The 112,915-nt window shown below is 75.1% G+C and carries 102 protein-coding genes, 2 tRNA genes, 2 pseudogenes and 1 riboswitch (1 of these 107 running past the window's edge); of the genes and pseudogenes, 42 read left to right on the forward strand and 64 right to left on the reverse strand.

The genetic code is table 11. The features are described 5' to 3' along the window. The 4 genes from IE287_RS08305 to IE287_RS08320 form a co-directional block, all read right to left on the reverse strand. Nucleotides 1-856, reverse strand: partial view of an ROK family protein gene (locus IE287_RS08305; RefSeq protein ID WP_189848272.1) — the 5' portion only. 104 nt of this gene lie to the left of the window's left edge; only the first 856 of its 960 coding nucleotides appear in the window; the start codon lies at nt 854-856; the stop codon falls past the left edge of the window. Between the two features lie 189 nt (nt 857-1,045). Next, a complete protein-coding gene (locus tag IE287_RS08310) occupies nt 1,046-2,308 on the reverse strand; it encodes an acyltransferase family protein (RefSeq protein WP_189848273.1) in 1,263 nt (420 codons plus the stop codon). Between the two features lie 2 nt (nt 2,309-2,310). Continuing rightward, nucleotides 2,311-4,386 (reverse strand): bifunctional polysaccharide deacetylase/glycosyltransferase family 2 protein, encoded by a 2,076-nt coding sequence (locus IE287_RS08315; RefSeq protein ID WP_189848630.1) that lies wholly within the window; start codon nt 4,384-4,386, stop codon nt 2,311-2,313. 230 nt (nt 4,387-4,616) lie between these two features. Then, complete coding sequence (locus IE287_RS08320; RefSeq protein WP_189848274.1) at nt 4,617-4,814, reverse strand: hypothetical protein; 198 nt, start codon at nt 4,812-4,814, stop codon at nt 4,617-4,619. Nucleotides 4,815-5,201: 387 nt separating this feature from the next. Here IE287_RS08320 and IE287_RS08325 point away from each other — a divergent pair, with 387 nt between their 5' ends. Continuing rightward, nucleotides 5,202-6,152 carry a glycoside hydrolase family 16 protein gene (locus IE287_RS08325; protein WP_189848275.1) on the forward strand — a complete coding sequence of 317 codons (951 nt, stop codon included), beginning with the start codon at nt 5,202-5,204 and terminating at the stop codon, nt 6,150-6,152. Nucleotides 6,153-6,351: 199 nt separating this feature from the next. On the opposite strand, the gene IE287_RS08330 is transcribed toward IE287_RS08325, so the two are convergent. Next, a tRNA-Pro gene (locus IE287_RS08330) sits at nt 6,352-6,425 on the reverse strand. Between the two features lie 103 nt (nt 6,426-6,528). Between IE287_RS08330 and IE287_RS08335 the strand changes: the two genes are divergently transcribed. After that, nucleotides 6,529-7,062 (forward strand): DUF309 domain-containing protein, encoded by a 534-nt coding sequence (locus IE287_RS08335; protein WP_189848276.1) that lies wholly within the window; start codon nt 6,529-6,531, stop codon nt 7,060-7,062. Nucleotides 7,063-7,211: 149 nt separating this feature from the next. Here the strand turns inward: IE287_RS08335 and IE287_RS08340 are convergent, their stop codons facing one another. Further along, nucleotides 7,212-7,625, reverse strand: coding sequence for a DUF488 domain-containing protein (locus IE287_RS08340; RefSeq protein ID WP_189848277.1), 414 nt, complete (start codon nt 7,623-7,625; stop codon nt 7,212-7,214). A gap of 29 nt (nt 7,626-7,654) precedes the next feature. After that, the gene (locus tag IE287_RS08345; protein ID WP_189848278.1) at nt 7,655-8,257 is read right to left on the reverse strand and encodes a TetR/AcrR family transcriptional regulator; all 603 of its coding nucleotides are present in this window, start codon (nt 8,255-8,257) and stop codon (nt 7,655-7,657) included. 189 nt (nt 8,258-8,446) lie between these two features. Between IE287_RS08345 and IE287_RS08350 the strand changes: the two genes are divergently transcribed. The 7 genes from IE287_RS08350 (at nt 8,447) to IE287_RS39075 (ending at nt 19,286) form a co-directional block, all read left to right on the forward strand. Next, entirely contained in the window at nt 8,447-9,277 is an 831-nt protein-coding gene (locus IE287_RS08350) for a phosphatase PAP2 family protein (RefSeq protein ID WP_189848279.1), read from the forward strand. Next, nucleotides 9,274-10,455 (forward strand): DMT family transporter, encoded by a 1,182-nt coding sequence (locus IE287_RS08355; protein ID WP_189848280.1) that lies wholly within the window; start codon nt 9,274-9,276, stop codon nt 10,453-10,455. Before IE287_RS08350 ends, IE287_RS08355 begins: the two co-directional genes overlap by 4 nt. A 219-nt stretch (nt 10,456-10,674) precedes the next feature. After that, complete coding sequence (locus tag IE287_RS08360; protein ID WP_189848281.1) at nt 10,675-11,688, forward strand: SPFH domain-containing protein; 1,014 nt, start codon at nt 10,675-10,677, stop codon at nt 11,686-11,688. After that, complete coding sequence (locus IE287_RS08365; RefSeq protein ID WP_189848282.1) at nt 11,685-12,578, forward strand: hypothetical protein; 894 nt, start codon at nt 11,685-11,687, stop codon at nt 12,576-12,578. The genes IE287_RS08360 and IE287_RS08365 overlap by 4 nt, the downstream gene beginning before the upstream one ends. A gap of 205 nt (nt 12,579-12,783) precedes the next feature. Beyond that, complete coding sequence (locus IE287_RS08370; RefSeq protein WP_189848283.1) at nt 12,784-13,650, forward strand: GNAT family N-acetyltransferase; 867 nt, start codon at nt 12,784-12,786, stop codon at nt 13,648-13,650. Nucleotides 13,651-14,296: 646 nt separating this feature from the next. Next, nucleotides 14,297-16,096, forward strand: a complete 1,800-nt coding sequence (locus IE287_RS08375) for a S8 family serine peptidase (RefSeq protein WP_189848284.1) — start codon at nt 14,297-14,299, stop codon at nt 16,094-16,096. 223 nt (nt 16,097-16,319) lie between these two features. Beyond that, nucleotides 16,320-19,286 (forward strand): helix-turn-helix transcriptional regulator, encoded by a 2,967-nt coding sequence (locus tag IE287_RS39075; RefSeq protein WP_189848285.1) that lies wholly within the window; start codon nt 16,320-16,322, stop codon nt 19,284-19,286. A gap of 21 nt (nt 19,287-19,307) precedes the next feature. Here the strand turns inward: IE287_RS39075 and IE287_RS08385 are convergent, their stop codons facing one another. Together IE287_RS08385 and IE287_RS08390 are read right to left on the reverse strand one after the other, a co-directional pair. Beyond that, nucleotides 19,308-19,982 (reverse strand): maltokinase N-terminal cap-like domain-containing protein, encoded by a 675-nt coding sequence (locus IE287_RS08385; RefSeq protein WP_189848286.1) that lies wholly within the window; start codon nt 19,980-19,982, stop codon nt 19,308-19,310. 68 nt (nt 19,983-20,050) lie between these two features. Then, nucleotides 20,051-21,379: a cytochrome P450 gene (locus IE287_RS08390; protein WP_229883349.1), complete on the reverse strand. Its 1,329-nt coding sequence runs from the start codon at nt 21,377-21,379 to the stop codon at nt 20,051-20,053. 295 nt (nt 21,380-21,674) lie between these two features. Between IE287_RS08390 and IE287_RS08395 the strand changes: the two genes are divergently transcribed. From IE287_RS08395 to IE287_RS08435, 9 genes are all read left to right on the forward strand, one after another. Further along, nucleotides 21,675-23,138 carry a cellulose-binding domain-containing protein gene (locus tag IE287_RS08395; protein WP_189848288.1) on the forward strand — a complete coding sequence of 488 codons (1,464 nt, stop codon included), beginning with the start codon at nt 21,675-21,677 and terminating at the stop codon, nt 23,136-23,138. 589 nt (nt 23,139-23,727) lie between these two features. After that, nucleotides 23,728-24,534: a serine hydrolase family protein gene (locus IE287_RS08400; protein WP_229883350.1), complete on the forward strand. Its 807-nt coding sequence runs from the start codon at nt 23,728-23,730 to the stop codon at nt 24,532-24,534. Nucleotides 24,535-24,553: 19 nt separating this feature from the next. Then, a complete protein-coding gene (locus IE287_RS08405; protein ID WP_189848289.1) occupies nt 24,554-25,162 on the forward strand; it encodes a TetR/AcrR family transcriptional regulator in 609 nt (202 codons plus the stop codon). Between the two features lie 85 nt (nt 25,163-25,247). Next, entirely contained in the window at nt 25,248-26,912 is a 1,665-nt protein-coding gene (locus tag IE287_RS08410; protein ID WP_189848290.1) for an acyl-CoA dehydrogenase family protein, read from the forward strand. Between the two features lie 288 nt (nt 26,913-27,200). After that, nucleotides 27,201-27,815 carry an RNA polymerase sigma factor gene (locus IE287_RS08415; RefSeq protein WP_189848291.1) on the forward strand — a complete coding sequence of 205 codons (615 nt, stop codon included), beginning with the start codon at nt 27,201-27,203 and terminating at the stop codon, nt 27,813-27,815. 5 nt (nt 27,816-27,820) lie between these two features. Then, complete coding sequence (locus tag IE287_RS08420; RefSeq protein WP_373307824.1) at nt 27,821-28,150, forward strand: hypothetical protein; 330 nt, start codon at nt 27,821-27,823, stop codon at nt 28,148-28,150. A gap of 292 nt (nt 28,151-28,442) precedes the next feature. Continuing rightward, entirely contained in the window at nt 28,443-30,089 is a 1,647-nt protein-coding gene (locus IE287_RS08425; protein WP_189848292.1) for an ABC-F family ATP-binding cassette domain-containing protein, read from the forward strand. Between the two features lie 189 nt (nt 30,090-30,278). After that, nucleotides 30,279-31,052 (forward strand): ABC transporter ATP-binding protein, encoded by a 774-nt coding sequence (locus IE287_RS08430; RefSeq protein WP_229883351.1) that lies wholly within the window; start codon nt 30,279-30,281, stop codon nt 31,050-31,052. 10 nt (nt 31,053-31,062) lie between these two features. Next, a complete protein-coding gene (locus IE287_RS08435; protein ID WP_189848293.1) occupies nt 31,063-33,621 on the forward strand; it encodes an ABC transporter permease in 2,559 nt (852 codons plus the stop codon). 131 nt (nt 33,622-33,752) lie between these two features. On the opposite strand, the gene IE287_RS08440 is transcribed toward IE287_RS08435, so the two are convergent. Next, nucleotides 33,753-34,406, reverse strand: a complete 654-nt coding sequence (locus tag IE287_RS08440; RefSeq protein WP_189848294.1) for a response regulator transcription factor — start codon at nt 34,404-34,406, stop codon at nt 33,753-33,755. Beyond that, a complete protein-coding gene (locus IE287_RS08445; protein WP_189848295.1) occupies nt 34,394-35,560 on the reverse strand; it encodes a sensor histidine kinase in 1,167 nt (388 codons plus the stop codon). Before IE287_RS08445 ends, IE287_RS08440 begins: the two co-directional genes overlap by 13 nt. Before the next feature lie 182 nt (nt 35,561-35,742). Between IE287_RS08445 and IE287_RS08450 the strand changes: the two genes are divergently transcribed. After that, nucleotides 35,743-35,913, forward strand: coding sequence for a hypothetical protein (locus tag IE287_RS08450; protein ID WP_189848296.1), 171 nt, complete (start codon nt 35,743-35,745; stop codon nt 35,911-35,913). Nucleotides 35,914-35,948: 35 nt separating this feature from the next. Here IE287_RS08450 and IE287_RS08455 read toward each other — a convergent pair whose 3' ends face one another. Continuing rightward, entirely contained in the window at nt 35,949-36,572 is a 624-nt protein-coding gene (locus IE287_RS08455; RefSeq protein ID WP_189848297.1) for a flavodoxin family protein, read from the reverse strand. A gap of 192 nt (nt 36,573-36,764) precedes the next feature. On the opposite strand from IE287_RS08455, the gene IE287_RS08460 reads away from it, so the two are divergent. Then, a complete protein-coding gene (locus IE287_RS08460) occupies nt 36,765-36,932 on the forward strand; it encodes a hypothetical protein (protein ID WP_189848298.1) in 168 nt (55 codons plus the stop codon). 31 nt (nt 36,933-36,963) lie between these two features. Further along, nucleotides 36,964-37,200 carry a DUF6480 family protein gene (locus IE287_RS08465; RefSeq protein WP_189848299.1) on the forward strand — a complete coding sequence of 79 codons (237 nt, stop codon included), beginning with the start codon at nt 36,964-36,966 and terminating at the stop codon, nt 37,198-37,200. A 103-nt stretch (nt 37,201-37,303) separates the two neighbouring features. On the opposite strand, the gene IE287_RS08470 is transcribed toward IE287_RS08465, so the two are convergent. Beyond that, nucleotides 37,304-37,377 (reverse strand) — tRNA-Pro (locus IE287_RS08470). Nucleotides 37,378-37,749: 372 nt separating this feature from the next. Here IE287_RS08470 and IE287_RS08475 point away from each other — a divergent pair. Next, nucleotides 37,750-38,958: an acyl-CoA dehydrogenase family protein gene (locus IE287_RS08475; RefSeq protein WP_189848300.1), complete on the forward strand. Its 1,209-nt coding sequence runs from the start codon at nt 37,750-37,752 to the stop codon at nt 38,956-38,958. 79 nt (nt 38,959-39,037) lie between these two features. Here the strand turns inward: IE287_RS08475 and IE287_RS08480 are convergent, their stop codons facing one another. The 5 genes from IE287_RS08480 to IE287_RS08500 are packed head-to-tail and all read right to left on the reverse strand — an operon-like array spanning nt 39,038 to nt 42,940. After that, nucleotides 39,038-39,604 (reverse strand): GAF domain-containing protein, encoded by a 567-nt coding sequence (locus IE287_RS08480; protein WP_189848301.1) that lies wholly within the window; start codon nt 39,602-39,604, stop codon nt 39,038-39,040. After that, nucleotides 39,601-40,224 (reverse strand): GTP-binding protein, encoded by a 624-nt coding sequence (locus IE287_RS08485; protein ID WP_189848302.1) that lies wholly within the window; start codon nt 40,222-40,224, stop codon nt 39,601-39,603. The genes IE287_RS08480 and IE287_RS08485 overlap by 4 nt, the downstream gene beginning before the upstream one ends. Then, nucleotides 40,202-40,573 carry a DUF742 domain-containing protein gene (locus IE287_RS08490; RefSeq protein WP_189848303.1) on the reverse strand — a complete coding sequence of 124 codons (372 nt, stop codon included), beginning with the start codon at nt 40,571-40,573 and terminating at the stop codon, nt 40,202-40,204. The genes IE287_RS08485 and IE287_RS08490 overlap by 23 nt, the downstream gene beginning before the upstream one ends. A gap of 2 nt (nt 40,574-40,575) precedes the next feature. Continuing rightward, complete coding sequence (locus tag IE287_RS08495) at nt 40,576-41,007, reverse strand: roadblock/LC7 domain-containing protein (RefSeq protein ID WP_189848304.1); 432 nt, start codon at nt 41,005-41,007, stop codon at nt 40,576-40,578. 7 nt (nt 41,008-41,014) lie between these two features. Further along, a complete protein-coding gene (locus tag IE287_RS08500; RefSeq protein WP_189848305.1) occupies nt 41,015-42,940 on the reverse strand; it encodes a sensor histidine kinase in 1,926 nt (641 codons plus the stop codon). Nucleotides 42,941-43,499: 559 nt separating this feature from the next. On the opposite strand from IE287_RS08500, the gene IE287_RS08505 reads away from it, so the two are divergent. Further along, the gene (locus IE287_RS08505; RefSeq protein ID WP_189848306.1) at nt 43,500-43,907 is read left to right on the forward strand and encodes a PIN domain-containing protein; all 408 of its coding nucleotides are present in this window, start codon (nt 43,500-43,502) and stop codon (nt 43,905-43,907) included. 36 nt (nt 43,908-43,943) lie between these two features. On the opposite strand, the gene IE287_RS08510 is transcribed toward IE287_RS08505, so the two are convergent. Then, nucleotides 43,944-45,221 carry a serine hydrolase domain-containing protein gene (locus tag IE287_RS08510; protein ID WP_189848307.1) on the reverse strand — a complete coding sequence of 426 codons (1,278 nt, stop codon included), beginning with the start codon at nt 45,219-45,221 and terminating at the stop codon, nt 43,944-43,946. A gap of 269 nt (nt 45,222-45,490) precedes the next feature. Next, entirely contained in the window at nt 45,491-47,044 is a 1,554-nt protein-coding gene (locus IE287_RS08515) for an alpha/beta hydrolase (protein ID WP_189848633.1), read from the reverse strand. Between the two features lie 334 nt (nt 47,045-47,378). On the opposite strand from IE287_RS08515, the gene IE287_RS08520 reads away from it, so the two are divergent. Continuing rightward, nucleotides 47,379-48,425, forward strand: coding sequence for a mechanosensitive ion channel family protein (locus IE287_RS08520; protein WP_189848308.1), 1,047 nt, complete (start codon nt 47,379-47,381; stop codon nt 48,423-48,425). Nucleotides 48,426-48,433: 8 nt separating this feature from the next. Here the strand turns inward: IE287_RS08520 and IE287_RS08525 are convergent, their stop codons facing one another. Further along, complete coding sequence (locus IE287_RS08525; RefSeq protein ID WP_189848309.1) at nt 48,434-48,688, reverse strand: DUF6479 family protein; 255 nt, start codon at nt 48,686-48,688, stop codon at nt 48,434-48,436. Between the two features lie 179 nt (nt 48,689-48,867). On the opposite strand from IE287_RS08525, the gene IE287_RS08530 reads away from it, so the two are divergent. Next, nucleotides 48,868-49,380, forward strand: a complete 513-nt coding sequence (locus IE287_RS08530; protein ID WP_189848310.1) for a GNAT family N-acetyltransferase — start codon at nt 48,868-48,870, stop codon at nt 49,378-49,380. Nucleotides 49,381-49,454: 74 nt separating this feature from the next. Here the strand turns inward: IE287_RS08530 and IE287_RS08535 are convergent, their stop codons facing one another. From IE287_RS08535 to argJ, 6 genes are all read right to left on the reverse strand, one after another. Further along, nucleotides 49,455-49,622: a hypothetical protein gene (locus IE287_RS08535; RefSeq protein ID WP_189848311.1), complete on the reverse strand. Its 168-nt coding sequence runs from the start codon at nt 49,620-49,622 to the stop codon at nt 49,455-49,457. Nucleotides 49,623-49,731: 109 nt separating this feature from the next. Beyond that, nucleotides 49,732-50,370 carry a response regulator gene (locus IE287_RS08540; RefSeq protein WP_189848312.1) on the reverse strand — a complete coding sequence of 213 codons (639 nt, stop codon included), beginning with the start codon at nt 50,368-50,370 and terminating at the stop codon, nt 49,732-49,734. Next, nucleotides 50,363-51,700, reverse strand: a complete 1,338-nt coding sequence (locus tag IE287_RS08545; RefSeq protein ID WP_229883353.1) for a sensor histidine kinase — start codon at nt 51,698-51,700, stop codon at nt 50,363-50,365. The genes IE287_RS08540 and IE287_RS08545 overlap by 8 nt, the downstream gene beginning before the upstream one ends. A gap of 88 nt (nt 51,701-51,788) precedes the next feature. After that, nucleotides 51,789-52,550, reverse strand: coding sequence for an ABC transporter permease (locus IE287_RS08550; protein ID WP_189848314.1), 762 nt, complete (start codon nt 52,548-52,550; stop codon nt 51,789-51,791). A 101-nt stretch (nt 52,551-52,651) separates the two neighbouring features. After that, nucleotides 52,652-53,545: an ABC transporter ATP-binding protein gene (locus IE287_RS08555; RefSeq protein ID WP_189848315.1), complete on the reverse strand. Its 894-nt coding sequence runs from the start codon at nt 53,543-53,545 to the stop codon at nt 52,652-52,654. Between the two features lie 168 nt (nt 53,546-53,713). Next, the gene (argJ, locus tag IE287_RS08560; RefSeq protein WP_189848316.1) at nt 53,714-54,868 is read right to left on the reverse strand and encodes a bifunctional glutamate N-acetyltransferase/amino-acid acetyltransferase ArgJ; all 1,155 of its coding nucleotides are present in this window, start codon (nt 54,866-54,868) and stop codon (nt 53,714-53,716) included. 227 nt (nt 54,869-55,095) lie between these two features. On the opposite strand from argJ, the gene IE287_RS08565 reads away from it, so the two are divergent. Beyond that, nucleotides 55,096-56,973 (forward strand): AMP-dependent synthetase/ligase, encoded by a 1,878-nt coding sequence (locus IE287_RS08565; protein ID WP_189848317.1) that lies wholly within the window; start codon nt 55,096-55,098, stop codon nt 56,971-56,973. A 95-nt stretch (nt 56,974-57,068) separates the two neighbouring features. On the opposite strand, the gene IE287_RS08570 is transcribed toward IE287_RS08565, so the two are convergent. Genes IE287_RS08570 through IE287_RS08580 form a run of 3 tightly spaced genes read right to left on the reverse strand, consistent with a single transcriptional unit; the run spans nt 57,069 to nt 61,161 of the window. Next, nucleotides 57,069-57,635 carry a DUF305 domain-containing protein gene (locus IE287_RS08570; RefSeq protein WP_189848318.1) on the reverse strand — a complete coding sequence of 189 codons (567 nt, stop codon included), beginning with the start codon at nt 57,633-57,635 and terminating at the stop codon, nt 57,069-57,071. Continuing rightward, a complete protein-coding gene (locus IE287_RS08575; protein ID WP_189848319.1) occupies nt 57,611-58,987 on the reverse strand; it encodes a DUF1996 domain-containing protein in 1,377 nt (458 codons plus the stop codon). Before IE287_RS08575 ends, IE287_RS08570 begins: the two co-directional genes overlap by 25 nt. Nucleotides 58,988-59,046: 59 nt before the next feature. Beyond that, complete coding sequence (locus IE287_RS08580) at nt 59,047-61,161, reverse strand: discoidin domain-containing protein (protein ID WP_189848320.1); 2,115 nt, start codon at nt 61,159-61,161, stop codon at nt 59,047-59,049. A gap of 331 nt (nt 61,162-61,492) precedes the next feature. On the opposite strand from IE287_RS08580, the gene IE287_RS08585 reads away from it, so the two are divergent. Further along, entirely contained in the window at nt 61,493-62,485 is a 993-nt protein-coding gene (locus tag IE287_RS08585; RefSeq protein ID WP_189848321.1) for a LacI family DNA-binding transcriptional regulator, read from the forward strand. Between the two features lie 106 nt (nt 62,486-62,591). On the opposite strand, the gene IE287_RS08590 is transcribed toward IE287_RS08585, so the two are convergent. After that, the gene (locus IE287_RS08590; protein WP_189848322.1) at nt 62,592-63,200 is read right to left on the reverse strand and encodes a DinB family protein; all 609 of its coding nucleotides are present in this window, start codon (nt 63,198-63,200) and stop codon (nt 62,592-62,594) included. A 189-nt stretch (nt 63,201-63,389) separates the two neighbouring features. Further along, on the reverse strand, nt 63,390-64,592 hold the full coding sequence (locus tag IE287_RS08595; protein WP_189848323.1) for an MBL fold metallo-hydrolase: 1,203 nt from the start codon (nt 64,590-64,592) through the stop codon (nt 63,390-63,392). Nucleotides 64,593-64,789: 197 nt separating this feature from the next. On the opposite strand from IE287_RS08595, the gene IE287_RS08600 reads away from it, so the two are divergent. Next, the gene (locus tag IE287_RS08600; protein WP_189848324.1) at nt 64,790-65,971 is read left to right on the forward strand and encodes a Glu/Leu/Phe/Val dehydrogenase dimerization domain-containing protein; all 1,182 of its coding nucleotides are present in this window, start codon (nt 64,790-64,792) and stop codon (nt 65,969-65,971) included. Nucleotides 65,972-66,035: 64 nt separating this feature from the next. Further along, complete coding sequence (locus IE287_RS08605) at nt 66,036-66,641, forward strand: TetR/AcrR family transcriptional regulator (RefSeq protein ID WP_189848325.1); 606 nt, start codon at nt 66,036-66,038, stop codon at nt 66,639-66,641. Between the two features lie 203 nt (nt 66,642-66,844). Here the strand turns inward: IE287_RS08605 and IE287_RS08610 are convergent, their stop codons facing one another. The 3 genes from IE287_RS08610 to IE287_RS08620 all read right to left on the reverse strand — a co-directional run bounded on the left by IE287_RS08610 (nt 66,845) and on the right by IE287_RS08620 (nt 69,361). Further along, nucleotides 66,845-67,639, reverse strand: a complete 795-nt coding sequence (locus IE287_RS08610; RefSeq protein ID WP_268254972.1) for an SIMPL domain-containing protein — start codon at nt 67,637-67,639, stop codon at nt 66,845-66,847. 128 nt (nt 67,640-67,767) lie between these two features. Next, nucleotides 67,768-68,853, reverse strand: a complete 1,086-nt coding sequence (locus IE287_RS08615; protein WP_229883354.1) for a DUF6745 domain-containing protein — start codon at nt 68,851-68,853, stop codon at nt 67,768-67,770. Between the two features lie 181 nt (nt 68,854-69,034). Further along, nucleotides 69,035-69,361: a DUF8820 family protein gene (locus IE287_RS08620; protein WP_189848326.1), complete on the reverse strand. Its 327-nt coding sequence runs from the start codon at nt 69,359-69,361 to the stop codon at nt 69,035-69,037. Between the two features lie 168 nt (nt 69,362-69,529). Between IE287_RS08620 and IE287_RS08625 the strand changes: the two genes are divergently transcribed. From IE287_RS08625 to IE287_RS08645, 5 genes are read left to right on the forward strand one after another with little or no spacing between them, the layout of a single operon-like run. After that, a complete protein-coding gene (locus IE287_RS08625) occupies nt 69,530-70,489 on the forward strand; it encodes an STM4015 family protein (protein ID WP_189848327.1) in 960 nt (319 codons plus the stop codon). After that, nucleotides 70,486-71,676, forward strand: a complete 1,191-nt coding sequence (locus IE287_RS08630; protein ID WP_189848328.1) for an STM4014 family protein — start codon at nt 70,486-70,488, stop codon at nt 71,674-71,676. The genes IE287_RS08625 and IE287_RS08630 overlap by 4 nt, the downstream gene beginning before the upstream one ends. Nucleotides 71,677-71,705: 29 nt before the next feature. Continuing rightward, nucleotides 71,706-72,527 (forward strand): STM4013/SEN3800 family hydrolase, encoded by an 822-nt coding sequence (locus IE287_RS08635; protein ID WP_189848635.1) that lies wholly within the window; start codon nt 71,706-71,708, stop codon nt 72,525-72,527. Further along, a complete protein-coding gene (locus IE287_RS08640) occupies nt 72,524-73,861 on the forward strand; it encodes an STM4012 family radical SAM protein (RefSeq protein WP_189848329.1) in 1,338 nt (445 codons plus the stop codon). The genes IE287_RS08635 and IE287_RS08640 overlap by 4 nt, the downstream gene beginning before the upstream one ends. An 8-nt stretch (nt 73,862-73,869) precedes the next feature. After that, nucleotides 73,870-74,733 carry an STM4011 family radical SAM protein gene (locus IE287_RS08645; RefSeq protein ID WP_189848330.1) on the forward strand — a complete coding sequence of 288 codons (864 nt, stop codon included), beginning with the start codon at nt 73,870-73,872 and terminating at the stop codon, nt 74,731-74,733. On the opposite strand, the gene IE287_RS08650 is transcribed toward IE287_RS08645, so the two are convergent. Beyond that, nucleotides 74,720-75,523: an SGNH/GDSL hydrolase family protein gene (locus IE287_RS08650; RefSeq protein WP_189848331.1), complete on the reverse strand. Its 804-nt coding sequence runs from the start codon at nt 75,521-75,523 to the stop codon at nt 74,720-74,722. The two genes, IE287_RS08645 and IE287_RS08650, sit on opposite strands and share 14 nt — an antisense overlap. A gap of 160 nt (nt 75,524-75,683) precedes the next feature. Continuing rightward, nucleotides 75,684-76,652, reverse strand: coding sequence for a M23 family metallopeptidase (locus IE287_RS08655; protein ID WP_189848332.1), 969 nt, complete (start codon nt 76,650-76,652; stop codon nt 75,684-75,686). Between the two features lie 4 nt (nt 76,653-76,656). Next, a riboswitch (cyclic di-AMP (ydaO/yuaA leader) is annotated at nt 76,657-76,822 on the reverse strand. Nucleotides 76,823-77,211: 389 nt separating this feature from the next. Between IE287_RS08655 and IE287_RS08660 the strand changes: the two genes are divergently transcribed. Next, nucleotides 77,212-78,033, forward strand: a complete 822-nt coding sequence (locus IE287_RS08660; protein ID WP_189848333.1) for a tyrosine-protein phosphatase — start codon at nt 77,212-77,214, stop codon at nt 78,031-78,033. 18 nt (nt 78,034-78,051) lie between these two features. On the opposite strand, the gene IE287_RS08665 is transcribed toward IE287_RS08660, so the two are convergent. From IE287_RS08665 to IE287_RS08745, 17 genes are all read right to left on the reverse strand, one after another. After that, nucleotides 78,052-78,216 (reverse strand): DUF6126 family protein, encoded by a 165-nt coding sequence (locus IE287_RS08665; RefSeq protein ID WP_189848334.1) that lies wholly within the window; start codon nt 78,214-78,216, stop codon nt 78,052-78,054. A 21-nt stretch (nt 78,217-78,237) separates the two neighbouring features. Then, nucleotides 78,238-78,867: a helix-turn-helix domain-containing protein gene (locus tag IE287_RS08670; protein WP_189848335.1), complete on the reverse strand. Its 630-nt coding sequence runs from the start codon at nt 78,865-78,867 to the stop codon at nt 78,238-78,240. 73 nt (nt 78,868-78,940) lie between these two features. After that, complete coding sequence (locus IE287_RS08675; protein ID WP_189848336.1) at nt 78,941-80,326, reverse strand: aspartate aminotransferase family protein; 1,386 nt, start codon at nt 80,324-80,326, stop codon at nt 78,941-78,943. Nucleotides 80,327-80,336: 10 nt separating this feature from the next. Further along, nucleotides 80,337-81,353 (reverse strand): adenosyl-hopene transferase HpnH, encoded by a 1,017-nt coding sequence (gene hpnH / locus IE287_RS08680; RefSeq protein WP_189848337.1) that lies wholly within the window; start codon nt 81,351-81,353, stop codon nt 80,337-80,339. Between the two features lie 7 nt (nt 81,354-81,360). Beyond that, nucleotides 81,361-82,050 (reverse strand): phosphorylase family protein, encoded by a 690-nt coding sequence (locus tag IE287_RS08685; protein WP_189848338.1) that lies wholly within the window; start codon nt 82,048-82,050, stop codon nt 81,361-81,363. Continuing rightward, on the reverse strand, nt 82,050-84,071 hold the full coding sequence (gene shc / locus IE287_RS08690) for a squalene--hopene cyclase (protein ID WP_189848339.1): 2,022 nt from the start codon (nt 84,069-84,071) through the stop codon (nt 82,050-82,052). The genes IE287_RS08685 and shc overlap by 1 nt, the downstream gene beginning before the upstream one ends. A gap of 107 nt (nt 84,072-84,178) precedes the next feature. Beyond that, nucleotides 84,179-85,279, reverse strand: coding sequence for a polyprenyl synthetase family protein (locus tag IE287_RS08695; protein ID WP_189848340.1), 1,101 nt, complete (start codon nt 85,277-85,279; stop codon nt 84,179-84,181). Then, nucleotides 85,276-86,685 carry a hydroxysqualene dehydroxylase HpnE gene (hpnE, locus tag IE287_RS08700; protein ID WP_189848341.1) on the reverse strand — a complete coding sequence of 470 codons (1,410 nt, stop codon included), beginning with the start codon at nt 86,683-86,685 and terminating at the stop codon, nt 85,276-85,278. The genes IE287_RS08695 and hpnE overlap by 4 nt, the downstream gene beginning before the upstream one ends. Next, complete coding sequence (gene hpnD, locus IE287_RS08705) at nt 86,685-87,629, reverse strand: presqualene diphosphate synthase HpnD (protein ID WP_189848342.1); 945 nt, start codon at nt 87,627-87,629, stop codon at nt 86,685-86,687. Before hpnD ends, hpnE begins: the two co-directional genes overlap by 1 nt. Beyond that, complete coding sequence (hpnC, locus tag IE287_RS08710) at nt 87,626-88,543, reverse strand: squalene synthase HpnC (protein WP_189848343.1); 918 nt, start codon at nt 88,541-88,543, stop codon at nt 87,626-87,628. Before hpnC ends, hpnD begins: the two co-directional genes overlap by 4 nt. Nucleotides 88,544-88,831: 288 nt before the next feature. After that, entirely contained in the window at nt 88,832-89,461 is a 630-nt protein-coding gene (locus IE287_RS08715) for a TetR/AcrR family transcriptional regulator (protein WP_189848344.1), read from the reverse strand. Nucleotides 89,462-89,579: 118 nt separating this feature from the next. Next, nucleotides 89,580-90,368 carry an ABC transporter ATP-binding protein gene (locus IE287_RS08720; RefSeq protein ID WP_189848346.1) on the reverse strand — a complete coding sequence of 263 codons (789 nt, stop codon included), beginning with the start codon at nt 90,366-90,368 and terminating at the stop codon, nt 89,580-89,582. Continuing rightward, nucleotides 90,361-91,260: an ABC transporter permease gene (locus IE287_RS08725; protein WP_189848636.1), complete on the reverse strand. Its 900-nt coding sequence runs from the start codon at nt 91,258-91,260 to the stop codon at nt 90,361-90,363. The genes IE287_RS08720 and IE287_RS08725 overlap by 8 nt, the downstream gene beginning before the upstream one ends. Before the next feature lie 173 nt (nt 91,261-91,433). Then, nucleotides 91,434-92,213: a CDP-alcohol phosphatidyltransferase family protein gene (locus IE287_RS08730; protein ID WP_189848347.1), complete on the reverse strand. Its 780-nt coding sequence runs from the start codon at nt 92,211-92,213 to the stop codon at nt 91,434-91,436. Further along, nucleotides 92,191-93,252 (reverse strand): iron-containing alcohol dehydrogenase family protein, encoded by a 1,062-nt coding sequence (locus IE287_RS08735; protein ID WP_189848348.1) that lies wholly within the window; start codon nt 93,250-93,252, stop codon nt 92,191-92,193. Before IE287_RS08735 ends, IE287_RS08730 begins: the two co-directional genes overlap by 23 nt. Next, nucleotides 93,240-93,989, reverse strand: coding sequence for a phosphocholine cytidylyltransferase family protein (locus IE287_RS08740; protein WP_189848349.1), 750 nt, complete (start codon nt 93,987-93,989; stop codon nt 93,240-93,242). Before IE287_RS08740 ends, IE287_RS08735 begins: the two co-directional genes overlap by 13 nt. Beyond that, nucleotides 93,986-95,800, reverse strand: a complete 1,815-nt coding sequence (locus IE287_RS08745) for a DUF5941 domain-containing protein (protein WP_189848637.1) — start codon at nt 95,798-95,800, stop codon at nt 93,986-93,988. Before IE287_RS08745 ends, IE287_RS08740 begins: the two co-directional genes overlap by 4 nt. Before the next feature lie 410 nt (nt 95,801-96,210). Here IE287_RS08745 and IE287_RS08750 point away from each other — a divergent pair, with 410 nt between their 5' ends. From IE287_RS08750 to idi, 3 genes are all read left to right on the forward strand, one after another. Further along, the gene (locus IE287_RS08750) at nt 96,211-97,152 is read left to right on the forward strand and encodes a cation diffusion facilitator family transporter (RefSeq protein WP_189848350.1); all 942 of its coding nucleotides are present in this window, start codon (nt 96,211-96,213) and stop codon (nt 97,150-97,152) included. 189 nt (nt 97,153-97,341) lie between these two features. Then, nucleotides 97,342-98,607 (forward strand): bifunctional class I SAM-dependent methyltransferase/N-acetyltransferase, encoded by a 1,266-nt coding sequence (locus IE287_RS08755; RefSeq protein ID WP_189848351.1) that lies wholly within the window; start codon nt 97,342-97,344, stop codon nt 98,605-98,607. Between the two features lie 152 nt (nt 98,608-98,759). Then, a complete protein-coding gene (idi, locus tag IE287_RS08760; RefSeq protein ID WP_373307820.1) occupies nt 98,760-99,380 on the forward strand; it encodes an isopentenyl-diphosphate Delta-isomerase in 621 nt (206 codons plus the stop codon). Here the strand turns inward: idi and IE287_RS08765 are convergent. Together IE287_RS08765 and IE287_RS08770 are read right to left on the reverse strand one after the other, a co-directional pair. Next, nucleotides 99,346-99,861 (reverse strand): ATP-binding protein, encoded by a 516-nt coding sequence (locus IE287_RS08765; RefSeq protein WP_189848352.1) that lies wholly within the window; start codon nt 99,859-99,861, stop codon nt 99,346-99,348. The genes idi and IE287_RS08765 overlap by 35 nt on opposite strands. A 130-nt stretch (nt 99,862-99,991) precedes the next feature. Further along, on the reverse strand, nt 99,992-100,657 hold the full coding sequence (locus tag IE287_RS08770) for an HdeD family acid-resistance protein (RefSeq protein WP_189848353.1): 666 nt from the start codon (nt 100,655-100,657) through the stop codon (nt 99,992-99,994). 73 nt (nt 100,658-100,730) lie between these two features. Between IE287_RS08770 and IE287_RS08775 the strand changes: the two genes are divergently transcribed. Then, nucleotides 100,731-101,483 (forward strand): enoyl-CoA hydratase/isomerase family protein, encoded by a 753-nt coding sequence (locus IE287_RS08775; protein WP_189848354.1) that lies wholly within the window; start codon nt 100,731-100,733, stop codon nt 101,481-101,483. A gap of 3 nt (nt 101,484-101,486) precedes the next feature. Here the strand turns inward: IE287_RS08775 and IE287_RS08780 are convergent, their stop codons facing one another. Next, nucleotides 101,487-102,128, reverse strand: a complete 642-nt coding sequence (locus tag IE287_RS08780; protein ID WP_189848355.1) for a DJ-1/PfpI family protein — start codon at nt 102,126-102,128, stop codon at nt 101,487-101,489. A gap of 14 nt (nt 102,129-102,142) precedes the next feature. Next, entirely contained in the window at nt 102,143-103,132 is a 990-nt protein-coding gene (locus tag IE287_RS08785) for a GlxA family transcriptional regulator (RefSeq protein WP_189848356.1), read from the reverse strand. Between the two features lie 119 nt (nt 103,133-103,251). Between IE287_RS08785 and IE287_RS08790 the strand changes: the two genes are divergently transcribed. Continuing rightward, a complete protein-coding gene (locus IE287_RS08790; RefSeq protein WP_189848357.1) occupies nt 103,252-104,118 on the forward strand; it encodes an SCO6745 family protein in 867 nt (288 codons plus the stop codon). Nucleotides 104,119-104,233: 115 nt separating this feature from the next. After that, nucleotides 104,234-106,684, forward strand: a complete 2,451-nt coding sequence (locus IE287_RS08795; protein ID WP_189848358.1) for a Tex family protein — start codon at nt 104,234-104,236, stop codon at nt 106,682-106,684. A gap of 81 nt (nt 106,685-106,765) precedes the next feature. On the opposite strand, the pseudogene IE287_RS38390 reads toward IE287_RS08795, so the two are convergent. The 4 genes and pseudogenes from IE287_RS38390 to IE287_RS08815 form a co-directional block, all read right to left on the reverse strand. Further along, nucleotides 106,766-107,362, reverse strand: a pseudogene (locus tag IE287_RS38390) (TetR/AcrR family transcriptional regulator); the annotation flags it as partial. A gap of 148 nt (nt 107,363-107,510) precedes the next feature. Further along, entirely contained in the window at nt 107,511-107,915 is a 405-nt protein-coding gene (locus tag IE287_RS08805; RefSeq protein WP_189848360.1) for a hypothetical protein, read from the reverse strand. Further along, nucleotides 107,912-108,649: a 2-phosphosulfolactate phosphatase gene (locus IE287_RS08810; protein WP_189848361.1), complete on the reverse strand. Its 738-nt coding sequence runs from the start codon at nt 108,647-108,649 to the stop codon at nt 107,912-107,914. The genes IE287_RS08805 and IE287_RS08810 overlap by 4 nt, the downstream gene beginning before the upstream one ends. Then, nucleotides 108,649-110,286, reverse strand: a complete 1,638-nt coding sequence (locus IE287_RS08815) for an ABC-F family ATP-binding cassette domain-containing protein (protein WP_189848362.1) — start codon at nt 110,284-110,286, stop codon at nt 108,649-108,651. Before IE287_RS08815 ends, IE287_RS08810 begins: the two co-directional genes overlap by 1 nt. 64 nt (nt 110,287-110,350) lie before the next feature. Between IE287_RS08815 and IE287_RS08820 the strand changes: the two are divergent. Then, nucleotides 110,351-111,020, forward strand: a pseudogene (locus IE287_RS08820) (FAD-dependent oxidoreductase); the annotation flags it as partial. Between the two features lie 90 nt (nt 111,021-111,110). Here the strand turns inward: IE287_RS08820 and IE287_RS08825 are convergent. Together IE287_RS08825 and IE287_RS08830 are read right to left on the reverse strand one after the other, a co-directional pair. After that, nucleotides 111,111-111,416, reverse strand: coding sequence for a hypothetical protein (locus IE287_RS08825; protein ID WP_189848363.1), 306 nt, complete (start codon nt 111,414-111,416; stop codon nt 111,111-111,113). Between the two features lie 116 nt (nt 111,417-111,532). Further along, complete coding sequence (locus IE287_RS08830) at nt 111,533-112,840, reverse strand: M14 family metallopeptidase (RefSeq protein WP_189848364.1); 1,308 nt, start codon at nt 112,838-112,840, stop codon at nt 111,533-111,535. Nucleotides 112,841-112,915: the final 75 nt, after the last annotated feature.

Consider the following 112,915-nt stretch of genomic DNA (forward strand, 5'->3'; position numbering starts at 1 on the left):
GGACGTCACGGGTGAAGTCGAGGACGGCGTAGGAGGCGAGGTGGCGCCGCAGCGGGGCGAACAGCACGTCGCCCGCCTGGGAGACGCCGCCCCCGACGACCACCAGGTCGAGTTCGACGAGCGCGGCGGTCGCCGCGACGGCGGCGGCCAGGGCGCGACCGGCCCGGTCGAACGCGGCCAGGGCCCCCGGGTCGCCCGCGCGGGCGGAGGTCCCGACCTCCCGGGCGGTGGCGGGCAGTCCGGCCGGGGGCGTCCAGCCGGACTCCAGGGCGTGGGCGGCGATCGCCGTGCCGCTGGCGTAGCGCTCCACGCACCCCCGGGCGCCGCACGGGCACACGGGGCCGTTCTGGTCCACGGTGATGTGCCCGATGTGACCGGCGTTCCCCGTCGTCCCGGCGTGCACGGCACCGCCGAGGACCAGTCCGCCGCCCACCCCGGTCGAGACGACCATGCACAGGGCGTTCGCGGCGTTCCTCGCCGCGCCGATCCAGTGCTCGGCCGCCGTCATCGCGACGGCGTCGCCGATGAGCACGGGCTCGATGCCCGCGGGGACGGCGGGGTGGCTCCGTACCCGTTCCACCAGGGGGAAGGAGCGCCAGGCCGGGATGTTCACGGGGCTCACCGTGCCGGCGAAGGTGTTCACGGGCCCGGCGCTCCCGATGCCCAGGCAGGCCAGCGCGGCCCACTCGGGCCGGTCCGCCAGCTCGTCCAGGACGGAGGTCACGGCCGCCATCAGCGCCTCGGCGGAGTCCCGCGCGGGCGTCGGCCGCTGCGACCGCGCCACGACGCGCCCCTCCGTGTCGACCAGCGCCCCCGCGATCTTCGTACCCCCGATGTCCAGCGCTCCGTACACCATCCCGCCCCACCTCTCCAGAACCGTCCGACCTGTGCGGACACCACTCTGCCGAGCTATGACAACGTTGTCCAGTCGTGAACGGATCCGGTTAAGCCACCGCCGTGACGGGAGAGGGGCCGCTCCGGATCGCTCCGGAACGGCCCCTGGCCCGCGACCGCGCGTCACGCGGCGCCCGTCGGCCGGCCCGCGTCAGGCGGCCCGGCGACGGCCCCGGACGCGGCGCGGGTACGGGAAGAGCCGGGGAGGGCGCTTCGCGGCGACGTCCTCGATCCAGCCGAAGGCCGGCACCAGCAGTCCGATCAGCGGGATCGCCACCATCAGCGGGAACCACTGGCTGGCCAGCAGCCATCGGAAGTGCTCGTAGAAGAAGCCGACGGACCAGAGGGGGTCGATCAGGGGGATGGCGGCCACCAGGGCGATCTGGTGCCAGAGGTAGACGCTGACGGCGCGGGCGTTGAGCAGGCTGATCAGGCCGTTCCAGCGTTCCAGCGGCCGGGGCCACCGCTCCCAGGAAGGACTGACGTGGAGCAGGAGGGCGACGAAGCCGAAGGACCACAGGGCCTGGGCGACCGGCCAGCTCTCGATGTCGGTGTGCACGGTCGGGTCGACCGGCCGGGTCTGGAGGTACCACCAGCCGGCCACCATGATCAGCGGGGCGACCGACGGCACGACGTACTGCGGGATCTTCTTGAGCAGCCCCTCCTGGTGGGCCATGCCGAGGATCCAGCAGGAGCCGAAGGTGGCGAAGTCGCTGGTGTTCTCCCAGACCCGGCCGTAGAGGAACTCCTGGTCGATGAAGAACGTGTTCATGACGATCGCCAGCGCGAGCGGCGCGGACAGCGTCACCACCGGCATCCGCCGCAGCGCCCACAGCATCAGCGGCGACAGCAGGACGAACCAGAGGTACGCACGGAGGTACCAGAGCGGGACGATGACCTGCACCGCCCAGCCCTGCCCCACGAGGTGGTCGAAGCCGTTCAGCGCTTCGGCGTACGGCGGGGTGCTCAGCGGCAGGATCCAGAACAGCAGCTTGCCCCACCACCACGCGGGGTGCCCCTCGGCGTCGGGCCCGTCGCCGTCGAGGATCTGGGCGGTGACCACGATCGCGCCGAACAGCCACAGCGGCGGCAGCAGGCGGCGCAGGCGGCCCCGGATGACGCCGAGGGCGGGCCGGCCGAGGGAACGGGCCATCAGCGACCCGGCCAGCGCGAACATCACGCCCATCGACGGGAAGACGACGGGCAGCCAGAACCAGCCGAAGTTGTGGTAGAGCACCACGCGGACCAGCGCCAGGGCGCGCAGCAGGTCGAGATAGCGGTCCCGGCCGCCCTTGGCCCCGGACGGTGCCGTGGGGTCCGGCTCCGGCCGCCGCGCCGGTTCCTGCCGCAGGGCGGCGGGGACGCGCAGCCGGAGGGTCTCGTGGACGCCGGCGGACTCGAAGGATGCGGTCATGGTCAGGCCTCCACCGGTGCGGCGACCTCGCCGGTGCGCCGGAGCTTCTGCCAGCGCAGCCGGCCACCGGTCAGCGCCGTGATCACGGACTGCAGCAGGACGATGTACATCAGCTGCCGGTAGACCAGCTGCTGGATCGGCAGGCTGATCAGGTGCAGGGGCTTCTCGCCGTCGAGCCGGAAGGCGTACCACGACAGCGCGGCCTGGAGCAGGATGAAGCCGCCCCAGCTGGCGAGGGTGATCGGGGCGTCCGCGAACAGCACGCCGTACAGCAGGAACATGTCGACCAGCGGCGCGAGCAGCGGGGCGACCACGCCGAACATCACGACGAGCGGCAGTCCGAGCCGGCCGAAGCGTCCGGCCGGACCGCGGGAGGTGACGGCGCGGCGGTGCTTCCACATCGCCTGCATGCTGCCGTAGCTCCAGCGGTACCGCTGGGACCAGAGCTGCTGGAGGCTGGCGGGGGCCTCGGTCCAGGCGCGGGCGCGCTCGGCGTAGACGATCCGCCAGCCGTCGCAGAGCACCGCCATGGTGATGTCGGTGTCCTCGGCGAGGGTGTCGTCGCTCATCCCGCCGACCCGTCGCAGGGCCTCCTTGCGGAAGGCGCCGACCGCGCCGGGGATGGTCGGGATGACGTTGAGCATGTCGTACATCCGGCGGTCCAGGTTGTGGCCGAGGACGTACTCGATGTGCTGCCAGGCGCCGATCAGGCTCTCCCGGTTGCCGACCTTGGCGTTGCCCGCGACCGCGCCGATCGTCCCGTCGCCGAAGGGCTGGACCAGCTCGCGCACGGTGGACGGCTCGAAGACGGTGTCGCCGTCCATCATCACGACGATCTCGTACGACGCGGCCGCGATGCCGGTGTTGAGCGCGCTGGACTTGCCGCCGTTGGCCTGGCGGATCAGCCGGACGAACGGCAGGGCCATCGCCTCGACGATGTCCGCCGTGCCGTCCGTGGAGCCGTCGTCGACGACGATGACCTCGATCGGATAGTCACTGGCGGCCAGCGAGTTGAGGGTGTTCGCGATGCACTCGCGCTCGTTGTAGGCCGGGACGAGGACGGTGACCGGCTCGGTGACGGGTGGTCCCCACGCGTCCCGGCGCCGGGAGCGCCGGGCGTGGAGCGGCGCGAGGACGAGCATCAGCGCGAACCGGCCGAAGTTGAGGAAGCCGACGACGGCCAGCAGCGTGACCAGGACCGGCAGGGTGAGCACGGCGGCCTGGCTGGCCCAGATGAACACCCTGCCCGCCCACAGCTGGTAGCCGTGCACCGGCACGGTGGCGTCGGTGGCGCCGAGCGCCTCGGAGACGGTGGCGAAGCGGTAGCCCTCGCCCCGCAGCCTGTCGATGATCTTCTCGAGCGCGGTGACGGTCTCGGTGCGGTCGCCGCCCGCGTCGTGCAGCAGGACCAGCGCGCCCGCGCCGGGCTTGCGGGGCATCGCCGCCTCGACGATCGCGTCGACGCCGGGACGCTTCCAGTCGTCGGTGTCGCGGTCGATGAACGCGGTGAGGTAGCCGTGGGAACCCACGTACTTGATCACCGGGTAGTTCCAGTCGTCGAGCGCCGAGGCGTCGGAGGAGTACGGCGGGCGGAACAGCGCGCTGTGGACGCCCGCGACGCCGGCCAGTGCCAGCTGCGTCTGCGCCAGTTCCCAGCTGATCCGGGCTTCGGACTGGTACGCCAGATCGGAGTGGGTGAAGGTGTGCACGCCGATCTCGTGGCCGGCGGCGACGATCTGCCGGATCAGCTCCGGGTGGCGCGTGGTCATCGCGCCGGTCACGAAGAAGACCGCGTGGACGTCGCGGGCCGCGAGCACGTCCAGGATCTTCGGGGTCCACTCCGGCGAGGGGCCGTCGTCGAAGCTGAGGACCACGGTGCGGTCGGGGATCCGGTAGCTCACCGGGCTCTCGTTCCTGTCACCGCGCGCGTCGATGACCGGGCCGCCCTTGAGCAGGTTCTCCGGCACGGTCGTCTTGTCGACCGAGGTCGCGATCCGGGTGTCGTGGAACGCCTCGTTGGTGGCGAGGCCGCGGAGGACGAGGAGCGCGAGCAGGCAGGCCAGCAGGGACAGCGGCATGAAGAAGCGCAGCGGTGGCGCGGCCAGTCGGCGCGGTCTCCGCGGGGACTGCCGGCGACGCTGGTGGCGGGACAAGGGCGCTCCTGGAGAGGGGTGGTGCGGGCGATCGGGCACGCGCGGCCGGCCGGCGGGCCCCGGCTCCGGGGGCGGCGGTCGCGGTGTGCCGTGGCGGGTCACGGCGTCCGGCGGGCGGGCCGGACTTCTCGGGCGGGTGTCGCGGTCCGCGCCCGCTAGGGCCAGAAGGGGGGCAGGGGGCCCGAGGTGGGCAGGTACGCGGGTCCCGGCGGGACCTCCATCGCCGGGGCGTCCGACTGCATGCCGATCAGGCTGCCGCCCATGGCGGCCGCCAGGATCGCGCCGACCACGGAGACCGGCCAGCCGAGGCGCCGGAACAGACGGCTGCGCAGACCCGACTGGTCGACGAACACCGGTGCCGGATCAGGCTCTTGGGGACTGTATTCGGCCACCCCGAACTGCGTCGGATACTCCGGTGTGCGCCCGAAGGGCGTGGAGGCTTGGTGCATCTCGTGCGGCCTTTTTGTGCAGGGAAGGAGAAGGCTGAAGGGTAGAGCGAACCGTAGCGGATGGTTCCGGTCGACTCATGCCCCATATCCGGATTTGCCATGATCCGATCAAATGCCGTGACCGGATCGGTATGTCTCCGGACACGTCCCGGCCTGGGGGAGGGCAGGTCTGGACACGCGACGGAATGGCCGAAAGCTTTCGCTAGGATGACGCCTCCCTTCCTGTGCGCAGCGTCCGGCCCCTCGGCACGGGCGCGCCCGGCCATCGCCCCCACGTCCCAAGGAGCCCGCGTGAGCCCGTCCCGCCGCACCTCCCGTCGCCGCGCGTGGACGGCGCTCGCGCTGCCCGCCCTCCTGTGCGTGCTCGCCGCGTGTTCCGCCGCCCCCTCGGCCGGCGGGGGCGACGACGCCGCCGGGCCCGCGCGGGACGCCTCGCCGACGCCCACCGGACCGCCGGGCACCCTGTTCGACGACTTCGACTACACCGGCGCCGACGACCCCTCCCTCGGCGCGCACGGCTGGGAGGTCCGCACCGGTGGGGGCGGTCCGGGCATCAAGGACACCTGGAGCGCCGACGGCGTGGCCTTCGCCTCCGACCCGGCGGCCGAGGGGGGCAAGGTCCTCCGGCTGCGCTCCTCCACCGACGGCACCGCGCGGGGCACCACGCAGGTCGAGGTCCAGACCACGACCCGGAACTTCTTCACGGGAACCTTCGCCGCCCGGGTCCACCTCAGCGACGAGCCCGTGAGCGGGCGCGACGGCGACCACGTCGTCCAGACCTTCTTCCCGATCTCGCCCGCGGACTCCTCGGAGAACTACAGCGAACTCGACTTCGAGTACCTGCCGAACGGCGGCTGGGGTTCGGTGGGTCCGCAGCTCGACAACGTCAGCTGGTACAAGGCCGACCCGCCGGACCGGGTCCACGGCACCCTGAAGCGGCGCCTCGGGGGCTGGCACACCATGGTGATCACCGCCATGGACGGGAAGGTCGTCTACTCCCTGGACGGCAAGGAGCTGTTCACCAGCTCCGGCAAGTACGTCCCGCGCGAGCGGATGGACATCCACTTCAGCAACTGGTTCATCGACCTCCCCTTCACCGGCGGTCCGCGCACCTGGGACATGAAGGTCGACTGGGTCTACCACAAGGCCGACGAGGCGGTCTCCCCGGCGGACGTCCAGAAGGCGGTGGACGGCTTCCGCGGCGCCGGCACCACCCACGTCGACACCGTCCCGAAGCCCTGACCCCACCCGCCTGCCGGAGTGCGCCCCGACCGGGTCGGAGCGCACTCCGACCGGTCGCGCGTGTCGGCCGCGCGTGTGTCGGCCGGTCGCGTGCGCCGGTCCCCGCCTGGTCCCGGGAACGATCGAGAAAAACGATCAGGGGCCGTTCCAGATCGCTCTGAAACGGCCCCTGATCTACGACTGCGGGGCGAACCCCGAGTCGGGACGACAGGATTTGAACCTGCGACCCCTTGACCCCCAGTCAAGTGCGCTACCAAGCTGCGCCACGTCCCGGTGCCCGTCGGCGGCGGGCGTTCCCGCGTCGGCGTGCAGGAGAACATTACCCCACTTCGCGGGTGGAGATCACCCGCCGGGGGCGGGGGCGGAGAATGGCGGGATGACTGGGGACGACGGACGGGCGGGACGCGGGCGGGACCGGGACGCGGAGGGGCGGGCGCGGAACGCGCGGCCCCGGGACGGGCTCGGGAGGCCGTTGCCGTACGGCTCCGAGGGGGTGGCGCGCCAGCCCGAGGGGGTGGTGCGGCGGCCCGGGGAGAGCCTGCGGGAGGCACAGCGACTGCTGGACGCGGGGATGCCGTTCCATGCCCACGAGGTCTTCGAGGACGCCTGGAAGTCGGGGCCCGGGGACGAGCGGGAGCTGTGGCAGGGACTGGCGCAGCTGGCCGTGGGACTGACGCACGCCGCGCGGGGGAACGCGACGGGCGGGGCGCGGCTGCTGCTGCGGGGCGCCGGGCGGGTCGCCGGCCACGCGGAGGCGGGCGGGGCGGTGTACGGGGTGGACGTGGCCGGTCTGGTGGAGTGGGCCGGGGAGCTGGCCGGGCGGGTGGAGCGCGGGGCCGCCGGGGGTGCCGCGCCGCCGGACGCCGCCGCGGAGGCGCCCCGGCTGACGGGAACCGGGACGCCGGGCTGACGGGGCCGGGCTGTCGGCGTGGCCGCCCGGTCGGCGGGGCGACGGCGGGAGGCGGCCGGTGCCCGAGGTCTGGCGTCCGGTGGCCTGGGTCCCAGATCCCAGATCCCAGGTCCGGTGGCCGGGGTGAGCCGTCGGGCGAGGGGCCGCGCTCAGGAGGTCAGTTCGTCCCTGAGGACCGCGGTGTGGCTCGCCTCCGGGTGCTTGGCGGCCGTGAGGAGGGTGACGGTGCCCCGCTCGGCGAGGACGCGGAGGCGGGTGAGAGCGGCGGCGGCCTCGGGGGCCGCCAGTTCGGCCTCGTAACGGCGGCGGAACTCGTCGTGGTCGCCCTCCCCGGGCCCGTGGTACCAACGGCGGAGCTCCGTGGACGGGGTGAGCGCTTTCGGCCATTCGTCGACCTGGGCGTCGGCCTTGGCGAGGCCGCGCGGCCAGAGGCGGTCGACGAGGACCCGGGTCCCGTCGTCGGGAGACGGGGCCTCGTAGACGCGGCGGACGCGGACGCCGGGGGCGTCGGGGAGGTCAGGGGCGGCGGGGAGGTCGGAGGCGTCCGGGGTGGTGGCGGGCATGGCCCCAGGGTGCGCGCCCCCGGCCCGCGTCACCCGTCGACGCGCAGGACGGGCAGGAGGACGGCGTCGACGAACGCGCGGGCGGCGGAGGCGTCGGGGAAGCGGTCCTCCAGGAGCCGCTCGATGCGGAGCAGGCCCATGAAGCTGGGGGCGACGAAGGCGATGGCCGGGTTGTCGGCGGCGACCTCGCCCCGGTCGACGGCGCGCTGGACCACGGCGTCGATGGCGGCGACCTCGGGGGCGATCACGGTGTCGCGCAGCGCGGTGCGCAGGTCGGGGTGCTGGAGGTAGGCCTGGGCGACGGCCTCCATGAGCTCGGTGTCGCGCTCGTGGCGGGCGGAGGCGATCCGGGCGGCCTCGTGCAGGTCGCCGGCGAGGCTGCCGGTGTCGATGCCGGTGAAGATCACGCAGCGGCGGGCGGCGAGGGCGGCGGTGACGAGCTGCGGCTTGGTGCCCCACTGGCGGTAGAGGGTGGCCTTGCCGCACTTGGTGCGGGCGGCGACGCCCTCCATGGTCACCGCGTCGTAGCCGCCCTCGCGCAGCAGGCAGAGCACGGCCTCGTACAGCTCCGCCTCGCGCTCCGGCGTGAGCTTGCTGCGGCGGGCGGCGGCGGTGGCGGCCTGTGTGGACATCGGTCCCTCCCGGAAAGCTCCGGGGCTCTGCGCGCGGGGCGAGAGCACCCTTTCTCTGCACATACGAGAGTAGGGGGTGCACAATCGAGACGCAAACGTATCGAGACGCTTGCGTCTCGATGAAATCGGATCTAGAGTTCCTCCGTTTGTTGCAGATTTGACCGATTGACGGATGGGAAGTGCCGCGCCATGGCTACCCGGATAGGCGGGACACGCGGGCTCCGCCCCGCCTCCCCGGCGGGGGCCGCCCGGCCGCCGCTCCTGCGCGAGCTGCTGCTCGTCACCGGGCTCTTCCTCGTCTACAAGTTCGGCCGGCTCCTCGCCAACGGGCACGAGACGCGCGCCTTCCACAACGCCGACCGCGTCTGGGACGCCGAGCGGGCCCTCCACCTCCCCGGCGAGGGCGCGATCCAGCAGCTCCTGCTGCACGGCGAGCCGCTGATCAGGGTCGCGAACACCTACTACGCGGCCGTCCACTTCCCGGCCACGATCGCCTTCCTCGCCTGGCTGTACTGGCGCCGCCCCGCCCACTACCTGTGGTCGCGCCGCGTCCTGGCGCTGGTCACCGGCGCGGCCCTGGCACTGCACATCCTGCTGCCGCTCGCACCGCCCCGGATGCTCGCCGCCAGCGGCCTCGTCGACACCGCGCGGGTCTACGGCCCGTCCGTGTACGGCGCCGCCCCCGAGGCGGACTCGATGGCGAACCAGTTCGCCGCGATGCCGTCGCTGCACTTCGGCTGGGCCCTGATGGTCGCGATCGGCCTGATCGCCGCGACCCGCTCGCCGCTGCGCCGGTGGTGGCTGCTGCACCCCGTGCTGACGCTGCTCGTGATCGTCGGCACGGCCAACCACTACTGGCTCGACGCGGTCGCCGCGACCGTGCTCCTCGGCCTCGCGCTGCTCGTGGTTCCGGCGCCCGCCCGCCCGTCGTCGTCCTCCGCGCACCCCCCCGCCGAACCGCCCGCCCTCCCCCGGGCGCGGTCCGCCGCCGGGACCGTACCGGCGGGGGCGCTGCGATGAACACCGCCGCCGGCACCGTGCTCGCGGTGCTCCTCTCGCTCGTCTCCGCCGCCGGGTACGCGCTCGCCGCCGTCGCCCAGGCCCGGCTCGCCGCCGCCCCCTCCACCCCCTCGGGGCGCGGGGCACTGCGGGCGCTGCTCGCGCGCGGCCAGTGGTGGTCGGCCGTCGGCCTCAACGCCGCCGGCGCGCTCGCCCACGTGGCCGCCCTCCACTACGGCCCCCTGACGCTGGTGCAGCCGCTCGGCGCGCTCACCCTGGTGGCGGCGCTGCCGCTGGCCGCCCGCACCGCCCGCCGGCGGGTGTCCCGCACCGAGTGGCGGGGCGCGCTGTGGACCCTGGCGGGACTGGTCGGCCTGGTCGCGGTCACCGGACCGGCCGCCCCCGGCGAGGCGCTGAGCCTGCGCGAGTCCCTGGTGGTCGCGGCGGCGACGGCGCTGCTGATCGCGGCGCTCGCCGCCGGCCGGCTGCCCGGCGCCGACCGGCGGGCCTCGCGCACCGACGGGAGCGTGCGGGCCGGCGGGCTCGGGCACGCCACCGCCTCCGGGGTCGCCTCCGGGGTCGCCTCGGCGCTCACCCAGACCCTCACCGCCGCGCTCGCCGTCGGCCTGCCGGGCGGGCGGCCCGCCTGGTGGCAGACCGCCCTGCTCGCGCTGCTGATCTCCGCCTTCGCCATGGGCGGCCTGCTCCTCTCGCAGACCGCCTACCGGGGCGGGCTCGCCGCACCGCTCGCGGTCGTGAACCTCTCCAACCCGGCGGCGGCGGCCGTCATCGGCGTGGCGCTGCTCGGCGAGACCTTCCGGGCGGGCGCCTGGGGCTGGCCGATCGCCGCCGGGGCGGCGATGGTCGCGGCCCGCGGCGTCGTCCTCCTCACCACGGGCGGCCCGGCCGCCCCGGAGCCGTCGCGGAAGCCGGGGCCGGGGGCCACGCCCGAGCCCACCCCCGCGACGACCCCGGCCCTCCCCGCCCCGGCACCGGCACCCGCCTCGGCCTCCACCGCGACACCCGTCCCGGCCCCCCTCCCGACGCCCGTTCCCGTTCCCGTCCCCGCCTCGGCGCCCGCCCCGACCTCCGGCCCGGTGCCGGTGCCGGCACCGGCCGCCGCGCCGACCGCAGCCGGCCTGGCCGAGGCGCTGAGCGGGGCGTTCGTCCCCGTACCGGAAGCCGAGCCCGCCCGCTGACCCGGGAACGCACGCCGGACCCGCCGGGCCCGGACGGGCCGGACGGGCCGGACGGGCCACACCAGCCCCTTCCACCCCTCCCTCACCTCTCCCCTCACTTCCACCGCTCCTGCCCCTCCCATCCCTCCCCTCCCTCCAGCCACTCCACCCCCTTCGCGTCACCTTGACGACAAACCGTCCCCGACTCTATCGTCATGATGACGACAAGGGGGTTCTCTCATGGCCGACATCACCCGCCGGGCCGGCTGGCGCCATCTCCGCTCCGCGCCCACCGCGCACATCCGCCACCAGAAGGGCGGCCGGCTCGCGCACGACGGCACCGGGCTCAGCTTCTGGTTCCGGCCGCTCAGCGCGGCGCTCTCCGAGGTGCCGGTGGACGACCGGGAGCTCGCGATGGCCTTCCACGCCCGCACCGCGGACTTCCAGGACGTGAGCGTGCAGTCCACCGTCACGTACCGGATCGGGGACCCCGCGACCGCCGCCGCCCGGCTCGACTTCTCCATCGACCCGGACACGGGCGTCTGGCGCGGGACCCCGCTGGAGCAGATAGCGACCCTGCTGACCGAGACCGCGCAGCAGCACGCGCTCGACGTGCTCGCCCGGACCTCGCTCGCCCAGGCCCTGGTGGACGGCGTGGCGGCGGTGCGCGAGCGGATCACGGACGGGCTCGCCGCCGAGCCCCGGCTGCCGGCGACCGGCATCGAGGTGGTCGCCGTCCGCGTCGTCGCGATCCGCCCCGAGCCCGAGGTCGAGCGCGCCCTGCGCACCCCCGCCCGCGAGCAGATCCAGCAGGAGGCCGACCGGGCCACCTACGAGCGGCGCGCGGTCGCCGTCGAGCGCGAGCGGACGATCGCCGAGAACGAGCTGGCCAGCAAGATCGAGCTGGCCCGGCAGGAGGAGCGGCTCGTCGAGCAGCGCGGCACCAACGCGCGGCGCGAGGCGGAGGAGTCCGCCTCCGCCGACGCGGTGCGGGCGGAGGCCGAGGCCGCACGGAAGGTGCGCCTGGCGCGGGCGGAGGCCGAGGCGGCGCGCGAGGTCGGCGAGGCCAGGGCCGCCGCGCAGACGGCCTGGCTCCAGGCCCACGCCACCGCCGAACCGGCCGTCCTGCACGCCCTGGCGCTCACCCGGGCCGCCGAGCAGCTGCCCCGGATCGAGCACCTCACCCTCTCCCCCGACGTCCTCACCGGCCTCCTCGCGAAGCTGGGCGGCGGCAGCGGCGGGGCGGGCGCGTGAGCCTCGCCCCGCGGGCGGTCCTCGTGCACCGCAGGACGGAGTACGAGGAGCTGCTCGCCCGGCACGGGACGCACGGGCAGGCCGCCTTCTTCCTCTCCGCGCGCGGCCGCTCGGCCGACGAGGTCCGGGAGCGCCACGAGCGGACCCGGCGGGCGCTCGCCGACGTCGCCGGGGCCGTGCCGCTGACGTGGCGGCAGACCCGGGTGGAACGCGCCGATCTGGACCGGTTCCTCTTCGGCCCCGAGGACGTGGTGGTGGTCGTCGGCCAGGACGGGCTCGTGGCGAACACCGCGAAGTACCTCTCCGGCCAGCCCGTCGTCGGCATCGACGCCGATCCGGGGCGCAACGCGGGCGTGCTCGTGCGCCACCGGCCGTCGGACGCCCGCCGGCTGCTGCCGTACGCGGCCGGGCCCGGGGCCGCGGCCGACGAGCTCACCATGGTCGCGGCGGCCACGGACGACGGCCAGCGGCTGCTCGCGCTGAACGAGATCTACGTGGGTCCGCCGGGCCACCAGACCGCCCGCTACACCCTGGACGCCGAGGGAGCCGGGCCCGAGTCCCAGGCCTCCTCGGGAGTGCTGGCCGGCACCGGCACGGGGGCCACCGGCTGGCTCCGCTCGCTCTGGCAGCAGCGCTCCAGCGCGCTGGCCCTGCCGTCGCCGACGGAGCCGCGCCTCGCCTGGTTCGTCCGCGAGGCGTGGCCGTCGCCGACGACCGGGACGAGCCGCGTCGAAGGCGTCCTCGGCGCGGAGGAGGGCCTGCGGCTCACCGTGGAGTCGGACCGGCTGGTCGCCTTCGGCGACGGCGTCGAGTCCGACACCCTCGACCTGACCTGGGGTCAGACCGTCCGCCTCGCCGTCGCCGACACCCGCCTCCGGCTGGTGGACTGAGGGGTCCGGACGCCGGGTCCGGACGCCGGGGCCGAACGACGGGCCCGGACGACAGGTCCGGCCAACAGGCCCGGACGGCGGGCCCGGACGGCGGGCCCGGACGACAGGCCGAGGCGGCCGGAATCGATCGGCGGGGCACCGAGCGAGGGGACGAAGAGCGCTAAGGTGGGGCGCTTCGCCCGGTTCGGCACCCTAAGGAACGCCCGTGACCTCGCTCTCCCCCGGTTCGCTCGTCGTCTCCCGCGCCACCCGCGCCGAGTGGGAGCTCGTGGAGTCCTGGGCCGCCGAGGAGGGGTGGAACCCCGGCCGGGCGGACGGCGACGCCTTCTTCGCGCAGGATCCGGACGGGTTCTTCCTGGGGCGGCTCGACGGCGAGCCGGTCTCCGCCGTCTCCGTGGTCACCTACGGCGAGGCGTACGCCTTCCTCGGCTTCTACCTCGTCCGGCCCGAACTGCGCGGCCGGGGCCTGGGGCTCGCCACCTGGCGGGCCGGGCTCGCGCACGCGGGAGGACGGGTGGTGGGCCTCGACGGCGTCCCTGCGCAGCAGGACAACTACCGCAGGTCCGGGTTCGTCCCCGCCCATCGAACCGCCCGCTATGTCGGAGAAGTCCCCTCCCCCGAGCGCCCGGTGACGGGAGTGGTGCCGGCCGGGCGGGTCGATCCCGCGCTGCTCGCCGCGTACGACTCCGCCTGCCACCACGCCGAACGGCCCCGCTTCCTCTCCGCCTGGCTGACGGCCCCCGGCCACCGTGCGCTGGCCAGGGTCGCGGACGGCCGCGTGACCGGCTTCGGCGTCGTGCGGCCCTGCGAGGGCGAGGCGCGCGTGGGCCCCCTCTTCGCGGACGGTCCGGCGGACGCGGCGGCGCTGCTCGACGCGCTGGCGGAGGCGGCCCGGGAGTTCGGCGCGCGGGCGATCGCCGTCGACATGCCGGAGACGAACCCGGCGGCGGCCCGGCTCGCGGAGGAGCGCGGACTCGTGCCGACCTTCGAGACCGCCCGCATGTACACCGGCCCGGTGCGGCCGGTCGCGACGGAACGGGTCTTCGGCGTCACCACCCTCGAACTCGGCTGAGCCCGGGCCCCTTCCCCTCTCCCCCACCCCCGCCGGCCCGGCGCGTCACCCACCACCGACCCGGCGCGCCGCCCCCACCCGGCCCGCGCACCACGCCCCTTCGCCGGGCCGTGCGGGGCCCTCGCGCGCCGCGCCCCTCGCCGCGCCCCTCGCCCGGCCCCGTACCCCTCGCCCCGCCCCCCGTCACCCCGTCCCGCCAGGGCCCGTGTCCCGCGCGGGGCCCCGTCTCCGCGCGGCCGCGCGGCCCGGCGGCTTCCCTCCGGCCCTCCGGCGTCCCCCCGTCCCCCGACGGTCACCGGCGCCCCCGGCGCTTCCCCCAGGGGGGACCCCTCCCCGGCGGTGAGGGGCGACAAGGGTTTTCCCCGTATCGCGTTCACCTCCCCGTTCCCTACTGTCCTCCGCACCGGCGGATATCATCCCCCGCAGCGCACCTGCCTGACAGGTGCATGCGGGGAGACCACCGCCGGTGACGGCCTTGACCCGGGCCGTCGGCGCCGGTGGCGGCGCACGGGCCCCCCAGCCCAGGGACCACGGTCGCGACCCCACTTCGCACCGCGACTCCCGCGCCGCCGCCACTGCTCCGCACCTACGTCGTAACTCGAAAGGGCCACTCACTTTGAACGGTTCCAGGCGGAGAGTCATATCCGTGGTCGCCACCGCCGCGATCATCGGTGCCGCTGCCACCACCACCGGGGCGTTCGCCGCCCCGGCCGCTCCGACCCCGAAGCCGGCTCCGGCTTCGCAGACGATGCGGGCGCTTCCGAGCGCTCCGGTCGAGAAGGTCATCGTCACGTACAAGAGCCAGGCCGCCGAGGCCGGTTCCAACGCCGCCGCGAAGACCGACACCGCCGAGAAGGCCGCGAAGACGGGCGAGCAGCTCGCCTTCGAGCGGCGCCTCTCCGGCGGAGGCGCCCTGGTCGACCTGGGCGACTCGGCCACGCCGCAGGACGTGAACGAGGTCATGGCCGCCTTCCGCGCCGACCCGTCCGTCGCCACCGTCGAGCCGGACGTCCGCGCCTACGCGATGGCCGTCACGCCGAACGACACCGACTACGCCAAGCAGTGGGACCTCTTCGAGGCCACCGGCGGCATGAACGTTCCGGCGGCCTGGGACAAGACGACCGGTTCGGGCGTCACCGTCGCCGTCATCGACACCGGCTACGCGGCCCACTCGGACCTCGCGGCCAACGTCGTCTCCGGCTACGACTTCATCTCCAGCTCCGGCGACGCCCGCGACGGCAACGGACGCGACGCGGACGCCAAGGACGAGGGCGACTGGAACGCCACCGACGGCGAGTGCGGCACCAACTCGAAGGCGTCGAGCTCCTCCTGGCACGGCACCCACGTGGCCGGCACCATCGGCGCCGTCACGAACAACACCAAGGGCATCGCGGGCATCGCGTACAGCTCGAAGATCCAGCCCATCCGCGTGCTCGGCAAGTGCGGCGGCGCGTCCTCCGACATCGCCGACGCGATCACCTGGGCCTCCGGCGGCACCGTGCCGGGCGTCCCGGCCAACCCGACCCCGGCCAAGGTCGTCAACCTGAGCCTGGGCGGCGCCAGCGCCTCCTGCCCCAGCGTCTACCAGACCGCGATCAACGGCGCCGTCTCGCGCGGCACCACCGTCGTCGTCGCCGCGGGCAACAGCAACGCCAACGTCTCCGGCTTCACGCCCGCGAACTGCTCGAACGTCATCACCGTGGCGTCGACAAACCGCGCCGCCGTCCGGTCGTACTACTCCAACTTCGGTTCCCTGGTGGACGTGGCCGCCCCCGGTGGCGAGACCCGCCGCGCCACCGACACGCCCGGCACCGTCACCACCCCCGAGAACGCGATCTACTCCACGCTGAACTCGGGCACGACGACCCAGTCGGCCGAGAACTACAAGCCCTACCAGGGCACCTCGATGGCGGCTCCGCACATCGCGGGCCTCGCCGCCCTCCTGAAGTCGGCCAAGAGCACGCTCACCCCGGCCGAGATCGAGTCGGCGATCAAGAACAACGCCCGCCCGCTCGCCTCCGGCGCCTGCACCGGCGGCTGCGGCACCGGCATCGCCGACGCGGCCAAGACCGTGGACGCGGTCACCGGCACCACCCAGCCGGGCACCGTCTTCACGAACGCCAACGACGTCACGATCTCCGACAACACCACCGTGTCGTCCTCGATCGCCGTCACCGGCCGCACCGGCAACGCCCCCGCCGCCCTCAAGGTCGGCGTGGACATCAAGCACACCTGGCGCGGGGACCTGGTCGTCGACCTGGTCGCCCCCGACGGCACGGTGCGCAACCTGAAGGCCTCCTCCTCCTCGGACAGCGCCGACAACGTCATCGCGACGTACACGGTCGACGCCTCCAGCGAGGTGGCCAACGGCACCTGGAAGCTGCAGGTCCGCGATGTGGCCACGGGTGACACCGGCTACATCGACTCCTGGAACCTCACCTTCTGAGCCACCGCTCCACTGCTCCAACATCACCCCCCACACCAGCATCACTGCTGGTCAGCGGCACCCTCGTGGTCTACACCACGGGGGTGTCGCCGTGTCCGGAAAGCGCCCCTGGGACACGGGCGGGTGTCCGTATGCCGGACAAGGGCCCTGGACGCGGACGGTGGGCTCCGTATCCTCTGCGCAGGGCTCATGGGCGGGGCCCACGGGCGGAGGTGGCGACCAGGTGACGACGGTTCCGCACGGCCCCCTGCCCGCACGCGCCCCCGGCGCGGCCGGACCGCCGGCCCCGGTGGGCCGCGAGGAGCTGCTCACCCGCCTCGAATCCGTCCTGCACGCCCGGGGCCGCGCGCTGCTCACCGGGCCCGCCGGCGTCGGCAAGACCGAGGTGGCCCTCGCCGCCGCCGCCCGCGCCGAGGCCCGCGGCGAGACCGTGCTGTGGCTCGCCGCCCTCCCCGCCGACCGGGCGATACCCGGCGCCGCCGCGGCCGCGCTCGTGGCCTCCGTGGCGGCGACCGTCGCCCGGCCCGGCCCGCGCACCGAGCCGGGCCCGCCGGGAGAGGACGGCCCCGCGCACCCCGACGGGTCCCCCGTCCCCGGCGCCTCCGGCGCGCTGCCCTCCGGGGTCTTCGCCTCCGGCGTCTTCGACGACCTCCCCGGGCCGCAGCGCACCGCCGTCGCCATGCTCTGCCGCGAGGCGCCCATCCAGCAGGGCGGCTGGGACCCGATCGCGCTGCGCCTGGGCATCGCCCGCATCCTGCGCGTGCTGACCTCCCGGGGCCCGGTGCTGCTCGTCGTCGACGGCGCCGAGTTCCTCGACCCCGACAGCACCGACCTGCTCCGCTTCGCCCTCCACCTCGCCCCGCCGTCGCTGCGGGTCGTCGCGGTCGAGACCCCGGAGCCGTACGGGGACACCCACCGCGCCGACGGGCCGGGGCCCGGCGCCGGCCACACCGCGCACCTGTGGGTGCCCTCCGAGGCCGATCTGCTGCTCGTCCCGCCGCTGCACGCCGACGAGATCGCCGAACTGCTCATCCACCACCGGCTGCCGTCCCGGATGGCCGGCCGCATCCACCGCGCGAGCGGCGGCAACCCCCGGCTCGCGCTCGCCGTCGGCCGCTCCCTCGCCGACGCCCGCACCCCCGTGCACCACGCCGAGGCGCTGACGCTCTCCGGCCGCGCCCGGGACCTCGCCCGGCAGCTCCTGGGCGCCGCGCCCCCTCCGGTCCGGGCCACCCTGCTGCTCGCGGCGCTCGCGCTGCGCCCCTCGGCCACGCTGGTGCGGCGGGCCGGACGGCCGGAGGCCGAGGCGGAGCTCGCGGCGGCCGAGCGGGCCGGGCTCGTCTCCCTCGCCGAGGACGGCTCGCTCGTCTTCACCGCCGGACTGCTGCCGTCCACGCTGGTGCACGACGCCTGCTGGGCCGAGCGCAGCGCGGGGCACGCGGCGCTCGCCGAGGTCGTGGACGACCCGGTCGAGGCGGTACGGCACCGGGCGCTCGCCTCCGACCGGCCGGACGAGGAGCTGGCCGCCGAGGTCGCCGCCGCGGCGGAGGCCGCCCGGCGGCGCGGGAACAACACGCTCGCCGCCGAACTGGCGCTGCTGGCCGCCGAGTCGACGCCCGGCCGGGACGGGGTGCGGCGGATCGCCCGGCTGGTGGACGCGGCGGAGGAGGCGGCCCGGGCCGCCCGGGCCGACCTGGCGATGCGGGCCACCACGGACCTCCTCGCCCGGGACGCCTCCCCCACCGACCGGGTGCGGGCCCGCCTCGCGGTCCTGGACACCGCGGGCCAGGGCCTCACCGACCTCGACGACATGTACGTGCACGCCATGGAGGACTCGGAGGGCGAGACCGCGCTCCGGGCCGCCGTGCAGCTGCGGCTCGCCGTCAAGTACGTGCTGGCGGACGGCGATCCGGAGCGTTCGCGGACGGCGGCGATGGAATCCGCCGCGCTGGCCGCGTCGGTGGGCGATCCGCGCACGGCCGCGCAGGCGCTGACCGTGCAGGCCCGGATGGAGCGGGCCCTCGGCTCCCCCGACGCCGAGCCGGTGCTGGCGCGGGCCCGGGAACTGGAGCTCGCGGAGCGGCCGCTCGGCATCCGCAACGCCGCCCAGATCCTGACGATCCGTCACGCCCTCTTCGACGACCGGCTGACCGACGCGAGGGACGAGCTGAACGCGCTCCTGCCGCTGGTGCAGCGGCGCGGTTCGGTCGAGGACGCCATCGAGCTGTACCGCACGCTCGCGGAGATCGAGTCCCGGATCGGCGCCTGCCCGGCCGCCCTCGCCCACGCCGGCCAGTCGTTGGCGCTCACCCTGGAGGCGGGGCTGTCCCCCGGCCCCGCCTGGTACGCGCTGGCGCTCGCCGAGACCGCGGGCGGCAGCCTGGGGCGGGCGGCGAGCTACGCGCGGCGGAGCGTGCAGGCCTCGGAGGAGGAGGGCGACCGGGTCTTCCTCTCGCGCAGCCGGTACGCGCTCGGGCGCGTCCAGCTGATCAACGGCGACGTGGCGGCGGCCCTGGAGACGCTGCGGCGGGTACAGGCCGACGAGCGGGCGCAGTCGACGGTGGACCCGTCGATGCTGCGCTGGCACGAGGAGCTGGCGGAGGCGCTGCTCGGGCACGACGCCGTGGAGGGGGCGCTGGCCCTGCTCGCGGAGGTGCGGCCGGTGGCCGAACGCCTGGGGCGCTCCACGGTGTTGCTGGGCTGCGACCGGGTGCGGGCGCTGTGCCTGGCGGCGGAGGGGCGGACCGACGAGGCGGCGGAGCTGCTGACCGGGACGGCCGGCCGTTTCGCGGAGGCGGGGCTGCCGTTGGAGCAGGGACGGGCGCTGATGGCGCTGGCCCGGGTGGAGCGGAAGCGGCGGCGGCGGTCGGCGGCGCAGGCGGCGCTGCACGGGGCGGCGACGGTCTTCGAGCGGGCGGGGGCGGCGCCGTGGCTGGCGCTGGCCACGGAGGCGCCGGCCGGCGAGCTGCCGGGGGCCGCGCCGGGCGGGGACGAGGCGCCGACGGCGCTGGCGTCGCTGACGGAGGCGGAGCTGCGGCTGGCCCGGCTGGTGGGCCAGGGCGCCTCGAACCAGGAGGCGGCGGCGAAGCTGTTCCTGAGCGTGAAGACGGTGGAGGCGCGGCTGACCCGCATCTACCAGAAGCTGGACGTGCGTTCGCGCGCGCAGCTGGCGACGGCGCTCCGCCCCTGAGGGCGGAGCGCGCCGCGCCCGTCAGGCCCGGTGGACGGTCACGCAGGTGCCGCGCGCGGGGACGCCGCCGGTTCCGGCCGGGGTCCATTCGGCGGTGACCCGGCCGAGGACGTCCGCCTCGTGCCGGTCCTCCGCGGTGTCCGGCCGCAGCACCCGCCGGAAGCGGAGGAGGAGCGGCCCGGCGTCGCCGGGGAGCAGCAGGCGGACGTCGGTGCCGCCGGGGCCGTCGGCGGCGCCGGCCGGCTCCGCGTCACCGGCGGTCGCGGCGGCGTCGAGGGAGGCGGTGACGGCCGGGTCGACGGCGTCGCTCACCGACTGGTGCTGGGCCACGGCCCGGCCGGCGAGGAGCGCGTACGACTGGCGGGTGAGGACGGGGTCGTGGGTGCCGTCGTAGATCCAGCGGGTGCCGAGGACGCCGTGTTCGGAGGTCCCGATGAGGGCCTCGTCGGCCCCTTCGAGGGGCTCGCCCCGGTACGTCATCGGCACGAGGTACGCGACCGCGTCCGGGCCCTCGCCGTCGGTGACGGCCATGAACTCGATGCCCACCTCGCCCGCCGGGTCGTCGAGCCGGAACCCGCCCGCCCGCACCGGGCGGGGCGCCCCGGGCCCGGCCGCGTACCAGGCCCGGGTGGGCAGCCAGTCGGCGAGGAGCTCCAGCTTGGTCGGGCGCATGGTGGTGCGGTGGATCTGGGCCATGGACGGGACGCTTCCTCTCCTCGGGACCGGGGGCCGTCAACGTAACAGAGGTGCCCGGACGGCCCCCGTCAGTCGGCGAGGACGGCCGTGGCGGGGCCGTCGGGGCGGACGGTGAGGCCGTGGACGGTCCCGGTGGGGAGGGTGCGGAAGCGGGGCGCGGGGCCGGGCAGCAGGTGTTCGAGGAGGGTGACGGACTCGCGGAGGGCGAACTGGAGGCCCAGGCAGGCGCGGGGGCCGATGCCGAAGGGGAGGTAGGCGCCGGGGTGCGCGGGGCGGCGGCCGGGGGTGGTGAAGCGGCCGGGGTCGAAGTCCTCCGGTTCCGGCCAGAGTCCGGGATCGCGGTGGGTGAGGTAGGGGCAGACGAGGAGGTCGGTGCCGGCGGGGAGGGCGTGGCCGGCGAGGGTGTCGGCCTCGGCGGCGTGGCGGGGCAGGATCCAGGCCGAGGGGTAGAGGCGGAGGGTCTCGTGGACGAGGGCCTGGACGGCCTGGTGCCGTCCGGGGGAGCCGGCGGGTCCGGCGGCGAGGGCGCGGCCGCGGGCTTCGGGGTGCCGGTCGAGGAGGAGGTGCAGCCAGGTCAGGGTGGTGGCGGTGGTCTCGTGACCGGCCATGAGGAGGGTGACGAGCTCGTCCCTGATCAGCCGGTCGGTGTAGGCGGGCCGGGTCGCGGACGCCTCGACGAGGACGTGCAGCAGGCCGGGGCCCTGGGGGCCGGCGCCGCCGTCCCGTGCGGCGCGGACCGCCCGCTCGGCGACGGCGTCGATCCGGGCGATGTCGGCGGCGACGGCGGCCCGGGCGGCGACCCGGTCGGCGGGCAGGCTGGGCAGGGCGGCCACCACCCTGGAGACGACGGCGAGTTCGCCTTCGGTGGCGGGGTCGAGCGGATGACCGGTGAGGGCGCGCCAGATGGTGTCGAGGGCGAAGCGGCGCATCTCCTCGCCGAGGTCGAAGACCTCCCCGGTGCGGGCGTACGCCTCCCAGCGGGCTGCGGTGACCCGTGCGGCGGCGGCGATCCGTTCCTCGTACCGGCGCATGCCCCGGCCGGTGAACTGGGACTGGAGGAGGCGGCGCTGGCTCTGCCAGGCGTCGCCGGTGGCGGAGAGGACGCCGTCGCCGACCAGGACGCGGGCGCGGTGGGAGCGCTTGACGTACCGGTCGGGGTGGTGGGCGAGGACGTGCCGGACGGCGTCGGGGTCGGTGACGAGCACGGTGGGCGGGGCGCCGGGCTCGGGGCGGAAGGCGCCGACGCCGCCGAGCCGTTGCCGGACGAGGGCGAGGAGGTCGACCAGGTCGCCGCTCTCCGCCCGCCATTGCGCGACGTGCTCCGGGGCGAGTTCGGGGACGGGGCGGCCCGCCGGGCCGGAGGCCTCGTGGGCGCCGGGGGGTGCGGGGACGGCCACGGTGCGGCTCCTGTTCGGCGTCCGCACGCCCTGGCGCGCGGGAGGGGGCGCTTCCCTCCGCACTGTAGGGGTGCGAAGGCGCCGGGCGACAGCGCGGCTCCGGTCGTGCGGCGGGCGCGTGGCGCGAAGTGGACTTCGCACGAAGGGCGTTCGGGATCGGCGTCCGGTGGCGCCCCGTGAACTTCCGGGGGTGAGGATCCGTCCGTTCCGTTGACGTGCTCGCGATAGTAAGGAACCTTTACTGACAACAATCGCCGACCGACCCGCCGTTCCGGCAGGAGGAGACGACCCCACCATGCGCAGAGCGATTCCGGCCGCGGTCGCGACCGCCGTCGCGGGCCTGATCGCCGCGGGGCTCCTGGCCCCGTCGGCCCGGGCCGCCGCCCCCGCCCTCACCGCCTCGATCGTCCAGGCCAGTGCCTGGAGCACCGGCTACGGCGCCGACGTGACCGTCGCGAACGCCGGGGACGCCCCGTCGGCCGGCTGGACGGTCGAGTTCGACCTGCCGGAGGGCACCGCCGTCACCAGCCACTGGTCGGCGACGAAGACCCAGAGCGGCCGGCACTACACCTTCACCCACGTCTCCTGGAACGGCTCGGTCGCGCCGGGCGGGACGCAGGGCTTCGGCTTCAACGCGAGCGGCCTCGGCCTCCCGCTCAACTGCACGGTCAACGGCGCCCCGTGCCGCACCGGTACCCCGACGCCCACCCCGACCCCGACCCCCACTCCCACCCCCACACCGACGCCGACGCCGACGCCCACGTCGACCACCGTCCCGCCCGCCGGCCCCGTCGTCGACGTCGCCACGGCGGCCGAGCTCCGGGCCGCGCTGGCCGCGGCGGCGCCCGGGCAGACGATCCGGATGGCGCCCGGCGAGTACCGGGGCTCCTTCGTCGCCCAGCTGCCCGGCACGGCGGACCGGCCGATCACCCTGACCGGTCCGCGGACGGCGGTGCTCGTCAACGACGGGCCGTCCGGGAGCGGGCCCTCCTGCCCCGTGCCCACCGCCGGCTGGGACCCGGGCTACGGCCTCTGGCTGTACCGGGCTCCGCACTGGCGGCTGGACGGCTTCACCGTCCGGGACTCCAAGAAGGGCGTGGTCGTCGACGCCTCCCCGCACGTCACGGCCGTCGGGCTGCGCGTGCACCGGGTGGAGGAGGAGGGCGTGCACTTCCGCCGCTCCTCGGCGGACGGCGTGCTCCGCGACTCGGTCGTCGAGGAGACGGGCCTGGTGCAGCCGGGGTACGGCGAGGGCGTGTACATCGGCTCGGCCGGCTCGAACTGGGGCTGCCACGGCAACGAGGGCGGCGCCGACCGCTCGGACCGGGTGCTGGTGGAGAACAACCGGATCGGTCCGAACGTCGCCGCCGAGGCGATCGACGTCAAGGAGGGCACCTTCGCCGGGATCATCCGCGGCAACACCTTCGACGGACGCGGGATCACCGGGCAGAACTCGGCGGACTCGTGGATCGACGTGAAGGGCGTCGACTACCTGATCGAGGGCAACACCGGCACCTTCACCGCGCCGGGCACCTTCGCCAACGGGTACGAGACCCACAACCCGGCGACCACCCCGGCGTTCCCGAACGGCTGCGGCAACGTGTGGCGCGGCAACTCCTCCGACCTCGGCGGCGTCGGCGCGTACGCGATCCGGGTCACCTCGACGTCGAAGTGCCCGGGCCGGCTCAACGTCGTCCACGCCTCCAACACCGTCCGGGGCGCGACGAGCGGCCTCACCAACATCGCCGTCACCCCCTGAGCACCGGGGCCCCACCGGCGCCGGGCGCCGGGCGCGGGGCGCGGAGAGGCCCCGGACCCCGGGCCGACAGACGGGTGACGCGCGTGCGCGCCGGGGCTCCGGGGCGGCCGGGCCCGCCGCCCCCGGCCGGTGCTCCGGTCATGAGACCAGCCCGCTCCGCGTCCCGGTCGCGCCTCGCCGCCCTCACCGCGCTCGTCCCGCCCCCGGCCGCGCCCGCCGCGCCGGCCGGGGGTGACGGGGGCCGGGCGGCGCACGGCCGGGGGTGACGGGCGCCGCCTCGAAGGTGCCGGACCGGGGCCGGCGCGCGAGGTGGTGCGGATCGCCGGGCGGGCGAAGGCGGAGACGGGGCTCCCGTCGGTGGTCGTGCGGGGCACCGGCGGGGACCGCGAGGTGGTGACCCGCGCGCGCTCGGCGAGTCGATGACCGGGGCGCCGGCCGACCCCGCGATGCACTTCCGGAACGGCGACATCGCGTTCGGCCACCCGGGCACGGCCCTGCCGCGCCTGGTCGACCGGGCGGGGCAGGGCCCGGCGCCCCGGTCGCCCGCCGGCTTACCCGGCTTCCGGACGGCGACCGGATCACCCTGCGGATGCCCGCCGCGTCCACCCCCGGTCTCGCCGACCGCGTCCGGCCGCCCGCCTTCCAGCGGGCCGTGGCCGCAGGTCCGCTCCGGCAGCGGACCGCCGACGAGCCGGTCGCGCTGTCGACGGCCGGAGAGCGGTGGTACGAGCCCGGCACCGACCGGTCCTCCCCGCACGCCGGCTTCGTCCTCCTCGGCGCCGCCCCGGAGAAGACCTCCGGGACCCGGCCGGACGTCCTGCCGCGCCGTCGGGTCCTCGGGCCGCCGGTGCTCGGCGAGACCCGCGACGGCTTCACGCCACGGATCCCGGAGCCGGTGCCGCACGCCTCCACCGCCGACCGGGGCACCTACGAGGAGTCCACCTTCCGGAACCCGTCGTGGACGACCGCGCCCGGCGCCGTGCAGACCACCGGCATCCGCGACCCGGCCCGCTCGGCGGCCGGCACCGGCTCGGGCGAGCTCCCCTCCCCCGCCTCCCGCCGCGAGCCGCCGGCCCGGGACCGCCGGGCCGGGGCACGCCACCGGGAAGCGCCCCGCGGCGGTCCGCCTCGCGCAGACCGGGCGGACCCCCGACGGGCCCGAGCCGCTCGCCCTCGGGGACCGGGTCGCCCGCACCCGCCCTTCTCCGGCTGCCCGGCCTCGCGGGCCTGTCCGCCCTCCGGGCGGCCGGCCGTCGCCGTCCCGACGACGCGGGACCCCGGCGCCTCCGCCGGCCACACGGCCCACGTGATCGTCCGGCGCATCGCCGCGGCGCCGGCCCCCGGTCACCCGATCCCCGGCTTCGGCTGGGTCCCGGGCCATGGCGTGAAACTCTGAACGGTGGTTCACTTCTTCCATGGCCTACCGCAAGACCCCCGCCGAGCTCCGCCGGCTCGAAGCCGCGCGGGACCACCTGGTCGCCTGCGCCACCACGGTCGTCGCCGAGGTCGGCTGGGACCGCGCCTCCGTCACGGCCGTCGCCGACGCCGCCGGGATCGCCGCCGGCTCCGTCTACCAGCACTTCCCGTCCAAGACGGCGCTCGCCGTGGAGGTCTTCCGGCGCGCCGCCGGGCGCGAGGTGGAGGTCCTCGGCGAGGTCCTGGCCGCACCCGGCGCCCCGGTCGAACGGCTCGGCCGGGGCGTCCGCGTCTTCGCGCTGCGGGCCCTGGAGAACCGCGGGCTCGCCCACGCCCTGCTCGCCGCCCCGGCCGAACCCGCCGTCGGCGCCGAGCGGCTCGACTTCCGGCGCCGCTACCGCGCGCTCTTCGCCTCGGTGGTGCGCGAGGGCATCGCCGACGGGACGCTGCCCGAGCAGGACGGCGAGATCACCGCCGCCGCGCTCACCGGCGCCGTCGGCGAGGTCCTCGTCGACCCGCTCGGCGCCCCCGGCGGCACCTCCGCCGAGGCCCTCCTCGGCGAACTGACCGCCCTGGCCCTGCGCTGCGCGGGCGCCCCGGCACCCTGACCCGCGGGCGGGCCGCCCCGGACCCGCCCGCACCGCGCCTCCCGCACCGCCGTCCCGTCCCGACCCGCCTCCCGGAGCCGCCACCGTGACCGCCACCCCCGCCGACGCCCCCCAGAGCCGCCCCACCGCCGTCACCCACGCCGTCACCAACCAGGCCCCGCCGCTCACCGGGTACGACGCCGCCGACGACCCGGTGCTGCTCGAAGGCGTCGAGCGGGAGGGCGCCGGCGGGTACGCGGACGACCTGCACCGCCTCGGGCGCGTGGTCGGCAGCGAGGAGGCGCAGCACTGGGCCGACCAGGCCAACCGCCACGAGCCCGAGCTGCGCACCCACGACCGGTACGGCAACCGGATCGACGAGGTCGAGTTCCACCCGGCCTACCACCGGCTGATGGACCTGTCGGTGGGCGCGGGCCTCGCCGGCGCCGCCTGGGCCGACGAGCGCCCCGGCGCCCACGTGGCGCGCGCCGCCGGCTTCATGCTCGCCGGGACGCTGGAGCCGGGCCACCTGTGCCCGGTCTCGATGACGTACGCGGTGGTCCCCGCGCTGCGCCACTCCCCCGGACTCGCCGGGACGTACGAGCCGCTGCTCACCAGCCGCTCGTACGACCCCGGGCTGCGCGCCCCGGCCGGCAAGCGCGGGCTGCTCGCCGGGATGGGCATGACCGAGAAGCAGGGCGGCAGCGACGTCCGCGCCAACACCACCACCGCCGCCGAACTCCCGGACGGCACCTGGCGGCTGCGCGGGCACAAGTGGTTCACCAGCGCGCCGATGAACGACCTCTTCCTGGTCCTGGCGCAGGCGCCGGGCGGCCTGTCCTGCTTCCTCGTCCCGCGCGTGCTGCCCGACGGAAGCCGCAACACCTTCCGCATCCAGCGGCTCAAGGACAAGCTCGGCAACCGCTCCAACGCCAGCAGCGAGCCGGAGTTCGACGACACCGTCGCCTGGCTCGTCGGCACCGAGGGCAAGGGGGTGCGGACCATCATCGACATGGTGACGATGACGCGCCTGGACTGCGTGCTCGGCTCGGCGGCCGGGACCCGCGCGGCGCTCGCCCAGGCCGCCCACCACGCCCGCCACCGCTCGGTCTTCGGCGCCACGCTGATCGACCAGCCGCTGATGCGCAACGTCCTCGCCGACCTGGCGCTGGAGTCCGAGGCCGCCACCACCCTCGGCCTGCGGCTGGCCGGCGCCGCCGACCGCGCCCGGCTCGGCGACGCGCGCGAGCGCGCCTTCCTCCGCCTGGCCACCGCCGTCGGCAAGTACTGGGTGTGCAAGCGGCAGCCCGCCGCCGTCGCCGAGGCCCTGGAGTGCCTGGGCGGCAACGGGTACGACGAGGCGTCGGGCCTCCCCCGCCTGTACCGCGAGGCCCCGCTCAACAGCATCTGGGAGGGCTCCGGCAACGTCAGCGCCCTGGACCTGCTGCGCGCCCTGGACCGCGAGCCGGAGGCCCTGGAGGCGTTTTGCGCGGAGATCGACGCGGCGGCTGGCGGCGACCGGCGGCTCGACGCCGCCCGGACCGCGCTCCGGGGCGAGCTGCGGCTCACCGAGGACGCCCCGCTGCGCGCCCGCCGCGTCGCCGAGCGGGCCGCGCTCGTGCTCCAGGGCTCGCTCCTGGTCCGGCACGCGCCCGCCGCGGTCGCCGACGCCTTCTGCGCGTCGCGGCTCGCCGGCGACCAGGGCCTCGCCTTCGGCACCCTCCCGCCGGACACCGACTTCGCCGGGCTGCTGACCCGCCTCCCGGTCTGACCCGCCTCCCGGTCCGACGCGCCCCCACCGGGGCCCGGAAAGGACGCGCCCCCGTCACGGAAACCCTCCGCGGCGGGGGCGAATCCTTTCCGGGCCCCGCCGACTCCTATGCGCGCACCGGTCGAACCGACCGGTCCCACCGGAAGGAGACATCATGCTGATCACCGGCCTCGTCGTCGTCGGAGTCCTGCTCGTCGGGGCGTGCGGCTGGCACCTGACGCGCCGCTACCGCCGCCGCGCCTGATCCGAGTCCGCCCCCGGGAGCCCGCAGAGCACGAGGAAGAGCCCATGAACCGATCCTTCTCCTGGCCCGACGACCGGCTGGTCCGGGCCGCCCAGGACGGCGACGTCGCCTCGCTGACCACCGTCGTCATGGAGTCGCAGCCGCACGTGCGGAAGTTCGCGCTGTCGCTGTGCGCCTCCCCGCAGGACGCGGAGGACGCGGCGCAGGAGGCGCTGATCGTCCTGTACCGGAAGATCGGCACCCTGCGGGCCTCGGGGGCGCTCGCCTCGTGGATGTTCCGCATCGTGCGGAACGAATGCCTGCGCCAGGTCCGGCAGCTCGCCCGGCGCGGCGAGGAGCCGGAGCCCGGGCCGGAGGCCGCCGCCGGGCCGTCCGCCGAGGAGGCGGTCCTCCACCGCCTGGAGGCGCGGCGGATCGCCGCCGCGGTCGGCGCCCTCCCGCGCGACCAGCGGCAGGTCCTGGTCATGCGGGACGTGCAGGGCCTGCCCGGCCGGACCGTCGCCCACGCGCTCGGCCTGAGCAACGCGGCGATGAAGTCCCGGCTGCACCGGGCCCGCGCCTCCCTGCGGGCCGCGCTCGCGGCCCCCGGACCCGCGGACGGTCCCGCGCCCGATCCCGTACCCGCTCGTCGTACCGGCGAAGGAGACCCGCGACCGTGAACACCCTGCCCCCGTCCACGCACCCGCACCCGCACCCGCACCCGTCCGTGAAGCCCGCACCGGGCCCCGACCACTCCAGCCGCTCCGTCCCCCGTCACCTGGCGCGCGGCGCCGTCGGCTTCGGGCTGATCGCCGGGGCGGTCGCCCTCGTCCCGGTGACCGGACCGGTCGTCCTGCTGGCGGCCCCGCTGGCCCTGATCGCCTTCCGGGGCTGCCCCACCTGCTGGGCGGTCGGCCTGGTGCAGACCGTCTCGCGCGGCCGGCTGGAGCGCCGGTGCGCCGACGGCGTCTGCACCCTCGCCCCGGCGCGGCCGGCCGGCACGCCGCCGGAGTAGGGCCGTCCGCGCCGGACCCGCGGAGGGGGCGGGTCCGGCACGGACGGAAATTCCGCCGGTCCCGGAGGGACTGCTGTTACGCTGGCAGGGACCTTGAACCCTTCCCGAGGAGCGGCAGACATGGCGGGTGACGACGACATCTCCGGGTGAGATCCGGAGCTGACGGCCACCGGGCGCGCCGAGGAGCGCACCACCGCAGTGGCCCGTCCCGTCGTACCCCCCTTCCCCTCGTCTGCCCGGGGCGGAGCTGTATCCGTCGCCCGCCCCCTTCCTCCCTCCGAGGTCCTTCACCATGTCCACGACCCCGTCCCACCCCACCGTCGTCTGCTCCGGCCTGTCCTTCTCCTGGCCCGACGACACCCCCGTCCTCGACGAGCTGTCGTTCAGCCTGGCCGGCGGCGCCACCGGGCTCGTCGCGCCCAACGGCGCCGGGAAGAGCACCCTGCTCAAGCTGATCGTCGGCGAGCTGCGCCCCACCGCGGGCTCGGTCGCCGTCGGCGGCACGCTCGGGTACCTGCCGCAGAGCCTCCCCCTCACCGGCGACCTCACCGTCGCCGACGTGCTCGGCGTCGCCGGCGTGATCCGCGCCCTCGACGCCGTCGAGTCCGGCGACGTCGCCGAGGAGCACTTCGCCGTCATCGGCTACGACTGGGACATCGAGGAGCGCAGCCGCGCCCAGCTCGACCGGCTCGGCCTCGCCGGGATCGGCCTCGACCGCACCCTGGGCACCCTCAGCGGGGGCCAGGTCGTCTCCCTCGGCCTCGCCGCGCAGCTGCTCAAGCGGCCCGACGTGCTGCTCCTCGACGAGCCGACCAACAACCTCGACGGAGAGGCCCGGCACACACTGTACGACGCCCTGTCGGACTTCGGCGGACTGCTCCTGGTGGTCGCGCACGACCGGGAGCTGCTCGACCGGATGGACCGGATCGCCGAACTGGGCACCTCCCGACTGCGCCTGTACGGAGGGAACTTCACGGCCTACGAAGAGGCCGTGCGCGCCGAGCAGGAGGTCGCGGAGAAGAACGTGCGCCACGCCGAGCAGGAGCTGAAGCGGGAGAAGCGGGAGCTCCAGCAGGCCCGCGAGCGCGCCGACCGGCGGGCGGGCAACGCGGCCCGCAACCTCAAGAGCGCCGGACTGCCGAAGATCTTCGCCGGCACCATGAAGCGCGGCGCCCAGGAGTCCGCGGGCCGGGCCGGGCAGACGCACGCGCACCGGGTGGGCGAGGCGCAGGCCCGGCTCGACGAGGCCGGGCGGGCCCTGCGCGACGAGCAGCGCCTCGTCCTGGAGCTGCCCGACACCCAGGTGCCGGCCGGACGCGACCTGTTCCTCGGCGAGGCGCTCCAGGTCCGGCACGGCGGCCGGGAGGTCTTCGCGCCCGGTGGCGTCGACCTGTCCGTGCGCGGGCCCGAGCGGATCGCGCTGACCGGCCCCAACGGCTCGGGCAAGACCACCCTGATGCGCCTGGTCACGGGTGAACTCGCCCCGGACGGCGGGCGGGTCGGGCGGGGCGCCGGCCGCGTGGCGTACCTCTCGCAGCGTCTGGACCTGCTGGACCCCGAGCGCACGGTGGCGGAGAACTTCGCCGCGTTCGCGCCCGGGCGGCCCGAGGCCGAGCGGATGAACCTGCTGGCGCGCTTCCTGTTCCGGGGCGCGGGCGCGCACCTCCCGGTCGGGGTGCTGTCGGGGGGCGAGCGGCTGCGGGCCACCCTCGCCTGCGTGCTGTGCGCCGAACCGGCCCCGCAGCTTCTGCTCCTCGACGAGCCGACCAACAACCTCGACCTGGTCGGCGTGGCCCAGCTGGAGAGCGCGCTCGGCGCGTACCGGGGCGCCTTCGTCGTGGTCAGCCACGACGAGCGGTTCCTCGCCGCGATCGGGGTGGACCGGCGGCTGCGGCTGGAGGACGGGGCACTGCGGACCGTGGGCGCGCCCGGGGAGTGAGGAGGCCGGTTCCCTCCGCGCGTCCGGGCGGGCGCCGCTCACCCGCACCCCACCGACCCGTCCGCGGGGGGGGCGGAGGGAACCGGTCGTGGTGGAGCCGGCTACACCCTCGCTACGGGAGGCAGGCGGCTCACCCCGCGGCTTCGCCGTACCTAGCCTGATTCCGCAGACGAACGGAAGGGTGCAGCAATGACGTGGGTGGAGCGGCGGACCGCCGCCGCGGCCGTGCGGGACAGGGGTGCGGCGATGCGGCTGGAGTCCGTGACGAAGGCGTACGGGCGGGGGCCGGGGGCGGTGACCGCTCTGGACGGCGTCTCCTTCGAGGTGCCGCGCGGCTCGTTCACGGCCGTGATGGGCCCCTCGGGTTCCGGCAAGAGCACCTTCCTGCACTGTCTGGCCGGGCTCGACCGGCCGACCTCGGGGCGGGTGCTGCTCGGGGACACCGATCTGGGCCGGCTGAAGGAGTCGGCGCTGACCTCGGTGCGCCGGGAGCGGATCGGGTACGTCTTCCAGGCGTACAACCTCCTATCGGCCCTGACGGTACGTCAGAACATCACGCTGGTGCCGCGGATGTCGGGGGCCCGGGTCGACGGGGCGTGGCTGCGGGAGCTGCTGGAGCGGGTGGGCATGACGCCCTACGCCGACCGGCGGCCGAACGAGCTGTCCGGCGGCCAGCAGCAGCGGGTGGCGATCGCCCGCGCGCTGGTCACCCGGCCGGACGCGGTGCTGGCGGACGAGCCGACGGGCGCGCTGGACACGCGCAGCGGCCGGGAGGTGCTGCGGCTGTTCCGGCAGATCGTCGACGAGACGGGGCAGACGGTGCTGATGGTCACGCACGATCCGGTCGCGGCGTCCTACGCCGACGCGGTGGTCTTCCTCGCGGACGGCCGGATCGCCGGCCACCTGCCCGGGCCGACGCCCGAGCTGGTGGCCGAGCGGATGGCCCGCCTGGGCGACCGGTAGGACGGGCGGGATGTTCGACATCGCGTGGAGCACCATCAGGAACCGCAAGGGCGGTTTCGTCGCGGCCTTCGTCGCCGTCTTCTGCGGCGCGGCCGTCGTCACGGCCTGCGGCGTGCTGCTGCTGTCCGGTCTGCTGTCGGGCGTCCCGCCCGAGCGGTACGCGGGGGCGCCGGTCATGGTCGGCGGGGGCCAGACGAAGACCGTCAGGGAGAACATCGACCCGCACTTCGCCGAGCGGGTCACCCTGCCCGCGCGGACGGCGGACGCGGTGGCGGAGGTGGCCGGCGTGCGGGCGGCCGTCGGGGACCGGACGGTCGCGCTGAGCGTCACCGGCGCCGGGGGCGAGGTGCTCGCCCTGGACCGGCCCGTGTACGGGCACGGCTGGGCGTCGGCCGTCCTCGGCCCGTTCGCCCTGTCCGACGGCCGGGAGCCGCGCAGCGGCGGCGAGGTCGCGCTCGACCGGGAGCTGGCCCGGCGGGCCGGCGCGGAGGTCGGCGGCACCGTGCGGCTCGCGGTCGGCACGACCGCGACCGCCTACCGGGTGACCGGTCTGGTCGCGCCGCCCCCGGGCGGCCTGGACCGCCAGTCGGCGGCGTTCTTCACGGACGACCGGGCCGGAGCGCTCTCGGGGCGGCCGGACCGGGTCACCGCGGTCGGCGTCCTGGCCGAACCGGGCGTGGAAGCCGACGAGTTGGCGGAGCGGGTCCAGGAGGCGCTGGCCGGCTCGGCAGAGCGGACCGAGGTGTACTCGGGCGACCGGATCGGCGACCTCGAGTTCCTGGACGTGGGCCGCTCGCGCGGCTTCCTGGTGGCGCTGTCGGCCTCGTTCGGCGGCACGGCGCTGGCCGTCGTGGTCTTCGTGGTCTCCTCCACCCTGGGACTGGCGGTGCACCAGCGCCGCCGCGAGCTGGCCATGCTGCGGGCGATCGCCGCCTCGCCGCGCCAGATCCACCGGCTGATCGGCGCCGAGATCCTCCTGGTGGCCACGGTCGCGGCGGTGCTCGGCGCCGTGCCCGGCTACCTGGTGGCCGGCTTCCTGAGGGACGCGTTCGCCGGCGCCGGTGTCCTGCCGGGCGACTTCGAGCTGTCGTACCACCCCGTCCCGGCGGTCGCCGCCGTGGTGCTGTGCGTGCTGGGCGCCCGGCTCGCCGGTGTCGTCGCCGCCCACCGCACCGCGCGGATCAAGCCGGTGGAGGCGCTGCGCGAGTCGCAGGTCGACCCGTCCGGTCCCGGGCGGTCCCGGCGGACCGCGGGCGTGGTGCTGCTCGCGATGGGCCTCGCGGCGGCCGTGGTGCTGCCGCTGCTGATCCCCGGTCAGGCGGCGGCCGCGGGCGCGGCGGGCTCGCTGCTGCTCCTGATGGTCGGCTGCGCGCTGCTCGGCCCGCGCCTGGTGGGTCTCGCGACCTCCGCGCTCGCCCCGCTGCTGCGGATGTTCCGGTTCAGCGGCTTCCTGGCGGCGGCCAACGCCCGGGCGAACTCCCGGAGGCTGAGCGCGGCGGTGGTGCCGCTGGCGCTGGGCGCCGGGATGGCGCTGATGCAGCTGTCCACGCTGGCGACGGTGGAGGCGGAGGCGAGCCGGCAGGCGGCGTCCGGGGTGGTGGCGGACTACGTCCTGACGACCGGGGCGACCGGGCTCTCGCCGGAACTGGCGGACGCCGTGCGGCGGGTGCCCGGGGTGGGTACGGCCACGCCGGTGGTCCGGTCGCAGGTGATGCTCACGTACGAGGAGGTCGACAAGACGACGTCCCGGGCGTTCGGCGCCCAGGGCGTGGATCCGCGCGGTCTCGCCCGCACCCTCGACCTCGACGTGCGCGAGGGCGGTCTGGACGGCCTCGGGGAGGGCACGGTCGCGCTCAGCCGGACGGCCGCCGGGACGGCCGGGCTCGGGGTGGGGGACACCGCAGAGCTGGACCTCGGCGACGGGACGCCCGCGAAGCTGGAGGTGGTCGCCGTGTACGGCAACGGCCTCGGCTTCGGGGACGTGACCCTCGCCCACGACGTGCTCGCCGCCCACACCACGGACCGGCTCGACGCGGCCCTGCTCGTCCGCGCCTCCGGCGAGGAGGCGCGCGAGGAGGCGGCCGCCGGGCTGGCCGCGCTGACGGGGACCGCGGCGGGGCTGCGGGTGCAGGAGTCCGACCGGTTCGCGGCCGCGCAGCAGGGCGAGTTCTCCCGGCAGTCGTGGACGAACCTGATCGCCAACTCGCTGCTCCTGCTGTACGTGCTGATCGCGGTGGTGAACACGCTGGTGATGGCGACGACGGCCCGCGGCCGCGAGTTCGCGATGATGCGGCTGATCGGCGCCGGTGCGCGCCAGACGCGGCGGATGATGTTCCTCGAGTCCTGGGTGGTGGTGATCACCGCCGTCGCGGTGGGGCTGTTCCTCGCCGTCCCCCCGTCGATCGGCAGCTCGCTCGCCCTGACCGGGCGGCCGGTGCCGCACGTGGAGCCGCTGGTGTGGGTGGGCGTGGCCGGCTTCATCGCCCTCATCGGCTGGTCGTCCGTCGCGCTGTCGACCCGCTCGGCGCTGCGCACCCGGCCGATCGACGCGGTGTACACCGGCGAGTAGCCGGGCGGGGCGGCGCGACCGGGCGGGAGCGGTGGCCGAGGGCTTCCGGTCCCGCCCGGCCGCACGCCGCCCGTCCCCTCCGGCCCGTCGACGCCCCGGACGGGGCGGGCGAGGCGGGCGGCGCCGGTCGCTCAGGCGTGGAAGCGCTTGTCGAGGTAGGCGAGGACGGCCAGGACGCGGCGGTGGCCGCTGTCGCTCGGCGGCAGGCCCAGCTTGAGGAACACGTTCCCGATGTGCTTGCTCACGGCCCGCTCGGTGACGACCAGCTGGGCGGCGATGGTCGCGTTGTCCCGGCCCTCGGCCATCAGCCGGAGCACCTCGCGCTCACGGGGCGTGAGGCGGTCGACGGGGTCGTCCTTGCGGGTGGCGAGCAGTTCGGCCACCACCTCGGGGTCGAGCGCGGTGCCGCCGGCGGCGACCCGCTCCAGGGCGTCGAGGAACTCGTCGACGCGGCCGACCCGGTCCTTGAGGAGGTAGCCGACGCCGCCGGCGCCGCCGCCCAGCAGTTCGGCGGCGTAGGTCTCCTCCACGTACTGGGAGAGCACCAGGACCGGCATGCCGGGGATCTCGGCGCGTGCCGCGAGCGCGGCGCGCAGTCCCTCGTCGCGGAAGCCCGGGGGCATCCGCACGTCCAGGACGGCGACGTCGGGGCGGTGTTCGAGCAGGGCGGGCAGCACCTCGGGGCCGCTGGCGGCGACCGCCGCGACCTCGTGCCCCGCGGAGGTGAGGAGGAGGACGAGGCCCTCCCGCAGCAGCGCGTTGTCCTCGGCGATCACCACACGCACGGAAGCTCCACTTCGATCACGGTCGGCCCCCCGACGGGGCTGGACACCTGGACGATGCCGTCGAGGGCGGCGATCCGGCGCCGCATGCCGAGCAGGCCGCTGCCGCCCGAGTCGTCGGCGCCGCCCCGCCCCTCGTCCCGCACCGTGACCCGCAACGCGCGAGGGGTGCGTGTAAGTTCCACCCGGGCGGTCGGCGAGCCGCTGTGCTTGGCGGCGTTGGTCAGGGATTCCGCCACCGCGAAGTAGGCGGCGGCCTCCACGGCGGCGGGCGGACGGCGGGCGTCCTCCAGCCCCTCTCCGGTCACCTCGACGTCGAGGCCGCTGCCCGCGGCCAGCGCCCGGACCGCGCCGACCAGGCCGCGGTCGGTGAGGATCGGCGGGTGGATGCCGCGGACCACGTGCCGGAGCTCGGCGAGCGCCTCCTCGACCTGGTCCTGGGCGTCGTCGAGGAGTTTGCGGGCGGCCTCCGGGTTCTTCTCGTACGCCCGGCGGGCGAGGCCCACCCGCATGGAGAGGGCGACGAGGCGGGCCTGGGTGCCGTCGTGCAGGTCCCGCTCGATGCGCCGCAGCTCGGCCCCGTGCGCGGCGACGGCGTCGGCGCGGGTGGCGGTCAGCTCCTCGACCCGGTCGGCCAGTTCTGCGCTGCGCCGGGCGTCGGCGGAGGGTTCGAGGAGGGTGCGCGACCAGGCGGAGTCCAGGGCGGCGAGCCGGCCGACGAGCGGCAGCACCACGGCCCGGTTCCCCAGGCCACCGGCCCAGACGCCGTCGACCAGGGCGCCGACGACCCACACGATGACCGCCGCGTACGCCAGCAGCCAGCCGTAGAGGGCGTGGGCGGCGATCCAGCGCAGGTCGCGGTAGGTCGCCGGGTCCCTCAGCGCGGTCCGCACGCGGACGCCGAGGGCGCCGGCCACGGGCACGTACAGCTCGGGCACCGCCTCTCCGGTCCACCGCTCGACCTCCTGCCGCTTGAAGCCCGCGATCCTGCGGAGGAGCAGGACGGTCTCGGGCACCACTCCGGCACCGATCCCGGTGAGGGCGACCACCGCGGTGAAGATCAGGACGGGCAGGAACAGCAGGGAGACCAGCGCCAGGCCGGCCGCTCTCAGCAGCTGCTCCGTGGCGCGCCACTCGATCCACACCCTCGCGTTCATGCCGATCAGACTAGGTGACCGGTCCGGAGGGGAGAGGTGCGCGGACCACCCGGCGGGGGTGTAGCGGGCTACACCCCGCATCGGGGACGGCGCTCCCTCGATCCGGCGGCGCCGGGGCGGCATCGTGGTGCCGGCGGGGGCCACCGGGCCCTACGCACCGCTCCGTGGAAGGAAACACCGTCATGAAGGCTCTGCTCTGGGTCCTGCTCGTGGCCGCCGTCGCCGTCAACGTCTCCCACAGCTTCGTCTTCGACGGCGCGCAGCGGATCGCCGTCGGGGTGGGCACCGGTGCGGTCTCGCTGGCCTCGGCCGCGGCCCTCTTCCTCCTGCGGTCGAAGCGCGCGAAGGCCTGATGCCGAGGGCCGGTCCGCCGCGCGGCGGCGGGGGATCAGCTCGGCGGGTACGGCGCGGTCTTGAGGCCCCGGGCGAGGTGCGCGCTGTTCGCGGCGAGCGTCCTGGTGGTGGCCGCGGTCTTCTCGGGGGTCTCGTCGAGGTCCTGGTAGTCGGTGCCCTGCATCGCCTCGCCGACCCAGTAGGTGACGGCGTTCGGCGCGAGGGAGAAGCCGACGTCGTTGAGGCCCTGGAAGAGGTCGGCACCGACCTTGTGCGCGCCGTCCTCGTTGCCCACGACGCAGACGGCCGCGACCTTGCCGTAGGTGAGCATGCGGCCCTCGTCATCGCTCTCACCGAGCTCCGCGTCGAGCCGTTCCAGCACCCGCTGGGCGAGGCTGGAGGGGTGTCCGAGCCAGATCGGGGTGGACAGGACCAGGATGTCGCTCTCCAGGATCATGGACCGGAGCTCCGGCCAGGCGTCGCCCGCGCCCATGTCGGTCGCCACCCCCGGCTTCACGTCGTGATCGGCGACGCGGACGGTCCGTCCCGTCACGCCGTGCCCGGCGAGGGCCTCCATCGTCTGCTCGGCGAGCAGCTGGGAGCTGGACCTCGCGGGTGACGGGGAGAGGGTGCACACCAGCGCGAGGGCACGGAGCGGGGTGAGCTCGATGGGGTTCATGGGCGGCGGATACCCGCGCCGCGCGCGTCCATCCGCCGCGAAGGAACGAAACTCGTCCCCTCCCCCGGCTCCCTCCCGCTCTCCTGTCCGCCCCGCCCCCCCGCCCGGCCGAGTGCGCCCCGCCGCACCGGGTACCCGCCCGGGGAGAAGGCCCGCCGAGGGCGGGAGCTCACGCACCAGGGGATGTCGATCATGGAAGCTCGCACGGAACCCGGCCCTGCCGGCACCCCGCCCCCGGCCCCGGCGGACGGCCGGGTGCGGACCTGCCGGCCCGCCGTCCTGCGCCGGCCCCGCTCCGGCGGAAGCGGGGAGGAGCCTCGCACCGACCCCGAGGCGCACATCGTCCGGGGCGAGGACTGACCCACCGCACGCACCGTGGAGGTGACCGGTCATGACCCTGTCGAACGGCCCCGACCCCGACCCCCGTCCCCCCTCGGGACCCGGCCCGGGCGGAGGGGTGCCACCGGGCGAGACGCCCCCCGCGGAGACCGGCACCGGGACCGGGACGGGCCCGTACCGCCCGCTGAAACGCGGCTGGTCCACGGGCCCCCTGCTGATCCTGGCGGTCACCGTACTGGTCTTCGCCCTGTTCTTCGCGTCGTACGGCATCCTGCTGATGACCCGCTGACCCGGGCCCCGGCGCCCCCCGCCGGAGCCGGGCCGGCCCCGGGAACGCCCGAGGGCCGCCTCAGATCTCTCTGAGGCGGCCCTCGGTGTACGACTCTTTCGAGTCGGGACGACAGGATTTGAACCTGCGACCCCTTGACCCCCAGTCAAGTGCGCTACCAAGCTGCGCCACGTCCCGATGCCCGTCTGACCTGGGGTTTCCCCCGGCCGCTCGTGCAAGAGAACCATACCGCACTTCCCCTGGTGGTCACGAACCGCTTTACGGGCGTCACAGCGGGCGGCGGCGCGGAGGGGCGGCGAGGCCGGTCGCGCGTGGCAGAAAGACGACCTTGCGCAGGGCGGCCAGGCGGACTCACAGCCTCCAGATCGCGCGAAACATAGTCGGAAGTGATCGTCAATAGCACCTGTTTCAGACAAAGAACGGGGCAATATTGATCCATCAAGGAAAGATCAACACCATGAAGTAGTCGGCCTGTTCGGGACGGGACCACTGCCGATGCACCACCTGCCCGGACCATGCCGGGCAGGCGATTCGCAGGGAGGGACTCGTATGGACAGCTACTTCAGCAGCCGGCTCCATCATCGGCTCCGGGAGACGGTCCGGGACTTCGCGGAGCGGGAGGTGCGGCCCCGGATAGCCGAGATGGAGGCCTCCCGGACGGTCCACCACGAGCTGTCGCGGCTCATCGCGGCGCAGGGCTGGCTGGGGGCGACGATCGGCCCCGAGTACGGCGGCATGGGCGCCGGCCACCTGGCGAAGACGATCATCATCGAGGAGCTCTCCCGGGTCAGCGGCGCCATGGGCGCCATGGTCCAGGCCTCCCAGCTCGGCACCGCCAAGATCGTCCACTTCGGCTCCGACGCCCAGCGGAAGACCTGGCTGCCCCGGGTCGCCTCGGGTTCGTGCCTCCCGACCATCGCGGTGACCGAGCCGGAGTCCGGAGGGCACGTCCTCGGCATGGAGGCCAGCGCGGTCCGCGACGGCGACGACTACGTCCTGAACGGCAGCAAGATCTACGTCGGCAACAGCCACGTCGGCGACCTGCACGGCGTCGTGGTGAGGACCGGGCCCGGCTCCAGGGGGCTCACCGCCTTCCTCGTGGAGTCGGGCCGGCCGGGCTTCCGGCTCGGGCCCCAGCAGCCCGCCATGGGCCTGCACGGCTTCAGCTTCGGCGAGCTGATCTTCGAGGACTGCCGGATCCCGGCCGCCAACCGGCTCGGCGACGAGGGCGACGGCCTGGCCGTCGCGTACTCCTCCAGCGTGCTGTACGGGCGGGCCAACCTCACCGCCGTCTCGCTCGGCATCCACCAGGCGATCCTGGAGGAGACCACCCGCTTCGCCACCGAACGCGTCCGCTACGGCAAGCCGCTCTCCGAGCTGCCGACGGTCAAGCTCAAGCTGGGGCAGATGCAGTCCCGGCTGATGACCGCCCGGCTCGCCGCGTACCACGCGGTGCACCTGCTCGACCAGGGCCTCTCCTGCGACACCGAGCTGATGAACGCCAAACTGGTGAACGTCGAGTCCGCCATCGACTCCGGCCGCAACGCCATGGAGATCCACGCCGCCGCCGGCCTCTTCACCGACCGCTCCATCGAGCGCTACCTCCGCGACGCGCACCACATCTTCGCGCCGGCCGGTACCTCCGACGTCCAGCTCCTCCGGCTCGGCGAGGTCGCCCTCGGCCAGGACAAGGGCAGCTGGTCGGAGCGGCTCTCCGAGCTGGTCCGCACCCCGCAGCCGGAGCCCGCGCACGCCTGAGGCCGGCAGGGACACGAGGAGACGCGGGGGCCCGTGCGGCGTCCTGCCGCACGGGCCCCCGGTCCTGCCCGGAAGCGGGTCAGAACCTGGCGTCCTCGCGGCGGTGGATCTGCTCGACCAGCTCCGCCGCCATCGCCTTGATCGTCTCCAGGCCCGACCGGCCCCACGGCCGGACGTCGGTGTCGACCACGCAGATGGTGCCGAGCGCCACGCCCGTGCGGTCGATCAGCGGCGCGCCCATGTAGGAGCGGATGCCGATCTCGTCCACCACCGGGTTGCCGGCGAAGCGCGGGTAGTCGCAGACGTCCTCCAGGACGAGCGCCTTGCGCCGGACCACGACGTGCGGGCAGTAGCCGTGGTCGCGGGCCATGTAGCGCCCGACCCCGCCCGCGCCGGCGGCGCCCAGGTCGCTGCCCGAGTGGGAGCCGCCCGGCGTGTGGAGCCCCGCGAAGAACTGCCGGTTCTCGTCGATGAAGTTGACCATCGAGAACGGGGCGCCGGTGACGTCGGCCAGCCGGTGCGCGAACTCGTCGAAGGCCGGGTCGGGGCGTTCGCCCAGGCCCAGTTCCCGCAGCCGCCGGACCCGGCCCGGGGCCTCCTTGTCGATGGGGGTCAGGAGGAGGTGACCCGTCGGGTCGTAGGTCATGACGTGACTCCGAAGCTCGGCTCGCCGGCCGGGATGGAATGGAGGAGGTGCTGGACGAGGGTGAGGAGGGTGCTGATGGCGGAGCTGGAGATCCGGGCGTCGCACAGGACGATCGGCACCCCGGCGTCGAGGTCGAGCGCCTGCCGGATCTCGTCCGGCTCGTAGCGGAAGGCGCCGTCGAACTCGTTGACGGCCACCACGAAGGCGATGCCGCGCCGCTCGAAGAAGTCGATCGCCGAGAAGCACTCCTGGAGACGCCGGGTGTCGGCGAGCACGACCGCGCCGAGCGCGCCCTCGGACAGCTCGTCCCACATGAACCAGAACCGCTCCTGGCCGGGGGTGCCGAAGAGGTAGAGGACGTTGCGGTCGTCGAGGGTGATCCGGCCGAAGTCCATGGCGACGGTGGTCGTGGTCTTGCTCTCCACGCCCTCCAGGCTGTCGGTGGCGGCGCTGACCGAGGTCAGCAGCTCCTCCGTGCTGAGCGGTTCGATCTCGCTGACCGCGCCGACGAAGGTGGTCTTCCCGACGCCGAAGCCGCCCGCCACCAGGATCTTCAGCGCGGTGGGGAAGGGATCGGCCGCGAAACCGTCATGGCGTTCAGAGCCGCTGTCGTAGGCCATCGAGCACTGCCTCCAGCAAGGAACGGTCGGATGGGTTGGCGTGGAAGCGCGGGGCCCTCGCGGTGAGGGCCCCGCAGTCCACGAGGTCGGAGAGGAGGACCTTGGTGACGACGGCCGGGAGTCTTAAGTGCGCCGCGATCTCGGCCACCGAGGTCGGTCCGTCGCACAGCCGCAGCGCCAGGCTGTGCTCGGGGCCCATGTGCGCCTGCGGGCCGGATCCGGTCGCCATCACCAGGGAGAGCAGGTCGAGCGAGGCGGTGGGCCGGGTCCGTCCGCCGCTCACGGTGTACGGACGGATCAGCCGGCCGGCCGCGTCGTCGAGCCAGGGCCCTTCCTGCGGAGGAGACACGTTCACTGACCGGCGCCGCCCGCCGTCGCCGCCTGCCGGGCGGGCGTCACCAGGTATGGGCGGACGCTCTTGACCAGCATCGCCATCTCGTAGCCGAGGACGGCGGCGTCGGCCTCGCGGCCCGCGAGCACGGCCAGGCAGGTGCCCGAGCCGGCGGTGGAGACGAAGAGCAGGGTGGAGTCGAGCTCCACGACGACCTGGCGGACCTCGCCGCCGTCGCCGAACCGGACGCCGGCGCTGCGGCCGAGCGAGTAGAGCCCGGAGGCCAGGGCCGCCATGTGGTCGGCGGCGTCGGGGTCGAGCCCGTGGACGGATTTCACCAGGCCGTCGGAGGAGAGCAGAACCGCGCTGCGGGTGTAAGGGACCCGCTGGACCAGACCGCTCAACAGCCAGTCGAGATCCGAGGAATGGCCGGTCGGCACATTGCTCGCCATCGTGTATCTACTCCTTGTGCGCGTCGCCGTGACGCAGCGACTCCTGGGGGGTGGGCTGGGATTCGGCGAGGCCGATCCCACGCTGGAACGCGGCCATCAGGCCGGGGTCGTGCAGGGCGTGCTCCTCGGAGGCGCGGGCCTGCGGCTCGTCGCGCAGCTGCGGGACGAGGTGCTCCTGGGCGCGCCGCTTGGGGAGGTCGGGCCGGCCGGGCGCCTGCGCGCGGGGCACGGGCGCCCTCGGCGGTACGGCGGAGCCGAAGCCCTCGGGGGCGGAGCCGAAGCCCGCCGGGGCGTTGTCGTGCTCCGGGTACCCGCTCGCCGCTCCGGTACGGGAGGGAAGGGGCGGGTAGGGGGCGGCGGCGGTCTCCTCGGGCCGGGCAGCGGGGCGCTCGGGCGCCGGGGCCACGGGGGGCGCGACCGGCGCGGGGGACGCGGCGGGCGCGGCGGGGGCCGGAGCCTGGTAGGGGTACGCGGCGGGGAGCGGCGCCTCCACCGGGGCGTGGGCCGGGGCGGGGACCGCGGCGGGCGGGAACGGCGCGGAGGGGGCGTCGGTCCGGGGGTGCGGGGGCTGGTCGTAGGGGGACTGCGCCTGCTGGGGCCGGTCGTGCTGCGGCTGGGGCTGCGGCTGCTGCGGCGGGAGCGGGGTGCCGCCGCCGGAGACCGCGGCGGTCTGCCGCTCGTGCTGGGCCAGGCCCTCCGGGTCGGCGCCGAGGAGGCCCTGCGGGAGGACGAGGACGGCCTGGATCCCGCCGTAGATGTTCGACTGGAGCCGGACGGCGATGCCGTGGCGCCGGGCCAGCGCGGAGACGACGAAGAGGCCGATGCGGCCGTCCTGGAGCAGGTGGGCGACGTTGACCTGGTCGGGGTCGGCGAGCAGGGCGTTCATCTTGTTCTGCTCGGCGACGGGCATGCCGAGGCCGCGGTCCTCGACCTCGATGGCGAGGCCGGCGGTGACGTACTGGGCGCGCAGCAGCACGGTGGTGTGCGGCGCGGAGAACACCGTGGCGTTCTCGACGAGTTCGGCGAGGAGGTGGATGACGTCGGCGACGGCGTGGCCGCGCAGGGTGCCGTCGATCGGCGGGACGAGCTTCACCCGGGGGTACTGCTCGACCTCGGCGATGGAGGAGCGGAGCACCTCGGTCATGGTGACCGGGTTGGACCACTGGCGGCGGGAGATGGCGCCGCCGAGGACGGCGAGGTTCTCGGCGTGGCGGCGGATGCGGGTGGCCAGGTGGTCGACCTGGAAGAGGCCCTTGAGCAGGTCGGGGTCCTCGACCTCGTTCTCCAGTTCGTCGAGGAGCTGGATCTCGCGGTGCACGAGGGACTGGAGCCGGCGGGCGAGGTTCACGAAGACCTCGACCTTCTGCTCGTTGCCGACGCTGCTGGAGAGGCGGGAGGCCTGGACCACGGCGGCGACGGCGGCCTCGTGGGAGCGGGTCAGCTCGGCGCCGAGCCGGTCGAAGTCGTCGCCGCGGGTGGCGTCGGGGAGCTGCGGGCGGGGTCCCGGCTCGTCACCCCTGCGCAACTGTTCGACGAGCGCGCGCAGTTCGGCCTGGTCCCGGGCGGCGTCGCGCCGCAGGCCGGCGACGCGCCCGAGGACGGCGCGGGCGGCGCGGTCGGCGCCGAGCGCGGCGGCCGTCACGGAGGCGACGGCGAGGGCGGCGGCTCCGGTGAGGGCGGCCCACACGCCGGGGGTGGGGCCGGCTCCGGTGGAGCGGAGGGTGAAGAGGATCGCGGCCGCGCCTCCGAGGGCGACCGCGACGGCGGGGAGGACCGAGGCGCGCAGCAGCAGGGGGCGTATGCGCACGTCCGCGGGGGCGGCGGCGGGCCCGGTCTGCGTGGTGCCGGTGGTCGTGGTGCGGGCGCCCGAACGGCCGTGCCGCCCGCCCTCGCGGCGGTCGGACCGCGGGGCGGGTGCGGGATGTTGTGACATGGGTGTCCTTGGTACGTGCCCGGAAAACGGCGTACGGAGGGGTACTCGGGGCTCGTGGGCTGGGGGTGTGATCGGGGGGCTTCGGGTGGGGGTGCCGATGAGGACGGCAGGTGAGGTGAGCCTACCGATGATCACCGACCACACAGGGTAGTCACCAACCGTTCCCGTGCGGTGCGGAGTTGGCAAACCTGCCCGTAGACCTGCGGAGTCTGCTACCGACGCCGCCGTGACGGGCCGAGATCGATTGGCCGAAAGTCGCCAGCGTGGCGCGGGAGTTGCCCGGAACGGAACCGTACGAAAGAGGGCGGAGGCCCCCATTGACCTCCTCGCCCTGCGAAAACGCCGTCGGTCCGCATGCGAGCGGAATCCCTCCGGCGGGGGTCCGATCCGGCCGTTTCCCCACTTCTCGTCACGGAGCGTGCACACCTTCGGCCACACCTCCGCGCGCCGCCCGCGGTCGCCGGGCACCGCCCCGTCCGGGCGGGGCCGTGACCGTCGGTGAGAGGAGGGCGGGCCGGTCCCGCCGGGGCGGGGCGCCGCGCCCTGGGATGCTGGTGCCATGGACACCGAAGACCCCGCCCTCCGCCCGCTGCTCGTCGTGGACGGGGCCAACGTCGTGGGATCCGTTCCGGACGGATGGTGGCGGGACCGGCGCGGGGCCGCGGAGCGGCTGCGGGACCGGCTCGCGGCCGGCGGGGGCCCGGTCGACGGGCCGTGGCCGGGACCGTACGAGATCGTGCTGGTGGTCGAGGGGCGGGCCCGCGGGGTCGCCCCGGTGCCGGGCGTCCGGGTGGAGGAGGCCGCCGGCAGCGGCGACGACCTGATCGCCGCGCTGGCCCGGGAGGCCCGGGGCCGGCCGTGCCTGGTGGTCACGGCCGACCGCGAGCTGCGCCGCCGGGTGGAGGAGACGGGGGCCCGCTGCGCGGGGCCCCGCAGCCTCCCCCGCACCCCGGGGCCCGCCTCCTAGGCACGGGGGCGGCCTCCCCGGGGGGCGGACTCCGCGTCAGTGGCGCTCGGGCAGGTCCCGCTCGGCCGGCAGGAGCGCGGCCGACGCGGCCGGGTCGGCCGACGCGGTGCGCGCGGAGGCCGCGGGCGCCGGCTTCGGGCCGCAGAAGGCCGCTTCCAGGGTGCCGCCGAGCGCGGTGTTGGCGGCACCGCGGTTGGAGGTGTTGGCGACCGCCGACAGGCTGCGGCGGCCGTCGCGGGTCGAGAAGGCGTACGTGTAGTAGCCCTGCACGGTGCCGGTGTGGCCGAACACCTGGGTGCCGCAGGAGAGGTCGTAGCGGCGCAGGCCGAGCCCGTAGAAGCGGGTGCCGGTGGTGTCGGTGGGAGTGACCGTCGTCATCTCCGCCATCATCGCCGGGGAGAGCAGCCGCCCGCGCATGAGCGCGCCGGTGAAGGCGTTCAGGTCGGCGGGGCTGGAGATGACCGCGCCGGCCGACTGGGCCCAGGAGACGGTCTGCTCGGTGGAGTCCACGAGCGGCTGCCCGGCCGCGTCCGGGTGCAGGTAGCCGCGCACGCGGAGCCCCTTGATGCGGGTGTCGGGGTGGACGTAGGACGTGGCGCGCAGCTTCAGCGGCTTGAAGATCCGCTGCTCGTAGGCGCGGTCGACCGGCCGGCCGGTGAGCTTCTCGATGAGCATGCCGACGACGACGAAGTTGGCGTTCGAGTAGCGGTACGAGACGCCGGGCTCGGTGGTGCGCGGCTCGCTCAGCGAGAGGTCGACGAGCTCCTGGTGGCTGAAGACGCGGTTCCGCACGGCCTCGAAGCCCGGCACCGTGTCGGCGAACATGGCGTTGGTGTAGTCCGCGAGGCCGCTGCGGTGGGTGAGGAGGTGGCGGACCGTGATGCGGTCGTCGGGCAGCAGCCCGGGCAGGTACCGGTTGACCGGGGCGTCGAGCTCCAGCCGCCCCTCGTCCACCAGCTGGAGGAGCACGACGGTGGAGAAGGTCTTGCTGACGCTGCCGATGCGGAAGCGGGCGTCGATGTCCATGGGCGCGCCCGTGGCGCGGTCGCGGACGCCGGCGGTCAGGCTCTCGACGCCGCCGGGGCCGGAGAACCGGGCCATCGCGCCCGGAGCGCCGTTGGCCATGGCGGAGTCCAGGGCGGCGGTGATGCCGGCCAGGTCCGGGGCGGGGGTCGCCGGCGCCGTGGCGGGGGCGGGGGCGGCGGGGAGGGGCGCGGCGCTCGCGGTGGCGGCGGGTGCGAGTCCGGCCGCGAGCGCGGCGATCAGGGTGGCGGCTGCGCCGGCGGTCAGACGGCGGTGGGAGGTCAGGGACACGATGAATCCTCGGCTGCTCACGTGGTGTTCGGCGCGGCGCACGCCCTCCGTGGCCGCGGGACCCGGGCGCACGCGCCGGCGACGCCGGGCGCACCCCCGTGCCCACCGATCATGAGGCTCTCCGGCGCCGAAGGGTTCCAGGCGCGGGGCGACGCGTCCGGAAAATCCACATCTGTCCCACCCGGGGGGACGCGTACGGCGGAGGGGCCCTCCCGTGGCGGAAGGGATCCCGTGGAAGGGCCCTCCCCCGCGGGGAGGGCCCCGTCGCGTCAGAAGGTCTGCCGTCCGGCGCCCGGCAGGCCCTGGGGGGCCGGCAGCGGCAGCCGCCGCGCGTCCGCCGCCCGGCGCACGTCGGCGCGGCAGGTCAGGTCGGCGGCGGGCAGCCGGCCCGTCGTCAGGTAGGCCGTCGCGGTCGCGTCGGCGCAGGACCCGGAGCCGTAGACGCCGTGTCCCTGACCGCCGAGGACGGTGACCATGCGGGCGCCCTTCATGACCCGGCGCAGGCCCTGGGCGCTGAAGAGCGGGGTCTGGGAGTCCCACTCGTTCTGGAGGATGAGCGCACCGGTGGTGTTGTCCACCCGGGTGGCGGGCTCGGCGCCCTGGGGCCAGAACGCGCACGGCTTGATGTGCGAGCCGACGTCGCCGTACAGCGGGTACGCCGCCCCGTCGCGGACCGCGTCGCGGCGGTAGCGCTCCGGGTCGCGCGGCCAGGCACGGTTGTCGGCGCAGACCACGGCCCAGAAGCTCGCGTCCATGTTGTCCGCGGGGACCTCGGCGGCGAAGGACGGCGGGGCGGGGCGCTCCGGCGCGGTCCGCCGGGACGGCGCGGCCGGCGGGGTGCCGCCCTCGGCGGCCGTCCGCAGCCGGACGACGAGTTCGGCGGCGCCCCGCGGGTCGAAGAAGGCGGCCCGGGCGCCGATCCTGACGTCGTCGCCGGTCAGCCGCGCCCCGTCGAGCTCGATCGGGGTGCGGTCCGCCCGGGCGACGAGCGCCCAGAAGGCGGCGCCGACCTCCTCCGGGGTGTCGCCGAGCCGGTACTCGGCGTCGCGCCGGGCGGTCCAGTCGGCCCAGCGGGTGAACGCGGGCTCGGCGCCCTCCGCCCACGACTGGATCATGCCGCGCCAGATCCGCGCCGGGTCGACGGCGCTGTCGAGGACGAAGCGGTCGGTGCGGCGCGGGAAGAGCTGGGCGTAGACGGCGCCGAGATAGGTGCCGTAGGAGTAGCCGAGGTAGGAGATCTTCCGCTCGCCGAGGACGGCGCGGACCAGGTCCAGGTCGCGCGCGGTGTTCCGGGTGGTGAGGTGGGGCAGGACGGCGCCGTTGCGCGCCCGGCACTTCTCGGCGACCGTCCGCGCCCAGCGGACGTCCTTCCGGAACGAGGCCGCCTCGTAGGGGCGTTGCCAGTTCAGCTCGTCGCCGGTGAGGCCGCAGCTCACGGGCGAGCTGCGGCCGACGCCGCGCGGGTCGAAGCCGACGAGGTCGTACCGCTGCTTCACGGCGTCCGGCAGTTCGGGCGCCAGCCACAGCGGCATGTCGAGGCCCGAGCCGCCGGGGCCGCCGGGGTTGAGCAGGAGGACGCCGCGCCGGTCGCGGGAGCTGGTGGCCCTCGTCCGGGAGATCGCGACGTCCAGTCTGCGGCCCCCGGGGTCGGCGTAGTCGAGGGGCACCTCGACGGTCGCGCATTCGAGCCGGGCCATCTCCCCCGGGCCGCAGGGGGCCCAGCGCGGCTTCTGTCGCGCGTAGGGCGCCAGCAGCGCCTCGGTGGTGGCGGTCGCCGCCGCCGGAGGGGCGGGGGCGGCGACGGCGGGCGTCAGGGCGGGCATGAGCGTCGCGACGGCGGTCAGCGCCACGACGGATGCTATTCGGTTACGCACGGGGCGTCAGTTCCTCAGGGGTGCGGAGGGATCGGTCCGCAGCACCCTTTCGCGGATCGGCACGGCGCGGAATCCCACTACGGGGCCGGATCGTCTACGCCCGGAGGAGGAGTCGGTGCGGGCGGAACGGTCCCTGGGGAGGTGGACGCCTCCGGCCGTCCCCGCCTCCGGCCCCTCGGGCGGCGCCCGAGACCAACACCGCGCATGAATAAGGGAATTGGGAGAACCCGTGTCCTCCCCCACGGAATTGTTTGACCGCGGCCCCGCTGGTGAGGCGGAGGGCATGGAGAACTCACTGCGTCTGATGATCGCCCTGTGCGGCGCGGTGCTGCTCGCGTACGCCGTCGTGCGGCTCGCGGACCTGGCGGCCCGCCGCGCGGACGCCCTGCGGCCCGGCACGCCCCTGTGGGGACTGCTGCGGCGCTGCCGGACACCGCTCTTCGTCGTCCTGTTCACCGCGCTGCTCGGATGGGCGGTGCGCGTCACCGAGTGGACGCCCGCGCAGGACCACGCCGGGGTCGTCGCCCGCGTCCGGGTGCTGTGCCTGATCGGCAGCGGCGCCTGGCTGACGGTGCGGTTCGCCACCGCCCTGGTGGAGTCCTCGTACGCGCGCTACGCCGGGCGCACGAGCGACCGGGCCCGGGTGCGCCGGGTGCGGACCCAGGTCACCCTGATCACGCGGGTGGTGTCGGTGGGCGTCGGGGTGATCGCCTGCGCGGTGGCCCTCGTGACCTTCCCGTCCTTCCGGGCGCTCGGCACCTCGCTGCTCGCCTCCGCCGGGATCATCGGCATCGTGGCCGGCGTGGCCGCCCAGTCGACCCTCGGCAACCTCTTCGCGGGCTTCCAGATCGCCTTCGGCGACATGGTCCGGATCGGGGACACGGTCGTCGTCGACGGCGAGTGGGGGCTGGTCGAGGAGATCACCCTGACCTTCCTCACCGTGCGCACCTGGGACGAGCGGCGGGTCACCCTGCCGGTCTCCTACTTCACCTCGCGCCCCTTCGAGAACTGGTCGCGGGGCGGCGCCGAGATGACCGGCACGGTCTTCCTCCACTGCGACCACTCCACGCCGGTGGGGCTGCTCCGGGCGCACCTGCGCGCCTTCCTCGACGACTGCCCCGGCTGGGACGGGCGCGGCTGGGACCTCGCGGTGACGGACACCTCCCCCACCGGCATCACCGTCCGCGCCCTGGTGACGGCACGGGACTCCGACGGCCTGTGGGCCGCCCGCTGCGCCGTCCGCGAGGAGCTCGTCCGCTGGCTCGCGCAGGAGCACCCGGCGGCGCTCCCGAAGGTCGTCACGGGCCCGCCGCCGCGGCTGGAGTCCTGAGGGGCCCCTCAGCCGCGCGGGCCGCCGTCCTCGCGCCGCTCGTCCGGGGTGGACCAGGAGTCGTCGCGGGGCGCCTCCGGCCGCGTCCCCGCCGGGTCGCCGACGGGCCCGCGGCGGCGGGCCGCGCGGCGGGAGCCCCACCAGAAGGCGCCGAGGAGCAGGGCGACGACGACGACCCCGATGGCGAGGCCGAAGCCGAGGGCGTTGGAGCCGGCCGAGGCGAGCACCTCCGCGGCGGACGCGTGGGGGGACGTGGCGGTCATGGGCGACTCCGATCGTTCGGGGGCGGCGCGAGGGGAGCCCGGGCGGGTCCCGCACGCCGGTTCACAGGGCGCGTCTCTCCCGTCACGGACGCCGCAAACGCCGGGGCGGCGGCCCTTCCGGCGGGGCCGGGCGGGGCAGGCCGCCCTTGCCGCGGGGCCTGGTCGGGCAGGCTGGGGGCATGAGCGACTTGCACGGCTCCGCCGTCCTCCTGCGTCCCGCGGTCCCCGCCGACGTCCCCGCCCTGGCGGCCCTCCGGGCCACGCCCGAGGTGCGGGCGCGGTGGCGCGGCGGGGAGGACCTGGTGGAGGAGGTCGCCTCCGATCTGGCGGATCCCGCCACGCGCTGCCTGACGATCCGGTACGAGGACCGGATCGTCGGCATGATCCAGTGGTACGCCGAGGAGGAGCCGGACTACCGGCACGCCGGGATCGACCTCTTCCTCGACCCGTCGGTGCACGGCCGGGGCCTGGGCACCGACGCGGTGCGCACGCTCGCCCGGCACCTCGTCGACGACCACGGCTTCCACCGGCTGGTCATCGATCCGGCGGCCGACAACGCCGCGGCGATCCGCTGCTACGAGAAGGCCGGTTTCCGCCCCGTCGGGGTGATGCGCCAGTACGAGCGCGGCGCGGACGGCGGCTGGCACGACGGGCTGCTGATGGACCTGCTGGCGCCGGAGCTGGTGCGCTGAGGTTCCCCCGGGGCGAGCCGGGCCGCGCGGTCCGTCGCCGGCCGCGCGGTCCGCTCCTCTCCCGGCGGCGCGGTTCACTCCCCGCCGCAGCCCCCGCACCCGCCGCCGCAGCTTCCGCCGTCGCCCCCGGCGCCGCCGTCCGAGCCGCTGCCGCCCCTGCCGCCCGAGCCGCTGTCGGCGAACGCGCCGACGATGCCGATGACGACGAAGACCGCGACCACCAGGACCACGAGCTCCCCCATGACGTCCCCCTTCCGCGCCGTCCCGCGACGGCCCATGGGGGGTATACCCGGCCGGGCGGGCCCCGGAGCCCCGGGGCGGCGCCGAATCGCCGCACCGGGCGGGGGCGGGTCAGCCGCCGAGGATGCCCCGGTCGTAGCCGGCGGCGACGGCCGCCGCGCGGTCCTTGACGGCGAGCTTGGCGTAGATGTGGGTGAGGTGGGTCTTCACCGTGGCCTCGCTGATGAAGAGTTCGGCGGCGATGGCGCGGTTGGAGGTGCCGCGGGCGACGAGGACGAGGATCTCGCGCTCGCGGACCGAGAGGGTGTCGTCGACGGGCGCGGCGGGCCGGCGCACGGCGCTGACGAGGCGGGTCGCGACGGCCGGGGAGAGGACCGCGCGGCCCTCGGCGGCGGCCCGCACGGCGGCGAACAGCTCCTCGCGCGGCGCGTCCTTGAGGAGGTACCCGGTCGCACCGGCCTCCAGGGCGGGGAGGGTGTCGGTGTCCGTGTCGTACGTGGTGAGCACGAGGACGCGGGCGCGGGCGCCGTGCCGGGCGAGGGCGGCGATGGCGTCGACCCCGCCGCCCCCGGGCATCCGCAGGTCCATGAGGACGACGTCCGGGTCGAGCGCGAGGGCCAGTTCGACGGCCTCGACGCCGCCCGAGGCCTCGCCGAGGACCCGGAAGCCGGGGTCGGTGTCGAACATGCCGCGCAAACCGTCCCGGACGACGGGGTGGTCGTCGGCGACGAGCAGGGTGATCTCACGCATGGGGGGCCAACGGTACGCGAACGGAGATCGCCGTGCCCTCGCCCGGCGCCGATTCGACCGCGAGCGCGCCCGCGAGCCGCTCGGCGCGGGCCCGCATCCCGGCCAGTCCGAAGCCGCCGTGCGCGCCGGGGACGGGCGGCGCCGCGGGGTCGAAGCCGCGCCCGTCGTCGCGGACGTCGAGGACGACCTCGTCGCCCATGTAGGAGAGGGTGACGCCGGCCCGGGTGGCTCCGGAGTGGCGTTCGGCGTTGGCCAGCGCCTCCTGTGCGATGCGGAGGAGGGTGGCGGCGACCTCGTCGTGGAGGGGGTGCGCGGTGCCGGTGGGGGTGAACCGGGCTCTGATACCGGTGCGTTCGGCCCAGGCGCCGACGGTCTTCTCCAGGGCGTCGGGCAGGGTGTCGTGCTCCAGGGCGGCGGGACCGAGGTTCTGCACGGAGCGGCGGGCCTCGCCGAGGCTGTGCCGGGCGAGGGCGGCGGCCCGCCGGTGGTGGACGCGGGCCTGGCGGGGGTCGGCGGCCTCGGCCGCCTGGAGCTGGGCGATGATGCCGGTGAGGCCCTGGGCGAGGGTGTCGTGGATCTCGGCGGCGAGCCGCCGCCGTTCGTCGGCGACGCCCGCCTCCCGTGCCTGGAGGACGAGTTGGGCCTGGAGGGTGGCGTTCTCGGCGAGCGCCTGCTCCAGGCGGGTGTTGGCGCGGGCGAGTTCGGCGATGGTCGCGGCGCGCTCGGCGGCCTTCTCGGCCTCCTTGGCGCCGAGGTGGGAGAGGCCGACGGCGAGGCCCGCGTTGAGGAGGAACAGCCCGCCGAACGCGGCCCACTGGAGGGCGGAGGCCGGCGGGATGCCGCCGGACTGGGAGCCGGCCAGGGTGAGGGCGACGACGGTCAGCCCGGCCCTGACGCACAGCGGGCGCGGCGGCAGCAGGTGGACGGCGTCGAAGTAGCCGATGCAGGCGAAGACGGCGAAGAAGGGGTTGCACCAGGTGAGAGCGAGGGCGAGCGCGGCCCGCAGCGTGAAGTAGGCGACCGAGGCGGGTCCCGGGGCGCCCGGCACGAGCACGGCCTCCGCGGCGTCGCCGCCCGGCGCGTCGCGCGGGCCCCGCGCCTCCCCGGGCCGCGACGGCGTCCGGCCGGTCCGCCGCGCGTGCCAGGCGAGCTGGAGGAGCAGGGCGGCGCCGACGAGCCAGACCGCGACGGTCCTCTCGGTCCCGGTCGAGAGCAGCTCCGCGCTCGCGGCGGCCATGGCCGCGGCGACGGCGAGGAGCGCGTACGGCCCCCAGCGGAGGAACTGCCGCCACCGCTCCTCCACGGTCGCCGCCACGACGGCGTCCGGCACCGCCCCGCTCCCGTCCGGCACCGCCACGCGTACCGGCCGCGCGACCCGCCGCTCTCCCCGCCCCATCGTGGGCCCGCCTCCGTCCTCGTCATTCCCAGCGGAACCGGCGGATCGCCACCGCCGTCAGCGCCACCGCCCACACGCCCATCACGCCGAGGGCGAGCGGGCCGGGCCAGCCGCCGCGCGCCGCCTCGTCGAGGGCCCGCGAGGCGGCGCCGTACGGGCTGAACTCAACGATCCGGCGCAGCGTATCCGGCATGACCTGGACGGGCACCCAGACGCCCGCCGTGAACATGGTCGGGAAGAAGACGGCCGTGCCCACGGCGGTGGCGATCCTCTGGGTGCGGGAGAGGGCGCAGACCGCGGCGCCGAGCGCGAGCCCGACCGCGACGGCCAGGAGCAGTGCGCCGAGGTAGCCGGGGAGGTTGCCGGGGAGCGCGACGCCGAAGGCCACGCGGCCGACCCCGACGACCAGCAGGGAGGAGACCAGCGCGGCGGCGGCGTGCAGGACGAGCTGGGCGGTGAGCAGCGCGGCCGGCCGGACCGGGGTGGCGGACATGCGGCGCAGGATGCCGCGCTCGCGGTAGCCGGCGAGGACGGGGGGCATGGCCTGGAGGCCGGCCATGATGAGGGCGAAGAGGACGGCGACCGGGACGTAGACGTCGATCACCCGGCGCCCGCCGAGGTCGTCGGAGGCCTCCCGCAGGGAGGGGACGAGGCCGAGGATCACCAGGAGGACGGTCGGCGAGGCCATCACCCAGAACAGGGCGGCCGGTTCGCGGGCGAAGAGGCGGGCCTCGGCCCTGAGGACCGCGCGCGTGGCGGAGGCCGGTGCGGTGGTGCTGGCCATGGGTGCTGCTCCTGTCGGTGGGGACGCGGGTACGGACGGGTGCGGGCGGGTGCGGGTACGGACGGGTGCGGGCGCGGACGGGGTGGGCGTACGGACGGGGCTCAGGTGGTGAGGTCGAGGTAGGCGTCGTCGAGCGTGGCGTCCGTGACGCGCAGGCCCCGGACGGTGACCGCGCGGCGGGCGAGCAGCGACACGAAGGCGTCGACGGTGGCGTCCGTGCCGGTCACGACGGTGCGGCCCTCCCGGGTGGTGACGTCGGCGGCGCCGGGCAGGGCGGCGAGTTCGGCGGCCTCCAGGGGGCTGTCGGCGGCGAAGGAGACGACCCGGGCGGTGGCGGCGCGGCCGATGATCCCGGCGGGGGTGTCGAGGGCGGTGACCCGGCCCCGGTCGATCACCGCGATCCGGTCGCAGAGGCGCTGCGCCTCCTCCATGACGTGGGTGACGAGGAGGACGGTGACGCCGTCGGCGCGGAGGGACTCGACGAGGTCCCAGGTGTCGCGGCGGGCCCGCGGGTCGAGACCGGTGGTGAGTTCGTCGAGGACGACGGCGCGGGGGTCGCCGATCAGGGCGAGCGCGATGAAGAGCCGCTGTTTCTGCCCGCCGGACAGCCGGGCGAAGCGCACGTCCAGGTGGGCGTCGAGCCCGAGGCGGGCGGCGAGCGCCCGCCGGTCGGCGGGGCGTTCGTGGAAGGAGGCGTACAGCTCCATCGCCTCGCGGACGGTGAGCTTGGCCTGGAGTTCGCTCTGCTGCAGCTGGACGCCGAGCAGCCGGGTGACCCGGTCGTGGTCGGCGACGGGGTCCAGGCCCCCGACCCTGACCCGTCCGGCGTCGGGGGTGCGCAGCCCGGCCACGCACTCGACGGTCGTGGTCTTCCCGGCGCCGTTGGGTCCGAGGATCCCGAAGATCTCCCCCTCGTCCACGGTGAAGGAGACGCCGTCGACGGCCTTCCGTTCCCCGTACGCCTTGCTCAGGTCCCGCACTTCGATCATCGGCATGGGCCCAGGATCGTCCGGGGGCGGGGTCCCGCGGCATCCGCCGTCCCGCTCGGTCCGCGATCGTCCGATCGGAGGATGGCGGTACGACGTCGGGCGGGCCGGCGGCGCCGGACGGGGGCCGCCGGCGCGGCGTCCGGCCCCGCGCCGGGGGCCGGACGCCCGTCCTTCTCAGGTGGTGTAGCCGGAGTTGAGGTCGACGTATCCCTCGGTCAGGTCGCAGCCGTAGACGGTGAAGGCGCCGTCGGCGATGCCGAGGTCGACGGCGATGACGACCTCGTCGCCGGAGAGGTGGGCACGGGCGCGGTCCAGCCGGGCGTCGTCCGGCTCCTCCGGGAACATCTCCAGGTCGCCGTAGTGGATGCGCACCCGGGCGGGGTCGATGTCGTGGTCGTCGTGGAGCTTGCCGACGGCCATGGCCACCCGTCCCCAGTTGGGGTCGGCGCCGTGCACGGAGGTCTTGACGAGCGGCGAGTTCACCACGGCCTTGGCGGCGCGCTTGGCCTGGGCGGTGTCGCGGGCGCCGGTGACGCGCACCTCGATCAGCTTGCCGGCGCCCTCGCCGTCGGAGGCGATGCTGCGGACCAGGGTGAGCGCGGCCCGGTACAGGACCTCCTCGAACTCGGCCTCGTCGACCGGGCCCGCGAGGCCGTTGGCGAAGACGGCGGCGGTGTCGCTGGTGGAGGTGTCGGTGTCGATGCTGAGCGCGTTGAAGGTCTTGTCGACCACCCGCCGGAAGACCGCGTCGAGCCGGTCCGCCCCGATCAGGGCATCGGTGAAGAAGAAGGTCAGCAGCGTGGCCATGTCGGGCTCGATCATGCCGACGCCCTTGGCGATGCCCACGACGACCGCGTCGCCGCAGCGCAGGTGGACCGATTTGGGGCGGGTGTCGGTGGTCATGATGGCGGTGGCGGCGGCCTCGAAGTCGGCGGCGGGCAGCGGCACCGGCAGCTTGGCGATGCCCTCGCGGAGGCTGTCGATGGGGTACGGCCGGCCGATCACGCCGGTCGAGCCGATCACCAGCTCCTCGGGCAGGACGCCGGCCCTGCCCGCGGCGAGCCTGCGCACCTCCTCCGCGTGGGCGGCGCCGACCCGGCCGGTCGCCACGTTGGCGTTGCGGGAGACGACGACGACGCCGCGGCTGCTGTGCCGGGCGGCGTCCTCGCGGCTGAGGACCACGCTGGGGCCGGCGAAGCGCGACCGGGTGAAGACGGCCGCGGACACGGCCGGGACCTCGGACACCACCAGCGCGAAGTCGTGGGCGGTGTCCTTGAGTCCCATGTGGGCGGTGCAGGAGCGGAATCCCCGCGGTACTGCCAGGTCCATGTTCGTTCGCCTTCCCCTCGTACGCAACGATGCATGAAGATACGAACTTCAGCATACCTACTCACTCCAGGGTCCGCGCACCCCTTCCCCTCCGGACCTCGTCGCGCCACACAGTCCGTCCAAGTCCCTTACGCGCCGGGGAGTTGGGGCCTAGCCTCGCCAGAGCTCGCAAGTTACCTGCGAGTCAACCACTCTGTGATGGGTGCCCCCCGGGCCCGGAGGTCGACATGAGTTCCGCGCAGTACCTTCTCGAAAACCGCCCGCACTCCGTGGCGCACCTGTTCCTCTCACGGGTCGAGGCCACCCCCGAACGGGAGGCCTACCGCCACCCCGTGGCCGTCGGCGACGGCGGCGAGGAATGGCGCTCGCTGACGTGGGCGCAGACGGCGCGGCGGGTCGAGGCGATCGCGGCCGGGCTGCTCGCCCTGGGACTGCGGACCGAGGAGCGGGTCGCCATCTCCTCCTCGACGCGGATCGAGTGGATCCTCGCCGACATGGGCGTGATGTGCGCGGGCGCGGCGGCCACCGCCGTCTATCCCAGCACCAACGGCGAGGAGACGGCGTACATCCTCGCCGACTCCGACAGCCGCGCGATCTTCGTCGAGAACGCCGAGCAGCTGGCCAAGGTCACCGCGCACCGGGACGGCCTGCCCGGCCTGCGGCACGCGATCCTCTTCGATCCCGCGCCGGACGCGGCCGGGGCCGGGGGACCGGAGGTGCTCACCCTCGCCGAGCTGGAGCGGCACGGCGACGAGCACCTCGCGAAGCACCCCGACGCCGTCCGGGCGGCGGTCCGGGGCATCGTCCCGGAGCAGCTCGCCACGCTGATCTACACCTCCGGCACGACGGGCCGCCCGAAGGGGGTCCGGCTGGTGCACGACTGCTGGTCGTACCAGGGGGCCGCCCAGATGGCGACGGGGCTCGTGCTCCCCGACGACGTGCAGTTCCTCTGGCTGCCGCTGTCGCACGTCTTCGGCAAGGCCCTGATCGCCGGCCAGGTGCAGTCCGGCCACGTCATGGCCGTGGACGGCCGGATCGACCGCATCATCACCAACCTGCCCGTCGTCCGGCCCACCATCATGGCGTCCGCGCCCCGGGTCTTCGAGAAGGTCTACAACGGCATCGCGGCACGGGCGCGCGCCGAGGGCGGAGCCAAGTACAAGATCTTCCGGTGGGCGGCGAAGGTCGCCCGCGACCACGCCAGGACCGGCCAGGAGCAGAGGGCCGCCACCGGCCGGAGCAGGATCCCCCTGTCCCTCGCCCTCCAGCACGCCCTCGCCGACAGACTGGTCTACGGCAGGATCCGCGCGGCCTTCGGCGGCCGGCTGCGCGGCAGCGCCTCGGGCAGCGCCGCGCTCGCCCCCGAGATCGGCTACTTCTTCGCCGGCGCCGGCGTCAACGTCCTGGAGGGGTACGGCCTCACGGAGACGAGCGCGGCCTGCACCGTCAACCCGGCCGACGACGGGCGCGTCGGCACCGTCGGCAAGCCGCTGCCCGGCACCGAGGTCCGCATCGCCGAGGACGGCGAGATCCTCCTGCGCGGCCCGGGCATCATGCGCGGCTACCACAACCTCCCCGACAAGACCGCCGAAGTGCTGGAGAGCGACGGCTGGTTCCGCACCGGGGACATCGGCGAGATCGACAAGGACGGCTACGTCCGCATCACCGACCGCAAGAAGGACCTCTTCAAGACCTCCGGCGGCAAGTACGTCGCCCCCACCGAGATCGAGAGCCGCTTCAAGGCCGCCTGCCCCTTCGCGAGCAACATCCTGGTCATCGGCAACGGCCGGAACTACTGCACCGCCCTGATCACCCTCGACGAGAGCGTGATCATGCCCTGGGCCGCCGCGAACGGCCTCGCCGGCCGCGCCTACGCCGACGTGGTCACCTCACCGGAGGTCCACGCCCTCGTCGATGGCTTCGTCCAGCGGGTCAACGGCGACCTCCAGCGCTGGCAGACCCTGAAGAAGTTCGCCGTCCTCCCCCGCGACCTCGACGTCGAGCACGGCGAGCTCACCCCCAGCCTCAAGGTCAAGCGCCCCGTCGTGGAGAGCGCGTACGCCGGTCTCGTCGAGGCGATGTACGAGGGCTCGCGCGAGGCCTGACGGCCGCCCGCCGCCCGGCACGGTCGCGTGCCGGGCGGCGGGCGACGGGTCGCGGTGGGGCCGGACCCGGTTCACGGTGCGGGCCGGCCCCCGGTTCACGGTGCGGGCCCGGCCCGCGGACCGAGCCGGTCGAGCGCCTCCGCGGCGTTCCCCCCGATGACGGCGGCCAGCTCCTTCGCCTCCTCCGCGCCGCCCGAGAGCCGTTCGCTCGCGCAGAGCGCCCTGGACTGCGCGAAGTGGGCGCGGAGGCCGTCGACGAGGATCCGGTCGAACTCCCCTCCCGTCGCGCCCTTCGCCCGGGCGAGGGTGTCGAGGCCGACCATGCCCGGCATCCGGTGCCCCTCGTGGGGACGGGTGTCGGGAACGCCCGCGAGGTCCAGCAGGGCCCGCAGCCCTTCCCGTTCCTCCTCCAGTCGCTCCCCGGTCCGGGCGGCGAGGTCCGCCAGGGCGGGATCCGCCGTGCGCGACGGGGCCAGGCCGGTGAGGCGGTGGGCCCGCTCGGCCATGGGGATCATCAGCAGGATCCACGCGGTGTCGGTGGCGTTGAACGCCTCCGCCCGCGGCGGGCCGGTCACCGGCCGCGCGGTGCAGCCGGTGACGGCGAGCGCCGCGAGCAGGGCCCCGGCCGTCCGCAGGATCAGAAGGTGCCGGCGGAGTTGCACTTGGCGCTCTGCACGACGCAGTCCTTCACCCGCTGCCCCAGGGCCGCGTCGTCCCAGGCGTTGAAGAAGTCGCCGTGGATGGACGAGGCCATGCCGGAGGAGAGGGAGAAGCCGGCGGGGCTTCCCGAGGTGGGGTAGCTGACGACGAAGGAGACGGACGGGATGGCGACGGGGTGGTCGCCGCCGCACGTGCCGCTGTGGGTGAAGGCGACGTGGGACTTGTGGTCCGGGCTGTCGAGGTGCTTCCCGTCCCAGCAGTCGGGGAAGACGAGCTGGTGGACGAGCTTGGCGGTCGGGGCGCAGACGGGCCAGTTGCCGTCGGCGCTGCGCCCGATCTCGCCGCCCTCGCCGGCGCAGAAGAACTGGTTGGCCGAGCCCGCCGGGGTGGGGAGCTGGGACTTGGCGTCGCCGGCGATCATGCGGAAGCCCTGGGGGAAGGGAACCGTCGCCGTGGGGTCGGGCAGGCGTGATCCGTAGTAGACGATCATGCCGTCGCTCTCGACGGCCCTGCCGTCCTGGTAGAGGGTCGGGATCCAGTAGGCGGACAGGTCCTTCGCGGGGGTGCAGCTGGTGGCCGGGTTGGCCGCCAGGCTGCGGGCGGTGGTGAACGCGTCGGTGCCCTTGTTGCCGAAGAAGCTGTGCATGTGGGACGCGCCGGGCAGGCCGGGGGCGACGATCGGGTCGTCGGGCTTGGAGTGGCTGTAGGAGCAGGTGGCGTTGAACTCGGGGACGCGCACGGTGCCGGCCGGGACGGGGGCCGGGGTCATGGCCCGGAACCGCGCCAGCTGGGCGTCCCACGCGGCCCGGTCGACGGCGACCCATCCGGGTGCGGTGCCGCCGGTGGTGCCGTCCTCGAAGGAGAACCAGTTGATGTTGACGAAGTCGCCGGGTGCGCTGCTGCGCAGGACGGCGAACAGCGTCTGCGGGCCGGTGGGGTGGGTGGTCACGGAGGCGGTCCGGGTGGTCCAGCTCTGCCATCCGCCGGTCGGCGTGACGGGGAAGGCGGCGAGCAGCGGCCCGGTCGGCGAGCCGGTGCGCAGCTCCACCGTGCCGGGTCCGCCGGCGGCGGAGGCGATGCGGGCCGAGGCGGTCAGGGGACCGGCGGCGCCGAGGTCGACGGCGTCGAAGCGCATCCAGTCGCCGTCGGCGAGGTAGGCGGCGTTCCGGCCGCCGCCGGTGTCGGCGGTCGCTTCGAGGACGACGCCGGACTGTGCCGCGTGGGACTCGGCCTGGACGACGCGGGTGGCGGCCCAGGCGGGCCGGCCGGTGAGCGTGATGCCGAGTGCGGCGGCCAGGACGACGGCCAGTGCACCCGCCAGGAGGGTGTGGAGGCGGACGGATGGGTGGCGCATGGCTGTTCCTCTCGTGTCACGGCTGAGGGGGGAAGAGGAAGTCCGCCGGCGGGTGCCGGCTACTGGTACACGCGGACGTAGTCGACGAGCATCCGGGCGGGGAAGGGGGTGGTGGCGTCGGTGGGGCCGGGCCAGTCGCCGCCGACCGCGAGGTTGAGGATCATGTAGTGCGGGTGGTCGAAGATCCAGGGGCCGCGGGTCCGCTCGACCTGTTCCTTGTCGAGGGTGAGGACGGTCCGTCCGTCGAGGCTGTAGACGATGCCCTTGCTGGTCCAGTCGGCGGCCCAGGTGTGGAAGTCGTCGGAGAAGTCGGCGCCCTGGGGCAGCCCGTACGGCGCCCCGATGCCGCCGGCGCCGTGGTAGGCGGGCGCGTGGACGGTGGAGTACGAGGTCTTCACGTCCTTGCCGAGGACCTCCAGGATGTCGATCTCGCCGTTGTACGGCCACGGGCGGCCGCTCAGGAAGTCGGCGCCCATCATCCAGAAGGCGGGCCACAGGCCGTTGCCCTCGGGGACCTTGACGCGGGCCTCGACCCGGCCGTAGGTGAACCGGAACGTCGCGCCGGTGTTCATCCGGGCCGAGGTGTACTGGCACGTGGTGCTGCCGGTGAGCGGGTCGGGCGGGCAGCCCTTTCCGGGAGTGGCCTGCTTGCGCGCCTCCAGGACGAGGTGTCCGGCGCCGTCGAGCGAGGCGTTGTCGTGGTCGGTGTAGTACTGCAGCTCAGCGTTCTGGCCGGTTCCCGGGTCGGCCTTCCACTTGGCCGGGTCGGGCCTGCCGCCGGCGGCCCCGTCGAACTCGTCGCTCCACACGAGCCGCGGCGGGTCGGCCGGGTCGGCCGGGAGCGGCGGGGCCGGGTTCGGGGCGCCCCCGGTGCCGTACACCTGGAACTCCCACAGGGAGTAGCCGTAGGCGGTCGCGCGCTGCGTGCCGTACATGCGGACGTGGCGGCCGGTGCCGGAGACGTCGAGGGTCTGCTTGAAGCCGGTGCCGGTCGTGGTGGAGTAGATCGGCGTCCAGTCGGTGCCGTTGTCGGACACCTGGATCTGGAAGGACCTGGCGTGGGCGGGGTCCCACTGGAGGACGATCCTGTCGATCCGGGCGGGGGCGCCGAGGTCGACGGAGATCCAGGCGGGGTCGGCCCAGCCGGTGGTGGGGCTCGTCGCCCAGCGGGAGGCCGGGTCGCGGTCGAAGGCGCGGGCGGGGGTGCACTCCCAGCAGTTCTGGTCGCTCTGCGAGGAGGAGGCGGAACCGGGCCGGCCGTAGGAGAGCAGGGTGCCGCCGTTCCCGCCGTCGGTGCCGGTGGTGCGGACGGCGAAGGTCCACAGGGAGTAGCCGTAGGCGGTGGCGCGTTCGGTCGCGGCCATGCGCACGTGGCGGCCCGCGCCGGAGACGGTGAGGTCCTGCGTGCCGCCGGCGCCCGACGTCGTCTCGTACAGCGTCCGCCAGGACGAGGCGTCGTCGGAGACCTGGACGCGGAAGGACTTCGCGAAGGCCGCCTCCCACGCGAGGGTCACGCCGCAGAGCTCGCGTACGGCCCCGAGGTCGACCTGGATCCACTGGGCGTCGGCGAAGGCGCTGGACCAGCGGGTCGCACCGTCGCCGTCGACGGCGTGGGCGGCGGTGAAGCCGCCTTCGGTGCTCGACGCCGTGGCGGTCCGGCCCCGGGCGGCGTCCGTGCTCGCGCAGGGGGCGCCGGAGGTGCCGTGGACCTGGAACTCCCAGAGGGAGTAGCCGTAGGCGGTGGCGCGTTCGGTCGCGGCCATGCGCACGTAGCGGCCCGTGCCGGAGACGGTGAGGTCCTGGACGCCTCCCGTGCCCGACGTCGTCTCGTGGAGCGTGGTCCAGGTGGCGGCGTCGGCGGAGACCTGGACGCGGAAGGACTTCGCGTACGCGGCCTCCCAGTGGAGCGTCACCCGGCCGATGGCGGCGCTCGCGCCCAGGTCGACCTGGATCCACTCGGTGTCCGTGAAGGCGCTGGACCACCGGGTGCCGGCGTCGCCGTCGACCGCGGCGGCCGGGGCGAACACGCCCTCGCTGCTGGAAGCGGTGACGCTCCTGCCCTGGGACAGGGGGACTTCCGCGGCGCGGGCGGAGGGGGAGGGAAGGGCGGTGAGGGTGAGCAGGGTGGCCACGACGGCGACAAGCAGGCCGACGCGGCGAAGCAGCGGACGCACGGCGTCTCCTCGGCTGGGAATGGGTCAGGGAGCGCTCCCTGAGGGGTGAGAATGGGCCGGTCCCCCTCGGCTGTCAAGGCTTCGGTTTACTTGCCCGATACACCGCAGACTCACCAAGTCCCCTTCAGGGAACGGTTTCTGACGGACGCACGGACAGGTCCGGAAGCCCTCCGACCGGGGCGAAGGCGCCACACGGCGACGGAGTGCGCGACGGGCCGGGGACACCGGGACAGCGTGCCCGAAGTCCCGTTGACATGGGTGCCGGCGACCTTCATCCTCGCCAGAGAGCGCTCCCCGAGCGGCTCCGGCACCGTCGATCGAATGGACTCGGATGAAACGCCCCACGCTGGAAGTGGTCGCCGCCCGCGCGGGCGTGTCCAAGTCGAGCGTCTCGCGGGTCGTCAACGGCGAGACGACCGTCGCCCCGCAGATCCGCGAGGTCGTGCTGCGGGCCGTCCGCGAACTGGGCTACGTGCCCAACGCCGCCGCCCGCAACCTCGTCACCCGCCGGACGGACGCCGTCGCCGTCGTCGTCGCCGATCCGCCGCAGGGCGTGGTCTCCGACGACCCCCTGTTCTCCACCGTCGTGCGCGCCGTCAGCAGGGAGCTGGAGGCCGCCGGCAAACAGGTCGTGCTGATGCTCGCCGAGTCCGACCGCAGCCGGGCACGGGTCGAGGCGTACGTGGCCGGCGGGCACGTGGACGGCGTCATGCTCGTCGCCCTGCACGGGACGGACCCGCTGCCGGCCGCGCTGGCCAGGACCGGCATGCCGATGGCCTCCTTCAACCGCACGTCCGCGCCGGACGTGCCGTACGCCGGGGTCGACAACACCGGCGGCGCCGCCCTCGCCGTGCGGCACCTCCTGGAGCGCGGGCGCCGGCGGATCGCCGCGATCACGGGGCCGCTGGACCTGTTCGAGGCCCGCGAACGCCTGGAGGGCTACCGCGAAGCGCTCCGGGGAAGCGGCCGGCGGTCGATCGTCGCGCTGGGCGACTTCACCCGGGCGTCGGGCGCCGAGGCCATGCGGCAGCTCCTGGAGGACGATCCGGCGCTGGACGCGGTCTTCGCCTCGAACGACCTGATGGCGATCGGGGCCCTGCGGACCCTGCGCGAGGCCGGCCGCCGCGTGCCCGAGGACGTGGCCGTCGTCGGCTTCGACGACATCGAGGCGGCGGCGTACACCGCGCCGGCGCTCACCTCCGTACGCAGCCCCATGGCCGACCAGGCGATCGCCACGGTCCACCTGCTCCTCGGCCTGATCGAGGGAGGCCCCAGCTCCCCGGTCGTGATCCCGAACGAACTCGTCATCCGCGAATCGACCTGACCGCACCCCCGTCCGGCCGGTCCTCGTCCGGCCGGTCCTCGTCCGGCCGCCGGCCGGAGCTCCTCGGCGGCCGGACGGTTCGGCGGGGGCGGTGTCCGCACGGGTGTCAGGCCGCGTGCGGCGGTCTTCCGGCCGCGACCGACGCGGCCGCCCTGGCGGCCCGCTCGATCTTCGCCCGGTGGGCCGCGCGGGCCCGCTCGTCGACCGGGCTCTCGTGCTCGGCGCGCACGCCGGTCCGGCCGTCGAGGCCCTCGCGCAGGCCGTCGGCGTGCCCGGCGTGCCGGGCGGTCTCGCCGAGGACGTGGACCAGGACGGAGAAGAGGTTCGTGCGGGACCAGGGCTCCGGCCACCACGGCACGTGGCCGGGGGCGTCGGGGGGGGGAAGCGCGCCGATCGTCGCGTCCGCGTGTTCCGCCGCGCGCCGGTAGAAGCCGACGATCCGTTCGCGGGTCTCGTCAGCGGTCGCCCAGAGGTCGCTGCCGTCGGCGTCCCGCCACCGGCACAGCGGTTCCGGGGAGGGGCGGCCGAAGACCCCGCCGAAGTACCTGGCCTCGACGGTGACCACGTGTTCGACCAGGCCGAGGAGATTGGTCCCGCTCGCCGTCAGGGGGCGGCGGGCGTCGTACTCGGACAGGCCGTCGAGCTTCCGGAGCAGCGCCCCGCGGTCCCGCCGCAGCCTCTCGTGCGGAGTTTCCTTCGCGCATGTGTCGATCATGCGGCGCGAGCCCGTCACGGCCCGCCCCCGCCCTCAAGCTCCCGGGCTCCCTTACGCGGTCCACGGCCGGCGGCCGGGCAGGAGCACGGCGCCGGCCCGCCCCGTCCGGCACGGCCCTGGCCCGTCCCGCCCGGCCTCGTCCCCATCGCCCTGCGCCACCGGTCTTCCTGGGTCACCGGTCTCCCTGCGTCACCGGTCTCCCGCCAGGTCGAGATCGCGCCGGGGAACCTCCTCGGGGTCCTCCGCCGGCTTCGGCCGCTGCCACGGGTGGGCGGCGAGGGGCCGGGACACCCCGCGCCACCACGCGTCGGACGGCACCTTCCCCGCGGGTTCGAACGGCTCGCCGGGCCGGGGCAGCGCCACCGCCTGCCCGGCCTCCTCCGCTGCGGCCTTCGTCCACTCGCCCGGCTCCGCCCACGGGTGCGGGGCCAGGTTGAAGGTGCCCCAGTGGATCGGCAGCAGCACGCCGCCGGGCCGGCCGCCCTGGAGGTCCAGGTGGGCCCGCACGCCCTCGTCCGGCGTCATGTGGATGTCCGGCCAGAACGCCGAGTAGGCGCCGATCTGGATCATGGTCACGTCGAAGGGGCCGTGGGCCGCGCCGATCTCCTCGAAGCCCCGGAAGTAGCCGGTGTCGCCGCTGTGGAAGATCCGGTGACGGGGGCCGCGGACCGACCAGGAGGCCCAGAGGGTGTGCTGCCGGTTGCGGATGCCGCGGCCGCAGAAGTGGCGGGCCGGGGTCGCGGTGAGGGTGAGGCCGCCGATCTCGGTGGACTCGTGCCAGTCCAGCTCCCGCAGGCGGGAGGCGGGGACGCCCCAGTGCTCCAGGTGGGCCCCGACGCCGAGCGGGACCGCGAAGAGGGTGTCGGTGCCGGCCAGGGCCTTGATCGTCGGCAGGTCGAGGTGGTCGTAGTGGTCGTGGGAGATCACCACGACGTCGACCGGGCCGAGCGCGGCGAGCGGCGCGGGCGCCGGGTGGAGCCGCTTGGGCCCGGCGAAGGCGAAGGGAGAGCAGCGCTCTCCCCAGACCGGGTCGAAGAGGATCCGCACCCCGTCGATCTCGGCGAGCACGCTGGAGTGACCCAGCCAGGTGACCCGCAGACCGGTGGCGGCGGGCCGGGCCAGGTCCGCCACGGTCGTCGGGTGGACCGGGATCACCCCGGCGGGGGCCCGGCCGGCGCGCCCCTCCTTGTCGAAGTAGACCTTCGCGAGCGCGGAGGTGGAGCCGGACGGGCCGCGGCGGGCCTGCTCGGGGTTCTGGAACACGCCGTCGGCGAAGTGCGGCGAGCGGCGGATGCGGGCCAGCCGCTCCCCCGTCGGCTCGGCGCCGAAGGATTCGGGCCGCAGGGCGCGCAGCCGGGCCCGCAGCGAACGGTCGGAGCCGGTACCGGTCACAGGACCTCCTGGTCGATGGGGATCCTTCCATTATGGGCGGACGGGCCGGGGACCGTCCGCCCGTCGGTCATACTGAACCGTCGTTCAGTAGCCGTCTCCCCCTCCGTCCCCTGCCCACGGACCGCCCCGCAGGCCGCCCCGCCGCCCGCCGCCCGCCGCCCGCCGCCCGCCGCCCGCCGCCCGCCCGAAGGATCCCCATGACCGCCGCCGCCCCGCTGCTCTCCCTCGCCTGGACCGACCACGTCACCGGCCGCCGGGGCCATCTGGTCGTCGACCGGCTGGTCAGGGGCGTCGCCAGCGGCGGGCTGCGGATGCGGGAGGGGTGCACCGCCGAGGAGGTCGCCGGGCTCGCCCGGGGCATGACCATGAAGGAGGCGCTGCACTACGACCCGACGGCCCGGTACGTGCCGCTGGGCGGCGCCAAGGGCGGCATCGACTGCGATCCGCGCTCCCCCGAGGCGTACGGCGTGCTGGTCCGCTACCTGCGCGCGATGCGGCCGTACGTGGAGCGCTTCTGGACCACCGGGGAGGACCTCGGTCTCACCCAGGAGACCGTCGACCGGGCGGTGGCCGAGGCCGGGCTCGACTCCTCCGTGCAGGCCGTCTTCCCGCTCCTGGAGGACGAGGCCGCGGCCCGCGCGCGGCTCGCGGACGCCTTCGCCGTCCGGGTCGACGGCATCGGCCTCGACGCGCTGGTCGGCGGGCTCGGCGTGGCCGAGTCGGTGCTGGTCGCGCTCGACCGGGCCGGGCGGCCGTACTCGGGCACCCGGGTCTCCGTGCAGGGCTTCGGCACCATGGGCGCGGCCGCCGCCCGCTTCCTGGCCCGGGCCGGCCTGACGGTCGTCGCGGTGGCCGACGTGCGCGGCACCATGGTGAACCCGGACGGGCTCGACGTGGAGGCCCTGATCGCCGCCCGCGACGCCCACGCCACCGTGGACCGGTCGGCGCTGCGCCCCGCCGACCGCGAGGAGCCCGGCGACGCCTGGCTCGCGGTCGACGCCGAGGTGCTGGTGCCCGCCGCCGTCTCGTACGCCATCGACGCCGCGCGGCAGGAGCGGATCGGCGCCCGCTGGATCGCCGAGGCCGCCAACATGCCGGTGCTCCCCGAGGCCGAGGCGGCGCTCGCCGCGCGCGGGGTGACGGTGCTGCCGGACGTGGTCGTCAACTCCTGCACCAACGCCTGGTGGTGGTGGACGCTCTTCGGCGACGTCGAGGCCGACGCCGAGCAGGCCTTCGCCCGGGTGCGGAGCGCGATGCGGACCCTGACGGGCGCGGTGCTCGACCGGGCCGAGGCGGACGGCGTGCTCCCGCGCGCGGCGGCGCACGCCCTGGTGGCCGAACGGCTGCCGGTGATCGCCGACCGCTACGGCTGGTACTGACGCGCCCCCTCCGGGCCGCCGCCGACGATCATGACTCCGCCCCGTGCTGTGTAGGCTGCGGGGCGTGGCGAGAGTGCGGTTGAGCGTGGCCGAGCGGCGGGCGGAACTGCTGCGGGCCGCCGTCGCGCAGATCGAGGCCCGGGGTGCCGCCGCCGTCCGGATCGCCGATGTCGCCACCGCGCTCGGCGTCAGCAACGCGCTGGTGCTCTACCACTTCTCCACCAAGGAACAGCTGGTCGCGGCGGCCTTCGCGCACGCGGCGGAGGAGGACCTCGCGCGGCTCCGCAAGATCCTCGGCCGCCGCTCGGCGGCCGGGCGGCGGCTGCGCGCCGCCGTCCGCTGGTACGCGCCGACCGGGCAGGCGAAGGGCTGGCGGCTGTGGATCGAGGCCTGGGCGGCCGGGCTGCGCGATCCGGAGCTGCGGCGGGTCGCCGCCTCGCTCGACCGGGAGTGGAAGTCCGCGCTGACCACCGTGATCGAGGAGGGGGTCGCCGCCGGCGAGTTCCCCTGCCCCGACCCGTCCGGCGCCGCCTGGCGCCTCACCGCCTATCTGGACGGTCTCGCCGTCCAGACGACGGTCTACTCGGGCGGCCTCTCCCGCGCGGCGATGCTCCAGTGGGCGGACGAGGCCCTCGCCCGCGAACTCGGCCTCGCCCCGGACGCGGACTGAGCCCCCGCACGGCACGGGGCCGGAGCGGCACGCGCCGCCCCCCGGCGGTGCGGACCGGGCCGGAGCGGCACGGCGCCGGGCCTCGCCCGTACCGGACGCGGCCGGACCGTCGCACCGAGCCCGAGCCCGAGCCCCGCACCGGGCCGGGCGAGCGCACCGGACCGTCGCACCCGGACCCGGCCGTCCCACCGGGCCGGAGCGGCTCAGAGCAGTTCGAAGACGGCCGAGACGGTGACCTGCTCCTCGATCTCGCCGGGGGCGAGCGGCACGCTCGGCTCGTCGGCCGGCATCGACGGGAGCGCCCCGTGGCCGGGCCGCAGGGACTCGCCCTCGCTGAGCGAGACCAGCCGGCCGAGGCTGTGGCCGGAGAGCCGCGCGTGCTGGGAGGCCTTCTCGTACGCGTCCCGGTAGGCCGCCTCGCGGGCCTTGGCCCGCAGCTCCTTCGGGTCGGCCACGTCGAAGACGACGCCGTGGACCCGCCCGGCGGCCCCGGTGGCGCCGTTGACCGCTCCGATGACCTGGCCGGCGCGGTCGATGTCCCGGACCTTCACGGAGAAGGTCTGGCCCGCCTGGTAGCCGCTCACCTTGGACTCGCCGCCGGTCGTCTGGGTGTAGGCGGGGGTGAGGGCCAGGCTGTCGGTGCGGATGTCCCGGTCCTCGATGCCCTCCTTGCGCAGGATGCCGAGCAGTGCCTCGGCGGCGGTGCTCTGCGCCGCCATCGCCTCCTTCGCCGTCGGCCGGGTGACCTCCACCCCCACCGACAGGATCGCCAGGTCGGGGGCGGCGGAGGCGCTGCCGCTGCCCGTGACGGTGACCGTCGCCGGGGCCTCGGCCCGGGCGGCGGCGTGCGGGGCGGTGCGCCCCGGCGCGGCGGCCGACGCGGGCACCGCGGTGCCCAGGAGGAGCGCCCCGAGGAGGGCGGTGCCGGCGGTGGCGGCGAGCAGCCGGGCCGCGCGGAGGCGGCGGTGCGGGAGGGCGGGCACGGGGCGGTGCGGCACGGGCGGTCCCTTCGACGGTGGGTGCCGGTGGCTCCGGCGGGCACATCCCAGCACCCGGGGCCGCCGCCGCCCGGACGCCACTCCTGGGCGGCGGCGCCCTTCACCTCTCCGCACTAGCGGCCGGCCGGTCAGGTCTGGACGAGCGGCCGGTACGCCTCCTCCGCGAGCCCGAAGGTCCAGGCGACGCCCTCCCGGGCGGTCCGGGTGGCGGGCGGCACGCGCAGCCAGTAGGTGCGGTGGCCGCCGTCGGGTTCGGGCGTCGCGTTGACCACCTCCACCATGACGACGTCCTCGTCGTCGGCGAGCTCGATCCGCCACAGCACGCCCGTCCCGTCCCGCCCCTCGGGCCGGGCACCCGAGTCCTCCAGATAGCGCTCGTAGCCGTAGAACTCCAGCATCACGCGGCGCAGTTCGGCGTTCTCCTCGGTCCGGATCCGCTCCGGGCGGAGGTCCGCGAGCCCGGCCAGGAAGTCCGGTTCGACCGGCATGCCCCGCCAGGCGTGGAGGGCGAAGCCGTCCCGGTGCGCGAGGGCGGGGCCGTCGCCGCGGTCGAGCCGGCCCGCCTCGTCCCGGTGCAGCTCGACGGGGCGTTCGCAGACGACGGCCGCCTTCTCGTACGGCCACCACCAGCCGGCCTGCGCGGCGACGGCCGCGAGTCCGGCGAGCCGGGTCCCGTGTCCGTCGAAGGCGGCGAGCCAGGCGGCGTCCTGCTGGCCGAGGACCGCGTCGTAGAGCAGCTCGCGGCCGTCGGGCCCGGTGGGCGCGCCGGGCTCCCCGCGGTCCCCGAGCGCGTCCAGGACCCCGGCCCTGACCCGTTCGGCGAGCGCCCGCGTCGGGTCCCAGAGGCGGGCTCCGGTGGCCTGCCAGTGCGCCGTCCAGCCGGCCGGCCCGAGCAGGTCGTGGAGCCGGCGCCGCTCCTCGGCCCACGGCAGGGTGCGCACCTCCTCGCGCACCGAGCGGCCGCGGTCGGCGAGGGCGGCGACCAGCTCGACCCCGGCGAGCGGGGAATCGGCCCAGAGGACCCGCTCCGGCGCGGGCAGTCCGGCGGCGGCGTAGGCCAGCCGGATCCCGGCCTCGGCGGCGGCCCGGTCGGCGGGCCCGGTGGCCGCGGCGAGCGCCCGCCACTTCTCGTACGCGTCGCCGGCAACCGCTCCCCCGGCGTCCCGCCGGTCGTCGTCCCGCCGGTCGCCGCCGCTCGTCGTCCCGTCCCCCATGACCGCTTCCTCACGTCGTGTTCCCCCTGCTCCCGACGGCCCCGATGGCACCGACGGCCCCGACGACACCGACGGCCCGACGCCCCCGGCATCGCCCACGGTCCCCGTCCCTCCCACTCCCACTCCCGCTCCCCCCGCTCCGCTCACGTCCCCACGCCCCGCCCGGTCCGCCACGGTCCGCTCAGTCCGCCACGATCCGGTACGCGCCCGGCACGTACTCCCGCTGCCGCACCACCCGGAACCAGCCCCGCGGAAGGGCGATCGGCGCGTGCTCCTCGTGCACCAGCCTTCCGCCCGAGGGCAGTTCGAGCAGGAACGGGCCGTACGGTCCCGGCTCCCGCACCAGCCGGCCGGGGCCCGGCACCGCGTGGGCGTGTCCGGTGACCTCGCCGAAGGCCAGGACGAGCCGTCCCCGCCCGTCCCTCGGCTCGCCCCGCGCCTCCTTCGCCCGGGCGGGCACCGCCCGCTCGTCGACGGGCACGATCAGCACGTCCCCCTGCCGGTACATGGCTCTCCCCTTCCCGGTCCCGGGCCCGGTGCCCGAACACGAGAACGACGCTAGAGGCCGCCACTGACAACACGTCCGGTCCGGCCCCCGCCTCTGCCCGCTGTCGGTGGGACTTGGTAGAACTCTTGCCGTCAGTCCGTACAGCCGTCCGTCGTCTGGAGCACCGTCATGCCCATCGGGGTCCACCTGGAGGAGTTCCACGGCCTCCCCGTCTTCGACTTCCCGGACGCCGGATCGCGCGCCGGGCTCCCCGACGCGGCCGCCGTGGCCTGGCGGCTGTCGAGCCCGACCTACCGCGACGCCGAGGACGAGGAGTGGCACGCGCTCTTCGCGCGCTTCCTCGCCACCGTGGACACCCGGCGGGTCAGGGCGCTCGTCGTCGGCGGCTGGGAGGACGCGTACGACACCTCCTCCGCCGCGATCGTCACCGCGCTCATCGGGGCGAACGACCGGCTGACCGCCCTGGAGGCGGTCTTCCTCGGGGACATGACCTTCGAGGACTGCGAGATCTCCTGGATCGTCCAGAGCGACGTGGCACCCCTGCTCGCCGCCTATCCGGCGCTGCGGGAGTTCGGCGTGCGCGGCGGCACCGGCCTCGCCTTCCCCTCGCTGCGCCACGGCGGTCTGGAGACCCTGGTCGTGGAGGCCGGCGGCCTCGGCGCCGAGGTGGTGCGCGGCATCGCGGGCAGCGACCTGCCCGCCCTGGAGCGGCTCGAACTGTGGCTGGGCACCGACGAGTACGGCGGCGACTCCTCGACCGACGACCTGGCCCCGCTCCTCTCCGGCGAGGCCTTCCCCGCGCTGCGGAGCCTGGGGCTGTGCAACAGCTCCGTCCAGGACCGGGTGGCGGCGGCCGTCGCGGGCGCCCCGGTCGTCGCCCGCCTCGACCGGCTCGACCTCAGCATGGGCGTGCTCACCGACGAGGGCGCGGCCGCGCTCCTCGACGGCCAGCCGCTGACCCACCTGCGCGAGCTGGACCTGGAGCACCACTACCTCTCCGAGACCATGACCGAGCGGCTCACCGCGGCGCTCGCCCCGCACGGGGTGCGGGTCGTCCTGGACGACCCGCAGTCCCCGGAGGACGACGGCGACGGGGACGTCTGGCGCTACGTCGCCGTCGCCGAATGACCACCGGTCCGCGTCTCGTCGTCGTCGGCGACCCCGCCGGGCGGCGCGTCGCGTTCTTCCAGGACGCGCTGCGCGCCGCCGGGCGGCCCGGGGCGCGGGCCGTGGGCTGGCAGGACGTCCTGCGCGGCGAGGCCCGTCTCGCCGCCGGCGAGGCCGTCCGGATCGACTCGCCCGGCGAGGTGCCGGAGGTGGACCGGCTGCTGCGCGGCACCGACGACCCGGCCCGCGTGGAAGGCGGCCGGCGCTGGTACGAGCGGTTCACCGCCGCCGTCTCCGGGCTCGCCGCCGAGGCCGGCCGGGCCGGCGCGGTGCTGGTGGACGACCCCGCCGAGACGGCCGTCCTCTTCGACAAGCGGCTCACCCACGGGCGGCTCGCCGCCGCCGGGGTGCCCGTCCCCGCCTCGCCGACCTCCGGTCCCGGCGGGGCGCCGGTGGGGGGCTGGGACGACCTGGTGGCGCTGATGGACGGCGCCGGGCTGCGCCGGGTCTTCGTGAAGCCGGCGCACGGCTCCTCCGCCTCCGGGGTGCTCGCCGTCGAGACGGCGGGCCCGGGCCGGGTGCAGGCCGTCACCTCGGTGGAGCGGGACGGGGCCGGCCGGCTCTTCAACTCGCTGCGGATACGGCGCTACACCGGCGCGCGGGAGGTCGGCGCCCTGGTCGACGCGCTCGCCCCGGACGGGCTGCACGTGGAGCGCTGGCTGCCGAAGGCGGTCCAGGGCGGCCGGGCGGCCGACCTGCGGGTGGTGGTGACGGGCGGGCGGGCCACCCACGCGGTGGTCCGCACCAGCCGCTCCCCGCTGACCAATCTGCACCTCGGGGGCGCCCGCGGCGACCTGGCCGCCGTCCGGACGGCGATCGCCGCCGCGGGCGGCCGCTGGGAGGACGCCCTCGGCGTCTGCGAGCGGGCCGCCGCGGCCTTCCCGGGCACCCGGTGCGTCGGCGTGGACCTGCTGCCGGGCACCGGCTGGCGCCGCTTCGCGGTCGGGGAGGTCAACGCCTTCGGCGACCTGCTGCCGGGCCTCACCGGCCTCCCGGGCAGCGGCGCCGAGGGCCTGGACACCTACGGCGCCCAGGTGGCCGACCTGCTGCGGACCCTCCCCGCGGCGCCCCGAGCACCCCGAACACCCCGAGCACCCCGAGCACCCCGAGCCACTTCCCCGAGCACCCCAGGAACGAGCACCGCGTGACCCCGACCGACCCCGTGAGCGGGCCCGACATGAACGCCGTCGTCGGCAGCCACGACCTGCTCCTGGTCACCCTCGACACCCTCCGGTACGACGTGGCCGCCGAGCTGGCCGCCGCCGGCCGCATCCCGAACCTCGCCCGCCACCTCCCGGACGGGCGCTGGGAGCGCCGGCACGCCCCCGGCAGCTTCACCTACGCCTCCCACCAGGCGATCTTCGCCGGTTTCCTGCCGACCCCGGCGACGCCGGGACCGCACCCGAGGCTCTTCGCGGCCCGCTTCGCGGGCAGCGAGACGACCGCGGACGGCACCTACGTGTACGACGCCCCCGACCTGGTCTCGGCGCTCGCCGCCGACGGCTACCGGACGGTGTGCGTGGGCGGGGTCGGCTTCTTCGACGGGCGGCCGCCGCTCGGCTCGGTGCTGCCGGGGCTCTTCCAGGAGAGCCACTGGGAGCCGTCCTTCGGGGTGGCCTCGCCGACCTCCTTCGAGGCGCAGGTGGCCCGCGCGCAGGAGGTGGTGGCGGCGCTCCCGGCGGACCGCAGGCTCTTCCTCTTCGTGAACGTGTCCGCGCTGCACCAGCCCAACTGGTTCCACACCCCGGGCGCGAGCCGGGAGGCCGGGGACACCCGGGCCACCCACGCGGCGGCGCTGGAGTACGTCGACCGGCACATCGGCCGTCTCTTCGCGGCGATGAGCAGCCGTCGCCGGTGTTTCGCGATCGTCTGCTCGGACCACGGCACGGCGTACGGCGACGACGGCTTCACCGGCCACCGGCTCGGTCACGAGGTGGTGTGGACCGTGCCGTACGCGCAGTTCGAGCTGGCCGGCCCGGCCGAGGGGGCGGTCGCGTGACCGGCGCCCCGCTCCCCCGCCCGTACCGCTCGTACGTCTACGCCTACCCGCACAAGACGGCGTACCGGCCGCTGCCCGGCCGCCCGGAGCTGGCCGCGCTCTGGGCGGACGAGCCGAAGGACGCCCTGTCGCTCTACGCGCACGTGCCCTTCTGCGAGGTCCGCTGCGGCTTCTGCAACCTCTTCACCCGGATCGGCGCCCCGGACGAGCTGACGGCCCGCTATCTCGACGCGCTCGACCGGCAGGCCGTCGCGGTCCGGGAGGCGCTGGGCGACGCGGCGCCGGTGCGGTTCGCGGCGGCGGCGTTCGGCGGCGGCACCCCGACCTTCCTGACCGCCGCGGAGCTGGAGCGGCTCTGCGACATCGCCGAGCACCGCATGGGCGCGGACCTGCGGGCGGTGCCGCTCTCCGTGGAGACCTCGCCGGCCACCGCGACCGCCGACCGGCTGGCGGTCCTCGCCGGGCGCGGCGCGACCCGGCTCAGCATCGGGGTGCAGAGCTTCGTGGACGCCGAGGCGCGGGCCGCGGTCCGGCCGCAGCGGCGCGCGGACGTCGAGGCGGCGCTCGGCCGGATCCGGGACTCCGGCGTGCCGGTGCTCAACATCGACCTCATCTACGGCATCGACGGGCAGACCGAGGAGTCCTGGCGGTACTCGCTGGACGCGGCGCTCGCCTGGCGGCCCGAGGAGCTGTACCTCTACCCGCTGTACGTCCGCCCCCTCACCGGCCTGGGCCGCACGGGTCCGGCCGAGTCGGACGCGGAGTGGGACGCCCGGCGGCTGCGGCTCTACCGGCGGGGCCGGGACCACCTCCTCGCGCACGGCTACGAGCAGGTGTCGATGCGGATGTTCCGGCGGGCCGGCACGGGCCCGTCCGGACCGGAGGACCACGCCTGCCAGACGGACGGCATGATCGGCCTGGGCTGCGGCGCCCGCTCGTACACCGCGGGCCTGCACTACTCCTTCGACTACGCGGTGGAGATGCGGGAGGTCCGCTCGATCATCGACGCCTACACGGAGACCGCGGACTTCTCCCGGGCCCAGGTGGGCCGGTGGGTGGACGGGGCGGAGGCGCGCCGCCGCCACCTCCTGCAGTCGCTGCTCCAGGCGGAGGGCATGGAGCTCGCCGGGTACGAGGAGCGGTTCGGGGCGTCGGCGCACGAGGACTTCGGGCCGGAGCTGGAGCGGTTCGCGGGGTACGGCTGGCTGGACGGGTCGGCGCCGGACGGGCTGCTGCGGCTCTCGCCGGAGGGCCTGGCGCACTCGGACGGGCTCGGGCCCGAGCTGTTCTCCCCCGCGGTGCGGGCCGCGATGGCCGCGTACGAGCCGAAGTAGGGACGGTCGTGGACCTGACGCTGCTGTACCGGGGGCCGCTCGCCTCCTGCGACTACGACTGCCCCTACTGCCCCTTCGCCAAGCGGCGGGACCGCCCGGAGACGCTCCGGGCGGACCGGGCGGCGCTGGAGCGGTTCACCGGCTGGGCGGCCGGGCGGAGCGGGGACCGGCTGCGGATCCTCTTCACCCCGTGGGGCGAGGGCCTGGTCCGCTCCTGGTACCGGCGGGCGCTGGTGGAGCTGTCGCGGCTGCCGCACGTGGAGCGGGTGGCGATCCAGACCAACCTGAGCTGCCGGACCTCGTGGCTGGACGCGGCCGACCTGGACGCCCTGGCGCTGTGGTGCACCTACCACCCGGGGCAGACGCCGTACGACCGCTTCCTCGGCAAGGCGCTCGACCTGGCGGACCGGGGCGTCCGCTTCAGCGTCGGCGTCGTCGGCCTGCCCGAGCACCACGCGGAGGCGCTGCGGCTGCGGGCCGCGCTGCCGGACCACGTCTACCTGTGGGTGAACGCCGCCGAGGGGCACGCGTACACCGACGCGGAGGCCGCGGTGTGGACCGGGATCGACCCGCTCTTCCCGTACAGCCGGCATCCGCACCGCTCGGCGGGGCTGCCCTGCCGGACCGGCGAGTCGGTGGTGTCGGTCGACGGGGAGGGGACGGTGCGGCGCTGCCACTTCGTCAGGGACGAGCTGGGCAACCTGTACGACGGCTCGTACCGTGCCGCGCTGCGGCCCCGCGCCTGCCCCCTCGCCGTCTGCGACTGCCACATCGGCTACGTCCACCTGGAGACGCTGCCGCTGTACGACGTCTTCGCCGGCGGGGTCCTGGAGCGGATCCCCGCCGGCCGTCCGGGGGCTACAGGGGCATGAGGTCGGGGCGCTTGGCCTCGACGTGGTCGCCGGAGCTCTCGCCGCGCAGCCGCCGGCCGATCCACGGCACCAGGTACTCGCGGGCCCAGAGGATGTCGTCCCGGCGGACCTCCAGCGGGCCCCGCGCGGGCAGCGGCGGCCACTCCTGGTCGGGGTCGGCGGGCACCGGCAGCCCGAGCACCTGCGCCGCGCGCAGCGCGACCCGGGTGTGGCCCTCGGGGGAGAGGTGCAGCCGGTCGTCGTCCCAGGCCCGCCGGTCCTGCACGGACCGGAGCGACCACAGGTCGAGGACCGGGCAGTCGTAGCGGTCGGCGATGGCCCGGACGTGGGCCGTGTACGTGGCGATCTTGCCGCGCAGGTGCTTCAGCACCGGCACGTCACGGGTGTCGAAGCCGGTGGTCACCATGACGGTGCCGACGGCGGAGGTGAGCTCCCGGACGGCCCGCTCGAAGCGCTCGGCCACGTCGTCGGGGTCGGTGCCGGGGCGGATGATGTCGTTGCCGCCGGCGCAGAAGGTCACCAGGTCGGGGGCGAGTTCCCTGGCCCGGGGCACCTGCTCGGCCACGATCTGGTCGAGGAGCCGGCCGCGGACCGCCAGGTTGGCGTAGCGGAAGTCCTCGGGCTCCGGCAGCTGGTCGGCGAGGAGCACCGCGAAGCGGTCCGCCCAGCCGACGTAGCTCCCGCCTGGGCCGGGGTCTCCGACGCCCTCGGTGAAGCTGTCACCGATCGCCGCGTACGACCCGAATGAACCGAACGCGTTCTTGTCTGTTTCTCTCGAATCGTCTGCCACGGCAGCACATCCTTCCGGTTCGGATGTGACCTACGCGACCGTAAGGAGGGGTTGACGGCGGGTGATATATGCCACCGATAAAGAATTTGCCAAGCCGGAATAGGGCGGAGGCCCGGCACCAGGGGTGCCGGGCCTCCGTGCGGCCGCTGGGCCGGACGGGTCAGATGGACACGCCGTGCTGGCGCAGGTAGGCCAGCGGGTCGATGTCGGCGCCGTAGCTGGGCGAGGTGCGGATCTCGAAGTGCAGGTGCGGCCCGGTGGAGTTGCCGGTGGAGCCGGAGAGGCCGATCTGCTGGCCGCCGTCGACCGACTGGCCCGCGGAGACGGAGAGGGAGGAGAGGTGGGCGTACTGCGAGTAGTTGCCGTCGGCGTGCTGGATGACGACCTCGTTGCCGTACGCGCCGCTCCAGCCCGCGGAGACGACCGTGCCGGCGCCGACGGCGCGGACGGTGGTGCCGGAGGAGGCGATGAAGTCGGCACCGGTGTGGTAGCCGGAGGACCACATGGAGCCGGAGGCGCGGTAGGGGGTGGAGATGCCGCCGGAGACGGGGGCGACCCAGCCGGTGGAGGCGGTCTGCGCGGAGGAGCCGGTGGACGCGGCGGCGGCCGGGGCCGCGGCGCGCTCGGCGGAGCGGGAGGCACGGGTCTGCTCGCCGGCGGACTCGGCCTTCGGCGCGGCCTTGCGCTCGGCCTTCGGCGCGGCCTGGACGGCGGCCTTCGGGGCGGCCTTGCGCTCGGCCTTCGGCGCGGCGGCGGTGTTCTCGGCGCCGAGGGTGAGCTTCATGCCCGGGAGGATGAGCGAGGGGTTCTCGCCGACGACCCGGCGGTTGTCGGAGTAGAGCTTCTGCCAGCCGCCGGCGACGTGGTGCTCGGCGGCGATCTTGGAGAGGTAGTCGCCGGCGACGACGGAGTACGTCTTCGGGGCGGCGGCCTTCGCGGCCTGCTGGGCCTGGACCTGGGCGGCGACGACGGCGCCGGAGACGGCGGCCGGGGCGGCCTGCTCGGCGGCGTGCGCACCGGTGGCGCCGAGCAGCGGCAGGGCGACGACGGCGCCGCCGGTGCCGGCGGCGACCAGGCCGCGGCTGATCAGGGTGGACTTCTGGCGGCGGTGCTTACCCTTGGCAGGCATGGCGAATTCCTCTCCGGCGCCTGCGAGGTGAGCTGTCGGGTTCGGACTGGAGATGTCCGGCCGCGTTTCTCACGCGGCTTCACCCCGAGCCGTCCTGCGTCGCGGGACCGGCGTACTTCCTTGGGTCCCCCGCTCCTGCCACGCGAAATGGGATGGGGTCGAATTCCGGACGGTGGCAGGATTCGGCGGTCCGACCGGATTGACGGCGACGCTAGACGAGCGGGGTCGAAGCGAACAAGCCGCCGCATTCGACGGACATTCCGGGGCGATCTTCGGGCCGGGAATTCCGGTCACCCTCCGTCGATGACGGTCCCTCGATTCCCTTTTCGCGGAGGGTGATTGGACCGGGCCCTCGGCCACGATCCGTCACTTTTATGACCCTGCTCACGCGCCGAATTCCATCTCACCCTCAACCAGGGCGTGTTATCGCAAGACCCTTCAATACGGACAGATCGCCCATTACCGACCAGGGGGGTGCGCCGCACCCGTCGCGACGGGATGATTGCGGGGGGAACCGATCTCGTCCCGGTCTCCCGAACGCCTACCTCCAGGAGCATCCGTGACGCAGCAGTTGCCGCAGGTCCAGCCCTTCGAGCCCGGCGAGCCCGAGCTCGCGGAGGTCCGCAACTTCCGGGACGTGGGCGGCCTGCCGACGACGGACGGGCGCGCCGTCCGCCCCGGCACCCTCTTCCGCAGCGGTCACCTCGCCGACGCCACCGAGTCCGACGCGGCCTTCCTCTCCGGACTGGGCCTGCACACGATCTTCGATTTCCGCAACGCCGCCGACGCCAGGATCGAGGGGCCGGACGTCGAGCTCCCGGGCGTGCGGAACGTGAACATACCCCTGAGCGACCCGGCCGACGGCAAGGAGTTCTGGCGGATGGTCCGCGAGGGCGACCTCGACACGCTGCGGGGCCTGCTGGGCGACGGCAAGGCCGCGGAGCGGATGACCTCCTCGTACCGCAGGATGATCGTGGAGCGGACCGTCGAGCACAGCAGGGTCCTGCACTCCCTCGCCGAGGACTCCGTCCCGGCCCTGATGCACTGCGCCGCCGGCAAGGACCGCGCCGGGCTCTCCATCGCCATCACCCTGCTGGCGCTGGGCGTGGAGCGCGGGGCGATCGAGGCCGACTACGTGAAGTCGGACGCCCCGCACCGCCGCTACAAGGTGCGCCGCAGCTCCACCGCCCCGGAGGCGATGGCGCCCGAGGTGATGGAGCTGCTGAGCCCGCTCTTCGACGCGCGGGTGGAGTACCTCCGGGCCGCCTTCGAGACGATCGACGCGACCTGGGGCTCCGTCGACGTCTACCTCGCGGAGGGCCTGAAGCTGGCGCCGGCGACCCGCGAGCGGCTGCGGGAGCGGTTCCTCACGGAGGCGTGAACCGCCGCCCGGGACCGGCTACTGGTTCTGCCCGCCGAGCATGAAGAGCAGGTAGAGGAAGCCGGCGAAGAGGTGACCGGCGATCAGGTAGGCGAAGAGGCGGAGCACCAGCCCCTTCGGGAACTTCCCCTCACCGCGCTCCTCGCCGGTGACCGGGGCGGAATTCACTGACTTGTCGGACATGTCGGTCAACCCTTCAGGGGCTCAGCGGGAGTGCGGGGCGCCGCCGCCCAGGCACAGTTCGGCGGCGGGGCTCTGCAGGAGCGTGTGGACGAAGAGCACCTCGGCGCCGGCCCGGCCGGCCGCGCCGATCCGGTGCGGGACGAGCGAGTCGAAGTGCGCGCTGTCCCCGGGATCGAGCAGGTGCACCGTCTCGCCGAGGGCGAGCCGGACCTGCCCCTCCAGCACGTGCAGCCACTCCTCGCCGGGGTGGACGCGCACGATGTCGGCCCGGGTGGCGTACGGCACGTGGACGCGCAGGCACTGCATGGCCCGGCCGGCGCCGCCGGCCTGCCGGTAGACCCAGCCGTCGGCCTCGACCGGATCCGAGCGGCCGGCCCGGATCACCGGGTCGCGCTCGGGAGGGGTCTCCCCCAGCAGCTCGGCGACGGTCGTCCCGTAGATGCGGGCGAGGGCGAGCAGCATCGGCAGCGAGGGCTGCCGGTTCCCGGTCTCCAGCCGCGAGAGGTGCGCCGGGGAGAGTCCGGCCCGCTGGGCGGCCGCCTCCAGGGTGAGCCCCCGCCGACGGCGCAGGGCCCGCAGCTGCGGGGCGACGTCGGGCATGATGTCGGGAGCGGCGGTTTCCGGGGCGGGGCCCCGGGGGACGTGGTCCATGCGTCCATTCCGCCAGGGACGTGCCTCTGAGGCAAGTTTCTTGCCCCAGAGGCAAAAACCGGGGCCTCCCGGCTCAGCGCTGGGCGACCGCCTGCTTCACCAGCGTCTTCCCGAAGTCCCACAGCAGCCCGCCCCCGCCGTGGGCGTCCTCCATGACCGCCGTGAAGGCGGTGACGAAGCGGTCCACGTCGGCCTCGTCCACGACCAGCGGCGGGATCAGCTTGATCACCTCCAGGTGGTCCCCGGAGACCTGGGTGAGGATCCGGTGCCGCTGGAGCAGCGGGACCACCACCATCTGCGCGAAGAGCCCCTTGCGGGCCGTCTGGAGCATCGTCCACCGGCCGCGCAGCCCCAGCGAGCTGGGGCGGCCGAACTCGATCCCGATCATCAGCCCCCGGCCGCGGACCGCGTGCAGCAGCTCGTACCGGGGCACCAGCTCCTCCAGGCGGCCCTTCAGGAGCCCGCCGACCCGCCGCACGTGCGCGACCGTCCCCTCGGACTCCATCACCGACAGCACCGCGAGCCCCGCCGCCATCGCCTGGGCGTTGGAACCGAAGCTGGCCGAGTGGACCAGGACCCGGTCCATCGACGAGTAGACCTTCTTGAAGATCCACTCCTTGCCGAGGGTGGCGCCGACCGGCACGTAACCGCCGGAGAGCGCCTTCGCCACGCAGACCAGGTCCGGCTCGACCCCGTCCTCGTGCTGGTAGGCGTAGAAGTCGCCGGTCCTGCCGAGGCCGGTCTGCACCTCGTCGGCGATCAGCAGCGCCCCGTGCCGGCGCAGCAGCTCCTGCGCGGCGCCGAGGAAGCCCGGCGGAGCCTCGTGGACCCCCTTGCCCTGGATCGGCTCGACCACGAAGGCGGCCACGTCCCCCCTGCGGAGCTCCCGCTCCAGGGCGTCGAGGTCGCCGAGCGCGATCGGCGTGTCCGGGAGCAGCGGGTCGAAGCCGGCCCGGAAGCCCTGCTCGCCGTTGACGGAGAGGGCGCCCGTGGTGAGGCCGTGGAAGGCGTGGTCGCAGTAGACGACCCTCGGCCGCCCGGTGGCGTACCGGGCGAACTTCAGCGCGGTCTCGACGGCCTCGGTGCCGCTGTTGCCGAAGAAGACCCGGTCGAGGTGGGGGCTGTGGGCCAGCAGCCGCTCGGCGAGCAGTCCGGGCAGCGGCGGGCAGTCGAAGCGGGTGAGGTCGGGGAGGTCCGCGTCGAGCACGTCGTGCAGGGCCTTGCGGACGACGGGGTGGTGGCGGCCGAGGCCCATGACGCCGAAGCCGGCGAGCATGTCGAGGTGGTCGTTGCCCTCGGCGTCCCAGAAATGGGCGCCGGCGGCCCGCTCGTAGACCTTGTCGAAGCCGATGGTGTGCAGCATCCGCGGCAGCTGCGGGTTGAGGTACCGGGCGTGCAGCCCGTACCGCTCGCCGCCGCGTTCGGCGAGCAGCGCCCGCAGGTCGAACCCGTCGGTCATGGCCCGCTCCTCAGCTCCCCGAGACGGTCTCGCGGACCGCGCGCAGCGACTCCTTGAGCGAGCCCATGGTGGCGAGCACCGCGGTCGGTTCGTAGCCGCAGTGGGCCATGCAGTTGGCGCAGCGCGGGTCCTTGCCGCGGCCGTACTTGTCCCAGTCGGTGTCCTCGACGAGCTCGCGGTAGGTGGGGACGTAGCCGTCGCTCATCAGGTAGCAGGGGCGCTGCCACCCGAAGAGGGAGTAGTTGGGGATCGCCCAGGCGGTGCAGGGGAAGTCGGCCTTCCCTTCCAGGAAGTCGAGGAAGAGCGGCGAGTGGTTGAGCCGCCAGCGGCGCCGGTTCCCGCCGGCGAAGGCCTTCTTGAAGAGTTCCCTGGTCTGCTCGACGCCGAGGAAGTGTTCCTGGTCGGGCGCCTTCTCGTAGGCGTAGGCGGGCGAGATCATCATTTCGTCGACCTGGAGGTCGTCGTTGAGGAAATTCAGCACCTCGATGATCGTCTGCGGGGTGTCGGTGTTGAAGAAGGTCGAATTGGTGGTGACCCGGAATCCCCGCCGCTTCGCCTCCTTGATCGCCGCCACGGCCTCGTCGAACACGCCCTCCTTCGCGACGGATTCGTCGTGGCGTTCGCGCAGGCCGTCGATGTGGACGGCGAAGGCGAAGTACGGGGAGGGCCTGAAGTCGTCGAGCTTCTTGCGCAGCAGCATCGCGTTGGTGCAGAGGAAGACGTACTTCCGCCGGGCGACCAGCTGGCGCACGATCTCGTGGATCTGGGGGTGCATCAGGGGTTCGCCGCCGGCGATGGAGACCATCGGGGCGCCGGACTCCAGGACGGCGCCGACCGCCTGGGCGACCGGCATGCGCTGCTTGAGCACCCCGGCCGGGTGCTGGATCTTGCCGCAGCCCTCGCACTTGAGGTTGCAGGCGTAGAGCGGCTCCAGCTCGACGATGAGCGGGAACTTGTCCCGCTTGCGGAGCTTCTGTTCGAAGAGATAGGTCCCGACCCGGACGGACTGACGGAGCGGCATGGCCATAACTCGCTCACCTCCTGGGGAGCAGCAGAGAACGGTGCCATTCGAAGAAGGCGGGAAGGACGGCACGCAGGACGCGGAAGGCCGATATTCCCCCGCGCACGGTGCCGATGCGGACCAGTTCGTGTTCGGGGGCGTCCACGACCACCCGTACGGCGGCAACGGGCCGTGGTCCGGCGGCCCGCGCGGTACGGAGGGTGACGGCCGACTCCATGTCGACGGCGATCGCCCCGCCCGCCGCCAGCGCGGCGCGCTCGGGGCCCCGCACCACGTGGCCGGAGCCGGTCAGCGGGCCGGTGTGCACGGTCCGCCCGGGCACCGCCCGGGCCAGCGCCTCGACGAGGAGCTCGGCGCCGTCGCAGACGGTGGTGCCGTCGGGGCCGCGGGTCTCCTCGGCGACGACGAGGTCGCCCGGGTGCATCCCGGGCGCGAGTCCGGCGCAGAAGCCGGAGGCGATGACGGCGGACCCGTCCCAGCCGTCGCGGGCCAGCGCCCGGGCGACCCCGCGGGCCGCGTGGACCGGCCCCATGCCGGTGCGCACCACCCGGACCGGGCCGGGCGCCCCGCCGCGCGCGCCGCCGCGCAGCGCGAACCGCTCGATGCCCAGGGCGCAGGCGATCAGCAGCGGCGGGGCGGTCGCGTCCCCGGGGGGCCGGCCACCGCCGGGCGAGCCCGGCCCGTACCCCGAAGGGCGGTCCATCACCGCTCCCCGGTGTGCAGCGTGGGCTCGCCGTGCAGGTAGCGGCCGAGCGCGGTGAGCGGGAAGACCTGCCGGTAGAGGTGGTAGTTGATGGAGAAGTCCCAGGGGAAGCCGGTCCCGGTGAAGTACGGCTCGTCCCAGGAGCCGTCCTCCCGCTGGGTCTGCGCCAGCCAGGCCACGCCCCGCCGGACGGTCTCGGACTCGCGCTCCCCGGCGGCGAGGAGGGCGATGAGGGCCCAGGCGGTCTGCGAGGCGGTGGAGGTGCCCCGGCCGATCCAGGACCGGTCGTCGTACGAGCGCAGGTCCTCGCCCCAGCCGCCGTCCGGGTTCTGCGCGGAGGCGAGCCAGGCGACCGCCCGGCGGACGGCCGGGTGGGAGGTCGGAACGCCGGCGGCGGCGAGCGCGGGGAGCACCGAGCCCGTGCCGTAGACGTAGTTGACGCCCCAGCGGCCGAACCAGGCGCCGTTGGGCTCCTGTTCGGCGAGGAGCCACTCGATGCCCCGGCGGGTGCGGGGGTGGTCGGCGCGGCCCTCGTAGGCCAGCATCTCCACGACGTGGGCGGTGACGTCGGCGGAGGGCGGGTCGATGACCTCGCCGAAGTCGCAGAAGGGCAGCTTGTTCGGCAGGACTCCGGTGTTGTCGGCGTCGAAGGCGGCCCAGGCGCCGTTGCCGGACTGCATGCCGGCGGTCCAGTGGGCGGCGCGGGCGACGGCCGCGTCGAGCCGGGCGGGGTCGGGGTGGCGGACCCGGCGCAGGGCGAGGATCACCTCGGCGGTGTCGTCGATGTCCGGGTAGGTGTCGTTGTGGAACTCGAACGCCCAGCCGCCGGGCGGGAGTCCGGGGCGGCGCACCGCCCAGTCGCCGGACCGGGTGATCTCCTCGTCGAGCATCCAGTCGGCCGCCTTCACCAGCGCCGGGTGGTCGGCGGGCAGGCCCGCGTCGGCCAGGGCGATGGTGGCCAGGCAGGTGTCCCAGACCGGGGACTGGCAGGCCTCGACCATGCGGACCGGTCCCTCGGGCTCCTCCCGCCAGACGGCGAAGCGGTCCAGGGACTCCAGTCCTGCGCGCATGACGGGGTGGTCCAGGTCGTAGCCGAGGAGGTGCAGGGCGATCAGCGAGTAGACGGCGGGCGGCTGGATGCCGCCCCAGCAGCCGTCGTTCTCCTGCCGCTCGACGATCCAGCGGGCGGCGGAGTTCATGGCGACCCTGCGCAGGCCGCGCGGGGCGACGCGGTGGTAGACGTGGAGCGCCTTGTCGAGGCGCTGGAAGATGCCGTCCCAGCCGGTGAGCGGGGCGAGCGGGCGGGGCGGCGCCGGGCGGTCCGGGTCGGTGTGCAGCTCGTCGAGGGGGAAGGGCGCGGGGCGGACCGGGCGCTTCGCGGAGACGACGGTGAGCGGCACGATGGTCTGCCGGGCCCAGCAGCCGAAGTCGTAGATGTTGAGCGGGAACCACTTGGGCAGGAAGACCATCTCGGGCGGGAGCTCGGGCAGGTCCTCCCAGCGCCACCAGCCGAAGAGGGCCAGCCAGATGCGGGTGAAGACGCGGGCCGAGGCGATGCCGCCGGCCGCCCGGACCCAGGCGGCGGCGCGGGCCATGTGCGGGGCCTCGGGCCGGTCCCCGGCGAGCCTGAGGGCGACGTAGGCCTCGACGGTCGCGGAGAGGTCGGCGGGACCGCCGTAGAAGGTGGGCCAGGTGCCGTCCTCGTACTGCCGGCTCCGGATGTGCCGGGCGGCGGCCGCGGTGGTGTCGGGGTCGAGGATGCCGAGGAACTGGCGGAGCAGGAGGTCCTCGGCGTCCATGGTGACGTTGGTCTCCAGGTCGCCCTTCCACCAGCCCTCGGGGGCCTGGCGGGCGAGGAGGTGGTCGGTGGCCCTGCGGGTGGCGAGGGCGGCGGCCTCTTCGAGGCGTCCCGGGGCGGCGGCGAGGCCGTCCGCGGGGGTGGTGCGGTGCTGTGGAGTGGTGCTGGCCGCGGGCGCGAGGGGGCCGAGGGCCCCGGCGTTTCCGTCGGTCGTCGCTGTCATGGCTTCCCCTTCGTGCAGTCGGTTTCCTCTGCTCCTGCGGGTCTGCCGTCGGCCGGTGCCGGGTGGCACCGGCCGGCGACTGCGCACTCATATCTGGCTGTGGGTGATCATTTCTTCCGTACGACGACGAAGTCGGCGAGGGCGACCAGCTGGTCGCGGACCCGGACGGGCATGTCGACCTCGTCCAGGGCGCGCAGCGCGATCGCGTGCTGGCGGCGGGCCTCCTCGGCGGTCCACTCGCGGCCTCCGGCCTCCTCGATGAGGGCGGCGCGGTAGGCGAAGTCCTCCTCGGTGAAGGAGGCGAAGGCGGTGGACTTGGCGTCCTCGGCGAGGAGCCGGCCGAGCCGCTCGGAGGCCTCGCCGCCGGCCGCGAGGGCCGCGACGACCGGCAGCGACTTCTTCCGCTGCCGCAGGTCGCTCCAGGTCTGCTTGCCGGTGGCCTCCGGGTCGCCCCAGATGCCGAGGAGGTCGTCGACGGCCTGGAAGGCGAGGCCCAGGTGGTAGCCGTACTCCTCCAGCTTGTCGGCGGTGCGGTCGTCGGCGCCGCCGAGGACGGCGCCGATGGAGACGGCGCAGGCGAGGAGGGCGCCCGTCTTGTTGCCCTCCATCTCCAGGCACTCCGCGACGGTGACCCGCTCGCGGTGCTCGTAGGAGATGTCCTGGGCCTGCCCGTCGATCAGTTTGCGGGAGGCGGTGGTGAGGCGGCGGGTGGCCCGGCCGGCCTCCACGGTGCCGATCTCCAGGAGGAGTTCGTTGGCGAGGGCGAAGAGGGCGTCGCCGACCAGGATCGCCTGGGCGGGGCCGTGGACCTTCCACACCGTGTCGCGGTGGCGGCGCTGCTCGTCGCCGTCCATCAGGTCGTCGTGGAGCAGCGAGAAGTTGTGCACGAGCTCGACGGCGACGGCGCCGGGGACGCCGACCTCGGGCGCGGCGCCGGCGGCCTCGGCGGAGAGCAGGGCGAGCGCGGGGCGCACCGCCTTGCCGCTGTCGGCGTCGGTGGGGTTGCCCTCGGCGTCGATCCAGCCGAAGTGGTAGGCGGCCACGGTGTCCATGGGCGGCGCGAGGCGGCCGACGGCCGCCCGCATGACGGGGGTGGACAGGGTCCGCCCCCTGTCCAGCAGGGCGCTCACGTCCGCGGTGTCGACGGCCGGGGTCCCCGGGGGCACGGTCGGCACGGTCTCTCCTCTGATTCCTGTGATCACACTCATGCCGCCTCCTGCAGCGGATGGTCGTGGCGGCGGCCGAAGGCGGAGAGCGCGGCACCCGCGGCGCTGAAGCCGCTTCGGACCGCACCCTCCATGGTCGCGGGCCAGCCGGTGGCGGTCCAGGCGCCGGCCAGGTAGAGGCCGGGCGCACGGGTGCGGGCACCGGGGCGAAGGCGCCCGACGCCCGGGGTGGGGGCAAAGGTGGCGGTCCGCTCGCGGGTGACGAAGAAGTCGCGGACCCCGGCGCCGCGGGCGGCCGGCAACAGCCGTTCCAGCTCCGGCAGATAGCGCTCGCGGAGCGCGGCGACGGGTTCGTCGATCTCGTCCTGGGCGGCGGACTGCGAGACGGCCAGGTACTGGCCGCCGCCGGTGAGTCCGGAGGAGGCGGTGCGGTCGAAGACCCACTGGACCGGGGAGCCGAGGGCCGTGAAGAAGGGGCGCTTCAGCACCTTGCGGTCGTAGACGACGTGCAGGTCGAGGATGGGCGCGGTGCCGATGTCGAGGAGCCGGTCGGCGTCGTCGAGCGCGTCCTCGGGGAGCAGGGCGTGGGTCTCGGTCTGCGGCACGGCGAGGACGACGGCGTCGGCGTCGAGGGTCTCGCCGGGCACCTCGACGGTCCAGCGGCCGTCGTCGGTACGGGCGATCCGCTCGGCCTTGGTGCGCAGCAGGGTCCGGACGCCGAGCCCGTCGAGGGTCTTGGCGGCGAGGGTGTCGTGGAGGTGGCCGAGCGGCACGTGGGCCCAGCCGATGTCGGCGGCGCCGGGGTCGGTGAGCAGCCCGGTCTTGAAGACCATGGCGGCGAGCCCCAGGGAGGCGTCCGGGGCGGGGGCGTTGAGGGTGGGGATGCCGACCAGGTCCCACAGCGCCTCGATGGCCCGGGCGGACTGGCCGTGGCGGCCGAGCCAGGTGGCGAAGTCGACGCCGTCGAGGGCCGGGTCGGCGGGGTCGAGCTTCTTGAGGGCGAGCGCGGCGCGTCCGACGGAGGCCCGCTCGGCGAGGGAGAGGTGGGGGTAGGTGGCGAGGCTGCGGACGAGGTGGAAGGGGACCGGCAGCGGGTCGCGGCGGATCCGGCCGAGGCGGGGGCCGCGGGGGTGGCCGACGTCGAGGACGGGCACGTCGAGCCGGTCCTGGAGGGGGGCGAGGCGGGCGCCGTCGACGCGGTCGAGGAACCAGCGGTAGGCGGTGCAGCAGCGGAGGTAGACGTGCTGGCCGTTGTCGACGGTGAGGTCGCCGCGGCGGAAGGAGAAGGCGAGGCCGCCGAGGCGGGGCCGGCCTTCGAGGAGGGTGACGGCGACGCCGGCGTCGGCGAGCCGGAGGGCGGTGGTGATGCCGGCGAGCCCGCCGCCGACGACGACGGCGCGCGGGCGGGTGTCGCCGTCGTGCGGCGCGGGGGCGTCGGTGGGGGGCATCAGGCGCGCCTCCTGACGGTGGAGCGGGCGATGTGGCGGGCGTCGAGGCCGGAGAGGCCGCGGACGGCGACGTACGCCTTCTCGGGGCCGGGCAGCGAGACCCGGCCGCGGAGGACGGCCGCGGGGTCGCGCTCGATGCGGTCGAGGAGCCGGCGGTAGATGCCGGCCATGGCGGCGACGCAGGCGCCGCTGCGCCGGTCGAGCATCGGCAGGAGCCGGTAGCCCTCGGCGAAGAGGGCGCGGGCGCGGCGGACCTCGAAGTGGACGAGGCCGGCGAAGTCGGCGCCGGCCGGCGGCACCGGGGAGCCGAAGCCGGCCTCGCAGCCGAAGCGGGCGAGGTCGTCGGCGGGAAGGTAGGTGCGGCCGTTGCCGGCGTCCTCGCGGACGTCCCGGAGGATGTTGGTGAGCTGGAGCGCGAGGCCGAGGGTGTCGGCGTACTCGGCGGCGCGGTCGGCCCCGGCGGCGCCGGGCTGGGTGCCGAAGACGCCGAGGGAGAGGCGGCCGATGGCGCCCGCGACGCACCGGCAGTAGACCTTGAGGTCGTCCCAGGTGCGGTAGGTGGCGCCGCGGACGTCCATGAGGACGCCGTCGATCAGCTCGTCGAGTCCTTCGAGCGGGATCGGGAAGCGGCGGGCGGAGTCGGCGAGGGCGACGGCGACGGGGTCGGTGTCGTCCTCGTCGACGTCCTCCTTGCGGATCCGGTCGAGCAGGGTCCGGGTGGCCTCCAGGCGCTCGCGCTTCACCTCGGGCGCGAGGGTGCCGTCGCCGATGTCGTCGACCCGCCGGGAGAAGGCGTACAGCGCCGACATGGCCTGTCGCTTGTCGGCGGGCAGGAGGCGGATGCCGTAGGCGAAGTTGCGGGCCTGCTGTCCGGTGACGGCCTCGCAGTAGCTGTACGCGGCCTGGACCGGCGCGGACGGCGTGGTCAGTTCCTCCACGGTCATGCTCCCCCCTCTCTCCGCGCCCGGAGCAGGACCGCTCCCGCCTGGCGCGTCAGGCTCGTCTTGGTGGGCTTCGGCGGTCCGGCGAGGACGTCGAAGCCGGCGTCGGCGATGGCGTCGAGCGCGGCGAGTCCGCCGGCGGCGAAGCCGGTGAGGAGCAGCCGGAGGCGGCCGTGGACGCTGCCGACGAGTGGGGTGCCGGCGTGCAGCAGGGCGCGGGCGCGTTCGGCCTGGAAGGCGACGAGGGAGCGCACGGCGGCCCCGGCGGTGGGCCGGGCGAGGTCGTCCTCGGTGACGTGGAAGCGCTTGAGGTCCTCGGCGGGCAGGTAGATCCGGTCGCCGCGGAGGTCCTCGGCGACGTCCTGGAGGTGCTCGACGATCTGGAGGGCGGTGCAGATCTCGTCGGAGCGGCGGATCCGCTCGGGGGTGGCGGTGCCGGTGATGCCGAGGACGAGCCGGCCGACGGGGTTGGCGGAGAGCTCGCAGTAGGCGAGGAGGTCGTCGTACGTCTCGTAGCGGCGGACGAGCTGGTCCTGCCGGTTGGCCTGGAGGAGGCCGAGGAAGGGGCCGGGGGTGAGGCCGTGGCGCCGGACGGTGGGGCGCAGGGCGCGCAGCAGCGGGTGGCGGGGGGTGCCGTCGAAGACCCGCTCCAGGTCCCGCTCCAGGGCGTCGAGGAGGAGGAGCCGGTCGGCGGCCTCGTCGGGACCGAGGCCGAGGAGGCGGGCGTCGGCGCCGCCGGGGGCGAGGTCGCCGTCGCCGATGTCGTCGACGAGGCGGGCGTAGCCGTAGACGGCCATGAGGTCCTCGCGCCAGGCGCGGGGCAGGAAGAACGGGGCCACCGGGAAGTTCTCGTCCGCGGCCTTGCCGAGTGTGGTGCGCGAGGGGTCGTCGGCGCGCACGTGCCGGGAGGTCGTCACCGGGCGGCGCCCGGCGCGGGGACGGCGACACCCACGTGAAGCTGGAGATTCTGCGTCATGGCCGTCATATCTCCCGTTCTACACTGCCAATCCAATCCATCCCATTTCGGACACGCCGCCGCGCACGGAGCACGCGCCCGCCGGGGCGTTCCCGGGGGCGCCGTGGGCGGTGTGGATCAGACCGGTACAGCTTACGTCGTACGAGAGATGTCGCCATTCGGGGGGCCCTGTGCCGCACCGGGCCCGGCCCGCGCGGCTGACCTGTGGCGATGCGGGGACCCCCGGCCGTCAGGGGACGCGGACTCCGGAGACGACCATGGCGAGGGTGGTCTCGACCACGTCGTCGCGGCGCTGGGCGGAGAGCCGGCGCAGCGGGCCTTCGAGGAGCAGCAGCGAGAGGCCGTGCACGGCCGACCAGGCGGCGGCGCCGGCGGCGGGCCGCCGACCGCCGGTCCGGCCGAGGGCCTCCAGGGCCTCGCGGAGCAGGGTGAAGGCGCGGATCTCGGGCTCCGGAGGCGCCGGGGCGCAGGCCGGCCGGTCGACGGCGGGGACGGCGGAGAAGGCGGCGCGGTAGAGGCCGGGGTGCTCCACGGCGAAGCGGACGTATCCGCGGCAGAGGGCGGCGAGCCGGCGCTCGGCGGCGAGGGCGGGGTCGTCGGCGCCGGGTTCCCGGGCGGCGGCCCGCTCCATGGCGTCGGCGAGGCGGGCCCGGGCGTGGCCGCGGACGGTGCGGAGCAGTTCGCCGCGGCCGTCGAAGTGGCGATAGGCGGCGGTGGGCGAGACGCCGACCCGGCGGGCCGCCTCGCGCAGCACGACCCGCTCGGGGCCGCCTTCGGTGGCGAGGTCGACGGCCGCGCAGATCAGGGCGTTGCGCAGGTCGCCGTGGTGGTAGTTCTTTCCGCCCGAGATCCCTGCCATGGGCTCATCCTGCCCGATGTTGACCGCATGAACATTCCGCGGCGGGCGGCGACCGGCGAAAACCGGCACGCCCCCCGCCGGTGCGGCGGGGGGCGTGCGGTGCGCGGGGGCGCGGACGTCAGCGGGCGGTCTCCCGCTCGTACGCCTTGAGCACCTCGTCGGTCGGGCCGTCCATCAGGAGCTGGCCCTTCTCCAGCCAGAGCACCCGGTCGCAGGTGTCCCGGATGGACTTGTTGCTGTGGCTGACCAGGAAGACCGTGCCGGCCTCCTTGCGCAGCTCGCGGATGCGCGCCTCGGAGCGGATCTGGAACTTGCGGTCACCGGTGGCGAGCGCCTCGTCGATGAGGAGCACGTCGTGGTTCTTGGCGGCCGCGATGGCGAAGCGGAGCCGGGCGCCCATCCCGGAGGAGTACGTGCGCATGGGCAGGCTGATGAAGTCGCCTTTGTCGTTGATCCCGGAGAAGTCGACGATGTCCTGATACCGCGTGTGGACCTCCTCGCGGCTCATGCCCATCGCGAGGCCGCCGAGGATGACGTTGCGCTCGCCCGTCAGGTCGTTCATCAGGGCCGCGTTGACGCCGAGGAGCGAGGGCTGGCCGTCGGTGTAGACCTTGCCGCTCTCGGTGGGGAGCAGGCCGGCGATGGCGCGCAGCAGGGTGGACTTGCCGGAGCCGTTGGTGCCGATCAGGCCGATGGCCTCGCCGCGGTAGGCGGTGAAGGTGACGCCGCGGACGGCGTGCACCTTGCGGACGCCCCGGCTGACCTCGGCCTTCCCGCGGCCGACCATCCGGCTGAGGGCCGCGGTGGCGCCGCCCTTGCCGCCGCCGCCGGCGTTGACCCGGTAGACGATGTGGACGTCGTCGCAGATGACGGTGGGCGCCAGCGCGTCCCGGGGGGTGTCAGCCACGTCCGTACCTCTCCTCGGCCTTCCAGAAGTAGACGAAGCCGCCGATGCCGAACAGCAGGGCCCAGCCGAGGGCGGTGGCCCACACGTGGTCGGGCAGGTTCGAGGCGCCGTAGCCGTCGATCAGGGCGAAGCGGACCAGGTCCATGTAGACCGCCGCCGGGTTGTACATGAGGATGTCGGCGATCCAGGCCGGCTTGTCCGCGAGCATCACGGGGATCGAGAACATGACGCCCGAGGCGTACATCCAGGTCCGCATGACGAAGGGCATCAGCTGGGCGAGGTCGGGGGTGCTCGCACCCATCCGCGCCATGATCATCGCGAGGCCCACGTTGAAGACGAACTGCAGCAGCAGGGCCGGGATCAGCAGCAGCCAGCTGAGCGAGGGGTAGCTGCCGAAGGCGATCGCGACCGCGGCGAGCACGACCATCGAGAACATCAGCTGCTGGAGCTGCTGGAGCGAGAAGCTGATCGGGAGCGTGGCGCGCGGGAAGTGCAGGGCCCGGACGAGGCCCAGGTTGCCCGAGATCGCGCGGACGCCGGCCATGACCGAGCTCTGCGTGAAGGTGAACACGAAGATGCCGGTCACGAGGAAGGGGATGTAGACCTCCTTGCTCATGCCGCGGCCGGCGTTCAGGATCAGGCCGAAGATCAGGTAGTAGACCAGGGCGTTGAGCAGCGGGGTCGCCACCTGCCAGATCTGCCCGAGCTTGGCCTGGCTGTACTGGGCGGTCAGCTTCGCCGAGGAGAACGTCAGGATGAAGTGACGGCGGCTCCACAGCTCGCGGATGTACTCGAACAGTCCGGGCCGGGCGCCGCTGACCGACAGGCCGTACTTGGCGGCGAGGTCGCCCGGGGCCAGGCCCGCGTCGACGGAGGACGGGGGCGCGCTCATCGCGACCGCCCCGCCCGGGTGAATGTCACTCACAGTCGAAACTTTCGTGTTCAAGATGTGCGGCACGTCGGATTACCACGATGTCGGACGGCCCGGGGGCGACCCATCGGATCGCCACACCGTACGCCATCCAGGTGGCCGGCCGGTGACGGGGAGCCGCCGCCGGCCGTCCCTCACTTCAGCCTGCTGGACACCATGATCGAGACCAGGTGCAGGACGGTCTGGAGCAGCGCGATGCCCGCGAGGACCGCGACACCGAGCCGGGAGTAGAAGAGGTCGCCCCGCGCCTGGTCGAGGAAGGCGAGGACCAGGATGAGCAGGGAGGCCTCGATCCCGAGGATCAGGCGGTGGAACTTGAGCGCGCCGGCGGCCCGGCGGGCCAGGGCCATGCCGGAGGAGCGGGGCTCGGAGGCCGACTCCTTCACCGGGGGCAGGCCGTTCTGGTGGCGGGCGACGCCGACCAGGTCGGTCTCGGCCTTGATCAGGATCGCGCCGAGCGCGGCCAGGGTGCCGAGGAAGGCCCAGAGCCAGTCGATCCGGCCCTCGCCCCACAGGTCGGCGGCGCGCAGGCCGAAGCCGACGAGCACGGCGGCGTCGCACAGGTAGGCGCCGACCCGGTCCAGGTAGACGCCGGCCAGCGAGTACTGCTTCTTCCAGCGGGCCAGCTCGCCGTCGACGCAGTCGAGCAGCAGGTACATCTGCACGGCGACGACGCCGAGGACCGCGCCCCAGATGCCCGGCACGAGCAGTGCCGGGGCGGCGAGCACGCCGAAGAGGGTCATCAGATAGGTCAGCTGGTTGGGCGTGACACTGGTGTTCGCCAGCTGCCGGGTGATGCGGAGGGAGATCTCCCGCATGTAGAGGCGGCCGCCCCAGTGCTCGCCGCTCCGTCGGTCCTTGACGCCCGGCGGGTGGACGACGGGGCGGAGTTCAGCTACCGATGGCTTGGGCATAGTCGGCGTACGCGTCCCTGATCTGGTCGGTGGAGAGGTCGAGGTGTTCCAGGATGGTGAAGCGGCCCGGCCGGGTCTGCGGCGCGAAGTCGACCGCGCGCACGAACTCGTCGTCGGTGAAGCCCATCTCGCCGGGGAGCACGGGCAGGCCGTGCCGGCGGAGGGTCTCCGCGATGAGGCCGGCCTCCTCGCGGGCCCCGCGCAGGTGCATCGCGAAGGCCGCCCCGAGGCCGCACTGCTCGCCGTGGCTGGCGGCGCGGGCGGGGTAGAGCAGGTCGAAGGCGTGGCTGATCTCGTGGCAGGCGCCCGACGAGGGCCGGGTGTCGCCGCTGATCGACATGGCGATGCCGGACATCACCAGGCCCTCGGAGAGGGTGACGAGGAAGTCGTCGTCGCCGACGCCCCCGGGGTGGCGGAGGACCGCCTCGCCCGCGCTGCGGGCCATGGCGGCGGCGAGGCCGTCGATCCTCTCGCCGGTCTCGCGGTGGGAGAGCTCCCAGTCCGCGAGGGCGGAGAGGTTGGAGACCGCGTCGCCGATGCCGGAGCGGACGTAGCGGACCGGGGCGTCCCGGATCACGTCGAGGTCGATGACCAGCGCGATCGGGGTCGGCACGCCGTAGGAGCCGCGTCCGTTGTCGTTGTCCAGGGTGGACACCGGCGAGCAGAGGCCGTCGTGCGAGAGGTTGGTGGCGACCGCGACCAGCGGCAGCCCGACCCGCGCGGCCGCGTACTTGGCCACGTCGATGATCTTGCCGCCGCCGAGGGCGACCACGGCGTCGTACCGCTTGCCCCGCATGCAGTCGGCCAGCTCGACGGCGGCGTCGATGGTGCCGCCGGCGACGGTGTACCAGTCGGCACCCGGCAGCTCGGCGGCGAAGCGGTCGCGCAGTCTGAGCCCGGACCCGCCGCTGATGGCGACGGCGATCCTGCCGTTGCTGGAGATCCGCCCGTCCGCCATGAGCGCGGAGAGTCCCTCCAGCGCCCCCCGGCGGATGTCGACGACGACCGGCGACGGGATCAGTCGGGTCAGTACCGGCACGCGATCTCCCGGCCCTTGGCGAGGTCGTCGTGGTTGTCGATCTCGACCCAGGACACCTCGCCGATGGGCTCGACGTCGACGGTGAAGCCGCGGTTCACGAGCTCCTGGTAGCCGTCCTCGTAGTAGAGGTCGGGGTCGCGCTCGAAGGTGGTGCGCAGCGCGTCGGCGAGCTCCTCGGCGGCCTCGGCCTCGATGAGCGTGACGCCGATGTACTCGCCGGTCGCGTCGGCCGGGTCCATCAGCTTGGTGATCCTCCGGACGCCCTCGCCCTCGGCGGTGACGACCTTCATCTCCTCGTCGGCGAGCCGCTTGACGGTGTCGAGCGCGAGGATGATCCGCCGGCCCTCGCCGCGGGCGGCGAGCAGGGTCTTCTCGACCGAGACCGGGTGGACGGTGTCGCCGTTGGCGAGGATCACACCGCGCTTGAGCACCTCACGGGCGCACCACAGGGAGTAGGCGTTGTTCCACTCCTCGGCCTTGTCGTTGTCGATCAGCGTGAGGGAGAGGCCGTACTTCGCCTCCAGGGCCTCCTTGCGCGCGTAGACGGCCTCCTTGCGGTAGCCGACGACGATCGCGGCCTCGGTGAGGCCGACCTCGGCGAAGTTCTTCAGCGTGAGGTCGAGGACGGTGAGGGACCCGTCACCGGCGGGGTCCACGGGCACGAGGGCCTTCGGGAGGGTGTCGGTGTACGGACGCAGTCGCCGTCCGGCACCGGCTGCCAGAACGAGGCCGATCATGCTGTTTCTCCTTCGTCATGAACAGCGGGCGCTCCGGAGGAGACCCAGAAGCGGACGGACTCCACGAGCACCACGAGGGCGAGCGCGCCCGCCAGGGCGGTCAGCGCCAGGGTGAAGTCGTCGCCGCGGGCCACGAGGAGCGCGGCCAGGACGGTCACCAGGAGCGTGCGCCCCTCGTGTCCGCCGGTGAGCCGCACCAGCCAGGCGGGCGGCGCGCCGGTGCCGCCGCGGATGCGGTACACCGTGTCGTAGTGATGGTAGGCGACCGCCGCGACCAGGCCGAATGCGGCGGGAACGGCGTGCGGAACGTCCGACCGGACCGCCAGGACCAGGACCGTGCCGTACTCGGCGGCGCGGAAGAGCGGCGGGACCAGCCAGTCGAGGGGGCCGCGGAGCGGGCGGGCGACGGCCAGGCCGGAGAGGAGCGCGTAGCCGCCGGCGGCGCCGACGGCCGCCCAGCCGCCGACCGGCGCGGTGGCCGCGACGGCGAGCACCAGGGCGGCGCCGAGGAGCGCCGCCACCGGGGCGGGCACCGGGAGGCGGCGGGTGATCCGGGCGACCGGGAGCGCGAGCGGGCCGGAGTCGGCGAGCGCGGCCAGCGCCCGGCCGGCCCCCTCGGTGCGCGGGCCCCGGCGCTTGACCGAGCGCAGCAGGCGGCCGGCGGTGGTGTAGCAGGCCGCGAACGAGCAGCCGACGATGAGGGCCCAGAAGACGACGCGGGGGACGGACACCGCGGTGAGGACGGCGATCATCGCCCACCGCTCGCCGATCGGCAGGATGATCATGCGGCGGGCCCAGACGGTCCAGCCGACGCCGTCGAGCCGGCTGGAGAGGGCGAGACCGGTCTTGGCGGTGGAGCCGGGGGCCGCGCCGTCGGCGGCGTTCGCCTCGTTGAAGGCGAAGTCGACCACGTGCCGGCAGGTCATGACGATCATCGCGGCGAGCGCGAGCGCCCACACGTCGTCGCCGCCGCGGGCCGCGCCGAGGGCGAGGCCGGCGTAGAAGGCGTACTCCTTGGCCCGGTCGAAGGTGGCGTCGAGCCAGGCGCCCATCGTCGAGTACTTGAGCGCGTACCGGGCGAGCTGCCCGTCGGTGCAGTCCAGGACGAAGGAGACGAGGAGCAGGACGCCGGCGGCGACGTAGCCGCCGCGCTCGCCGGTGGCCGCGCAGCCGGCCGCGATCAGGGCGGTGAGCAGCGAGGCGGTGGTGACCTGGTTGGGCGTGAGGCCCCGGCGGGCGCACCAGCGGGCGATGTACCGCGAGTAGGGGCTGATGAAGAAGGTGGTGAAGAAGCCGTCGTGGGCCTTCACGGCGGAGCGGAGGCGGACCGCCTCGTCGTCGACGGCCGCGACGGCGGCGGCGGCCCGGTGGCGGGCCTCGGCGTCGGCCGGGACGGCGGCGACGAGGGTGCCGAGCGCGGGCCGGTGCACGGCGACGCCGTCGGCGTCGAGGGCGTCGGCGACGGCGTCGGTGAGGTCCCGCTCCGGTGCGGCGGCGGCCGGGGCGGTGAGCGCCGGGGCGGCGGCCAGGGCCCGGACGAGGGCCGGACGGGCCTCGGGCTGGGCGGCGAGCGCGCCGGGCACGGCCGCGGCGGCGAAGCGGGGGTCGGTCAGCGCGAGGCGCAGGGCGTGCCGGTGCCCGACGAAGCGGGAGTCGACGAGGGCGACGCGCTCGCCCGCGGGGACGGCGGCCAGGAGGGTACGGGCCTCCTCGGCGCCGGTGGCCCAACGGACGGCGAAGCCGAGCGACCGCAGATCACCGTCGAGCGAGGATCCGGGTGCCGGCGGGCCGGTGAGGATGGCGGTCGACAGACGAACTCACTCCTTGGAACGGGCGGTGGACCGGCGGGGCCCGGACGGCCCCGGCCACGACGGTGCGCCCCGGTACCGGGCGGCGGCACGTCGGCTGAGGCTATCGGATGGACGGAGCGTGAGTTCACCGAGGCTTCGCACCCCGGACGCCCCCCGGTCCGCCCTCCGCCGCCGGGGTGCGCCGCGCTCCGCGTGATCATCATCGGTGATCGGCGGCCCGCCCTCCAAACCGGTGCCGGAGGGGCCCCGCACGGCATTCCGGCAGGTGATCGCACACATGACGGCCGTCAGCGCATCACCGCAGGTCAGAGCAATGACAACGGTGTTCAGTACCGTGTTGCACATACCCCCCACCCGTAGTTCACTGGCGACTCGGGGCACCGACGGAACAGGACCTGGGAGGCCATGTCATGGGGGCTGGACACGACCACGGGCACAGTCACGGGGGACCGCCGCCGACCGGTACGGCGGGTGCCGCCTATCGCAGCCGGTTGCGGATCGCGCTCGGGATCACGCTCTCCGTGATGGTGGTCGAGATCATCGGCGGCGTCGTCGCCGACTCGCTCGCGCTGATCGCCGACGCGGCGCACATGGCGACCGACGCGATCGGGCTCGCGATGGCGCTGCTCGCCATCCACTTCGCCAACCGGCCGCCCTCCGGGAACCGCACCTTCGGCTTCGCCCGGGCGGAGATCCTCGCGGCGCTCGCCAACTGTCTGCTGCTGCTCGGCGTCGGCGGGTACGTGCTCTACGAGGCGGTCCAGCGCTTCATGGAACCGGCCGAGACCAAGGGCGGGCTCGCCATCGCCTTCGCCGCGGTCGGCCTGGTGGCCAACGTCATCTCGCTGTCGCTGCTCATGCGGGGCCAGAAGGAGAGCCTGAACGTCCGGGGCGCCTATCTGGAGGTGCTCGCCGACGCGCTCGGCTCGGTGACGGTGATCGTCTCCGCCGCGATCATCCTGGCGACCGGCTGGCAGTACGCCGACCCGATCGCCTCCCTCGTCATCGGCCTGATGATCGTGCCGCGCACGGTGAAGCTGCTGCGGGAGACGCTGGACGTGCTCCTGGAGGCGGCCCCGAAGGGCGTCGACATGGCGGAGGTGCGGGCACACATCCTGGCCCTGCCGGGCGTCGAGGACGTGCACGACCTGCACGCCTGGACCATCACCTCCGGGATGCCGGTCCTCTCCGCGCACGTGGTGGTGGACGCGGCGGCGCTGGACGCGGGGGGCCACGAGAAGATGCTCCACCAGCTCCAGGGCTGCCTGGGCGACCACTTCGACGTGGAGCACTGCACCTTCCAGCTGGAGCCTGCCGGGCACGCCGAGCACGAGGCCAAGCTCTGCCTGTGACTGCTAGGCTCGTCGTACGAACACGTGCGTGAGAGGAGCTGGGGTTGATGACCGTCGCGAGGAAGGCCGCCTTCCGCGGCCGCACCCGGTCCAGCTTCAGCTCCCGGGTCTCCGGCTGACCTGATCCCGGTTCTTCCACCGGTCCGTCACGTCGTCGGCCGGGACCCCTTCACACCGAGGGTTTCCACGTTGTCCGACAACGACATCCAGAACGCTTCCGCGTCTCGCGACGCCTTCTTCGCCCTGCACCACGGTCTTCCGCGGCAGGGTCCGGGCTCCGACGCCACCACCCGTCGCCTCCTCGCGCTCGCGGGGCCGCTCCCCGAGCGTCCGCGCGTGCTCGACCTGGGCTGCGGTCCCGGCCGCTCCGCGCTGCTCCTGGCCGCCGAGGCGGGCGCCGAGGTGACCGCCGTCGACACCCACGAGCCGTTCCTCGACGAGCTGCGCGCGGCCGCCGCCGAGCGCGGGCTCGCCGACGCGGTCCGGCCGGTCCCGGGGGACATGGGCGCGCTGCCCTTCCCCGACGGCTCCTTCGACCTCGTCTGGGCCGAGAGCTCGGTCTTCGTGATCGGCTTCGACCGGGCGCTCGCCGAGTGGCGCCGGCTCCTCGCCCCCGGGGGGACCCTGGTCCTCACCGAGTGCGTGTGGACCACCGGCTCCCCCGCCCCGGAGGTCCGTGCCTTCTGGGACGAGCACTATCCGCTCCGTACGACCGCGGAGCTGTCCGCGGCGGCGGTCGGGGCCGGCTACCACGTCCTCGCCGCCTTCACCCAGCCCGACGGCGACTGGGACGAGTACTACGTCCCGCTCGCCGCGCACGCCGACGCCGCCGACACCTCGGTGCCCGGCATGGCCGAGGCGGTGGCGGGCGCCCGCACCGAGATCGCCCTGCGCCGCGAGCACGGCGGCGACTACGGCTACGCGGGGCTCGTGCTCCGTCCGGCCGATCCCCGCTGGCCCACCCGCCCCGAGCGGGAGGCCGACCACGCGGCCGTGCGGGAACTGACCGCGGCGGCCTTCGGGTCGCCGGCCGAGGCCGAGCTGGTCGACGCCCTGCGCGCCGACCCGGACGCCTGGCTGCCCGGGCTCTCGGTGGTCGCCGAGGCCCCGGACGGTTCGGTCGCCGCGCACGCGCTGATCACCCGGTGCCGGGTGGGCGGGGCGCCGGCGGCGGCGCTCGCGCCGGTCTCGGTGGCGCCGGAGCACCAGCGCACCGGCGCCGGCCAGGCCGTCACCCGCGCGGTGCTCGACGCGGCGCGGCTCGCGGGCGAGCGGGTGGTGCTGGTGCTGGGCCATCCGGAGTACTACCCCCGCTTCGGCTTCGTACGGGCGTCCGAGTATGGAATCAAGCCAGGTTTCGAGGTTCCGGACGACGCGATGAGGGCGCTCGTCCTGGACGGTTCCGCTCCGGTCCCGTCGGGCACGATCGCCTATCCGGCGGCTTTCGGGGTCTGACCTGCGCCTGACGGCTCCCGCCGCGCCCCCGCCCCGGTGTACTCCGGTGCGGTGGGCGCGGCGGGCTCCGGTCGGCGAAGTGCGGACAAGCCGCTTTTGTACGGCAGACTGGGGTGGCCCCCACGGGCCGAGGACCGAAGCGAAGGATGGGTATGCCGACCACTCAGGGCACCGCGACCGCGATCGCGCCGAAGCTCGCGTCGGACGGCGCGGAGCCGTCCGCCACCCCGGAGCCGATCATGCTGGAACTGGTCGACGAGGCCGGGAACACCATCGGCACGGCGGAGAAGCTCGCGGCGCACCAGGCCCCCGGGCAGCTGCACCGCGCGTTCTCGGTCTTCCTCTTCGACGAGGAGGGTCGGCTGCTGCTCCAGCGCCGGGCGCTCGGCAAGTACCACTCCCCCGGCGTCTGGTCGAACACCTGCTGCGGCCACCCCTACCCGGGCGAGGCGCCCTTCGCGGCGGCCGCCCGGCGCACCTTCGAGGAGCTCGGCGTCTCCCCCACCCTGATGGGCGAGGCCGGGACGGTCCGCTACAACCACCCGGACCCGGCCTCGGGCCTGGTGGAGCAGGAGTTCAACCACCTCTTCGTCGGCCTGGTGCAGGCCACTCCGGCCCCGGACCCGGAGGAGATCGGCGAGTACGCCTTCGTCACCCCGGCCGAGCTGGCCGAGCGGCACGCCGCCGCGCCGTTCTCCGCCTGGTTCATGACGGTGCTCGACGCGGCGCGGCCGGCGATCAGGGAGCTGACGGGTCCCGCCGGGGGCTGGTGACCCGGCCGTCCGCCGTCCCCGGCCCCGGTGCCATCGGGGCCAGGGGCAGCGCCGCCCAGATGATCTTGCCGCCGCCCGCGGTGTGCTCGACGTCGCAGGCGCCGCCGGACTCCAGGGCGATCTCCTTGACCAGCAGCAGTCCCCGGCCGCCGGTCTGGCCGTAGTCCGCCTCCAGCGCCTTGGGCCGGTAGGGGTGGTTGTCCTCGACGGACACCCGGACCCACTCCGGCCCGATGGCCACCTCGACCGCTATCTCCGGGGAGAGCAGCGCCGCGTGCCGCACGGCGTTGGTGACCAGCTCGGAGACGATCAGCAACAGTCCGTCCTTGATGTCCTCGTGGACCGGGACTCCCTGGCGGGCCAGCAGATCGCGTACCGCGTGCCGGGCCTGGGGGACGGAGACGTCGACCGCGGGAGCGGTGAAGCGCCAGACTCCTTCGTAGGACGGTGGCCGGGCGGGGACACCTCCGCGGGCATCCATGATCCGGTTCCCACCCTCGTGCTCGATTCTCGCCACACTGCGAGTCTTGGCAATGTGGAGGGGTCTCCCGACCTACTGACCAGAAGTCGACACGTATCGGCCACCTTCTGATCGGTGACGTGTGACGACGTCAGTTGTCCGACTGATCCTGTGCGTTTTCCGGGGGAGCCTTCGGGGCCGGCCGGGTGGCCTGTTCCGGCTGCGGAGCGACCATGCCGACGATCCTGCGCCCGCCGACGCCGATCGCGATCAGCCCGAGGCCGTCGAAGAGCAGCGCGAGCGAGAAGAAGCAGCCGAGGACGTAGCGGCTGCTCTCCGGCCAGTCGAAGAGGACCAGCAGCCCGAGGAGCAGGCCGAAGGCCCCCTGGAACAGGGTCCAGCCGAACTGCGGGCCGCGCACCACCACGCTGCCGACCAGCCGGAACACCCCGCCGGTGAGGAAGAGCAGGGCGGCGAACATGGTCAGCGCCTCGGCGGAGCCCTCCGGGTGACGGATCACCACCACGCCCGCCGCGATGTTCAGCGCCGCGACCACCGCGGCCGGCCAGAAGTGACCGGTGCCCCGGGACTGCACCGCCTGGAGCAGCCCGACTCCGCCGCCCAGGAGCAGCAGCCAGCCGAAGAGCAGCATGGAGGTGAGGGTCGCGAGCCCGGTGTAGACCAGCCCGACGACACCGCCGAGCACGAGCAGGGCGCCCAGCACGGCGAGCCGGCCGAAGCTCCGGCCGAGCCGCTTTCCCTCACGGGCCAGCTCCTGCACGGGATCGCCGCCCTCGTCCCGGATCTCCTCGGTCATCGTGCCTCCTCCGCGGCGCCTGACGACCCCCTCGCCGATCGTACGGTCGGCGCCGGTGGATAGCATCCGGCCCATGGAGACCGTGGAGCCCCGGCTCGTCGACACCGTCACGGACGGGATCGCGACCCTCGTCATCAGCAACCCGGCCAAGCGCAACGCGATGACGGCCGGGATGTGGCGGTCGCTGCCCGGCGTCCTCGACCGCCTCGCCGCCGACCCGGCGGTCCGGGTGCTCGTGCTGACCGGGGCGGGCGACACCTTCTGCGCTGGCGCCGACATCTCGGCGCTGCGCGAACCGGGCGACGAGCAGCAGGCCCTGGCGGTCCGCGCCGAGGAGGCGCTCGCCGCCTTCCCCAAGCCGACCCTCGCCGCCGTGCGCGGCTACTGCGTCGGCGGCGGCAGCCAGCTCGCCGGCGCCTGCGACCTGCGGTTCGCCGCCGAGGACGCCCGCTTCGGGATCACCCCGGCGAAGCTCGGCATCGTCTACCCGTCCTCCTCCACCCGGCGGCTCACCGCCCTGGTCGGCCCGGCCGCCGCCAAGTACCTGCTCTTCTCCGGCGAACTGATCGACGCCGGGCGGGCGCTGCGGACCGGCTTCGTGGACGAGCTCCACCCGGCGGAGGCGCTGGGGAAGCGGGTCGGGGAGTTCTGCCGGATCCTCGCCTCCCGCTCGCTGCTCACCCAGGCGGCGGCCAAGGAGTTCGCCGACGGGCGGCTCGACCGGGACGCGCACTGGACCGCGCAGGCACGCGGCAGCGGCGACACCGCCGAGGGCGTCGCCGCCTTCCTGGAGCGCCGGGCGCCCCGCTTCACCTACGGGCTCTGAGGGTCAGCCCTGCGGCAGGTCCTCGGTGCGCACCGAGCGCCAGCGCTCCACCAGGTGGGCGGGGGCCTTGAGCGGGGAGCCCGCGTCGTACGGCGGCTGGGGGTCGTACTCGGTGAGCAGCTGGACCGTCATGGCGGCCTCGTCGCCGGCGATCCGGCCGAGCAGGTGCAGGCCCATGTCGATGCCGGAGGAGACGCCGGCGGCGGTCACGTACTTGCCGTCGAACACGACCCGCTCGCCGGTGGGCTCGACGCCCAGCGCCCGCAGCTCGTCGAAGGCCAGCCAGTGGGTGGTGGCGCGGCGGCCTTCGAGCAGTCCGGCGGCGGCGAGGAGGAGCGAGCCGGTGCAGACCGAGGTGGTCCAGGTGCTGGTGGCGTCGGCCGTGCGGAGCCACTGCCGGATCTCCGGGTCGTGGGCGGCCTGCCGGGTCTCGGGGCCGCCGGGGACGAGGACGACGTCCGGGTGCGGGACCTCGGCCAGGGACTTGTCGGCGGTGAGCGCGAGGCTCCCCTGGTCGTTGCGGACCGGACCGGGCGCCTTGGCGACGAAGACGGTCTCCGCCCCGGGCAGCCGGGAGAGGATCTCGTACGGCCCGACGGCGTCGAGCGAGGTGAAGCCCTCGAAGAGCAGGACGGCGATCTGCATGGGTGTGTTCCCTTTCAGCTGGCGGGTCCGGTGACGGGTGGCGCGTGGAAGCGCCTGCGGTAGTCGGCCGGGGCGGTGCCGAGCGCCTTCACGAAGGCGCGGCGCATCGCCTCGGGCGTGCCGTAGCCGGCGGCGCGGGAGACCTCCTCGACGCCGCCGCCGGTCTCCTCCAGGAGCCTGCGGGCGTGTTCGAGGCGGATCCGGTCGACGTAGCGGCCCGGGGTGACCCCGGTCTCGGCGCGGAAGGCGCGGGCGAAGTGGCGGGGCGAGAGCCGGGCGCGGGCGGCGAGCCGCTCGACCGACAGGTCGCCGTCCGGGTGCTCGGCGATCCACGTCTGGACGTCGCGCAGGGGTTCGCGGCGCGCGGTCTGGGCGGCGAGCTGGGCACTGAACTGCGCCTGGTTCCCGGGTCTGCGGAGGAAGACCACCAGCATCCGGGCGATGGCGAGGGCCGCCTCCCGCCCCAGGTCCTCCTCGACGAGCGCGAGGGCCAGGTCGATGCCGGCGGTGACGCCGGCGGAAGTGGCGATCCGGCCGTCCCGGACGAAGATCGGATCCGGGTCGACGTCGACCTCCGGGTACCGGCGGGCGAGGTGCTCGCAGGCGATCCAGTGGGTGGTGGCCCGGTGTCCGTCGAGGAGGCCCGCCTCGGCGAGCCGCAGCGCCCCGGTGCAGACCGAGACGAGGCGTTCGGCGCGCGGGCCGTGGACGCGCAGCCACTCGACGAGCTCGGGGGCGGAGTCCCGGGTGCCCTCGCCGCCGGGGACGACCAGGGTGTGCGGCGGTCCGTCGGCGACCGCCTCCGCGAGGGTGGTGTCGGGGAGGATCCGCAGCCCGCTGCTGGTGCGGACCGGCCCGCCGTCCAGGGAGGCGGTACGGATCGGATAGGGGTCCCGCGCGGCGCCCGCGGCCCGGCCGGCGGCGTGGAACACCTCGACCGGTCCGGTCACGTCGAGGCTCTGCACGTCGTCGAAGAGGACGACGAGGACGGGGCGCTGGGTCATGGCCCCATCCTTCGGGCCCGCCCCGGACGGCCGCAAGGACGCCTTCCCCACCTTTCCTGCCATCCGCTCCGGGGAGGGGGCGTTCCCTCCGTACCAAGCAGTCGGTTAGGTTCTCTGCCATGACCACTTCGCTGCCGCCGCGGGCCGGGCGCCGCTGCCACAACGCCCTGAACCCGCTCCACTCCACGCTGTACTTCTCCCCCGACCTCGACCGGGAGTTCGGGGCGCTCGGCTTCACCGACCCCGCCGCCATGCGGCTCGCCGCCCGCAGCGCCCCGCTCGGCGCCGTCGGCGCCGGCACGGTCGCCGCGACCTTCTACAACTACCGCCACGAGCTGCTCGCCCGGCACCTGCCGGCCGTCTGGGAGACCGCCTCCCCCGCCGCCGTCCTCGACGCCCGGCTGCGGACCGCCGACGCCACCCTGCGCCGGCTCCTCGGCGAGGAGGCCGTCGCCTCCCCCGAGATGGCCGAGGCCGCCGCGCTCGCCCTGCGGGCCGCCGAGGCGTGCACCCGGCACGCCCGCCCCCTCTACTCCGCCAACGCCGACCTGCCGGTGCCCGGGGAGCCGCACCTCGCCTACTGGCACGCGGCGACCCTGCTCCGCGAGCACCGGGGCGACGGCCACCTAGCGGCGCTGCTCTCCGCCGGCCTCGACCCGGTCGAGGCGCTCGCCTCCCACACCGCCACCGGCAAGGGCATGGCCCCGCGCTGGGTCCTCGGCACCCGGGGCTGGGGCCGCGCCGACTGGGAGGCCGCCCGGGAGCGGCTGCGCGGGCGCGGGCTCCTGGACGCGGACGGCGAGCTGACGGAGCGGGGCGCCCGGCTGCGGTCGGAGCTGGAGGAGACGACGGACCGCCTGGACGCGGCCCCGTACGAGCACCTCGGCGCGGCCGGCGTGGAGCGGCTCACCGAGCTGGCCCGCGGCTTCCTGATCGCCGCCGCCGGCGCGGGCGCCTTCCCGGCCGACCTGGTCGGCAAGGGCTGAGGCGGCCCGGCGGGGCCGCACGGCGCGCGGGGACGGGTCGGTTGCCGCGTACGGGTGACCGACCCGGCAGAATGCCGGTGCAAGCAGTAGGCACGAGAAGGCGAGTCGGGACACCGTGACGACGTCCATCGAAGCAAGGATCGCCGAGGAGCTCGGCGTACGCGAGCGACAGGTGAGGGCGGCGGTCGAGCTGCTCGACGGCGGCTCCACCGTGCCGTTCATCGCGCGCTACCGCAAGGAAGCGACCGAGATGCTCGACGACGCGCAGCTGCGCACCCTGGAGGAGCGGCTCCGGTACCTGAGGGAGCTGGAGGACCGGCGGACCGCCGTCCTGGACTCCGTGCGCGAGCAGGGCAGGCTCACCGAGGAGCTGGAGGCGCGGATCCTGGCCGCCGACACCAAGGCGCGCCTCGAGGACATCTACCTGCCCTTCAAGCCGAAGCGGCGGACCAAGGCGCAGATCGCCCGGGAGGCCGGGCTCGCGCCGCTGGCCGAGGGGCTGCTCGCCGACCCGTCGGTGGAGCCGGCCGCCGCCGCGGCCGCCTTCGTGGACGCGGACAAGGGCGTGTCGGACGCCGCCGCGGCCCTGGAGGGCGCGCGGGCGATCCTCACCGAGAAGTTCTCCGAGGACGCCGACCTCATCGGGGAGCTGCGCGAGCGGATGTGGACCCGGGGGCGGCTCGCCGCCCGGGTCCGCGAGGGCAAGGAGCAGGACGGCGCGAAGTTCGCCGACTACTTCGACTTCGCCGAGCCGTTCGCCGAGCTGCCCTCCCACCGGGTCCTCGCGATCCTGCGCGGCGAGAAGGAGGACGTGCTCAGCCTGGACCTGGAGCCGGAGGAGGCCACGGACGGGCCCTCGTCGTACGAGTCGATCGTGGCCGGCCGCTTCGGCATCGCCGACCGGGGCCGGCCCGGCGACAAGTGGCTCCGGGACACGGTCCGCTGGGCCTGGCGCACCCGCATCCTGACCCACCTCGGGATCGACCTGCGGCTGCGGCTGCGGACGGGGGCCGAGGACGAGGCGGTCCGGGTCTTCGCGGCGAACCTGCGCGACCTGCTCCTGGCCGCGCCGGCGGGCACCCGGGCGACGCTGGGCCTCGACCCCGGTTTCCGTACCGGGGTGAAGGTGGCGGTGGTCGACGCGACCGGCAAGGTCGTGGCCACCGACACGATCCACCCGCACGTGCCGGCCAACAGGTGGGACGAGTCGCTGGCGAGGCTGGCCCGGCTCGCGAAGGAGCACGCGGTCGAGCTGGTCGCGATCGGCAACGGCACGGCGTCCCGCGAGACCGACAAGCTCGCCGGCGAACTCCTCGCCAAGCACCCCGAGTTGAACCTGACGAAGGTGATGGTCTCGGAGGCCGGCGCGTCGGTCTACTCCGCCTCCGCCTTCGCCTCGCAGGAACTCCCGGACCTGGACGTGTCGTTGCGCGGCGCGGTGTCGATCGCCCGGCGCCTCCAGGACCCGCTGGCCGAGCTGGTGAAGATCGACCCGAAGTCGATCGGCGTCGGCCAGTACCAGCACGACCTCGCCGAGACGAAGCTCTCCCGGTCGCTCGACGCGGTCGTCGAGGACTGCGTGAACGGCGTCGGCGTGGACGTCAACACCGCCTCCGCGCCGCTCCTTTCGCGGGTCTCCGGGATCAGCGCCGGCCTCGCCGAGAACATCGTGGCGCACCGCGACGCCCACGGCCCCTTCCGCTCCCGCAAGGGGCTCAAGGACGTGGCCAGGCTCGGACCGAAGGCGTACGAGCAGTGCGCGGGCTTCCTGCGGATCCGGGGCGGCGACGACCCGCTGGACGCCTCCTCGGTGCACCCGGAGGCGTACCCGGTGGTGCGGCGGATGGCGAAGACCACCGGCGGCGAGGTCGCCGCGCTGATCGGCGACACGGCCACGCTGCGGTCGCTGCGGCCCGCCGAGTTCGTCGACGACTCCTTCGGCCTGCCGACCGTCACCGACATCCTGCGCGAGCTGGAGAAGCCGGGCCGCGACCCGCGACCCGCCTTCAGGACGGCCACCTTCAAGGAGGGGGTCGAGAAGCTCGGCGACCTGGCGCCGGGGATGGTGCTGGAGGGCGTGGTGACGAACGTGGCCGCGTTCGGCGCGTTCGTGGACGTCGGCGTGCACCAGGACGGCCTGGTGCACGTCTCGGCCATGTCGAGGACCTTCGTCAAGGACCCGCGGGACGTGGTGAAGCCGGGTGACGTGGTGAAGGTGAAGGTGCTCGACGTCGACATCCCGCGCAAGCGGATCTCCCTCACGCTGCGGCTCGACGACGAGGCCGCGGCGGCGGACGGCACGGACTCCCCGGGCGGTCAGCGGCGCGAGCGCGGCGGCCGGCCGCCCCAGCAGCGCCAGGGCGGCCAGGGCAACCAGGGCGGTCAGGGCCGCGAGCGCGGTCAGGGCCGCGGGCAGGGCCAGGGCAGGCCCCAGGGCCAGGGCCGCGGCCAGGGTCAGAACCAGGCCCAGGGCCGGGGACAGGCCGCCGCGCCGGCGAACAGCGCGATGGCGGACGCCCTCCGGAAGGCGGGCCTGCTCGGCGAGGGCGGCGGCAAGCGCCGCTGAGCCCGCGACGCACGCCCCTGGTGCCGCTCTCCGCGGCGCCGGGGGCGTCGTGCGCGGTCCGCCCGTCAGTCGCGTGCGCCGGGGGGCTCCGGGAAGGCCGGCCGGGGCCCGAGCCGCGGCGGCGACGTGCTCCTCGTCCGCGCCGGGCGCAGGGCCGGGGGCGACGCCCTGCCCGAGGCCGACGAAGAGTGCCCGGAGGGCGAGGGCGAGCCGTCGCGCCCGCTCCTCCGTGACGGCGCCGCCCCGGTGCCGCCTGCCGGCGAGCGGGGCGGCGAGGTGCGCGTCCTGCTCCCGGACGGCGACGGCGAGCCGCTCCCCGGGGGCGGCGTCGCGCAGCGCCATGTCGAGCAGGGTGATCCGGAGGACGGCGACGGCCCGCGCCTCGGGGGCGTCCCCGCCACGGCGGTGGTGGCGGGCGAGGGCGTCCACGGCGCCGAGGAGGTCGGCGCCGTCCGGCGCCGCCCGCCCGAGCTCCTCGTCGTACGGACCGAACCGGTCGGCGACGAGGGCGGTCACGAGGCCGCTCCCGCTGCCGAACAGCGAGGAGACGGCGCCGGTGGTCAGTCCGGCCCGCTCGGCGCTCTCGTCCAGCCGGGCCCGGTGGCCGTCCCGGGCGACGAGCTCGCCCTGCTGCGCCGCCGGCCGCTCCGGAGGCACCTGCCGCTGGTGGCGGCCCACGACGGCGGGTGGGCGCTCGCCGCGGCGGCGGGTGCCCTGGTGGCGCGGCGCGGCGGCGGGGCCGGCGGCGAGCCGTGGGTCGGATACCAGGCGGTGGCGCCGCTCGCCTTCGCCGCGCTGCTCGCGGCCGGCCCCGCCACCGCGGGGGTCACGGCAGGAAGCGCAGCGCCCAGTCGGCCCGGTGGGCGATCGTGAGGTCGTCGGCCCCGGTGAGCGGGCGCAGGACGCGCTCGGCCGTCTTCGGGTCGGCCTGCACCAGGTCGACGATCTCCGCGGCGAGGCCGTCCTGGTCGTCGCCGAGGTCGGCGGCCGAGGCCCGGACCAGGACCGGGAGGGTCTCGGGGCCGCCGAGGGCGGCGAGGACGCCGCCGAGGAGTTCGCGGGCGTAGCCGTTGCGCTCGGCGACGGCCGCGTCCAGCTCGGACTCCAGGCGCGGCAGCAGCGCCCGGTCGCCCCCTGCGGCGATCTCGTCGGCGAGGTCGATCGTGGCGTCGACGTCCGCGTCGAGGTCGTCCAGCATCGCGAGGAGCCGGGTCACGCTGTCGTCGGTCATGGTGCCTCCGTAAATGCGCCGTCCACGAGGACCGGCACGGTCGTGGAGCCGTCGATCTCGGCGGCCACGGCCACGTCCTCGGGAAAGCCGTACTCGTACAGTTCACGGCCCGAGTCGCAGCCGTGCAAGGCGGCGGCCGGGTCGTCCGTCGCCGCCCACAGCGTGGCCGCCGCGGTCGCCTCCGGAGTCGGGTGGAGCCCCGGCGCGAGGGCGCGCAGGGCGTCGAGGACCGCACCGGCCCCCAGGTGGTCCTCCAGGGCGGGGCGGAGCGAGCCGTCCGGCCACCGCTCCCCGGAGGCGATCACGGCGAGGGGCCGGGCCGCGGAGCCGTATCCGTGGCGGACGAGCAGCCGGGCGACGGCGGTGCGGTTGCGGAGGGAGGCGGCGACGACGGCCGCGCCGCCGGAGGCGGCCCCCGCGGCGAGGGCGGAGCCGTTCGGGGAGGGCAGGACCAGCCGGGCCGGCGCGGGCGCGGCGCGCAGCGCCGCGGGGGAGAGCGACCAGGGGTGGTCCGGGGTCGTCTCGCTCCGCCCGACGGCGAGGACGGCGTCGTGCTCCCGCGCGTAGCCGGCGGCGGTGGCGTCCCGCCAGCGGTACGGGTGCACGGCCGAGCCGCCCTCGACGGCGACGCCGACGGCCGTCGTGAACGACAGCACGTCCACGACGACCACGCACGCGGCGGTGCGGGCCAGGGCCCGCGCCTCCACGGGCCCCCAGCCGAAGGCGACGCTCATCAGAGCTCGGTGACCTTGCCGCCGGCGACCTCCAGGCGCCGGCCGACGCGGACCGCGTCGAGCATCCGGCGGTCGTGGGTCACCAGCAGGAGGGTGCCGTCGTAGGAGTCGAGCGCGGACTCCAGCTGCTCGATGGCGGGCAGGTCGAGGTGGTTGGTCGGCTCGTCGAGGACGAGGAGGTTGACCCCCCGGCCCTGGAGGAGGGCGAGCGCGGCGCGGGTCCGCTCGCCCGGGGAGAGGGTGGTGGCCGGGCGGAGCACGTGGTCCGCCTTGAGGCCGAACTTGGCGAGCAGGGTGCGCACGTCGGCCGGCTCGGTGTCCGGGACGGCGGCGCAGAAGGCTTCGAGGAGCGTCTCGGTGCCGTGGAAGAGCCTGCGGGCCTGGTCGACCTCGCCGACGACGACGCCGGAGCCGAGGACGGCGTGGCCGGAGTCGAGCGGGAGGCGGCCGAGGAGGGCGGCGAGCAGGGTGGACTTGCCGGCGCCGTTGGCCCCGGTGACGGCGACCCGGTCGGCCCAGTCGATCTGGAGCGAGACGGGGCCGAAGGAGAAGTCGCCGCGGCGGACCTCGGCGTCGCGCAGGGTGGCGACGACGGAGCCGGAGCGGGGCGCGGAGGCGATCTCCATCCGCAGCTCCCACTCCTTGCGGGGTTCGTCGACGACGTCGAGGCGCTCGATCATGCGCTGGGTCTGGCGGGCCTTGGCGGCCTGCTTCTCGCTGGACTCGCCGCGCAGCTTGCGGCCGATCTTGTCGTTGTCGCCCGCCTTGCGGCGGGCGTTGCGCACGCCCTTGTCCATCCAGTTGCGCTGCATGAGCGCCCGGCTCTCCAGGGAGGACTTCTTGTCGGCGTACTCCTCGTACTCCTCGCGGGCGTGCCGGCGGGCGGTGGCCCGCTCCTCCAGGTAGGCGTCGTAGCCGCCGCCGTAGAGGGTGATCTGCTGCTGGGCGAGGTCGAGTTCGAGGACCTTGGTGACCGTGCGGGTGAGGAACTCGCGGTCGTGGCTGATGACGACCGTGCCGGCCCGCAGGCCCTTCACGAAGGCCTCCAGGCGCTCCAGGCCGTCGAGGTCGAGGTCGTTGGTCGGCTCGTCGAGGAGGAAGACGTCGTAGCGGGAGAGGAGGAGGGAGGCGAGGCCGGCGCGGGCGGCCTGGCCGCCGGAGAGGCCGGTCATCGGCTGGTCGAGGCCGACGGTGAGGCCGAGGGAGGCGGAGACCTCCTCGGCGCGCTCGTCGAGGTCGGCGCCGCCGAGGTCCAGCCAGCGCTCCAGGGTGGTGGCGTACGCGTCGTCGGCGCCGGGCGTGCCGTCGACCAGGCCCTGGGTGGCCTCGTCCATGGCGGCCTGGGCGGCGGCGACGCCGGTGCGGCGGGCCAGGAACTCCCGGACGGTCTCCCCCGCGCGCCGCTCGGGCTCCTGCGGCAGGTGTCCGACGGTGGCGGTCGGCGGCGAGAGGCGGACCTCGCCCTCCTCCGGGGCGTCGAGCCCGGCGAGCAGCCGCAGCAGGCTGGACTTGCCGGCGCCGTTGACGCCGACGAGCCCGATCACGTCGCCGGGGGCGACGACGAGGTCGAGCCCGGCGAAGAGGGTGCGTTCGCCGTGGCCGGCGGCGAGGTCCTTGGCGACGAGAGTGGCAGTCATCAGACCTCGCATCCTACGTGGGCGCGCGGGACCGTACGGGTACGGTCCGGGCACGGACGGCGGCGTGATCGTGGTGGGGGGCGGGGTCGTCGGGCTGACGACGGCGGTGACGCTCGCGGAGCGGGGCCTGCGGGTGCGGGTCTGGTCCCGGGACCCGGCGGAGGCGACGACCTCGGCGGTGGCGGGCGCCCTGTGGTGGCCCTACCGGATCGAGCCGGCGGAGGAGGCCGGGGCCTGGGCCCTGGAGTCGCCGGCGGTGTACGGGGAGCCGGCCGCGGCGGCGCCGGTGGGGGTGAACTGCGCGGGGCTCGCCGCCCGCGAGCTGGGGCCGGACCACGGGCTGCGGCCGGTGCGGGGGCAGCTGGTCCTGGTGGAGAACCCGGGGATCGAGGAGTGGTTCACGGCGGCGGACGCCGGGTCCGCGCGGACCACGTACTTCTTCCCGCAGCCGGGGCGGCTGGTCCTCGGCGGGACGGCGGAGGAGGGGGCGGAGGAGCCGGTGCCGGACCCGGCGACGGCGGCGGGGATCGTGGCGCGGTGCGCCCGGGTCCGGCCGGAGATCGCCGGGGCGCGGTGCTCGGTCACCGGGTGGGGCTGCGGCCGGCACGGGCGGGGTGCGCCTCCCGGCGGAGCCGCTGCCGGGGGGCGGGCTGCTGGTGCACCACTACGGGCACGGGGGCGCCGGGGTCACGGTGGCGTGGGCGTGCGCGCGGCGGGCGGCGGAGCTGGTGACGGGCCGACCGGCCGGAGGCCCCGTCCGGAGCGGACGGGGCCTCCGGCGTCGTGCGGGCCGTGCGGCGGGACGGGGCGCGCCCCGCGCGGGGTCACTTCCAGAGCGGCGGGGCGACGACCTCGTCGGCTCGGGCGCACTGGTCGGCCCTGCGCTCCAGGGCGGTGGCGCGGGCGGCGGCCCGGCGGGCCTCCTCGCGGGCGCCGAGCCGCTTGAGCTGGGCGGCGCGGTCGCGCTCGTCGCGCGCCTGGTTCTTGAGCTGCTGGACGTTGCAGGTGCGGTGCGGTGCCGCCTCGGCCGCCGGGGCGGCCGCGGTCTGCCCGAGGAGCAGGCCCCCGGCCAGCAGCGTCGTGGCGAGCAGGGCGGGCAGGGTGCGGCGCGCGGGCGTCGCGTGGTGCATGTTTCTCTCCAAGTCGGGGCCGTGGCGGCCCTCGTGAGGCATGGTCAGTACCGGTCGGTAACTTTACGTGCCCCGAAGGGACCGAACGGACACGAACCGCCGTATCCACCTGATCGTCAGCACTCCTCCACAGAACGCCCACCGACGAGGTGATGGCGCGCGCGGGCGTCGAGCAGCAGCGGGACGAGGCTCCGCTGCGACTGGCGCAGCGGCACGAACGCGCCGCCGCCGGGCTCCCGGCGCACCGCCACGCCGTGCAGGGCCAGTTCGTCGCCCGCGGCGGCGTACTGGACGGCGTCGAGGCGGTAGCCGCAGGGCGGGTCGGCGAGGACCTCGCCGGGCCCGGGCGGCGCGTTGTCGGCGCCGCCCAGGTGGACGGGGCCGCGGTCGGCGAGACCGGCGAGGCGGGCGGCGGCGGTGGCCCCGGCGAGCCGGCCGCCGCGCTCGGAGACGTACGCGAGGACGTCCTTCAGGACGGTGCGGTGGGTGGCGACCCTGCGGCGCTGGCCGAGCGCGGGGTCGCGCTCCTCGGCCTCGCCGAGCGGGTCCTCGCGGGTCTCGGCGAGGAGCGCGGCGATGTGCTTGATCCCGGCCGTGTTGCGCAGGATGCGTTCCTGGCCGTCGCCGGCGACCTGCCGGACCGGCCCTCCGGTGAGCGGATCGGTCCAGATGCCGTAGACGCCGTGGGTGTACCCGGCGAGGCCGGCACCGGGGCGGACGTACTCCTCCGCGAGGGCGTGGGACTCGGCGTGGACGCGGGCGTCGGTGTCGAGGCCGCGCGGCCAGAGGACGAGCAGGTCCTTGTCGTAGTACCGGGGGGTGGCGGCGTACTCGTGGAGGTCGTGGACGAGGTCGGGCCGGCGGTCGCGGAGCACGGCGGCGAGGGCGCGGGCCTCGGCGGTGCGCAGGGCGAGGTGGTCGCGGTTGACGTCGATGCCGGCGGCGTTGCCGCGGGTGCCGGCCTCGCGTCCGTCGGGGTTGGCGTTGGGCACGACGAGGACGGTGGTGCGGGAGAGGAGGCGCAGGGTCGCCGGGTCGCGGGCGCCGGCCAGGTCGCGGACGGCGGTCAGGCACGCCTCGCGGCCGGCGGGTTCGTCGCCGTGCTGGCCGCAGACGAGCAGGACGGTCACGGCGCCGTGCGCGGCACCGAGGGCGGCGAGCCGCAGCGGGCGGCCCTGCTCGGTGGTGCCGACGGTGGTGACGGAGACCCGGTCGTCGCCCCGGTCGACGGCGGCGAGGAAGTCCCGCTCCTCCGCGTCGGTGGTCCACCGGGCGCCGCCGCTCGTCTCGAAGCCGGTCCTCGGCGGGGCCGGCGCGTCGGGGCCCACCGCCTTCGCCGGCGAGGTGACGAGGGGCAGTCCGAGCACGGCGGTCCCGGCGACGAGGGCCAGGGCGCGGCGTGCGGTGCGGTGGCGCGGCGGCATGGCCCGGAACGTACTCGCAGCGCCCGGCGGGACGGAAGACCCCGTACGGGAAACGGGTGAACCGGAGCTTCGTGT

Origin of the sequence: Streptomyces omiyaensis, assembly GCF_014650895.1 — a bacterium.
Taxonomy (GTDB): Bacteria; Actinomycetota; Actinomycetes; order Streptomycetales; family Streptomycetaceae; genus Streptomyces; species Streptomyces omiyaensis.

Coding starts and splice junctions, on each gene's coding strand:
- IE287_RS08750 (WP_189848350.1), top strand. CDS start 96,211: ATGGGGGCTGGACACGACCACGGGCACAGTCACGGGGGACCGCCGCCG.
- hpnH (WP_189848337.1), bottom strand. CDS start 81,353: ATGGCCATGCCGCTCCGTCAGTCCGTCCGGGTCGGGACCTATCTCTTC.
- IE287_RS08555 (WP_189848315.1), bottom strand. CDS start 53,545: ATGCCGATGATCGAAGTGCGGGACCTGAGCAAGGCGTACGGGGAACGG.
- argJ (WP_189848316.1), bottom strand. CDS start 54,868: ATGGACCTGGCAGTACCGCGGGGATTCCGCTCCTGCACCGCCCACATG.
- IE287_RS08565 (WP_189848317.1), top strand. CDS start 55,096: ATGAGTTCCGCGCAGTACCTTCTCGAAAACCGCCCGCACTCCGTGGCG.
- IE287_RS08455 (WP_189848297.1), bottom strand. CDS start 36,572: ATGAACCCCATCGAGCTCACCCCGCTCCGTGCCCTCGCGCTGGTGTGC.
- IE287_RS08345 (WP_189848278.1), bottom strand. CDS start 8,257: ATGTCCACACAGGCCGCCACCGCCGCCGCCCGCCGCAGCAAGCTCACG.
- IE287_RS08355 (WP_189848280.1), top strand. CDS start 9,274: ATGAACACCGCCGCCGGCACCGTGCTCGCGGTGCTCCTCTCGCTCGTC.
- IE287_RS08475 (WP_189848300.1), top strand. CDS start 37,750: ATGGACAGCTACTTCAGCAGCCGGCTCCATCATCGGCTCCGGGAGACG.
- IE287_RS08385 (WP_189848286.1), bottom strand. CDS start 19,982: ATGGCCCAGATCCACCGCACCACCATGCGCCCGACCAAGCTGGAGCTC.
- IE287_RS08670 (WP_189848335.1), bottom strand. CDS start 78,867: ATGGACCACGTCCCCCGGGGCCCCGCCCCGGAAACCGCCGCTCCCGAC.
- IE287_RS08815 (WP_189848362.1), bottom strand. CDS start 110,286: ATGACTGCCACTCTCGTCGCCAAGGACCTCGCCGCCGGCCACGGCGAA.
- IE287_RS08575 (WP_189848319.1), bottom strand. CDS start 58,987: ATGCGCCACCCATCCGTCCGCCTCCACACCCTCCTGGCGGGTGCACTG.
- IE287_RS08765 (WP_189848352.1), bottom strand. CDS start 99,861: ATGGATGCCCGCGGAGGTGTCCCCGCCCGGCCACCGTCCTACGAAGGA.
- IE287_RS08520 (WP_189848308.1), top strand. CDS start 47,379: ATGGAGAACTCACTGCGTCTGATGATCGCCCTGTGCGGCGCGGTGCTG.
- IE287_RS08790 (WP_189848357.1), top strand. CDS start 103,252: ATGACCACTTCGCTGCCGCCGCGGGCCGGGCGCCGCTGCCACAACGCC.
- IE287_RS08600 (WP_189848324.1), top strand. CDS start 64,790: ATGACCGCCGCCGCCCCGCTGCTCTCCCTCGCCTGGACCGACCACGTC.
- IE287_RS08335 (WP_189848276.1), top strand. CDS start 6,529: ATGACTGGGGACGACGGACGGGCGGGACGCGGGCGGGACCGGGACGCG.
- IE287_RS08400 (WP_229883350.1), top strand. CDS start 23,728: ATGCCCGCCGCGTCCACCCCCGGTCTCGCCGACCGCGTCCGGCCGCCC.
- IE287_RS08740 (WP_189848349.1), bottom strand. CDS start 93,989: ATGATCGGCCTCGTTCTGGCAGCCGGTGCCGGACGGCGACTGCGTCCG.
- shc (WP_189848339.1), bottom strand. CDS start 84,071: ATGACAGCGACGACCGACGGAAACGCCGGGGCCCTCGGCCCCCTCGCG.
- IE287_RS08515 (WP_189848633.1), bottom strand. CDS start 47,044: ATGCCCGCCCTGACGCCCGCCGTCGCCGCCCCCGCCCCTCCGGCGGCG.
- IE287_RS08695 (WP_189848340.1), bottom strand. CDS start 85,279: ATGAGTGTGATCACAGGAATCAGAGGAGAGACCGTGCCGACCGTGCCC.
- IE287_RS08425 (WP_189848292.1), top strand. CDS start 28,443: ATGTCCACGACCCCGTCCCACCCCACCGTCGTCTGCTCCGGCCTGTCC.
- IE287_RS08405 (WP_189848289.1), top strand. CDS start 24,554: ATGGCCTACCGCAAGACCCCCGCCGAGCTCCGCCGGCTCGAAGCCGCG.
- IE287_RS08540 (WP_189848312.1), bottom strand. CDS start 50,370: ATGCGTGAGATCACCCTGCTCGTCGCCGACGACCACCCCGTCGTCCGG.
- IE287_RS08395 (WP_189848288.1), top strand. CDS start 21,675: ATGCGCAGAGCGATTCCGGCCGCGGTCGCGACCGCCGTCGCGGGCCTG.
- IE287_RS08360 (WP_189848281.1), top strand. CDS start 10,675: ATGGCCGACATCACCCGCCGGGCCGGCTGGCGCCATCTCCGCTCCGCG.
- IE287_RS08480 (WP_189848301.1), bottom strand. CDS start 39,604: ATGACCTACGACCCGACGGGTCACCTCCTCCTGACCCCCATCGACAAG.
- IE287_RS08715 (WP_189848344.1), bottom strand. CDS start 89,461: ATGGCAGGGATCTCGGGCGGAAAGAACTACCACCACGGCGACCTGCGC.
- IE287_RS08415 (WP_189848291.1), top strand. CDS start 27,201: ATGAACCGATCCTTCTCCTGGCCCGACGACCGGCTGGTCCGGGCCGCC.
- IE287_RS08685 (WP_189848338.1), bottom strand. CDS start 82,050: ATGGACCGCCCTTCGGGGTACGGGCCGGGCTCGCCCGGCGGTGGCCGG.
- IE287_RS08550 (WP_189848314.1), bottom strand. CDS start 52,550: ATGGCCAGCACCACCGCACCGGCCTCCGCCACGCGCGCGGTCCTCAGG.
- IE287_RS08530 (WP_189848310.1), top strand. CDS start 48,868: ATGAGCGACTTGCACGGCTCCGCCGTCCTCCTGCGTCCCGCGGTCCCC.
- IE287_RS08350 (WP_189848279.1), top strand. CDS start 8,447: ATGGCTACCCGGATAGGCGGGACACGCGGGCTCCGCCCCGCCTCCCCG.
- IE287_RS08770 (WP_189848353.1), bottom strand. CDS start 100,657: ATGACCGAGGAGATCCGGGACGAGGGCGGCGATCCCGTGCAGGAGCTG.
- IE287_RS08830 (WP_189848364.1), bottom strand. CDS start 112,840: ATGCCGCCGCGCCACCGCACCGCACGCCGCGCCCTGGCCCTCGTCGCC.
- IE287_RS08430 (WP_229883351.1), top strand. CDS start 30,279: ATGACGTGGGTGGAGCGGCGGACCGCCGCCGCGGCCGTGCGGGACAGG.
- idi (WP_373307820.1), top strand. CDS start 98,760: ATGCCGACCACTCAGGGCACCGCGACCGCGATCGCGCCGAAGCTCGCG.
- IE287_RS08585 (WP_189848321.1), top strand. CDS start 61,493: ATGAAACGCCCCACGCTGGAAGTGGTCGCCGCCCGCGCGGGCGTGTCC.
- IE287_RS08780 (WP_189848355.1), bottom strand. CDS start 102,128: ATGCAGATCGCCGTCCTGCTCTTCGAGGGCTTCACCTCGCTCGACGCC.
- IE287_RS08725 (WP_189848636.1), bottom strand. CDS start 91,260: ATGAGCGCGCCCCCGTCCTCCGTCGACGCGGGCCTGGCCCCGGGCGAC.
- IE287_RS08785 (WP_189848356.1), bottom strand. CDS start 103,132: ATGACCCAGCGCCCCGTCCTCGTCGTCCTCTTCGACGACGTGCAGAGC.
- hpnD (WP_189848342.1), bottom strand. CDS start 87,629: ATGACCGTGGAGGAACTGACCACGCCGTCCGCGCCGGTCCAGGCCGCG.
- IE287_RS08495 (WP_189848304.1), bottom strand. CDS start 41,007: ATGGCGAGCAATGTGCCGACCGGCCATTCCTCGGATCTCGACTGGCTG.
- IE287_RS08810 (WP_189848361.1), bottom strand. CDS start 108,649: ATGAGCGTCGCCTTCGGCTGGGGGCCCGTGGAGGCGCGGGCCCTGGCC.
- IE287_RS08535 (WP_189848311.1), bottom strand. CDS start 49,622: ATGGGGGAGCTCGTGGTCCTGGTGGTCGCGGTCTTCGTCGTCATCGGC.
- IE287_RS08655 (WP_189848332.1), bottom strand. CDS start 76,652: ATGCCTGCCAAGGGTAAGCACCGCCGCCAGAAGTCCACCCTGATCAGC.
- IE287_RS08525 (WP_189848309.1), bottom strand. CDS start 48,688: ATGACCGCCACGTCCCCCCACGCGTCCGCCGCGGAGGTGCTCGCCTCG.
- IE287_RS08615 (WP_229883354.1), bottom strand. CDS start 68,853: ATGGGGGACGGGACGACGAGCGGCGGCGACCGGCGGGACGACGACCGG.
- IE287_RS08675 (WP_189848336.1), bottom strand. CDS start 80,326: ATGACCGACGGGTTCGACCTGCGGGCGCTGCTCGCCGAACGCGGCGGC.
- IE287_RS08340 (WP_189848277.1), bottom strand. CDS start 7,625: ATGCCCGCCACCACCCCGGACGCCTCCGACCTCCCCGCCGCCCCTGAC.
- IE287_RS08500 (WP_189848305.1), bottom strand. CDS start 42,940: ATGTCACAACATCCCGCACCCGCCCCGCGGTCCGACCGCCGCGAGGGC.
- IE287_RS08445 (WP_189848295.1), bottom strand. CDS start 35,560: ATGAACGCGAGGGTGTGGATCGAGTGGCGCGCCACGGAGCAGCTGCTG.
- IE287_RS08620 (WP_189848326.1), bottom strand. CDS start 69,361: ATGTACCGGCAGGGGGACGTGCTGATCGTGCCCGTCGACGAGCGGGCG.
- IE287_RS08775 (WP_189848354.1), top strand. CDS start 100,731: ATGGAGACCGTGGAGCCCCGGCTCGTCGACACCGTCACGGACGGGATC.
- IE287_RS08625 (WP_189848327.1), top strand. CDS start 69,530: ATGCCCATCGGGGTCCACCTGGAGGAGTTCCACGGCCTCCCCGTCTTC.
- IE287_RS08805 (WP_189848360.1), bottom strand. CDS start 107,915: ATGACCGACGACAGCGTGACCCGGCTCCTCGCGATGCTGGACGACCTC.
- IE287_RS08460 (WP_189848298.1), top strand. CDS start 36,765: ATGGAAGCTCGCACGGAACCCGGCCCTGCCGGCACCCCGCCCCCGGCC.
- IE287_RS08450 (WP_189848296.1), top strand. CDS start 35,743: ATGAAGGCTCTGCTCTGGGTCCTGCTCGTGGCCGCCGTCGCCGTCAAC.
- IE287_RS08590 (WP_189848322.1), bottom strand. CDS start 63,200: ATGATCGACACATGCGCGAAGGAAACTCCGCACGAGAGGCTGCGGCGG.
- IE287_RS08825 (WP_189848363.1), bottom strand. CDS start 111,416: ATGCACCACGCGACGCCCGCGCGCCGCACCCTGCCCGCCCTGCTCGCC.
- hpnE (WP_189848341.1), bottom strand. CDS start 86,685: ATGCCCCCCACCGACGCCCCCGCGCCGCACGACGGCGACACCCGCCCG.
- IE287_RS08505 (WP_189848306.1), top strand. CDS start 43,500: ATGGACACCGAAGACCCCGCCCTCCGCCCGCTGCTCGTCGTGGACGGG.
- IE287_RS08465 (WP_189848299.1), top strand. CDS start 36,964: ATGACCCTGTCGAACGGCCCCGACCCCGACCCCCGTCCCCCCTCGGGA.
- IE287_RS08635 (WP_189848635.1), top strand. CDS start 71,706: ATGAACGCCGTCGTCGGCAGCCACGACCTGCTCCTGGTCACCCTCGAC.
- IE287_RS08315 (WP_189848630.1), bottom strand. CDS start 4,386: ATGCCGCTGTCCCTGCTGGCCTGCCTGCTCGCGCTCCTCGTCCTCCGC.
- IE287_RS08630 (WP_189848328.1), top strand. CDS start 70,486: ATGACCACCGGTCCGCGTCTCGTCGTCGTCGGCGACCCCGCCGGGCGG.
- IE287_RS08730 (WP_189848347.1), bottom strand. CDS start 92,213: ATGCCCAAGCCATCGGTAGCTGAACTCCGCCCCGTCGTCCACCCGCCG.
- IE287_RS08435 (WP_189848293.1), top strand. CDS start 31,063: ATGTTCGACATCGCGTGGAGCACCATCAGGAACCGCAAGGGCGGTTTC.
- IE287_RS08310 (WP_189848273.1), bottom strand. CDS start 2,308: ATGACCGCATCCTTCGAGTCCGCCGGCGTCCACGAGACCCTCCGGCTG.
- IE287_RS08665 (WP_189848334.1), bottom strand. CDS start 78,216: ATGTCCGACAAGTCAGTGAATTCCGCCCCGGTCACCGGCGAGGAGCGC.
- IE287_RS08485 (WP_189848302.1), bottom strand. CDS start 40,224: ATGGCCTACGACAGCGGCTCTGAACGCCATGACGGTTTCGCGGCCGAT.